General features: G+C 72.2%; 92 protein-coding genes, 1 pseudogene and 1 riboswitch (1 of these 94 running past the window's edge). Of the genes and pseudogenes, 52 read left to right on the top strand and 41 right to left on the bottom strand.

Annotation, left to right across the window (positions count from 1 at the left end; translation table 11 throughout):
* Positions 1-125: 125 nt before the first annotated feature.
* The 6 genes from ACZ7LV_RS08020 to lipB form a co-directional block, all read right to left on the bottom strand.
* Complete coding sequence (locus tag ACZ7LV_RS08020; protein WP_471936907.1) at positions 126-1,172, bottom strand: methyltransferase; 1,047 nt, start codon at positions 1,170-1,172, stop codon at positions 126-128.
* Between the two features lie 43 nt (positions 1,173-1,215).
* Entirely contained in the window at positions 1,216-2,292 is a 1,077-nt protein-coding gene (locus tag ACZ7LV_RS08015; protein ID WP_471936905.1) for a right-handed parallel beta-helix repeat-containing protein, read from the bottom strand.
* Positions 2,293-2,433: 141 nt separating this feature from the next.
* The gene (locus ACZ7LV_RS08010; protein WP_471936903.1) at positions 2,434-3,135 is read right to left on the bottom strand and encodes a DUF4191 domain-containing protein; all 702 of its coding nucleotides are present in this window, start codon (positions 3,133-3,135) and stop codon (positions 2,434-2,436) included.
* Between the two features lie 50 nt (positions 3,136-3,185).
* Positions 3,186-3,386 carry an SCO2195 family GlnR-regulated protein gene (locus ACZ7LV_RS08005; protein WP_471936901.1) on the bottom strand — a complete coding sequence of 67 codons (201 nt, stop codon included), beginning with the start codon at positions 3,384-3,386 and terminating at the stop codon, positions 3,186-3,188.
* Between the two features lie 272 nt (positions 3,387-3,658).
* Positions 3,659-4,624 carry a lipoyl synthase gene (gene lipA, locus ACZ7LV_RS08000; protein WP_401676526.1) on the bottom strand — a complete coding sequence of 322 codons (966 nt, stop codon included), beginning with the start codon at positions 4,622-4,624 and terminating at the stop codon, positions 3,659-3,661.
* A gap of 97 nt (positions 4,625-4,721) precedes the next feature.
* Positions 4,722-5,519: a lipoyl(octanoyl) transferase LipB gene (gene lipB / locus ACZ7LV_RS07995; RefSeq protein WP_471936899.1), complete on the bottom strand. Its 798-nt coding sequence runs from the start codon at positions 5,517-5,519 to the stop codon at positions 4,722-4,724.
* 249 nt (positions 5,520-5,768) lie between these two features.
* Here lipB and ACZ7LV_RS07990 point away from each other — a divergent pair, with 249 nt between their 5' ends.
* Positions 5,769-7,205 (top strand): regulator, encoded by a 1,437-nt coding sequence (locus tag ACZ7LV_RS07990; RefSeq protein ID WP_471936897.1) that lies wholly within the window; start codon positions 5,769-5,771, stop codon positions 7,203-7,205.
* Positions 7,206-7,223: 18 nt separating this feature from the next.
* On the opposite strand, the gene ACZ7LV_RS07985 is transcribed toward ACZ7LV_RS07990, so the two are convergent.
* Positions 7,224-8,603 carry an NAD(P)/FAD-dependent oxidoreductase gene (locus tag ACZ7LV_RS07985; protein WP_471936895.1) on the bottom strand — a complete coding sequence of 460 codons (1,380 nt, stop codon included), beginning with the start codon at positions 8,601-8,603 and terminating at the stop codon, positions 7,224-7,226.
* 168 nt (positions 8,604-8,771) lie between these two features.
* On the bottom strand, positions 8,772-9,668 hold the full coding sequence (locus tag ACZ7LV_RS07980) for a TIGR01777 family oxidoreductase (RefSeq protein WP_471936893.1): 897 nt from the start codon (positions 9,666-9,668) through the stop codon (positions 8,772-8,774).
* A 71-nt stretch (positions 9,669-9,739) separates the two neighbouring features.
* Between ACZ7LV_RS07980 and ACZ7LV_RS07975 the strand changes: the two genes are divergently transcribed.
* The gene (locus ACZ7LV_RS07975) at positions 9,740-9,907 is read left to right on the top strand and encodes a hypothetical protein (protein WP_471936891.1); all 168 of its coding nucleotides are present in this window, start codon (positions 9,740-9,742) and stop codon (positions 9,905-9,907) included.
* 39 nt (positions 9,908-9,946) lie between these two features.
* On the opposite strand, the gene ACZ7LV_RS07970 is transcribed toward ACZ7LV_RS07975, so the two are convergent.
* Positions 9,947-11,131, bottom strand: a complete 1,185-nt coding sequence (locus tag ACZ7LV_RS07970) for a MarP family serine protease (protein ID WP_471936889.1) — start codon at positions 11,129-11,131, stop codon at positions 9,947-9,949.
* Between the two features lie 240 nt (positions 11,132-11,371).
* On the opposite strand from ACZ7LV_RS07970, the gene ACZ7LV_RS07965 reads away from it, so the two are divergent.
* Positions 11,372-12,175 carry a peptidoglycan recognition protein family protein gene (locus tag ACZ7LV_RS07965; RefSeq protein WP_471936887.1) on the top strand — a complete coding sequence of 268 codons (804 nt, stop codon included), beginning with the start codon at positions 11,372-11,374 and terminating at the stop codon, positions 12,173-12,175.
* Between the two features lie 41 nt (positions 12,176-12,216).
* Complete coding sequence (locus tag ACZ7LV_RS07960; protein ID WP_471936885.1) at positions 12,217-12,381, top strand: hypothetical protein; 165 nt, start codon at positions 12,217-12,219, stop codon at positions 12,379-12,381.
* A gap of 27 nt (positions 12,382-12,408) precedes the next feature.
* On the opposite strand, the gene ACZ7LV_RS07955 is transcribed toward ACZ7LV_RS07960, so the two are convergent.
* The 8 genes from ACZ7LV_RS07955 to ACZ7LV_RS07920 form a co-directional block, all read right to left on the bottom strand.
* On the bottom strand, positions 12,409-12,927 hold the full coding sequence (locus tag ACZ7LV_RS07955; RefSeq protein ID WP_401676573.1) for a DUF4240 domain-containing protein: 519 nt from the start codon (positions 12,925-12,927) through the stop codon (positions 12,409-12,411).
* 76 nt (positions 12,928-13,003) lie between these two features.
* Positions 13,004-13,978 carry a helix-turn-helix transcriptional regulator gene (locus tag ACZ7LV_RS07950; RefSeq protein WP_471936883.1) on the bottom strand — a complete coding sequence of 325 codons (975 nt, stop codon included), beginning with the start codon at positions 13,976-13,978 and terminating at the stop codon, positions 13,004-13,006.
* A 59-nt stretch (positions 13,979-14,037) separates the two neighbouring features.
* Positions 14,038-16,740 carry a pyruvate dehydrogenase (acetyl-transferring), homodimeric type gene (gene aceE, locus ACZ7LV_RS07945; RefSeq protein ID WP_471936881.1) on the bottom strand — a complete coding sequence of 901 codons (2,703 nt, stop codon included), beginning with the start codon at positions 16,738-16,740 and terminating at the stop codon, positions 14,038-14,040.
* A gap of 279 nt (positions 16,741-17,019) precedes the next feature.
* Positions 17,020-18,081, bottom strand: coding sequence for an ABC transporter permease (locus ACZ7LV_RS07940; RefSeq protein ID WP_471936879.1), 1,062 nt, complete (start codon positions 18,079-18,081; stop codon positions 17,020-17,022).
* Between the two features lie 30 nt (positions 18,082-18,111).
* Positions 18,112-18,735: a GntR family transcriptional regulator gene (locus tag ACZ7LV_RS07935; RefSeq protein WP_401676514.1), complete on the bottom strand. Its 624-nt coding sequence runs from the start codon at positions 18,733-18,735 to the stop codon at positions 18,112-18,114.
* 188 nt (positions 18,736-18,923) lie between these two features.
* Complete coding sequence (gene sucB / locus ACZ7LV_RS07930; protein ID WP_471936876.1) at positions 18,924-20,726, bottom strand: 2-oxoglutarate dehydrogenase, E2 component, dihydrolipoamide succinyltransferase; 1,803 nt, start codon at positions 20,724-20,726, stop codon at positions 18,924-18,926.
* 63 nt (positions 20,727-20,789) lie between these two features.
* Positions 20,790-22,178 (bottom strand): dihydrolipoyl dehydrogenase, encoded by a 1,389-nt coding sequence (lpdA, locus tag ACZ7LV_RS07925; protein WP_471936874.1) that lies wholly within the window; start codon positions 22,176-22,178, stop codon positions 20,790-20,792.
* Positions 22,179-22,488: 310 nt separating this feature from the next.
* A complete protein-coding gene (locus tag ACZ7LV_RS07920; protein ID WP_471936872.1) occupies positions 22,489-24,024 on the bottom strand; it encodes a leucyl aminopeptidase in 1,536 nt (511 codons plus the stop codon).
* A gap of 352 nt (positions 24,025-24,376) precedes the next feature.
* Between ACZ7LV_RS07920 and ACZ7LV_RS07915 the strand changes: the two genes are divergently transcribed.
* The 4 genes from ACZ7LV_RS07915 to ACZ7LV_RS07900 all read left to right on the top strand — a co-directional run bounded on the left by ACZ7LV_RS07915 (position 24,377) and on the right by ACZ7LV_RS07900 (position 30,432).
* The gene (locus tag ACZ7LV_RS07915; protein WP_471936870.1) at positions 24,377-26,410 is read left to right on the top strand and encodes a hypothetical protein; all 2,034 of its coding nucleotides are present in this window, start codon (positions 24,377-24,379) and stop codon (positions 26,408-26,410) included.
* 116 nt (positions 26,411-26,526) lie between these two features.
* Positions 26,527-28,074, top strand: a complete 1,548-nt coding sequence (gene pelF, locus ACZ7LV_RS07910; RefSeq protein WP_471936868.1) for a GT4 family glycosyltransferase PelF — start codon at positions 26,527-26,529, stop codon at positions 28,072-28,074.
* Positions 28,071-29,585, top strand: coding sequence for a hypothetical protein (locus tag ACZ7LV_RS07905; RefSeq protein WP_471936866.1), 1,515 nt, complete (start codon positions 28,071-28,073; stop codon positions 29,583-29,585). The genes pelF and ACZ7LV_RS07905 overlap by 4 nt, the downstream gene beginning before the upstream one ends.
* Before the next feature lie 73 nt (positions 29,586-29,658).
* Complete coding sequence (locus tag ACZ7LV_RS07900; protein ID WP_471936864.1) at positions 29,659-30,432, top strand: endo alpha-1,4 polygalactosaminidase; 774 nt, start codon at positions 29,659-29,661, stop codon at positions 30,430-30,432.
* Positions 30,433-30,460: 28 nt separating this feature from the next.
* Here ACZ7LV_RS07900 and ACZ7LV_RS07895 read toward each other — a convergent pair whose 3' ends face one another.
* Complete coding sequence (locus ACZ7LV_RS07895) at positions 30,461-31,243, bottom strand: adenosylcobinamide-GDP ribazoletransferase (RefSeq protein WP_471936862.1); 783 nt, start codon at positions 31,241-31,243, stop codon at positions 30,461-30,463.
* Positions 31,244-31,305: 62 nt separating this feature from the next.
* Between ACZ7LV_RS07895 and ACZ7LV_RS07890 the strand changes: the two genes are divergently transcribed.
* On the top strand, positions 31,306-32,070 hold the full coding sequence (locus tag ACZ7LV_RS07890) for a hypothetical protein (protein ID WP_471936861.1): 765 nt from the start codon (positions 31,306-31,308) through the stop codon (positions 32,068-32,070).
* Positions 32,071-32,779: 709 nt separating this feature from the next.
* Here ACZ7LV_RS07890 and cobT read toward each other — a convergent pair.
* Complete coding sequence (gene cobT, locus ACZ7LV_RS07885) at positions 32,780-33,862, bottom strand: nicotinate-nucleotide--dimethylbenzimidazole phosphoribosyltransferase (RefSeq protein WP_471936859.1); 1,083 nt, start codon at positions 33,860-33,862, stop codon at positions 32,780-32,782.
* Positions 33,863-34,023: 161 nt separating this feature from the next.
* On the opposite strand from cobT, the gene ACZ7LV_RS07880 reads away from it, so the two are divergent.
* Positions 34,024-35,103, top strand: coding sequence for a class I SAM-dependent methyltransferase (locus ACZ7LV_RS07880; protein WP_471936857.1), 1,080 nt, complete (start codon positions 34,024-34,026; stop codon positions 35,101-35,103).
* Between the two features lie 25 nt (positions 35,104-35,128).
* Here the strand turns inward: ACZ7LV_RS07880 and ACZ7LV_RS07875 are convergent, their stop codons facing one another.
* Positions 35,129-36,337 (bottom strand): bifunctional adenosylcobinamide kinase/adenosylcobinamide-phosphate guanylyltransferase, encoded by a 1,209-nt coding sequence (locus ACZ7LV_RS07875; RefSeq protein ID WP_471936855.1) that lies wholly within the window; start codon positions 36,335-36,337, stop codon positions 35,129-35,131.
* 198 nt (positions 36,338-36,535) lie between these two features.
* Between ACZ7LV_RS07875 and ACZ7LV_RS07870 the strand changes: the two genes are divergently transcribed.
* A complete protein-coding gene (locus ACZ7LV_RS07870; protein ID WP_401676502.1) occupies positions 36,536-36,748 on the top strand; it encodes a hypothetical protein in 213 nt (70 codons plus the stop codon).
* A 40-nt stretch (positions 36,749-36,788) separates the two neighbouring features.
* Here the strand turns inward: ACZ7LV_RS07870 and ACZ7LV_RS07865 are convergent, their stop codons facing one another.
* The 3 genes from ACZ7LV_RS07865 to ACZ7LV_RS07855 form a co-directional block, all read right to left on the bottom strand.
* Entirely contained in the window at positions 36,789-37,844 is a 1,056-nt protein-coding gene (locus ACZ7LV_RS07865) for a S1C family serine protease (RefSeq protein WP_471936853.1), read from the bottom strand.
* A 241-nt stretch (positions 37,845-38,085) separates the two neighbouring features.
* Positions 38,086-38,787, bottom strand: coding sequence for a class I SAM-dependent methyltransferase (locus ACZ7LV_RS07860; protein ID WP_471937783.1), 702 nt, complete (start codon positions 38,785-38,787; stop codon positions 38,086-38,088).
* Positions 38,788-38,870: 83 nt separating this feature from the next.
* Complete coding sequence (locus tag ACZ7LV_RS07855) at positions 38,871-39,500, bottom strand: DUF3043 domain-containing protein (RefSeq protein ID WP_471936851.1); 630 nt, start codon at positions 39,498-39,500, stop codon at positions 38,871-38,873.
* A gap of 270 nt (positions 39,501-39,770) precedes the next feature.
* Here ACZ7LV_RS07855 and ACZ7LV_RS07850 point away from each other — a divergent pair, with 270 nt between their 5' ends.
* The 5 genes from ACZ7LV_RS07850 to ACZ7LV_RS07830 all read left to right on the top strand — a co-directional run bounded on the left by ACZ7LV_RS07850 (position 39,771) and on the right by ACZ7LV_RS07830 (position 46,119).
* Entirely contained in the window at positions 39,771-40,565 is a 795-nt protein-coding gene (locus ACZ7LV_RS07850) for a PspA/IM30 family protein (protein WP_471936849.1), read from the top strand.
* A 19-nt stretch (positions 40,566-40,584) separates the two neighbouring features.
* On the top strand, positions 40,585-40,866 hold the full coding sequence (gene pspAA, locus ACZ7LV_RS07845) for a PspA-associated protein PspAA (protein ID WP_401676498.1): 282 nt from the start codon (positions 40,585-40,587) through the stop codon (positions 40,864-40,866).
* A gap of 80 nt (positions 40,867-40,946) precedes the next feature.
* Positions 40,947-42,167, top strand: coding sequence for a sensor histidine kinase (locus tag ACZ7LV_RS07840; protein ID WP_471936847.1), 1,221 nt, complete (start codon positions 40,947-40,949; stop codon positions 42,165-42,167).
* The gene (locus ACZ7LV_RS07835; RefSeq protein ID WP_471936845.1) at positions 42,164-42,850 is read left to right on the top strand and encodes a response regulator; all 687 of its coding nucleotides are present in this window, start codon (positions 42,164-42,166) and stop codon (positions 42,848-42,850) included. Before ACZ7LV_RS07840 ends, ACZ7LV_RS07835 begins: the two co-directional genes overlap by 4 nt.
* 155 nt (positions 42,851-43,005) lie before the next feature.
* Complete coding sequence (locus tag ACZ7LV_RS07830; protein ID WP_471936843.1) at positions 43,006-46,119, top strand: efflux RND transporter permease subunit; 3,114 nt, start codon at positions 43,006-43,008, stop codon at positions 46,117-46,119.
* Between the two features lie 63 nt (positions 46,120-46,182).
* On the opposite strand, the gene nadA is transcribed toward ACZ7LV_RS07830, so the two are convergent.
* Complete coding sequence (nadA, locus tag ACZ7LV_RS07825; protein ID WP_471936841.1) at positions 46,183-47,367, bottom strand: quinolinate synthase NadA; 1,185 nt, start codon at positions 47,365-47,367, stop codon at positions 46,183-46,185.
* 340 nt (positions 47,368-47,707) lie between these two features.
* Here nadA and ACZ7LV_RS07820 point away from each other — a divergent pair, with 340 nt between their 5' ends.
* On the top strand, positions 47,708-48,064 hold the full coding sequence (locus ACZ7LV_RS07820; protein ID WP_399887460.1) for a HesB/IscA family protein: 357 nt from the start codon (positions 47,708-47,710) through the stop codon (positions 48,062-48,064).
* 75 nt (positions 48,065-48,139) lie between these two features.
* On the opposite strand, the gene ACZ7LV_RS07815 is transcribed toward ACZ7LV_RS07820, so the two are convergent.
* Together ACZ7LV_RS07815 and ACZ7LV_RS07810 are read right to left on the bottom strand one after the other, a co-directional pair.
* A complete protein-coding gene (locus ACZ7LV_RS07815) occupies positions 48,140-50,407 on the bottom strand; it encodes a hypothetical protein (RefSeq protein WP_471936839.1) in 2,268 nt (755 codons plus the stop codon).
* 114 nt (positions 50,408-50,521) lie between these two features.
* On the bottom strand, positions 50,522-50,731 hold the full coding sequence (locus ACZ7LV_RS07810; RefSeq protein WP_471936837.1) for a hypothetical protein: 210 nt from the start codon (positions 50,729-50,731) through the stop codon (positions 50,522-50,524).
* A 186-nt stretch (positions 50,732-50,917) separates the two neighbouring features.
* On the opposite strand from ACZ7LV_RS07810, the gene ACZ7LV_RS07805 reads away from it, so the two are divergent.
* Complete coding sequence (locus ACZ7LV_RS07805) at positions 50,918-51,892, top strand: carbohydrate kinase family protein (protein WP_471936834.1); 975 nt, start codon at positions 50,918-50,920, stop codon at positions 51,890-51,892.
* Positions 51,893-51,913: 21 nt separating this feature from the next.
* Here the strand turns inward: ACZ7LV_RS07805 and ACZ7LV_RS07800 are convergent, their stop codons facing one another.
* On the bottom strand, positions 51,914-53,290 hold the full coding sequence (locus tag ACZ7LV_RS07800; RefSeq protein WP_471936832.1) for an aminotransferase class V-fold PLP-dependent enzyme: 1,377 nt from the start codon (positions 53,288-53,290) through the stop codon (positions 51,914-51,916).
* Between the two features lie 317 nt (positions 53,291-53,607).
* Here ACZ7LV_RS07800 and ctaC point away from each other — a divergent pair, with 317 nt between their 5' ends.
* The 4 genes from ctaC to ACZ7LV_RS07780 all read left to right on the top strand — a co-directional run bounded on the left by ctaC (position 53,608) and on the right by ACZ7LV_RS07780 (position 58,131).
* The gene (gene ctaC / locus ACZ7LV_RS07795; protein ID WP_471936830.1) at positions 53,608-54,600 is read left to right on the top strand and encodes an aa3-type cytochrome oxidase subunit II; all 993 of its coding nucleotides are present in this window, start codon (positions 53,608-53,610) and stop codon (positions 54,598-54,600) included.
* Positions 54,597-56,330, top strand: a complete 1,734-nt coding sequence (ctaD, locus tag ACZ7LV_RS07790; protein ID WP_471936828.1) for an aa3-type cytochrome oxidase subunit I — start codon at positions 54,597-54,599, stop codon at positions 56,328-56,330. The genes ctaC and ctaD overlap by 4 nt, the downstream gene beginning before the upstream one ends.
* Positions 56,327-56,725, top strand: coding sequence for a cytochrome c oxidase subunit 4 (locus ACZ7LV_RS07785; protein WP_401676487.1), 399 nt, complete (start codon positions 56,327-56,329; stop codon positions 56,723-56,725). Before ctaD ends, ACZ7LV_RS07785 begins: the two co-directional genes overlap by 4 nt.
* 140 nt (positions 56,726-56,865) lie before the next feature.
* On the top strand, positions 56,866-58,131 hold the full coding sequence (locus ACZ7LV_RS07780; RefSeq protein ID WP_471936826.1) for a L,D-transpeptidase: 1,266 nt from the start codon (positions 56,866-56,868) through the stop codon (positions 58,129-58,131).
* 98 nt (positions 58,132-58,229) lie between these two features.
* On the opposite strand, the gene ACZ7LV_RS07775 is transcribed toward ACZ7LV_RS07780, so the two are convergent.
* Positions 58,230-58,631 carry a response regulator gene (locus ACZ7LV_RS07775; RefSeq protein WP_471936824.1) on the bottom strand — a complete coding sequence of 134 codons (402 nt, stop codon included), beginning with the start codon at positions 58,629-58,631 and terminating at the stop codon, positions 58,230-58,232.
* A 192-nt stretch (positions 58,632-58,823) separates the two neighbouring features.
* Here ACZ7LV_RS07775 and ctaE point away from each other — a divergent pair, with 192 nt between their 5' ends.
* The 6 genes from ctaE (at position 58,824) to ACZ7LV_RS07745 (ending at position 65,928) form a co-directional block, all read left to right on the top strand.
* Complete coding sequence (gene ctaE, locus ACZ7LV_RS07770) at positions 58,824-59,444, top strand: aa3-type cytochrome oxidase subunit III (protein ID WP_365448445.1); 621 nt, start codon at positions 58,824-58,826, stop codon at positions 59,442-59,444.
* A 64-nt stretch (positions 59,445-59,508) separates the two neighbouring features.
* Positions 59,509-60,321 carry a cytochrome bc1 complex diheme cytochrome c subunit gene (gene qcrC / locus ACZ7LV_RS07765; protein WP_471936821.1) on the top strand — a complete coding sequence of 271 codons (813 nt, stop codon included), beginning with the start codon at positions 59,509-59,511 and terminating at the stop codon, positions 60,319-60,321.
* Entirely contained in the window at positions 60,318-61,367 is a 1,050-nt protein-coding gene (qcrA, locus tag ACZ7LV_RS07760; RefSeq protein WP_471936819.1) for a cytochrome bc1 complex Rieske iron-sulfur subunit, read from the top strand. Before qcrC ends, qcrA begins: the two co-directional genes overlap by 4 nt.
* Positions 61,364-63,001 carry a cytochrome bc1 complex cytochrome b subunit gene (gene qcrB / locus ACZ7LV_RS07755; protein WP_401676482.1) on the top strand — a complete coding sequence of 546 codons (1,638 nt, stop codon included), beginning with the start codon at positions 61,364-61,366 and terminating at the stop codon, positions 62,999-63,001. Before qcrA ends, qcrB begins: the two co-directional genes overlap by 4 nt.
* A 137-nt stretch (positions 63,002-63,138) precedes the next feature.
* A complete protein-coding gene (gene trpD / locus ACZ7LV_RS07750) occupies positions 63,139-64,203 on the top strand; it encodes an anthranilate phosphoribosyltransferase (protein WP_471936814.1) in 1,065 nt (354 codons plus the stop codon).
* An 84-nt stretch (positions 64,204-64,287) separates the two neighbouring features.
* A riboswitch (SAM riboswitch) is annotated at positions 64,288-64,404 on the top strand.
* A gap of 162 nt (positions 64,405-64,566) precedes the next feature.
* The gene (locus ACZ7LV_RS07745) at positions 64,567-65,928 is read left to right on the top strand and encodes an aminotransferase class V-fold PLP-dependent enzyme (protein WP_471936812.1); all 1,362 of its coding nucleotides are present in this window, start codon (positions 64,567-64,569) and stop codon (positions 65,926-65,928) included.
* A gap of 481 nt (positions 65,929-66,409) precedes the next feature.
* Here the strand turns inward: ACZ7LV_RS07745 and ACZ7LV_RS07740 are convergent, their stop codons facing one another.
* A complete protein-coding gene (locus ACZ7LV_RS07740) occupies positions 66,410-66,691 on the bottom strand; it encodes an Lrp/AsnC family transcriptional regulator (protein ID WP_401676479.1) in 282 nt (93 codons plus the stop codon).
* Positions 66,688-67,422, bottom strand: coding sequence for a rhomboid family intramembrane serine protease (locus tag ACZ7LV_RS07735; protein ID WP_471936808.1), 735 nt, complete (start codon positions 67,420-67,422; stop codon positions 66,688-66,690). The genes ACZ7LV_RS07740 and ACZ7LV_RS07735 overlap by 4 nt, the downstream gene beginning before the upstream one ends.
* 173 nt (positions 67,423-67,595) lie before the next feature.
* Here ACZ7LV_RS07735 and ACZ7LV_RS07730 point away from each other — a divergent pair, with 173 nt between their 5' ends.
* The 9 genes from ACZ7LV_RS07730 to ACZ7LV_RS07690 all read left to right on the top strand — a co-directional run bounded on the left by ACZ7LV_RS07730 (position 67,596) and on the right by ACZ7LV_RS07690 (position 76,912).
* Entirely contained in the window at positions 67,596-67,835 is a 240-nt protein-coding gene (locus tag ACZ7LV_RS07730; protein WP_356345526.1) for a hypothetical protein, read from the top strand.
* 35 nt (positions 67,836-67,870) lie between these two features.
* On the top strand, positions 67,871-69,220 hold the full coding sequence (locus ACZ7LV_RS07725) for an NYN domain-containing protein (RefSeq protein WP_471936805.1): 1,350 nt from the start codon (positions 67,871-67,873) through the stop codon (positions 69,218-69,220).
* Positions 69,221-69,460: 240 nt separating this feature from the next.
* Positions 69,461-70,495, top strand: coding sequence for a C40 family peptidase (locus ACZ7LV_RS07720; RefSeq protein WP_471936802.1), 1,035 nt, complete (start codon positions 69,461-69,463; stop codon positions 70,493-70,495).
* A 246-nt stretch (positions 70,496-70,741) separates the two neighbouring features.
* Complete coding sequence (locus ACZ7LV_RS07715; RefSeq protein ID WP_471936800.1) at positions 70,742-71,764, top strand: C40 family peptidase; 1,023 nt, start codon at positions 70,742-70,744, stop codon at positions 71,762-71,764.
* A gap of 33 nt (positions 71,765-71,797) precedes the next feature.
* Positions 71,798-72,970, top strand: a complete 1,173-nt coding sequence (locus tag ACZ7LV_RS07710; RefSeq protein WP_471936798.1) for a hypothetical protein — start codon at positions 71,798-71,800, stop codon at positions 72,968-72,970.
* An 81-nt stretch (positions 72,971-73,051) separates the two neighbouring features.
* Entirely contained in the window at positions 73,052-73,462 is a 411-nt protein-coding gene (locus tag ACZ7LV_RS07705) for a VOC family protein (RefSeq protein WP_471936796.1), read from the top strand.
* A 117-nt stretch (positions 73,463-73,579) separates the two neighbouring features.
* Positions 73,580-75,973 carry an ATP-binding cassette domain-containing protein gene (locus ACZ7LV_RS07700; RefSeq protein ID WP_471936794.1) on the top strand — a complete coding sequence of 798 codons (2,394 nt, stop codon included), beginning with the start codon at positions 73,580-73,582 and terminating at the stop codon, positions 75,971-75,973.
* 128 nt (positions 75,974-76,101) lie between these two features.
* Positions 76,102-76,476, top strand: a complete 375-nt coding sequence (locus ACZ7LV_RS07695; RefSeq protein WP_401676571.1) for a helix-turn-helix transcriptional regulator — start codon at positions 76,102-76,104, stop codon at positions 76,474-76,476.
* Between the two features lie 10 nt (positions 76,477-76,486).
* Positions 76,487-76,912, top strand: coding sequence for a VOC family protein (locus tag ACZ7LV_RS07690; protein WP_401676471.1), 426 nt, complete (start codon positions 76,487-76,489; stop codon positions 76,910-76,912).
* Here ACZ7LV_RS07690 and ACZ7LV_RS07685 read toward each other — a convergent pair.
* On the bottom strand, positions 76,881-78,176 hold the full coding sequence (locus tag ACZ7LV_RS07685) for a glycosyltransferase 87 family protein (protein WP_471936792.1): 1,296 nt from the start codon (positions 78,174-78,176) through the stop codon (positions 76,881-76,883). The genes ACZ7LV_RS07690 and ACZ7LV_RS07685 overlap by 32 nt on opposite strands.
* Before the next feature lie 152 nt (positions 78,177-78,328).
* On the opposite strand from ACZ7LV_RS07685, the gene ACZ7LV_RS07680 reads away from it, so the two are divergent.
* On the top strand, positions 78,329-79,471 hold the full coding sequence (locus ACZ7LV_RS07680; RefSeq protein WP_471936790.1) for a glycosyltransferase family 4 protein: 1,143 nt from the start codon (positions 78,329-78,331) through the stop codon (positions 79,469-79,471).
* A 65-nt stretch (positions 79,472-79,536) separates the two neighbouring features.
* Here the strand turns inward: ACZ7LV_RS07680 and ACZ7LV_RS07675 are convergent, their stop codons facing one another.
* Positions 79,537-81,333: an AMP-dependent synthetase/ligase gene (locus ACZ7LV_RS07675; protein WP_471936788.1), complete on the bottom strand. Its 1,797-nt coding sequence runs from the start codon at positions 81,331-81,333 to the stop codon at positions 79,537-79,539.
* 339 nt (positions 81,334-81,672) lie between these two features.
* Here ACZ7LV_RS07675 and ACZ7LV_RS07670 point away from each other — a divergent pair, with 339 nt between their 5' ends.
* The 6 genes from ACZ7LV_RS07670 to ACZ7LV_RS07645 all read left to right on the top strand — a co-directional run bounded on the left by ACZ7LV_RS07670 (position 81,673) and on the right by ACZ7LV_RS07645 (position 86,971).
* Positions 81,673-82,470 carry a metallophosphoesterase family protein gene (locus tag ACZ7LV_RS07670; protein WP_471936786.1) on the top strand — a complete coding sequence of 266 codons (798 nt, stop codon included), beginning with the start codon at positions 81,673-81,675 and terminating at the stop codon, positions 82,468-82,470.
* Positions 82,471-82,593: 123 nt separating this feature from the next.
* Positions 82,594-83,034 (top strand): SRPBCC family protein, encoded by a 441-nt coding sequence (locus ACZ7LV_RS07665; protein WP_471936784.1) that lies wholly within the window; start codon positions 82,594-82,596, stop codon positions 83,032-83,034.
* Positions 83,035-83,098: 64 nt separating this feature from the next.
* Positions 83,099-84,268 (top strand): ArsA family ATPase, encoded by a 1,170-nt coding sequence (locus tag ACZ7LV_RS07660; protein WP_471936782.1) that lies wholly within the window; start codon positions 83,099-83,101, stop codon positions 84,266-84,268.
* A 267-nt stretch (positions 84,269-84,535) separates the two neighbouring features.
* Complete coding sequence (locus ACZ7LV_RS07655; protein ID WP_471936780.1) at positions 84,536-85,057, top strand: DUF5304 domain-containing protein; 522 nt, start codon at positions 84,536-84,538, stop codon at positions 85,055-85,057.
* A 55-nt stretch (positions 85,058-85,112) separates the two neighbouring features.
* Entirely contained in the window at positions 85,113-86,066 is a 954-nt protein-coding gene (locus ACZ7LV_RS07650; RefSeq protein WP_471936779.1) for an ROK family glucokinase, read from the top strand.
* 149 nt (positions 86,067-86,215) lie between these two features.
* Positions 86,216-86,971 carry an endonuclease/exonuclease/phosphatase family protein gene (locus ACZ7LV_RS07645; RefSeq protein ID WP_471936777.1) on the top strand — a complete coding sequence of 252 codons (756 nt, stop codon included), beginning with the start codon at positions 86,216-86,218 and terminating at the stop codon, positions 86,969-86,971.
* Positions 86,972-86,977: 6 nt separating this feature from the next.
* On the opposite strand, the gene ACZ7LV_RS07640 is transcribed toward ACZ7LV_RS07645, so the two are convergent.
* Complete coding sequence (locus ACZ7LV_RS07640; protein WP_471936775.1) at positions 86,978-87,604, bottom strand: hypothetical protein; 627 nt, start codon at positions 87,602-87,604, stop codon at positions 86,978-86,980.
* On the bottom strand, positions 87,597-88,376 hold the full coding sequence (locus ACZ7LV_RS07635; protein ID WP_471936773.1) for an alpha/beta hydrolase: 780 nt from the start codon (positions 88,374-88,376) through the stop codon (positions 87,597-87,599). Before ACZ7LV_RS07635 ends, ACZ7LV_RS07640 begins: the two co-directional genes overlap by 8 nt.
* A 177-nt stretch (positions 88,377-88,553) precedes the next feature.
* Between ACZ7LV_RS07635 and ACZ7LV_RS07630 the strand changes: the two genes are divergently transcribed.
* The 5 genes and pseudogenes from ACZ7LV_RS07630 to ACZ7LV_RS07610 all read left to right on the top strand — a co-directional run.
* Complete coding sequence (locus tag ACZ7LV_RS07630; protein ID WP_471936771.1) at positions 88,554-89,324, top strand: lysophospholipid acyltransferase family protein; 771 nt, start codon at positions 88,554-88,556, stop codon at positions 89,322-89,324.
* Between the two features lie 24 nt (positions 89,325-89,348).
* Positions 89,349-90,557 (top strand): MacS family sensor histidine kinase, encoded by a 1,209-nt coding sequence (gene macS, locus ACZ7LV_RS07625; protein ID WP_471936769.1) that lies wholly within the window; start codon positions 89,349-89,351, stop codon positions 90,555-90,557.
* The gene (locus tag ACZ7LV_RS07620) at positions 90,554-91,237 is read left to right on the top strand and encodes a response regulator (RefSeq protein WP_471936767.1); all 684 of its coding nucleotides are present in this window, start codon (positions 90,554-90,556) and stop codon (positions 91,235-91,237) included. Before macS ends, ACZ7LV_RS07620 begins: the two co-directional genes overlap by 4 nt.
* Positions 91,238-91,372: 135 nt before the next feature.
* Positions 91,373-92,401, top strand: a complete 1,029-nt coding sequence (locus tag ACZ7LV_RS07615) for a 6-phosphofructokinase (RefSeq protein ID WP_471936766.1) — start codon at positions 91,373-91,375, stop codon at positions 92,399-92,401.
* Between the two features lie 27 nt (positions 92,402-92,428).
* Positions 92,429-92,748 (top strand): annotated as a pseudogene (locus ACZ7LV_RS07610) (2-hydroxyacid dehydrogenase); the annotation flags it as partial.
* Between the two features lie 41 nt (positions 92,749-92,789).
* On the opposite strand, the gene ACZ7LV_RS07605 reads toward ACZ7LV_RS07610, so the two are convergent.
* Positions 92,790-94,670 (bottom strand): anthranilate synthase family protein, encoded by a 1,881-nt coding sequence (locus ACZ7LV_RS07605; RefSeq protein ID WP_471936764.1) that lies wholly within the window; start codon positions 94,668-94,670, stop codon positions 92,790-92,792.
* 99 nt (positions 94,671-94,769) lie between these two features.
* A complete protein-coding gene (locus ACZ7LV_RS07600) occupies positions 94,770-94,826 on the bottom strand; it encodes a trp operon leader peptide (protein ID WP_401676569.1) in 57 nt (18 codons plus the stop codon).
* 97 nt (positions 94,827-94,923) lie between these two features.
* On the opposite strand from ACZ7LV_RS07600, the gene ACZ7LV_RS07595 reads away from it, so the two are divergent.
* Positions 94,924-96,276 (top strand): class II 3-deoxy-7-phosphoheptulonate synthase, encoded by a 1,353-nt coding sequence (locus ACZ7LV_RS07595; protein WP_471936762.1) that lies wholly within the window; start codon positions 94,924-94,926, stop codon positions 96,274-96,276.
* A 159-nt stretch (positions 96,277-96,435) separates the two neighbouring features.
* Positions 96,436-96,681: a (2Fe-2S)-binding protein gene (locus tag ACZ7LV_RS07590; protein WP_471936760.1), complete on the top strand. Its 246-nt coding sequence runs from the start codon at positions 96,436-96,438 to the stop codon at positions 96,679-96,681.
* A gap of 9 nt (positions 96,682-96,690) precedes the next feature.
* Here ACZ7LV_RS07590 and bfr read toward each other — a convergent pair whose 3' ends face one another.
* Entirely contained in the window at positions 96,691-97,209 is a 519-nt protein-coding gene (bfr, locus tag ACZ7LV_RS07585; RefSeq protein ID WP_385388627.1) for a bacterioferritin, read from the bottom strand.
* Positions 97,210-97,406: 197 nt separating this feature from the next.
* Here bfr and ACZ7LV_RS07580 point away from each other — a divergent pair, with 197 nt between their 5' ends.
* A complete protein-coding gene (locus ACZ7LV_RS07580) occupies positions 97,407-98,039 on the top strand; it encodes a sulfite oxidase-like oxidoreductase (RefSeq protein WP_471936758.1) in 633 nt (210 codons plus the stop codon).
* A gap of 4 nt (positions 98,040-98,043) precedes the next feature.
* On the opposite strand, the gene ACZ7LV_RS07575 is transcribed toward ACZ7LV_RS07580, so the two are convergent.
* The 4 genes from ACZ7LV_RS07575 to ACZ7LV_RS07560 form a co-directional block, all read right to left on the bottom strand.
* Positions 98,044-98,520 (bottom strand): DUF4396 domain-containing protein, encoded by a 477-nt coding sequence (locus tag ACZ7LV_RS07575; protein WP_471936756.1) that lies wholly within the window; start codon positions 98,518-98,520, stop codon positions 98,044-98,046.
* A 142-nt stretch (positions 98,521-98,662) separates the two neighbouring features.
* A complete protein-coding gene (locus ACZ7LV_RS07570) occupies positions 98,663-99,538 on the bottom strand; it encodes a deoxyribonuclease IV (RefSeq protein ID WP_471936754.1) in 876 nt (291 codons plus the stop codon).
* A 34-nt stretch (positions 99,539-99,572) separates the two neighbouring features.
* Entirely contained in the window at positions 99,573-101,498 is a 1,926-nt protein-coding gene (gene pknB, locus ACZ7LV_RS07565; protein ID WP_471936752.1) for a Stk1 family PASTA domain-containing Ser/Thr kinase, read from the bottom strand.
* Between the two features lie 118 nt (positions 101,499-101,616).
* A protein-coding gene (locus ACZ7LV_RS07560) for a thiazole synthase (protein WP_401676448.1) crosses the window boundary here: on the bottom strand, positions 101,617-102,297 show its 3' portion. Its footprint extends 117 nt past the window's final position; 681 of the gene's 798 nt are visible here — the last part of the coding sequence; the start codon falls outside the window, past its right edge; it ends in the stop codon at positions 101,617-101,619.

Here is a 102,297-nt window from a genome sequence, read left to right as displayed (position 1 = left end):
GGGGGAAAAGGCGCTTCTACCTGGGGGGGAGAAAAGCCCACACCCAACCCCCCCCCTGCAAGACCCCGGGGCCGGACCCAGCCCACCAAGAACCCCCGGCACCGGCGTTCCCCGGCGGCGCCGCGCTACCCGGCGACCGTGCAGTCGAAGGCGTGCAGATAGGGGTTGACCGGCCGGACGTCGCCGACGGTCAGGCCCGCCTCGGTCAGGCGCGCGGTCATGCCGGCGGTGGTGTGCTTGGCGCCGCCGACGTTCAGGAGCAGCAGCAGGTCCATCGCGGTGCTGAAACGCATCGACGGCGTGTCGTCGACGAGGTTCTCGATGACCACGACCCGGGTGCCGGGACCGCCGGCCTCGATGACGTTGCGCAGCAGCCTGGCCGTGGACTTGTCGTCCCACTCCAGGATGTTCTTGATGACGTAGACGTCGGCCTGGACCGGGACGGACTCACGGACGTCGCCGGGCACGATGCGCGTCCGGTCGGCGAGGTCGCCGCCCTGGCGCAGCCGCGGTACGGCGTTCTCCACCACGCGCGGCAGATCGAGCAGATAGCCCCGCATCGCCGGGTACTTCTCCAGCAGGCTCGCCACCACGTGCCCCTGGCCGCCGCCGAGGTCCGCGACGGACGAGGCGCCCGAGAGGTCCAGCAGCGCGGCGACGTCGCGCGCCGACTGCTCGCTGGAGGTGGTCATCGCGCGGTTGAAGACGTCGGCCGACTCGGGGGCGTCCTCGTTCAGGTAGACGAAGAACTCCTTGCCGTAGAGGTCCTCGACGACGTTGCGCCCGGTGCGCACGGCCTCGTCGAGCCGCGGCCAGGCGTCCCAGGTCCACGGCTCGGTGCACCACAGCGAGATGTCCCGCAGGCTGTTCGGGTCGTCCTCGCGCAGCAGCCGGGACATCTCGGTGTGGCGGAACGTGCCGTCCGGGCGCTCGGCGAAGACGCCGTAGCAGGACAGCGCGCGCAGCAGCCGGCGCAGCGGCTTCGGGTCGGTCTTCACCGCGGCCGCGAGGTCCTCCACGGCCATGGGGGCGTCCGTGAGCGCGTCGGCGACGCCCAGCCGGGCGGCCGCGCGGACGGCGGCGGCACACGCCGCCCCGAACACGAGCTCTCTCAGCCGCATGGACGGCGGTGGTGGCGGAGGAGCCGAGAGCTCGGGGGATGGAGCGGTCATGTGCCGCCTTCCTTCCTTGCGTGGGTGGGGCGGGTCGGTCCGGTCAGCACAGCCCCGAGGGCTTGGAGGCCCCGCAGGTGTTGGCCTCGAAGGCGTTGGCGCTCGCCTTGGCCTCCTGGTTGACGAGGTCGGCCGGCGCGTTGCTCTCCAGGCGGTTGCCGGTGATCCGGTTCCGCTCGCTGGTGACGCCCACCATGCTCTTGAACAGGACGATGCCGCCCGACAGCGGCGACTTGCCCGCGTGCCCGATGACCGTGTTCCGCGTGACCAGGCTGTTCTCGGCGCCGGTCAGGACGATGCCGGAGCCCTGGAGGAAGGGCAGCCGGGCGGTCTTCGCGCAGTACTTGTTGTTGCGCTCGACGCGGTTGTCGCTGACGGTCAGGGCGCCCGCCTTCGGCTTGTTCTCGTCGCCGACGAGGAACATGCCGGCGCAGTTGCCGGTGACGTAGTTGTGGGCGACCGCGAGGTTGCGCAGCCGGCGGACGGTGAGGCCGATGCGGTTGTCCTCCAGGTGGTTGCGCTCGATCACCGTGCCCTGGCTGTCCATGGCACCGACCTCGGCCTTGACGTTGTTGGCCAGGAAGAGACCGGCGTCACCGTTGCCCCGGGCGGTGTTCTGGCGGAACACACCGCGCGTGGAGTGCTCCTGGGAGATGCCCCACTGCCCGTTGCTGTCGGCGGTCACCCGCTGCACGGTCAGGTGGTCGGTGCCGAGGGCGTACAGGCCCACCTTGGCGAACTCGGTCACCTTCAGATCGGCGATCGTGACGTCCTTGAGGGCCTTGTGCTTCGCCCCGATCACGCAGATGCCGTTGCCCGCCGCCTTGCAGCCGATGGGCGGCGTCTTGGTGCCCGGCGCCTTGGGGGCCGGCTTGATCACCGTGCGCTGGCCCATGCCCCGCAGGGTCAGTCCCGGCGTGCGCACCGTGATGCTCTCGTGGTAGGTGCCGGGGAGCACGAGCACCGTGTCGCCGACCTGTGCGGCGTCGACCGTCTTCTGGATCGACTCGCCCGGCGTCACCACGTGGATGCGGTGGGTGGCGGAGGCCGGGGCGGTACCGATGAGCGCGCCGAAGAGGGTGGTCGCGCATGCGAGATACGTGATATGGCGTTTTGTCACATGCGGAAGGCTAAGAGCGCATCACCCCATTACCGGCCCGATGCTCCGTTCGGTGGCGTGTCATCCGGCGCAGGACATGGCTGAGCCGGCGGCACCCCAGGTGCCGCCGGCTCGGTGATCCGTAAGGTCGCGCGCCGCGACTCAGCGGGCCCTCGGCCCGCCCTTCGGCATCCGCATGCCCTTGGGCATCGGGCCCTTCGGCAGCGGCATGTTGCTCATCAGGTCGCCCATCGCGCGCAGCCGGTCCGTGGTGGCGGTCACCTGCGGCCCGGTCAGTACGCGTGGCAGCTTCAGCATGGTCGTGCGCAGCTTCTTCAGCTCGACCGTGCCCTCGCCGGTGCCGACGATCAGGTCGTGCACCGGCACGTCCGCGACCACCCGGTTCATCTTCTTCTTCTCGGCGGCCAGCAGGGACTTCACCCGGTTGGGGTTGCCCTCCGCGACCAGCACGATGCCCGCCTTGCCGACGGCCCGGTGCACCACGTCCTGGCTGCGGTTCATCGCCACCGCGGGGGTCGTGGACCAGCCTCGGCCGATGTTGTCGAGCACCGCCGCGGCGGCGCCCGGCTGACCCTCCATCTGCCCGAAGGCGGCCCGCTCGGCCCGGCGCCCGAAGACGATCGCCGTCGCGAGGAAGGCGAGCAGCAGGCCCAGGATGCCGAGATAGATGGGGTGACCGATCAAGAAACCGATCGCGAGGAAGACACCGAGGGTGACAATTCCGACTGCCGCGAGTACAAGACCGATCTTCTTGTCGGCCTTGCGGGTCATCTTGTAGGTCAGAGCGATCTGCTTCAGTCGCCCGGGGTTCGCAGCGTCCGCTGCGGTTTCCTTCCTCGCCATGCCACGAAGTCTACGTGGCCCGCGCGGCGCCTTCGACGGCAGTGCGCGACTCAGGAGCGACGGGCGAGGGCGCGCTCCACGATCTGCTGCGCCTCGATGCGGTCCTTGGCCCGGCGGCGGTCCTCCAGCACGGAGGTCCACGCGTTGCGGCGCGCGGTGCGCTGACCGCTGCTCATCAGCAGCGACTCCACGGCGCGCAGGGCGGTGGAGAAGGACGGAATGGCGGTGGCGCGAACGGGCGCGGCCTGCATGGTGGAGGTCCCCCCTCGGGAAGGCTGCGGATGCGGGTGTACGTGGTGTGAGTCCAGCGTCACTGTTTGGTGTTACCAGGGCGTGACCGGCCGGTCAAACACCAATGAAGCCTTGAGGCGCGGCCCGCGCACGCGGACGCGGCCCTGACGTACGTCCCCATCTGCGAGGACGGTCAGGACCGCGTCGTATCGGTCACTACCGCCGGGTAGGCGCTTGTGCGGGAATTCACACGCCTGCCACGCGCCGCACGGGGCGGGCGTGTGACGCCGTGTCAGACGGCCTGGGCCGCGATGTACGCGCCCCGCTTCTCGACGGCCATCTGGTAGAGCCGCCCGGCGCGGTACGAGGAACGCACCAGGGGGCCGGACATCACGCCGGAGAAGCCGATCTGCTCGGCCTCCTCCTTGAGCTCCACGAACTCCTGCGGCTTGACCCAGCGCTCCACCGGGTGGTGGCGCACCGAGGGGCGCAGGTACTGCGTGATGGTGACCAGCTCGCACCCGGCGTCGTGCAGCTGCCGGAGCGCGTCGCCGACCTCCTCGCGGGTCTCGCCCATGCCGAGGATGAGGTTGGACTTGGTGACCAGGCCGTGGTCACGGGCCGCGGTGATGACCTTCAGGGAGCGGTCGTAGCGGAAGCCGGGGCGGATCCGCTTGAAGATCCGGGGGACCGTCTCGACGTTGTGCGCGAAGACCTCGGGGCGGGCGGAGAAGACCTCGGCCAGCTGCTCGGGGACGGCGTTGAAGTCGGGGGCCAGCAGCTCGACCTTGGTGCGGCCCTCGGGCCGCTCCGCGGTCTGCTGGTGGATCTGGCGCACCGTCTCGGCGTACAGCCAGGCGCCGCCGTCCTCCAGGTCGTCGCGGGCGACGCCGGTGATGGTGGCGTAGTTCAGGTCCATGGTGACCACGGACTCGCCGACGCGGCGCGGTTCGTCGCGGTCGAGGGCCTCGGGCTTGCCGGTGTCGATCTGGCAGAAGTCGCAGCGCCGGGTGCACTGGTCGCCACCGATGAGGAAGGTCGCCTCGCGGTCCTCCCAGCACTCGTAGATGTTGGGACAGCCCGCTTCCTGGCAGACCGTGTGCAGGCCCTCGCTCTTCACGAGGTTCTGCATCTTCGTGTACTCGGGGCCCATTTTCGCCCGGGTCTTGATCCACTCGGGCTTGCGCTCGATGGGGGTCTGGCTGTTGCGGACCTCCAGGCGCAGCATCTTGCGTCCGTCGGGTGCGACTGCGGACACGACCGGCTCCCTAGCGATTGATTCTTCGGCGTTCCCCAGGGTACGCCCGTTGATTTGGTGGCCGGCGGGGGTGCCGACCCGACCGGAGGCCGCCGTGTTACGCCGGCGTCCTCTCGATCTCGCGCGGCCTCAGGTCCGCGTTCTCCAGTACGTCCCTCAGATGGCGTTCGGCGACCGGGGCCACGTCCTCGATCGTGAGGTCGCGGCCGAGTTCGGCCGCCAGCGAGGTCACGCCGGCGTCCCGGATGCCGCACGGGATGATGCGGTCGAACCAGGCGTTGTCCGGGTTCACGTTGAGCGCGAAGCCGTGCATGGTGACGCCCTTGGCGACGCGGATGCCGATCGCGGCGATCTTGCGGTCCTCGCGGCGCTGGCCCGCGTTGGAGGGCGCGTACTCCGGGCCGTTCAGGCGCGGGTCGAACTCGTCGTCCTGGAGGCGGGGGTCGAAGTCGAGGGAGAGTCCGCCGAGGGACGGGCGCCGCTCGACCGGGTCGCCCAGCACCCACACGCCGCTGCGGCCCTCGACCCGGGTGGTCTCCAGGCCGAACTCCGCGCAGGTGCGGATCAGCGCCTCCTCCAGGCGCCGTACGTGGGCGACGACGTCCACGGGGCGCGGGAGCTTCTGGATCGGGTAGCCGACCAGCTGGCCCGGGCCGTGCCAGGTGATCTTGCCGCCGCGGTCCACGTCGATGACGGGGGTGCCGTCGAGGGGGCGCTCGTTGTCGGCGGTGCGCCGGCCCGCGGTGTACACGGGCGGGTGCTCCAGCAGCAGCACGGTGTCGGCGATCTCGTCGGCGAACCGGGCCGCGTGCACCCGGCGCTGCTCGTCCCACGCCTCCTGGTACTCGACGGCGTCCGCACCGAATCCCATACGGACGAACCGCAACTCACTCACGGCAAGCGCCTCCCTAGAAGGTCGTAAGGCACGAAAAGCGCCTACGCCACTGTACGACTGCCGGGGGTGCGTCAGCGCTGGTGGCAATCCTCACACGATCGGATGAATGAACGTCGAAGTGTGCGATCAGCTGCTCACTCTCCGCTACATTCGCGCCGTTCACGAGGCCATAAGGGCTGCTCACAGGCAATCCGGGCAGCGCGGCGGCGAGGGCCGCCGAAAGCCCGAAGGCAGGAGACCGCACCGCAGATGACGGAACGACCCGCGCAGCGCACTCCCAACCGCCAGCTCGCCGCGCTCATCGCAGAAGCGGGGTTCTCCAACGCAGGTCTCGCCCGTCGCGTGGACCAGCTCGGCCTCGAACACGGACTCGACCTCAGATACGACAAGACGTCCGTCACCCGCTGGCTGCGAGGACAGCAGCCCCGAGGAACGACCCCGGCGCTCATCGCCGAGGTGTTCACCCGCCGCCTCGGCCGCCGGCTCACCGCCCAGGACCTGGGCCTGGACGCCTGCGCACCGGTGTACGCGGGCCTGGAGTTCGCGGCCGGTCCCGAGGAGGCCGTCGACATCGTCAGCGGTCTGTGGCGCAAGGACTCCGGCAGCCATGCCGAGCTGCGCAAGATCGCCTTCACGCCGGCCGGGCTGGTGGTCCCCAGCCGGGACTGGCTCATCGGCCGGGCCGACGAGCGAGTGGCCCGGGGCGAGGCCCCGGCCCGGGTGCCCCTCCAGGGCCGCCCAGGGGTGCCCCAGCAGCGCGTCCGTGCCGAGCGCGGGCCCGGTCACCGGGTCACCGGCGGCGACATCGCCGCGCTCCGCTCGGTCGCCGAACTCTTCCGCACCCTCGACAACGCCTACGGCGGCGGCCACGCCCGGCAGGCCCTGGTGCGCTACCTGGAGCACGAACTCGAACCGATGCTGCGGGGCAACTACGGCGAGCAGAGCGGCCGCCGGCTCTTCGCCGCCGCGGCCGACCTGACCCGGCTCGCCGGCTGGACGTCGTACGACATCGCCGCGCACGGGCTCGCGCAGCGGTACTTCGTGCAGGCGCTGCGGCTCGCGCAGGCGGCCGGGGACCGGACGTACGGCGCGTACGTGCTGGTCACCATGAGCCGGCAGGCCGTCTACCTCAGCCATGGGCGGGAGGCCGTGCAGCTCGCGCGGGTGGCCCAGCAGGGGGTGGGCGGCTCCGCGCCGCCCGTCGTCCAGGCGTTGCTGCACGCCGCCGAGGCGCGGGGGCACGGGGTACTGGGGGAGGTGCGGGCGTGCACCGCGTCCCTCGTGCGCGCCGAGCGCGCGCTGGAGACGGCCCGGCCCGGGGACGAACTGCCCAACTGGGCACGCTCGTTCGACGAGGGGCAGCTCGCCGACGAGTTCGGGCACTGCCACCGGGACCTCCAGCAGTTCCGTGCCGCCGCGCAGCACGCCGAGCGGTCGCTGCAACTGCGGCCCGCCGGGCTCGCCCGCAGCCGGCTGTTCTGCCGCGTCGTCCTCGCCACCGCCCGCCTCGGCCTCGGCGAACTCGACCAGGCCTGCCAACTGGCCGCCGAGGCGGCCGGTCAGGCGGCGGAGATGCGTTCCGTGCGGGCGGTGGAGTACGTCAGGGACTTCGAACGCCGCCTGGAGCCGTACAAGGACGCGGCACCGGCGCGCAGCTACCGGGACAAGGTGGCGGCCCTGAACTGACGCCCACCGGCGGACCGGTCAGGCCGCGCGGGCCGTGGGGTGGGGGTCGGCGGTGTGGAGGGAGCCGGACGCGCCCAGGTCCGCCAGGATCGCCGTGGACGCGCGGCGGCCGGAGTGCAGGGCGCCCTGGACCGTGCTGGTGTCCCGGTGGTCGCCGCACACGTACAGGCCCGCCAGCAGCCGCACCGGCCGTCGCAGGTCGTGCGGCGGGCGCATCGCCGGGACGGCCTCGGCGGTGTGCTGCACGGCCAGCGTCTCCCAGCGGGCCGTCGAGGTGCCGTACAGCCGTGCCAGATGCATCCGCACCGCCGTGTCGACGTCGTCCGGCGGCGTCCCGAGGACGGTCGACGACACCAGCGCCCGCCCGGCCGGGGCGCGCGCCGGGTCGACCGCGCTGACCACCGCCGTGTGCGCCACCGGGCCGCCTCGGTCGGCGTCGAGCAGCAGCGACGCGCCGGTCTCGGGCGGCTCGTCGGTCGTGTGGTGCACCACCGTCACCGGACGGAAGTCCGGCACCCGCAGCCCCGGCAGCAACTCGGCCGCCGTCCGCGCGTCGGTCGCCACCAGCACCGCCCGGCACCGGAACTCCCCGTGCTCGGCGGTGCTCACCGATGTCGTGGAGACGCCGGTGACCCGGACCCCGGTGCGCACCGACCCCGGGGGCAGCCCGCCCGCGAGCAGTTCGGGCAGCACCTCCGCGCCCCCTTCCGGCAGGCACATCCGCCCCGCCGCGAACGCCCGCAGCGCGAGGTCGGCGCACCGGCTGGAGGTGCTCAACTCCGGGTCGCACAGCAGCGCGGCGAGGAGCGGGCGCACGAAGCCGTCGATGGTCCGGGTGGGCAGCCCGCGCGTCGCGAGGGCCTGCGCGGCGGGCAGTTCCGGACGGGCCAGCAGCCGTTCGACCGGCATCGCGCCGATCCGGGCGAGCGCGGCCCCGAGCCGCGCCTGGTCCACCGCACCGCCCAGCGGCGCACCCGCCCGGGGAGCACCCGCCAGCCCCCGTGGCCCGGCCGCCGGACGTGGCGCCACCCTGGGGGCGCTCGCAAGGGCGCGCACCGCATGGAGTGCGCCCCTTGCGCTCCCGCCGCCCGCCGGGGCGCCCGCCCGCTGCCGCCGCCCGTCGCTGTGCAGCAGGACACCGGGGGCGAACGCGCGCAGCGCGAGGGTGTCGAGCCCCCGTGTCAGGCGCAGTTCGGGATACGACGTGAACAGGAGTTGCCCGATGCGGTCGAGCCGGAAGCCGTCCACCTTCTCGGTCGCCATCCGGCCGCCCACACAAGGGGCGGCCTCCAGCACCGTGGTCGCGATTCCTGCACCGGTCAGCCGATGCGCCGCGGCGAGACCGGCGACCCCGGCTCCCACGACGACGACGTCCGCCTGATACGCGGGCTCAAGCACGTGCCCCTCCTCGACGTTGCGCGGCCGGTGGAGAGGTCATGCCCTCAACCGGCTCCGGAGATACCCGAGTTCGGGTCGAGGTTAGGCCTGCCTCCGGTCAAGGACAGTCGCGCATGAACAGGGCACGGTCGCACAGCGGTCGCATACGGTCAGCCCCGGCGGCACACCTCACCCGGCCGCCCGGATCGCCCCCTCGATCCCCGGGAACGCGAAGCGGAACCCCGACTCCAGCAGCCGCTTCGGCACCACCCGCTGACTGCCCAGCACGTCCCCCGCCATCTCGCCGAGCGCGGCCCGCAGCACCGGCGCCGGCACCGCGAACAGCGTGGGCCGGCGCAGCACCCGCCCCATCGCCGCGGTGATCTCACGGTTCGTCAGCGGTTCGGGGGCCGTCAGGTTGAACGGCCCGGACAGGTCCTCCCGGTCCAGCAGATGCCGGATCGCGGCGACCTCGTCATGCAGCGAGATGAACGACCAGTACTGCCGCCCGTCCCCGAGCCGGCCGCCGAGCCCCGCCAGGAACAGCGGGAACAGCCGCCCCCAGGCGCCACCGTCGCGGGACACCACCAGCCCGGTCCGGGTGAACACCGTCCGCACCCCCGCGTCGCGCGCGGGCGCCGCGGCCGCCTCCCACTCCACGCACAGCTCCGGCAGGAAACCGCTCCCCGGGGGCGCCTCCTCGTCGACGGCCCGCTCCCCGGTCTCCCCGTAGTAGCCGACCGCGCTGCCGCTGACCAGGACCCGCGGCCGCCGCTCCACCGGCAGCCCGGCCACCGCCCTGGCCAGCGTCGCCGTACCGAGCACCCGGCTGTCGCGGATCTGCGCCTTGTACGCGTCGCTCCAGCGGCGGTCGCCCACCCCGGCGCCCGCCAGGTTCACCACGGCGCCGCACCCCGCGAGCCCGTCCGCGTCGACCCGCTCGCCCGCCGGGTCCCAGCGGATCTCGTCCGCCGCCCGGGGCTCCCGGCGCACCAGACGCACCACTTCGTGTCCCTCGGCGGTCAGGGACCGCACCAGGGCGCTGCCGATGAGACCGGACGCGCCGGCCACCGCGATTCGCTCCATGCGCCCATCCTGCCCGCCGGCCGGGCCCGACGGCGGCACTGGCGCTCGTACGGCGGCCGTACGGTGACGTCATGCCGGTTGCGTACATACGCCACGCCCGATACCCGGACGAGGAGACGCTCGGGCGGCTGGACCGTCGCTGCTGGTCCGTGCCGCACTCCGTCCAGCCGCGCCCCCGGCCGGGCGCCCGCCGGATCACCCTGCGCGTCCTCGGGCAGAACGCGTCGACGACGTACTGACGGTCCGCGCGTTCTGAGGCGCATCGCCGGACGCGCACGTCACGACGTCACCAACTCGCCCGTGTCCACCGGGACCGTCGCCTGCGCCGCGCGCGCCGCGTCACCGGCGACCTCCGCGGCCGTCAGGACGTACCCCGTCTCCGCGTCGGACGTGGAGCGGGCGAAGACCACCCCGAACACCTTGCCGTCCGTGGCCAGCAGCGGGCCGCCGGAGTTGCCCGGACGGACGGTGGAGCGGATCGAGTAGATCTCGCGGGTGACGTTCTCGTCGTTGTAGATGTTCTGCCCGGTCGCCCGCACCCGGTTCGCGACCGTCGCGGCCTGCAGGTCCAGCCCGCCGTCCTGCGGATAGCCGGCCACCACCGCCGCGTCCCCGCGGTCGGCGGCGTCGTCGAACTCCAGGGCGGGGGCGGGCAGTCCGGCGACATGGAGCACCGCCACGTCCTTGTCCGGGTCGAACAGCACCACCCGCGCCTCGTACGACGGCCCGACCCCGCCGATCCGGACGGTCGGCGCGTCGATGCCCGCGACCACGTGCGCGTTGGTCATCACGTGCTCGGCCGCGTACACGAACCCGCTGCCCTCACGCCCCTGGCCGTCCGCCACGCCCTCGACCTTGACCGTGCTGCGCCGCGCGGCGTCGGCGGCGCTCTGCGTGACGTTGTCCCCGGAGGGCCTTGCCACCTCGGCCGTCGACTCGCTCTCGAACGGGTTGAACACCTGCGGGAAGCCCGCCTCGGTGAGCGCGGACGTGGCCCGCGAGAACCAGGCAGGCGTGGCGTCCGGCATCGCGCTCTGCACCGCGCCGAGCAGCCGGGAGTCCCGGATCGCGCCCGTCAGCAGCGGCGACGAGGACGCGGCCAGCACGCTCGCCGCCACCCACGCCACGATCAGCACGGCGACCGAGTTCGCCGCCGCACCGCCGACCCCGTCCGCCACCCGCAGCGGCCCGCGCGCCAGTTCGCGGCGCAGCCGCAGCGCCGGCCGGCCCGCCAGTTCGTGCCCCACCACCGCGGGCACCAGCACCGTGAGCACGGCGGCCACCGTCGCCCCCGTGGTCCCCGGCGAGACCAGATCCATCACCCACGGCAGGATCCACACGCCGATCACCGCACCGCCCACGAACCCGGCGAGCGAGACACAGCCGGCCACCAGCCCGCGCCGGTAGCCGGAGCCGGCGTAGGCCAGGACCACCAGTGCCAGCACGATGTCGAGCAGGTCCACGCAGCAGCCTTTCTCCAGTCCCCGTCGGGTGCGCGCGGCTACGCGCCCCGGCACCTCCCAGTACGCGCCGTACGGGTCCGGCGATCAACCACGACCGTGGTGCCGGCCGCGAACCCGCCACGGGTGTGTACCCGGAAAACGTCACTGACCCGGACGATGGTTCCACCAGGTGGCACAGCACACATCGCGGACGGACCGGACCGGCCCGACAGTGGGTCCATGCGTGTCCTGAAACGTGGCATGAGAAGAAGACGGGGAGCATGGCCGCGCGCCGTGCACATACCCGGCAACGCCGTGGCGCTCGCGGGCTGTCTGCCCGGATTCGCCGCGGTGACCGCCCTGGCGCTGTGCGCCCACGGCGTGGACCGGTCGGTGACGGCCGCCCGGAACACCCACGCGCTCGCCGCCCGCGTGGCCGCCCCGCAGACCGCCCCCAGGCCGGCCGTCGTCCCCCGGACGGTCTGGGCCGGCCCGGACGCCGCTGCCGGCAAGCAGCCGCCGCCGCGCTACGACGACAGCGTCGTCGCCGTGTTCGTGCACCACACGGACACCCCCAACGCGTACCGCTGCGAGGACGTCCCGCGGATCATCCGCGATCTCTACGCCGGCCAGACCGGCGCCCGCGACTTCGACGACATCGGCTACAACTTCCTCGTCGACCGCTGCGGAACCATCTACGAGGGCCGCGCGGGCGGCGTCGACCGCCCGGTCACCGGGGCCCACACCGTCGGCTTCAACCATCGCAGCACCGGCGTCGCCGCCATCGGCACCTTCACCGCGGGCGCCGAGGTGCCCCGCGTGATGACCGACGCGATCGCCGCGCTCTCCGCGTGGAAGCTGGGCACGTCGGGCACCGACCCGCGCGCGAAGGTGCGCCTCGTCTCCAGCAACAGCCTCAGCCGCTTCGCCGCCGGCACCTCCGCCACGCTGCCGACCCTGGCCGGTCACGGCGACGGCTACATGACCCGCTGCCCCGGCGCCGCGCTGACCGCGCGGCTGCCCGAGATCAGGGCCCTGGCGGCCCGGTTGCAGGGGCGCTCGTGAGGTCGCCGGGGACCCCGCCGCGACGGCCGGAGGCGGGCCTCATGAACGACGACACCGGCACCTGGGGCGAGGCCCTGCGCGGGCCCTGGACCGTGCTCTGCGCGGTCGCGACCGTCGTCCTCGGCCCGCGTGCGGCCATCGTGTCCGCCCTCGACCAGGCCAACGCGGCACCCCTGCACCACACCGCGGACCAGCCGCACGCGTAGCCCCCACCGGCCCCGGGGCACGCGGCCTCACTCCTTGAAGCGGTCCCACAGCCGCGGATACCGCTCCGCGAGCGCCCGCTCGTTCTCGAAGTCCACCGGCGTGCCCTCCGGCTCCGCCGGGGCGGGCGCGATGCCGAGGTCGGGGGCGACGGTCCCGGTGAGCTGCTCGTAGGCCTCGTCGGCCGCGTAGCCCAGCTCCTCGCCGTCCCCGTCGATCTCCTCGTCGAACTCGTCCAGCAGCTCGGCGAGCGCGTCGGGGACGTGCACGGCACCCTCGTAGACCTCGCGGCCCTGGCCGATCAGCCAGCACCGGAAGAAGTCGAAGGCGTCGTCGCTGGCCCCGTCCAGCAGCACCCAGGCGGCGCCCCACAGCTCCCAGGTGTACGCGCGGTTGTAGCGGGCCTCGAAGTGACGGGCGAAGTCGAGGACCTCCTCGGGGTCCAGCTGGAGGAGCCGCTCCACCAGGAGGTCCGCCTGTTCCTCCGGGTCGCCCTCGGCGGCCTCGCGGGTGGCGTCGACCAGCTCCCAGAACTCCGTCTCGTCCATCACGCGTCAAGCATCGTGCCTTCCCGGGTGGGGCGCACGCGGAGTGCGGTGGATTGTTATCGGCGGTAAGGCCGCGTCAGGTGCCGTAGAGCCGGGCCAGTCGGGAGGCGTCGGCGGTGAAACGGGCCCGCAGGCTGCTCGGCGCCAGCACCTCGACCTCCGCCCCGAGCGCCGTGAGCTGGGTGTGGGCGACCTCCTCGGACTCCACCGGGAGCGTCAGCGTCACCCACCCGGCGGCGTCCGGGGCGCCGGCGTCGTCCAGCGCCTCGCGGGCGGAGAGCGGGTCGACGGCGTGCGGCAGGGCACGCGCCCCGGCGGGGGAGAGCCGCACCTGGACCTCGGCGCGCAGGAGGGACCGCGCGAACTGCTCGGCCCGCTCCTCCCAGAAGGCGGGCAGATCGAACCCCTCGTCCCGCGCGAACCGCTCCTCGCCGGTGCCGACGGCCGTGAACCGGTCGATGCGGTAGACCCGCCACGTTCCTTCCGGGACCGCCCGCGCGCACAGGTACCAGACGCCCGCCTTGAGCACGAGCCCGTACGGTTCCAGCTCCCGCTCGACCTCGCGCTCGCCCCGGCGGTAGCGCGCGGTGACCGGCCGGTCGTCCCAGACCGCGTCCGCGACGACGGGCAGCAGCTCGGGTGTGCGGGGCTCCTTGAACCAGTTCGGCGCGTCCAGATGGAAGCGCTGCGCGGCCGTCCGGGACGCGTCGCGCAGCGACGGCAGCAGGGCGGCGGAGACCTTCAGCCGCGCCGCCGAGGCGGCGTCCTCCAGCCCCATCTCCCGTAGCGCCCCCGGCACCCCGGACAGGAACAGGGCCTCGGCCTCACCGCGGTGCAGGCCCGTCAGCCGGGTGCGGTAGCCGCCGATCAGCCGGTACCCGCCGGCCCGTCCCCGGTCGGCGTAGACCGGGACCCCCGCCTCGGACAGCGCCTGCGCGTCCCGGGTGACGGTCCGCTCGGAGACCTCCAGCTCGCGGGCGAGCTCGGCGGCGGTCATGGAGGGGCGGGACTGGAGCAGGAGCACCATCTTGATCAGGCGGGCAGCGCGCATGGCCCCATCATGCAAGAGGCCCCCGCCGCGGCGGGGGCCTCCCAGGAACCGGCCGGCGTCTACAGGCCGTACTTCTCGCGGGCCTCCTTCACGGCCGTCGCCTTGACCTCGCCGCGGCGGGCGAGCTGGGCGAGGGCCGCGACCACGATGGACTCCGCGTCGACGCCGAAGTGGCGGCGGGCGGCCTCCCGGGTGTCCGACAGGCCGAAGCCGTCGGCGCCCAGCGAGGACCAGTCCTGCTCGACCCACTGCGCGATCTGGTCGGGCAGCTGGCGCATGTAGTCGGAGACCGCGAGGACCGGGCCCTCGGCACCCTGGAGCGCCTGCCGTACGTACGGCACCCGCTCCTCGCCGCGCAGCAGCGCCGCGTCGGCGTCCAGCGCGTCCCGGCGCAGCTCGCTCCAGGAGGTCGCGGACCACACGTCGGCGGCCACGCCCCACTCCTCGGCGAGCAGCGTCTGTGCCTTCAGCGCCCAGTGGATCGCCGTACCGGAGCCCAGCAGCTGGATGCGCGGGGCGTTCGCCGGCACGGTCACGCCCGCCGACTCCGCCGTGTTGAAGCGGTACAGGCCCTTGACGATGCCCTCGTCGATGCCGAGGCCCTGCGGCTTCGCGGGCTGCGGCAGCGGCTCGTTGTAGACCGTCAGGTAGTAGAAGACGTCCTGGTCCTCGCCCGGCTTGGCCTCGCCGTACATCCGGCGCAGACCCTCGCGGACGATGACGGCGATCTCGTAGGCGAACGCCGGGTCGTAGCTGAGGGCGGCCGGGTTGGTGGCCGCGATCACCGGGGAGTGGCCGTCGGCGTGCTGCAGGCCCTCGCCCGTCAGCGTCGTACGGCCGGCCGTCGCGCCGACGAGGAAGCCGCGGCCGAGCTGGTCGCCGAGCTGCCACATCTGGTCGGCCGTGCGCTGCCAGCCGAACATCGAGTAGAAGATGTAGAACGGGATCATCGCCTCGCCGTGCGTCGCGTACGCGCTGGACGCGGCGATGAAGTCGGCCATCGAACCGGCCTCGGTGATCCCCTCGTTGAGGATCTGGCCGTTCTTGGCCTCCTTGTAGTACATCAGCTGGTCGCGGTCGACCGGCTCGTACGTCTGGCCCTTGGGCGAGTAGATGCCGAGCGAGGGGAACAGCGACTCCATGCCGAAGGTGCGCGCCTCGTCCGGGACGATCGGCACCCAGCGCCTGCCGGTCTCCTTGTCGCGGACCAGGTCCTTGACGAGGCGGACGAACGCCATCGTCGTCGCCACGTTCTGCGAGCCGGAGCCCTTGTCGAAGGAGGCGAAGGCCTTCTCGGCGGGCGCGGGCAGCGGGGCGAGGGGGTGCACCCGGCGGGCCGGGGCGAGACCGCCGAGGGCGGCGCGGCGCTCCTGGAGGTAGCGGACCTCGGGGGAGTCGGCGCCCGGGTGGGCGTAGGGCACCTGGCCGTCGACGAACGCGCTGTCCGCGATCGGCAGGCCGAGCAGGTCGCGCATCGTCTTGAACTCGTCCACCGAGAGCTTCTTCATCTGGTGGTTGGCGTTCTTCGACGCGAAGCCGGTGCCGAGGGTGTGGCCCTTGACCGTCTGGGCCAGGATCACGGTCGGCGCGCCCTTGTACTCGACGGCGGCCTTGTACGCGGCGTAGACCTTGCGCGGCTCGTGGCCACCGCGCGAGAAGTGGAAGCAGTCCAGGATCTTGTCGTCGCTGAGCAGCTTCGCCATCTCGGCGAGCGCCGGGTCGGCGCCGAAGAAGTCCTGGCGGATGTAGGCGGCGTCGCGGGTCTGGTACGTCTGGACCTGCGCGTCGGGTACCTGGCGCAGGCGGCGTACCAGCGCGCCCGTGGTGTCGAGCTGGAACAGCTCGTCCCAGGCCGAGCCCCACAGCGACTTCACGACGTTCCAGCCGGCGCCGCGGAACTGGGCCTCCAGCTCCTGCACGATCTTGAAGTTGGCGCGGACCGGGCCGTCGAGGCGCTGCAGGTTGCAGTTGATGACGAAGGTGAGGTTGTCCAGCTCCTCACGCGCGGCCAGCGCGAGCGCCGCCGTCGACTCCGGCTCGTCCATCTCGCCGTCGCCGAGGAAGGCCCAGACGTGGGAGGCGGAGACGTCCTTGATGCCGCGGTTGGTCAGGTAGCGGTTGAACCGCGCCTGGTAGATCGCGGAGAGCGGGCCGAGGCCCATCGACACCGTCGGGAACTCCCACAGCCAGGGCAGGCGGCGGGGGTGCGGGTAGGACGGCAGGCCGTTGCCGCCGGCCTCGCGGCGGAAGTTGTCGAGGTGGTGCTCGCTCAGCCGGCCGTCGAGGAAGGCGCGGGCGTAGATGCCGGGGGAGGCGTGGCCCTGGATGTAGAGCTGGTCGCCCGACCCGTCGGCCTCCTTGCCCTTGAAGAAGTGGTTGAAGCCGGTCTCGTAGAGCCAGGCCGCGGAGGCGAAGGTGGCGATGTGGCCGCCGACGCCGTACTTGGAGCCGCGGGTCACCATGGCGGCCGCGTTCCAGCGGTTCCAGGCGGTGATCTTCCGCTCCATCTCCTCGTCACCGGGCACGGACGGCTCGGCGGCGGTGGGGATGGTGTTGACGTAGTCCGTCTCGAGGAGCTTGGGCAGCGCGATGCCGTTGCCCTCGGCGCGTTCCAGCGTGCGGCGCATCAGGTACGCGGCACGGTGCGGCCCGGCCGCCGTGGCGACGGCGTCCAGGGAGGCCCGCCATTCGGCGGTCTCCTCCGGGTCGCGGTCCGGGAGCTGGTCGAGCTCGCTCGGCTGGGTGGCGTGGGGGTCGGTCATGTCGCCGCCTTCCTCAGTCGAAGGGGGTTCCCTCATCGGTAAGGGTTCGGGGGTGCCCTTGGTCTTTGGCAGGACAGGGCGTGAGGCTTCGGTGGAAGCCCGTCGGGAACTGTAACTCCCTGATCGATGATCGATCAAAGGGTTGACCCCCAAAACCTCTTGATCACAAGAAAGTCGGCACGCGGTGCCTTCGAGCTGGGCACCCGGTGCCGGGATTTCCCCTGGTTTTTGCAGGTGGGAGCGCGTCTGAGTGGCGTCGCGCTCGGTTGTCGCGTCCCTTCAAGGCCCGGCGTGCGCCGGGTTCCGCACCCGCCCGCCGGGGTGCCGGTGCGACCAGTTCAGGAACACCGCGAGCGAGACCAGCAGCCACCCGGCCAGTACCAGGAAGGGAAAGGCGTGCTGGTGACCGGGGAAGTACACCGCCGTGTGCTGGGCGTTGACCGACCCGCCCGGGGGCAGCCAGCGGCCGATCTGGCCCAGCGCGGACGGCAGCAGCGCCCAGGACACCGCCCCGCCGGAGGACGGGTTGCCCAGCAGCACCATCAGGCCCCAGGTCGGCAGCATGGCCCAGCGCCCCATGATCGTGTTGAACATGGTGAAGACCATCCCGCTCGTGAGCATGGTCAGCGCCAGGATCATCCAGGACTCCACGAAGGGCAGGTCCAGCGCCCCCAGTCCCCAGTCGACCACGGCCGCGATCCCGAACCCGCCGATCAGCGCGTAGGTCGTGGTGAAGGCGATCCGCTCCAGCGGATTCAGCTCCCGCGCGTGCACGCTCAGCTGGATGGACCCGACGAACCCGATGATCACGGCCGCCAGCGAGATGTAGAAGATCGCCAGCCCGCGCGGATCGCCCTTCTGCAGGGGGTTGACGTCCCGCAGCGTGACCGCGACCCCGGTCTGCCGTCCCACGGCCACCGCCGCCTCCGACAGCACCTCGGCCACCGACGCCCCGGACGCCCCGGAGACGTCGAACCTGACGGCCCGCCCGTCCTCGCGCACGTCGAGGATCGCGAAGACCTCCTGCTCCTCCACCGCCGAGCGGGCCTGCGCCACGGTGCCGTAGACGCGCAGCTTCATGGACGCGTCCAGCGCCCGTTCCATGCCCTCGATGAACGCCCGTCCCCGCTCCACCTCGTACTGCCCGACCACCGCCGCCGGGATGGAGTGCGGCGTCGGGTTCGCCATGGAGTACGTGTACGAGCCGGCGAAGAGGCAGGCCGCCGCGGAGATGATCAGCACGAGGACCGTCGCGGGCAGGAAGGGCGAGCGGCGGAAGCGGTCCCACCGCTCCTCGTGCGTAGGCGGTTTGCCGTGAACACCGTGCGCCGCATCGGACATACGACAACATTACGGTGCGTAGTGAAGGCGTCACGCTCGCGGCGCGCACCCCAGGACGTGGGACTTCACGATCTCCGCGATCCGCGGATCCCGGCGCCGGAAGGCGGCGACCAGTTCCTCGTGCTCCTCGGCGTACGACTGCTGAACCGTCCCCAGCCAGCGGATCGACAGCGCCGTGAACACCTCGATGCCGAGGCCCTCCCAGGTGTGCAGCAGCACCGAGTTGCCCGCGGCGCGCACCAGCTCGCGGTGGAAGCCGACCGTGTGCCGCACCTGGGCGGTCCCGTCCGCGTTGCGGTCGGCCTCGTACAGGGCGGTGACGTGCGGGTCCAGCGCGGAGGTGTCCTGCGCGAGCAGCTCCGCCGCGAGCTCCGCGGCGATGGCCTCCAGGCCCGCCCGGACCGGGTAGCTCTCCTCCAGGTCGGCCGCGGTCAGGTTCCGCACCCGCACGCCCTTGTTGGGCGCGGACTCGATCAGGCGCAGCGACTCCAGCTCGCGCAGCGCCTCACGGACCGGTGTCTGACTGACCTCCAGCTCGGTGGCGATACGGCGCTCCACGATCCGCTCGCCCGGCTGCCAGCGCCCGCTGATGATCCCCTCCAGGATGTGCTCGCGGATCTGTTCGCGCAGCGAGTGGACGACGGGCGCGGTCATGGGAGCTCCTTAAGGCGCGTTTGACGTTTAGACAATAAGGCCGTCCACGCGTGGGGGAGGGGCGCACGGGGGCGCTTTGGTGCAGGTGAGACGAGGCGCACACGCCTGTTCTGCCGTCCGCCCGGGACACGGCGATGCCCTCGCCCGGAGGGTTCCGGGCGAGGGCATCACCGTGTCGACGAGGGGTTCTACAGGCCGAGCTCGACCTCGAACTCGCCCGCCTCCAGGATGGCCTTGACCGCCGTCAGGTAACGGGCCGCGTCGGCGCCGTCGACCAGGCGGTGGTCGTAGGAGAGGGTCAGGTAGGTCATGTCGCGGACGCCGATGACCGTGCCCTCCTCCGTCTCGATGACGGCCGGGCGCTTGACCGTGGCGCCGATGCCGAGGATCGCGACCTGACCCGGCGGCACGATGATCGTGTCGAACAGCGCGCCACGCGAACCGGTGTTGGAGATGGTGAAGGTCGCGCCCGCGAGCTCGTCCGGCGTGATCTTGTTCCCGCGGACCTTGCCCGCCAGGTCGGCCGTGGCCTTGGCGATGCCGGCGATGTTGAGGTCACCGGCGTTCTTGATGACCGGGGTCATCAGGCCCTTCTCGGAGTCCACCGCGATACCGATGTTCTCGGTGTCGAAGTAGGTGATGGTCCCCTCGGCCTCGTTGATCCTGGCGTTGACCGGCGCGTGGGCCTTGAGCGCCTGGGCCGCGGCCTTGACGAAGAACGGCATCGGGGAGAGCTTGACGCCCTCGCGGGCCGCGAACGCGTCCTTGGCGCGGGCGCGCAGCTTCATCAGGCGGGTGACGTCGACCTCGACGACCGACGACAGCTGGGCCTGCTCGTGCAGTGCCTTGACCATGTTGTCGCCGATGACCTTGCGGATGCGCGGCATCTTCACGGTCTGGCCGCGCAGCGGGGAGGCCTCCAGGACGGGGGCCTTCTTCGCGGGGGCGGCGGTCGCGGCGGCCGGAGCCGGGGCGGCCGCGGCGGCCTTGGCGGCCTCGGCGGCGGCCAGGACGTCCTGCTTGCGGATGCGGCCGCCGACGCCGGTGCCCTTGACGGTGGCCAGGTCGACGCCGTTCTCGGCGGCGAGCTTGCGCACCAGCGGGGTCACATAGGCGCCCTCGTCGGTCGCCTGCGCCGCGGCGGGAGCCGGAGCCTGGGCGGCCGGCGCGGGAGCCGGAGCGGCGGGCGCGGGAGCCGGAGCCGCGGGCTGGGCGGGAGCCGCGGGCTGGGCCGGGGCGGCGGGAGCCGCGGGGGCCGGAGCCGGGGCGGCGGGGGCCGGGGCGACCGGAGCCGGGGCGGCCGGGGCCTCGGCGGCGGGCGCCGGAGCCGGGGCGGCCGGGGCGGGGGCGGCGGCCGGAGCCGCACCCGGGGCGCCGATGACGGCCAGCTTGGCGCCGACCTCGGCCGTCTCGTCCTCGCCGACGGTGATCTCGAGGAGCACGCCCGAGGTGGGCGCCGGGATCTCGGTGTCGACCTTGTCGGTGGAGACCTCGAGCAGCGGCTCGTCGGCCTCGACGCTGTCGCCGACCGACTTCAGCCAGCGGGTGACGGTGCCCTCGGTGACCGACTCGCCGAGCGCGGGCAGGACCACGTCCGTGCCCTCGGCGGTGCCGCCACCGGCGGTGGCCTCGGCGGTGGGCGCCGGGGCGGGGGCCGCCTGCTCGGTGGACGGCTGGGCCTGCGGCTCGGGCTCCGGAGCCGGAGCGGGGGCCTCCTCGGCGGCCGGGGCCGGAGCGGCGGCCGGCGCGCCGGTGCCGTCGTCGATGACGGCCAGCTCGGCGCCGACCTCGACGGTCTCGTCCTCGGCGACCTTGATGGAGGCCAGGACACCGGCGGCCGGCGCCGGGATCTCGGTGTCGACCTTGTCGGTGGAGACCTCGAGCAAGGGCTCGTCGGCCTCTACGCGCTCACCCTCGGCCTTCAGCCAGCGGGTGACGGTGCCCTCGGTGACGCTCTCGCCGAGCGCCGGAAGGGTTACGGAAACCGCCATGGTTTCGGTTGCTCCTTACGAATTGCGGAAGTCTGTGTCGTCGCGCCCAGGTGACCGAGGGGGTCAGTCGTGGGAGTGCAGGGGCTTGCCGGCCAGCGCCAGGTGCGCCTCGCCGAGCGCCTCGTTCTGCGTCGGGTGGGCGTGGATGAGCTGGGCGACCTCGGCCGGCAGCGCCTCCCAGTTGTAGACCAGCTGGGCCTCGCCGACCTGCTCGCCCATGCGGTCGCCGACCATGTGCACGCCGACCACCGCACCGTCCTTGACCTGGACGAGCTTGATCTCGCCCGCGGTCTTCAGGATCTTGCTCTTGCCGTTGCCCGCCAGGTTGTACTTCAGGGCGACGACCTTGTCCGCGCCGTAGATCTCCTTGGCCTTGGCCTCGGTGATGCCGACGGAGGCGACCTCGGGGTGGCAGTACGTCACCCGGGGCACCCCGTCGTAGTCGATCGGGACGACCTTCAGACCGGCCAGTCGCTCCGCCACCAGGATGCCCTCGGCGAAGCCGACGTGCGCGAGCTGGAGCGTCGGGACCAGGTCGCCGACCGCGGAGATCGTCGGGACGTTGGTCCGCATGTACTCGTCGGCGAGGACGTAACCGCGGTCCATGGCGACCCCGGCCTCCTCGTAGCCCAGGCCCTGCGAGACCGGGCCGCGGCCGACGGCGACCAGCAGGAGCTCGGCCTCGAACTCCTTGCCGTCGGCGAGGGTGACCTTGACACCGTCGGCCGTGTACTCGGCCTTCTGGAAGAAGGTGCCCAGGTTGAACTTGATGCCGCGCTTGCGGAAGGCGCGCTCAAGAAGCTTGGAGCTGTTCTCGTCCTCGACCGGGACGAGGTGCTTGAGGCCCTCGATGACGGTGACGTCGGTGCCGAAGGACTTCCAGGCGGAGGCGAACTCGACGCCGATGACACCGCCGCCGAGCACGATCGCCGACTTCGGCACGCGGTCCAGGACGAGGGCGTGGTCCGAGGAGATGATCCGGTTGCCGTCGATCTCCAGGCCCGGCAGCGACTTCGGCACGGAGCCGGTCGCCAGCAGGACGTGGCGGCCCTGGATGCGCTGACCGTTCACATCCACCGAGGTCGGGGAGGACAGCCGCCCCGCACCCTCGATGTAGGTCACCTTCCGGGACGCGACGAGGCCCTGCAGACCCTTGTACAGGCCCGAAATCACCTCGTCCTTGTACTTGTGGACCCCGGCGACGTCGATGCCCTCGAACGTGGCCTTGACGCCGAACTGCTCGCTCTCGCGGGCCTGATCGGCGATCTCGCCCGCGTGCAGCAGGGCCTTGGTGGGGATGCAACCCCGGTGCAGGCAGGTGCCGCCGACCTTGTCCTTCTCGATCAGGGCGACGTCCAGGCCCAGCTGAGCCCCGCGCAGGGCCGCGGCGTAACCACCGCTGCCACCGCCGAGGATCACTAGGTCGAAAACGGTGCTGGCGTCGTTCGCCACGTCACGTCCTCCATGCATGTGCGCCGTACGCCGGTCGACGATGACCGGCCGGCGGCTGGTGTCCGGCCGCTGTACTTCGGCCCTTCGGTGGGGCCCTGTCCTGCCGTGCCCCATCTTCGCACTTGTCGGCACCGGACGAGACGCGGGGCCGGGGTGTGATACGTCGCACGCTCAGCTGTCACACACGCGAGGCGTCCTCGGTCGTCGGCCGCGAGGGGCCACGCCCGAAGGGGCGCGGGGAACTGTGCGACCAGCCACAGCCCACCCGCGCCCACGACGCGACAGTCGGTCACGACTCAGGGGGCGGACGTCACCCCAGGTCGCCGGCGGCCGTCAGCTCGGCCAGCCGCACCAGCGTGCGCACGCCCGACCCGGTGCCACCCTTCGGCGTGTACCCGAAGGGCCCCTGCTCGTTGAAGGCGGGCCCGGCGATGTCGAGGTGGGCCCAGGTGATCCCCTCACCGACGAACTCCCGCAGGAAGAGACCGGCGACCAGTCCGCCGCCCATCCGCTCGCCCATGTTGGCCAGGTCGGCGGTGGGCGAGTCCATCCCCTTGCGCAGGTGCTCCGGCAGCGGCATCGGCCACGCGGCCTCGCCGACCTCCTCGGCGGCCTCGTGCACCGCGGAGCGGAAGGCGTCGTCGTTGGCCATCACGCCGAAGGTCCGGCTGCCCAGCGCCAGCACCATCGCCCCGGTCAGCGTCGCCACGTCCACGAGCGCGTCCGGCTTCTCCTGCGACGCCGCCCACAGGGCGTCCGCCAGCACCAGCCGGCCCTCGGCGTCGGTGTTCAGCACCTCGACGGTCTTGCCGCTGTACATCCGCAGCACGTCGCCCGGGCGCGTGGCGGAGCCGGACGGCATGTTCTCGGCCAGCGCCAGCCAGCCGGTGACGTTGACCTCCAGACCCAGACGCGCGGCCGTGACGACGGCCGCGAAGACCGCCGCCGCCCCGCTCATGTCGCACTTCATCGTCTCGTTGTGCCCGGCCGGCTTCAGCGAGATGCCGCCCGAGTCGTAGGTGATGCCCTTGCCCACGAACGCGAGGTGCTTCTTCGCCTTCGAGGACGTGTACGACAGCTTGACCAGCCGCGGCGCGGAGGCCGAGCCGGCCCCGACGCCGAGGATGCCGCCGTAGCCGCCCTTGGTCAGGGCCTTCTCGTCGAGCACCTGCACCTTGATGCCGTGCTCCTTGGCCGCGGCCTGCGCGACCGCGGCGAACGCCTCGGGGTTGAGGTCGTTGGGCGGGGTGTTGACGAGGTCGCGGGCGCGGTTGAGCTCCTCGGCCACGGCCGTGGCGCGCTCCACCGCCGCCTTGTGCGCCTTGTCGCGCGGCTTGGCGCCGAGCACGGTGACCTCGGTGAGCGGGGCCTTGCCGTTCTTCTTGTCCTTGGCGGCGGACGCCTGGCCGTTGTCCTTGTAGGCGTCGAAGGAGTAGGCGCCGAGCAGCGCGCCCTCGCCGACCGCGCCGACCGCGGCGGCGTCCTCGACGGGCAGGGCGAAGGCGGCCTTCTTGGCGCCGGCCAGCGCGCGGGCGGCGGCACCGGCGGCCCGGCGCAGGGCCTCCGCGCCGTACTCCGCGTCCTTCTCCGGCAGGGCGCCGAGGCCCACCGCCACCACGAGCGGCGTCTTGAATCCGGCCGGGGCGGGCAGCTTCGTCACCTCGCCCTCGGCGCCGGAGGCACCGAGGGTCTCCAGGACGCCGGCGAGAGTGCCGTCGTACGCCTTGTCAACGGCCTCGGCGCCCGGTGCGACGACGGGGCCCTTGTCGCCCTTGGCGACACCGATCACGATCGCGTCGGCCCGCAGGCCGGGCGCCGCGGCGGTGCTGAGAGTGAGAGCAGTCACGGTGGTGAAATCTCGCTTCCGATGTGAAGTTCCTGTGGCCGAGGGGTGGGCCGACCGGGCCCGACAGCCGACCCTGGATCGCTCGTGCAGTGGACTCTGTACCTGGTCCGGTATCGACCGGGCACGAGCCTACGCCCGGTGTCTGTTCGAGCATTCCTACGGGCGTTCACCTGTCAGTGGCGTCGTCGCCATTTACCGATCCTCGCACTCCATGACCTGAGTCACACTCGTCGGGTTCAGGTGAGCCGGACGCTCACCGTTTTGCATGATTTCCACCGATCCGCCGTGCGCCCGCCACATGTGCACACCGGCCTTCCGAGGCGCGCGGGGATCCTCTGGGGGGAGGACCACCATGGCGCGACGCGCGCACATACGGAGATCCACGGCAGCCGTCCTGGCGGCCGCGGGACTGCTGACACTGGGGATCGGCGCACCCGGCGCCGCCGCGGCACCCACGCCGCGGATCGACCTGCGGGTACTGGTCGTGGACAACGGGGAGAGCCCCGTCCAGGCCATCACCGCGCAGCTGAGGAGCACGGGCGTCCCGTACACCACGGTGAGGCTCACCGACCCGAACCGCCCGACGATCACCGCGGCGTTCCTGAGCGACACCGTGAACGGCACACCCCGGGCCAGGTTCCAGGGGGTCGTCCTGCCCAACGAGGCCCCGTTCGGGACGGATTCCGCCGAGCAGACCGCGCTGGAGACCTACGAGCGGACGTACGGCATCCCGCAGGTGGACGCCTACACCTGGGCGCATCCGGGGGTCGGTCTCGACTACACCAGCGAGGGCGGCTACGCCGGCACCCTCGACGGCCGGCAGGCCGCCGTCACCGACGCGGGCCGGGCGGGGCCGTTCGGCTATCTGGAGGGCGCGCTCGCCTTCGAGGACAACTCGCCGACCGTGCAGGAGAGTTACGGCTTCGTGGCCCGACCGCGCAGCGGCTACACCAGCTATGTGGACGTGCCGGTGCCGGCCGGGACCGGCCGCGGCAGCCTGGTCGGGGAGTACGCCCACGACGGCCGCCGCGAACTCGTCGTCACGTTCGCCTACAACCAGCACCAGCGGCAGTTCCGGGCGCTGGCCCGCGGCATCGTCGAGTGGCTGACCCAGGGCGTGCACCTCGGCCGCGACCGCAACTACTTCGCCGTGCACGTCGACGACGTCTTCGCCCCCGACGCCCGCTGGGACACCGAGCGGGACTGCACGCCCGGCGACCTCGACTGCGCGGACGGCACCGGCGAGGGCACCCGGCCGATCCGGATGACCGCCGCCGACGCGCAGTACGCCGCGCAGTGGCAGCGCGAGCGCGGCTTCACGCTCGACATGGTCTACAACGCCGGCTCCGGCGAGGAGTGGAAGGCGGAGAACGGCGGGACCGACCCGCTCGCCGCCCGGCTGATCGCCGACCGCAACCAGTACCGCTGGATCAACCACACCTACACGCATCCCTACCTGGGCTGCGTCCAGGACACCACCACCGTGCCGTGGACCTGCGCGAAGAACGCCGACGGCACGACGCGGTGGATGAGCCGCTCCGAGATCACCGCGCAGATCCGCGACAACCACAACTGGGGGGTGCGCAACGGGCTGCCCGTCGACCGCACCGAACTCGTCACCGGCGAGCACTCGGGCCTCAGGACACTGCCGCAGCAGCCCGAGGACAACCCCCACCTCGCCCGTGCCCTCGCCGACAGCGGCGTCCAGTGGGTCGCCTCCGACAACTCCCGCGAGCCCGAGCAGCGGGCGGTGGGCGGCGCGCTGACCGTGCCCCGGCACCCGATGAACGTGTACTACAACGTCGGGACGGCCGCGGAGATGGCCGACGAGTACAACTTCATCTACACCTCCAAGGCCGACGGCGGCAGCGGCATCTGCGAGAACAACCCGACGTCCACCTGCCTGGACGACCCGCTGGACCCGGCGACGGGCTACGCGTCGTACATCGTCCCGCAGGAGACCCGGATCGCCCTCGGGCACGCACTGAACAACGACCCGCGCCCGCACTACGTGCACCAGTCCAACCTCGCCGAGGAACGGCTGCTGTACCCCGTGCTGGACGGGGTGCTCGGCGAGTACCGGGCGCTGTTCGCCGACAACACCCCGGTGGAGAACCTCAGCCAGAAGGCCGTCGGCACCGAGCTCCAGCGCCGCGCCGAGTGGCAGCAGGCCGTCGCGGACAACCGCGTCACGGCGTACCGGATCGGCAACACCGTCACCGTCAGCGCGCCGAACGGCGTGGAGATCCCGGTGACCGCCCCGCATGGAACCCGGCAGCAACTCCTCCTGGGCACCAGCACCTTCGGCACCCCCTACGCCGGCCGGACCTCGGCCTGGGCGGCCCCCGGCCTGCTGCAGTCGGCGCTCACCCTGAAGCTGTCGTAGCGCGAAACGCCCCATGGGGGCGCGGGGAACTGCGCGACCAGCCACTGCGGACCCGCACCCGGCACGGGTCGGCAGTTCCCCGCACCCCATCCGCACACAAGGGAGCCGCGCAGCGCATGCGCACCGGCCGTCACGTCACCATGCTCACCGAAGGCACCTATCCGCATGTCCACGGCGGGGTCAGCACCTGGTGCGACCAGCTCGTCAGAGGCATGCCGGAGGTCGACTTCCACATCGTCTCGCTCACCGGCAGCGGCCGCGAACCCGTGACCTGGGAACTGCCGCCCAACGTCTACCGCCACACCACCGTGGCGACCTGGGGCCCGCGCCCGGGCCGCGGGCGGGCACCGTACGGCCGTGCGCGCCGCCGCCTGCTCGACTCCTACGAGCGCTTCCTGCTGTCCTTCCTCGACCCGGAGTCGTCCTGCGACTTCGGCGAGGCGCTGAACGAACTGGCCCGCGTGGCCCGCGCCGGACGGCTGTCGGCGGCCCTGCGCACCGAGTCCGCGCTGCGGTCGCTGATGTGGATCTGGACGATGCCGCATCTGGCGACGGCGGCGGCCCGGCCGACCGTCCACGACGCCCTGACCGCGACCGACCTGCTGGAGCACGCGCTGCGTCCGCTCGGGGTGCGGATCCCGCAGGACAGCGTCGCCCACGCCGTGAGCAGCGGTCTCGCCACGCTGCCCGCCCTCGCCGCGCACGCCCTGGACGGAGTGCCGTTCCTGCTCACCGAGCACGGCATCTACCTGCGCGAGCGCTACCTCGGACACCGCCGTGACGCCCAGCGCTGGCCGGTGAAGGCGTTCATGCTCGCCTTCTACCGCGCCCTCAACTCGCACGGCTACCGCACGGCCGACCTGATCACCCCGTGCAACCAGTACAACCGCCGCTGGGAGGAGCGCGGCGGTGCCGACGCCGACCGGATCCGCACGGTCTACAACGGCGTCGACCCGGCCGCCTTCCCGCACGCCGGACCGGAACCCGACGTGCCCACCCTCACCTGGTGCGGCCGCGTCGACCCGATCAAGGACCTGGAGACCCTGCTGCGCGCCTACGCCATGGTGCGCGCCGAACTCCCCGAGACCCGGCTGCGTCTCTTCGGCCCCGTCCCGCCCGGCGGCGAGGCCTACCGCACCCGCCTGGAGAAGCTGGCCGCCGAACTGGGTGTCACCGACGGCCTCACCTTCGAGGGCCGCATCAGCGAGGTCTGGCGCGCCTACGCCGCCGGACACGTCGTGATGCTCTCCTCCATCTCCGAGGGCTTCCCGTTCTCGATCATCGAAGCCATGTCCTGCGGGCGTACCACGGTCTCGACCGACGTCGGGGGAGTGCGCGAGGCGGTCGGCGACACCGGACTCGTCGTGCCGCCGCGTGAGCCGGAGAAGATGGCCGCGGCGGCGCTGACGCTGCTGCGGGACGACGAACGGCGCCTCGCACTCGCCGAGTCGGCACGCGGACGGGTCATCGAGCGGTTCACGCTCCGCCGCTGCGTGGAGAACTTCGGCACGATCTACCAGGAACTCGCGGGGCGGGCCACGGTCTACGAGCCGACGGTGGAGACGGTGACCGACTGGACCGCGGAACTGCACGACCCCTGGTACGCGGCCGGCGCGACCTCGGAGTCCCCCCGCCCGGAGCCCGCGGGAGGGACCGGCCGATGAGCGGAGACCTCCGGATGCCCCCCGGTGCCCGCGCCGAGAACCTGTCCGTGATGCCGCGTCAGCGCGCCCTCCCCGGCTGGGCGGAACGGGACCCGGTGGAGGAACTCGCCGAGCGCCTCGACGACTTCGTGGCTGGCGCTGTCCATCCCGACGAGATAGCCGCGCTGCTGGAGTCCGACGGACTGACCGACCCCCAGATACGGGAGCGGTACGGCGTGCGGAACTCCTTCGCCCTGGCCGAGGAGCTCTACGCACGCGTCGAGCGCCGCCATCCCGAACCCGACGGCCCGGCCCACGACCCCTGGCGCGCCGGTCTCCTCGGCTGCCTGCTGCGCGGCGTGGTCTTCGCCCTCCCCGGCCTCGCCTTCGTCCTGGGCGCCCCCTTCCTCGCGGGCCCGCGCGACGGGCACGGCCTCCCGTCCGGCACGGTCCCGCTGCTGGTGGGCGCCCTGGCCGGCTGGGCCTGGAACCAGGGGCTCGCCCATCGCGCGTACTCCTGGCTGGGCCTCGGCGACCGCTCCGCGGCCCGCCGCTGTCTCCTCGTGGGCGGCCCGCTCGGCGCCGTGCTCGGCGCCCTCGCCGCCCTCGCCGCCGCGGGCGGCGCCGGCCCGTCCGCCGTGGCCTTCGCGGCGGGCCAGTCCTGCTACCTGGGCGCGTCCACCGTCCTGCTGGTCCTCGGCCGTGAACGGGCCCTGCCGGCCGCGCTGCTGCCGATGGCGGCGGGCGCGCTCGTCAGCCTGTTCACGGACGTGCCCGAGGCGATCCGCCTCGCCCTGCTGCTCGTCCCCCTGGCGGCGGTCACGGCCGTCGCCTGCCGGGAAGTGGCGCCGGCCGTGCGCGAACCGGGCGAGGGCGGCCGGACCGCGGTGCTCACAGCCCTGCTGCCCTTCGGGGCGCGGGGCCGGCTGCCCCGCCGCACGAGAGGGCCCCGCCTCTCGGCGTCCCTGCCGTACGCCCTCTTCGGCGCGGCCGGCGGGGTCCTGGTACTCCACGCCGCCGTCGGCGACGTCCTCGCCGGGCAGGCACCCGACGCGTCGGCGGCGCCGGCCGCCGTCGCGCTGACGCTCAGCATGGGCCCGGCCGAGTGGCTGCTGCACCGCTTCCGCAGCGGCAGCCTGGCCGGACTGCGCTCCACCGGCACGCCCCGCGCCTTCCGGCGGGCCACCGCCCGCACCGTCGTCCGGTGCCTCGCCTGCTACCTCACCGTCCTGCTCGCCCTCGTGCCGGCCACCACGGCGCTGTGGCCGCACACCCCGTTCCCCGGCGGCGCCGCGTCGGCCGCGCTGCTGCTGCTCGGGGTGGTGCTGTGGACGGGCCTTCTGCTCCAGTCGTTCGGCGCGGTCCTCGGCGCCGCGCTGATCTGCGCCGCGGCCGGGCTCGCGCAGACACTGCTCCTCGCCACCCGCACCGGTGCCCCGCACCTGACCGCGGTGGCGGTGTACGGGTGCGCCGCCGTGGCCCAGGCGACCCTGGTCTGCGCCCTGCTGGGAAGGGCCACCGCCCACCGATGAGCACCCGGCCGCCCGCCCCGCCGCATGGGAGATCATCCCTGGGGTACCCCGCCGCACACCCTGGAGCCCGCCGGTGAGACGCCCGATCCTCCTCGTCGCCCTGCTGTTGCTGCTCGCGGGCTGCACCTCCGCCCCCCGGCCGCCGCGGGAGATATGGCAGCCGCGGCCCGGCACCGACTGGCAGTGGCAGTTGCGCGGCCGCCTCGACACCTCCGTCGACGCCCCCGTCTACGACATCGACGGCTTCGACACCTCCGAGGCCACGGTCGCCGCGCTGCACGACGAGGGCCGCAAGGTCATCTGCTACCTCTCCACCGGAGCCTGGGAGGACTGGCGACCGGACGCCGACGGGTTCCCCCGGTCCGTCCTCGGCAAGGGCAACGGCTGGGAGGGCGAACGCTGGCTCGACATCCGCCGCACCGACGTCCTGGAGCCGTTGATGGCCGCCCGCATCGACATGTGCCGCGACAAGGGCTTCGACGCCGTCGAGCCGGACAACATGGACGGCTACAAGAACGTCACCGGCTTCCCCCTCACGGCCGCCGACCAGCTCCGCTACAACCGCCTGATCGCCGGCCTGGCCCATGACCGCGGCATGGCCGTCGGCCTGAAGAACGACCTCGACCAGATCCCCGAACTGGTCGGCGACTTCGACTTCGCGGTCAACGAACAGTGCGCCCAGTACGGCGAGTGCGAGGCCCTCACCCCCTTCGTGAAGGCGGGCAAGGCCGTCTTCCACGCCGAATACGAACTCCCCACCGACCGCTTCTGCGCCGAGTCCCGCCGTCTGAGGCTGAGCTCGCTGCTGAAGAAGTACGAACTGGGGGCCTGGCGCCGCACCTGCTGAGGGATCCGCCGAGGGGGCTCACAGGGGCTCACCCCAGGACGAGCACCAGCAGCGCCGTCGTCGCCGCCGTCTCGGCGAGGGCTCCGAACACATCGCCGGTGATCCCGCCGAACCGGCGCACGCAGTGCCGCAGCAGCGCCTCGGCCACGACGGCGCAGACGACCACCGCGAGGGCGGCGCGCAGCATGCCGTACGACCCGAGGAGCGCCCCGCCCGCGGCCGCCGCGCCGGTCACCGCGAGGGCGACGCCCACCGCGCCACGCACCGGGACGACCCCGGCGACGGCCGCGCCCAGCCCCTCAGGCCGGGCGGGCGGTATCCCGGCGCGGGCGGCGAGCGTCAGCGCCAGCCGGGCGGCGGTCGCGGCGACGACGGCGGCGAGCGCGCCGTGGCCCCAGGAGGCGGCGTAGAGCTGCGCCAGGGCCGCCACCTGGGCCAGCAGCACGAAGACCAGGCTGAGCACGCCGAACGGCCCGATGTCCGACTGCTTCATGATGCGCAGCGCGTCCTCGGCGGGCTTGCCGCTGCCCAGCCCGTCCGCCGTGTCGGCCAGTCCGTCCAGATGCAGGCCCCTGGTGAGCACGGCGGGGACGGCGGCACTCGCGACGGCGGCGAGCAGCGGACCCGCACCGAGGACCAGCGCCAGCAGACCGGCACCGGCCGCGCAGAGGCCGACGACGAGCCCGGCGAGCGGCGCGCAGAGCATCCCGCCGCGCGCGGCCTCCCGGTCCCAGCGCGACACGCGCACCGGCAGGACGGTGAGGGTGCCGAAGGCGAATCGCAGGCCGTGCGGGGGCGGGAGCAGGGGCATCCGGGCAGGCTACGCGACCGCTCGCGGGGCACCTGACCGCGATCCTGGGCAAACTTGGACGTATGGGGAACTGGCTGGAACGCAACATCGTCGAGCCCGGCAAGCTCCCTCTGCTGCTCGCCCTCGCCGCCTTCGTGCTGACCTTCCTGATCACCCGGCTCATCACCCGCATGATCCGGGCGGGCCGGGGCCCGTTCCGCAACGTCAGCGCGGGCGGCGTGCATGTGCACCACGTGGTGCCCGGCGTCGTCCTGACCCTCGTCGGCGGCTTCGGCGCGGTGGCGGGCGGCCGGCACGGCTTCGGGTCGTACGTCTCCGCGGTGGTCTTCGGGATCGGCGCGGGCCTGGTGCTGGACGAGTTCGCCCTGATCCTGCATCTGGCGGACGTCTACTGGACCGAGGAGGGCCGCCAGAGCGTCGAGGCGGTCGTCCTCACCGCCGCCCTGGTCGGCCTGTGGGTGGCCGGGTTCGCCCCGTTCGGCGTCAACGACCTCGACCAGGACGAGCTCCAGGACCGGGGCTCGGTCATCTCCACGGTGACCGGGAACTTCCTGTTCGCGCTGGTGGCCCTCGCCAAGGGCAAGGCCCGGGTGGCGATCCTCGGTGTGATCATCCCGTTCGTCGCCCTGTTCGGGGCGATCCGGCTGGCCCGCCCGGGGTCGCCCTGGGCCAAACGCCTCTACCGCCGGCGCCCTCGCGCCCGGGCCAGGTCATGCCTGCGCGCCTACCACCACGACCGCCGCTGGCTGGGCCCCACCCGCAGGTTCCAGGACTGGCTCGGCGGCACCCCGGACCCGGAGCGAACCCACGCCCTGGAAACCCACTGACCCACCGGACACGCCGTGAGCCACCCGCCCGGACATCAGGAAGCCACCCGCCGGTCATCAGGGGGAGCCGCCCGCCATACGCCTCGTGAGACGCCCCGCCGGACATCAGGGAAGCCGCCCGGCCAGGCGCCTAGGGAGCCGCCCGCACACATCGGGGGAGCCGCCCCACCAGGCGCCTCGTGAGTCACACCGCCGGACATCGGGGGAGCCGCCCCACCAGGCGCCTCGTGAGTCACACCGCCGGACATCGGGGGAGCCGCCCCGCCGGGCACCGCGGGAGTCGCCCGCCGGATTCCTCGTGGGTAGTCCCGCCGGGCGGCACGGGATCTGTCCCGAACGGGCGCAACGGGAGCCGTCCATCGGACGCCTCGGGGGTTGCCCCGCCGGACGCCTCAGGATCAGCCTGCGGGGCGCCTCGTGGGTAGTCCCGCCGGACGGCACGGGATCTGTCCCGAACGGGCGCAACGGGAGCCGCCCCGCCAGGCGCCTCGGAGTAGTCCGCCGGGCACAAGGGGAGTCGCCCGCAGGACACCGCGGGAGTCGCCCGCCCAGGCGCCTCAGGAGTCGCCCGCCGGACGCCTTGGGAGCCGCCCCGCCAGGCGCCTCGGGAGCCGCTCGCCAGGCACCTCGGGAGCAGCCCGCCAGGCGCCTCGTGAGTCGCCCGTCTGGAGTCGTGCCGTCGGGCGCGCGGAAGTCGCCCCGGCGTGCCTTACACCGTCTCCGGCTCCTCGGTGGGTCGCTTTTCCTCGGGGTGTTCGGGCAGTTCCGCCGCGAGCGCGGCCGCGGCCTGGACCAGCGGCAGCGCCAGCAGGCCCCCGGCGCCCTCCCCGACCGAGACCCCGTGGTTCAGCAGCGGCTCCAGCGCCATCCGGTCCAGCGCCTTTGCCTGCCCCGGCTCACCGCTGTCGTGTCCGGCCAGCCACCAGTCCGGCGCCCGGAACGCGACCCGCTGGGCCACCAGCGCGCACGCGGCGGCCACCACGCCGTCGAGGATCACCGGCAGCTTGCGCACGGCGCACTGGAGCAGGAACCCGGTCATCGCGGCGACATCGGCCCCGCCGACCGCCGCCAGCAGCATCAACTGGTCCCCGAGCACCGGCCGCGCCCGCCGCAGCGCGTCCCGGATCGCCGCGCACTTGCGCATCCACACCAGGTCGTCGATCGCGACCCCGCCGCGCCCGGTCACGACGGACGCGTCGGTCCCGCACAACGCGGCCACCAGTACCGCGGCCACCGTCGTGCCGCCCACGCTCACATCGCCGAGCACCACCAGATCCGTACCGGAGTCGGCCTCCTCGTCGGCCACCGCGACCCCGGCCCGGAACGCCGCCTCGGCCTCCTCGGCCGTCAGCGCGTCCTCGATGTCGATCCGCCCGCTGCCGCGCCGCACCCGGTGCCTGACGACGTCCTCGGGCAGGTCCCGCGGATCGCAGTCCAGCGCCATGTCCACGACCCGCACCGGCACCCCGAGCCGCCGGGCGAGCACCGACACCGGACGGCCGCCCTCCAGTACGTCGCGCACCAGTTCCACCGCGCTGCCCGCGGGCCGCGCCGACACCCCCAGCTCCGCGACACCGTGGTCACCGGCGAACAGCACGACCCGCGGCCGTTCGACCGGCCGCACCGGCACGGCACCTTGCGCCGCCGCCAGCCATTCCCCCAGGTCGTCGAGGCGTCCCAGGGAACCGGGCGGCACGATCTGACGCTCCCTGCGCGCCTCCGCGTCGCGGCGCACCCCGCCGTCGGGGCGCTCGATCAGATCGGTGAAGTCGTCGAGATTCAGCGAGCTCATTCGCCGAACAGTACCGGCCCCGGTCGAACAGGACGGCGCCACATGGCGACCACGAACCCGCCACGTCGTTGCACCCAAGATCGGGATCCCATACGTTCCGCTTTGCAGCGGATTGTCGTACGTCCCTCCCCGCCCTGTCCGTCGCGCCCCGGGAGTCGCCCATGTCGTCGTCCGCCCCCGCCGCCCCGCCGGCCATCGACCTGCGCCGTGCCAAGTACCTCGCCGAACTCGCCCAGGGCACCGAGCGCTTCCACGCGCCCCGCCGCGAGAGCTGTCCCTGGTGCGGCGGGCAGCGCCTGCGCGTCCGCCTCACGGCACCCGACGTCGTCCAGGGCAAGCCGGGCACGTTCACCGTCGAGGAGTGCGAGGACTGCGCGCACGTCTTCCAGAACCCGGGCCTCACACCCGAGGGCATGGCGTTCTACCACCGCGACCGGGACGGGTACGAGAGCCCGCCGGCCCGCCGCCGCCACCGCGCGCGGGTCCGGGCGATGCTGCACCTCACGGAGCCGGAGAGCTGGCTGGACGTCGGCACGGGCGAGGGCGACTTCCCCGCCGCCGCGCAGGAGTTGCTGCCGTACACGGCCTTCGACGGCACGGATCCGACCCCCCGGGTGCTGCGCGCCCGCGCCACGGAGCGCGTGGAGGAGGCCTACGTCGGCCACCTCACCACCCCCGGCCTGCTGGGCCGGCTGCGCTCCCGCTACGACGTGGTGAGCGTCTTCCACCAGCTGGAGCGGGCGCCCTCGCCCCGTGAGGAACTCAAGGCGGCGATCGCGGCCCTGCGCCCCGGGGGCCACCTCGTCCTCGAACTGGCCGACCCGCTCAGCGCCTACGCCGCGCTGCTCGGCAAGTGGTGGCCCGCCCACGCGCAGCCGCACCAGCTCCACCTGCTCCCGCCGGCCAACGTGCACAAGGCGCTGGAGGACGGCAACTGCACGATCCTCGCCACGGACGCGGTGGCGCCCCACGTCCCCGCCGACCTCGCCACGGCGGCGGCCCGGGCGCTGTCCCAGGCCCTGCCGTCCCCCGACGCCCCCTGGCGGGCCACCCCGCCCACGGTCCTCCAGCAGGCCGCGCGCACGGCCCTGACGGCGGCGGCCACCGCCCCGGTGCGCCTGACGGCCAGGGCCCTCGACCACGCCCTGGTGCCGCTGGCCCGCCGCTCCGGCTTCTCCAACGCCTACCGGGTGATCGCCCGCAAGAACCCGCAGCCCCCGAACCTCTCCGACAGGGGGTGACGGACAGCTCGCCCAGGCCGTCGCGTCACCCCCGCAGCACCACGGCCTGCCCCGCCACCACCAGCAGCACCTGCTCGCACTCGGCCGCGAACGCCGCGTTCAGGCGCCCGAGTTCGTCCCGGTAGCGCCGCCCGGACGCGGTGGCCGGGACGATGCCCGAGCCCACCTCGTTCGACACCGCGACCACCACCCGGCGGGTGTTCCGCACCGCGTCCGTCAGCGTGTGCACCCGCTCCCGCAGCGCCTTCTCCCCGCCGTCGGCCCACTCCGCGTCGTCCCACGCGCCCACGGCGTCCATCGCGTCCGTCAGCCACAGCGACAGGCAGTCGACCAGCAGCGGCGGCCCCTCCTGCGTGAGCAGCGGCACCAGGTCGCACGTCTCCATCGTCCGCCACGAACCCGGCCGCCGCTCCCGGTGCGCGGCGACCCGCTCCGCCCACTCGCCGTCGCCGCCCCGCGTCCCGCCCGTCGCCACGTACAGCACGTCGGGGAACGCCTCCAGCCGCCGCTCCGCCTCCACCGACTTGCCCGAGCGCGCCCCGCCCAGCACCAGCGTCCGGCGCGGCACGTCCGGCACGTTCTCGTACGCCCCGACCGCGAGCGTCGCCCCGTCCGGCACGGCCCGCGCCCCCGCCGCGGCGAGCCGGCGCCGCAACTCTGGCCCGGGCGGCACGTCGTGGTCCAGGTGCACGGCGACGACGTCCGTCGTGGGCCCGACCGCGCCCACCGCCCGCAGCCGCGCCAGCGCGTCCGGCCGCCCCACGACGTCCACGAGCACCATGTCGTACGGCTCCGCCGTCTGCGTCCCCTCCTCCAGCCCGGCGGGCGCGCACCCCGGCGGCAGATACAGCAGCCGCTTGCCGTCCGGCCCGGTCACGGCGTACCCCGTCCCCGGCGAGTCCATCGCCAGCGCCCGCACCCGATGCCCCGTCAGCAAGGCCAACTCCCGCCCGTCCGGCACCCGTCCGGGCTGCGGGAGCCCGGCCGGCACCTCCATCGGCGGCCCGTTGTGCGGGTGCGACAGCAGCACCTGCCGCACCCCCGCGAGCGACCGTCCCGCCCGCGCCGCCGCGAACGCCGCGCCGGGCGTCAGGTCGAGCAGCAGCGCCCCGTCCACGAGCACGGACGTCGCCGCCCGCGCGTCGGCACCGAGCGCGGTCGCGCACGCCGCACAGGGACAGTCGGGGCGGGGGAGTCCCGCGGGGGCGCCGGTGCCGAGCAGAGTCAGTTCCACGATCCGATTTTCGCCGGTCGTCGTCCGTCATGCGCGCCCGGGAGGGCCCGACCGGCGTGGCCGGGCCGCCGCGCACCCTCGATGTGGCCGATCACCCGCGCTCTGATGCCGGCTCACCCGGCGGAGCGCATAGGCTCGGGGCCGGTGCCGGGCGAGATCAGGCCCGGCCCTGCAGGTGCCGACAGCTGGGAGGCGTACATGGCGGCATGGACGTGGCGGTTCGAGAAGTCCGACGGGACGGAGGTCCAGCCCGCGGTGCAGCCCGAGGAGTTCACCACGCAGGGCGACGCCGAGTCCTGGCTCGGCGAGCAGTGGAAGGAACTGGTCGCCGGGGGCGCGGACCAGGTGCGGCTGTTCGAGGACACCACCGAGATCTACGGGCCGATGAGCCTGCACGCGGAAGACGCCTGACGGGACGGGGCGGCCGCACGGCCGCCCTTCTCCTCGCCCGTCACTGCTCGCCGAGCGTCACGTCGACGGTCCGCTCCTGGCCGTCGCGGGTGAACGTCACCGTCGTCCGCGCGCCCGGCCGCAGCGCCGCCAGTGCCTGCGCGAGCGAGGTGATGCTGGTGACCTCCGTGTCACCCAAGCCGGTGATGACGTCCCCGGCCCGGATACCGGCCTCGGCCGCCGCCTCACCCGGGTGCACCTCGACCACGGCCACCCCGTCCGAGCGGTAGTCGGCGTCGACGACGGTGCGGCCCGTGATGCCGAGCGCCGCCCGCCCCGAGTTCGTGACCCGCCCGTCGCGCACGATCTGACCGGCGATCGACCGGACCGTCGACGCCGGGATCGCGAACCCGATGCCGGGCGCCGCGCCCTCGCCGAGGCTCGGGTCGGTCGCGGCGAGCGAGGGGATGCCGATGACCTGACCGTCGAGGTTCACCAGGGCGCCCCCGCTGTTGCCGGGGTTGATGGCCGCCGAGGTCTGCACCATGTTGGCGATCGTCGCGCCCGAGACCCCGCCCTCGGCGGGCCCGGTGACGGTCCGTCCGGTCGCGGAGACGATCCCCTGGGTGACGCTGGACGACAGTCCGAGCGGCGATCCCATGGCCAGCACGATCTGCCCGACCTCGACCTTCGCGGAGTCCGCGAACCGTGCCGGGCGCAGCCCCTGGGGAGGCCGTTCCAGCTTCACCACGGCCAGGTCCTGCTCGGGGTAGGAGGAGACGAGCCGCGCGGTGAGCTGGTCCTCGCTGTTGGCGGTCGTCACGCGGAACGTCCGCTGATCACCGACGACGTGCGCGTTGGTGACGATGTGGCCCTTGTCGTCGAAGACCACCCCGGAGCCCAGGTCGCTGCGGCCCTGGATCTGCACGACCGACGGCAGGGCGTCCTTGATCACCTGCTGGTAGTCGGTCTGGAGGTCGTTCGCCGCTCTCGGCGCCACGGCGCGCGCGGTGGTCCTTCCCGCGTCCGTCCCGCCCACCGTGCAGCCGGGAACGAGCAGGAGGCAGCACAGGGCGCCCACGCGACGGCGCGAGACCCGGTAGGGGTGAGCTTCCATGCCCCGAGTCTGGCGTTCCGCCCCCCACCAGGGCCCGCCCGGTACACCCGAACGGGCAACAGGCCCTCAGGGCCTGTCTGACAATTCCCGTCTGCCGGACGGCGCCACGCACGCACTCTCGGCGCACCGGGCTCTGACCCGAGTACGCCCAGTACGCGGGTCAGGGCCCGGCACTCCGAGAGCACGCACCTGACGCCGTCCGGACGCCCTCCGGGCGACGACGCGAATTGTCAGACTGGCCCTAGCCGCGTACCCCGCACAGATGCAGCAGCGCCGCGACCCCCCGGTACGGGTCCGTCCGGCCTGCGCGTTCCTCCACCGCCAGCAGCGTCTCCACGTCGGCCGGCGGCCGCGCCCCGTCGGCGGCGGTGTCGGTGAAGACCCGCACGCCGTACCAGGCGTGCAGCGGCGCCCCGATCCCGGCGAGCGTGGCCGTCAGCGTGTCCAGACGGTCGGCCCGGACATCGAGCCCCAGCCGGTTGCGGTACGCGGTGGTGTCGAAGGCGGCGAGCGCCGTGCCCCAGTCGCCGGAGAGCCCCGGCCGCAGGGCGAGCGCGTCGCCGTTGCGCACCAGCAGCGACAGCAGCCCGCTCGGCGCGAGCATCCGCGCGAGACCCGCCACCAGCGGATCGGGGTCGTCGACATACATGAGCACGCCATGACAGAGCACGAGATCGAAGCTGCCGGGCAGGAAGTGGACCCCCGTGTCCCGGCCGTCCCCCTCGACGAGCCGCACCCGCTCGCGGATCCCCTCCGGCTCCGCGGCGAGCGCCGAGCGCGCCGCCGCGAGCATGGTGGTGTCCTTCTCCATGCCGGTCACCTGGTGTCCGGCACGGGCCAGCCGCAGCGCCTGCGTGCCCTGGCCCGTCCCCACGTCGAGCACCCGAAGGCGCTGCCCGACGGGGAAGCGCCCGGCTATCTGCTCGTCGAGCTGCCGGGCCACCAGTTCCTGCCGTACGACATCACGCAACCCGCCGAGCGTGCTCAGCCAGGCCTTTGCCGCACCCTCGGGGAAGGACGTCGCGCTCAGGGCCGCTCTCCGCGCTTGACCTGCGGCTTGGGCAGCCGGAGTCGGCGCATCTGGAGGGAGCGCATCAGGGCGTAGGCGACCGCGCCGCGCCTGCTCTCGTCGGGGAAGCGCTCGGCCAGCCGCTTCTTCAGCCGGTATCCGGTGAGCACCGAGTCCAGCACGATCAGCACGATCACGACCAGCCACAGCAGCAGCGCGATGCTCTGCAGCGACGGCACCCGCACCATGCTCAGCACCAGGATGACCACGGCCATCGGCAGGAAGTACTCCGCGATGTTGAACCGCGAGTCGACGAAGTCGCGCGCGAAGCGGCGCACCGGGCCCTTGTCGCGGGCCGGCAGATACCGCTCGTCACCCCCGGCGAGCGCCTGGCGCTGCCGCTCCATGGCGGCACGGCGCTCCTCGCGCTGGCGCTTGGCGGCGTCCTTGCGCGTCATCGACGTATTGGCGACGCTGCGGCGCTGGGACTGGGCCGCACTGCGCTTGGGCGTCGGCCGACCCTTCGGGGCCTGCGGGTCACGGGGCTGCTGGGAGTCGGTCACCTGGGCCTGGGCGGCGATGGCGGCCTTCTCGTCTTTGGCACGGCTACGGAACACAAAACCCAAGGGTACGGGGTCCAGGGGCATGGACCCCAGTCCCGCGGGGAACGATCCCGCAACACCAGTCGTCTGTAAGGGGACAGAGGGGACGATGCGTACGCTCTCGGATCCCCCCGGATCCCTCGGGGCATACCCGGGGACCACCTACTCCCTACGCCGGAGCGGGAGCGCACTCAGTCGTCCTTGGGGATGAGCGCATCCGTCCCCGAACAGTGCGGTAATGGATGCAGGGCCCGTACTGTGGGTTCTGTCGCAGAGCTGGAGCCGGAGTCCGTCAGAAGGGGGCGCGCGAAGCCCATGAGCGGTGTCATGAAGCGTATGGGGATGATCTTCCGCGCGAAGGCGAACAAGGCCCTTGACCGGGCCGAGGACCCGCGCGAGACCCTCGATTACTCGTACCAGAAGCAGCTGGAGCTGCTCCAGAAGGTCCGCCGTGGCGTCGCGGACGTGGCCACCTCCCGCAAGCGCCTGGAACTCCAGCTGAACCAGCTGCAGACCCAGTCGACCAAGCTGGAGGACCAGGGCCGCAAGGCGCTGGCGCTGGGCCGTGAGGACCTGGCCCGGGAGGCCCTCTCCCGCCGCGCCGCCCTCCAGCAGCAGGTCACGGACCTCGAGACGCAGCACGCGACGCTCCAGGGCGAGGAGGAGAAGCTCACCCTGGCCGCCCAGCGCCTCCAGGCCAAGGTCGACGCCTTCCGCACCAAGAAGGAGACGATCAAGGCCACGTACACCGCCGCGCAGGCCCAGACCCGCATCGGCGAGGCCTTCACCGGCATCTCCGAGGAGATGGGCGACGTCGGCCTGGCCATCCAGCGGGCCGAGGACAAGACCGCCCAGCTCCAGGCGCGGGCCGGCGCGATCGACGAACTGCTCGCCTCCGGCGCTCTCGACGACCCCACGGGCATGGCGAAGGACGACATCCAGGCCGAGCTGGACCGCCTCTCCGGCGGTACGGACGTGGAGCTGGAGCTGCAGCGCATGAAGGCGGAGCTGGCCGGCGGCACCAGCGACCAGCAGGCCATCGAGGGCGGCAAGGACCAGCCCCGGTCGCAGCAGCAGCCGCAGGACACCCCGCGCTTCGACAAGCAGTAGTCACTCACCGGAGGGCGACATGATCGTACGGATCATGGGGGAGGGCCAGGTGAGGCTGGCCGACGGCCACCTCACCGAGCTGAACAAGCTGGACGACGAACTGCTGGCGGAGATGGAGAACGGCGACGGCCCCGGCTTCCGCCGCACCCTCCAGGCCCTCCTGACCAAGGTCCGTGAACTGGGCGAGCCCCTGCCGGACGACTCCCTGGAACCCTCCGAGCTGATCCTCCCCTCCTCCGACGCGACCCTGGAGCAGGTCCGCGAACTGCTCAGCGACGACGGCCTGATCCCCGGAGGCTGACGGACCGGACCGGGCCGGACGGCGCGAGCACCGTCGGCCCCCGTTCCCAGCCTCGCGGGGTACCCGTACCGTTGACAGCCGTGAGCACCCTCGAAAGCGCCCGGCGCCGTCTGAAGGCGCACCCCACGGCGCTGGACGCGGCGCTCGCGGCCGGCGTCCTGGTCTGCATGGTGGCGGGCTCCTTCGTGGACCCGCGCGACAAGCACGGCGTCGACTGGGTGCTGCGCACCCCGGACCCCCTCAGCCTCGTCCTCATGGTGCTCGCCGCGGGCGCCCTGGTGCGTCGCCGCCGCGCCCCGCTGCGGGTGCTCGCCCTCACCGGCTCCTTCGCGGTCGTCGAGTTCGTCACCGGCAACCCCAGGGCCCCGGTCGCCATGGCCGCCGTGGTCGCCCTCTACACCGTCGCCGCCACCACCGACCGCTCCACCACCTGGCGTGTCGGGCTGCTCACCATGACCGTGCTGACCGGCGCCGCCATGCTCGCCGGCCCGCTGCCCTGGTACGCCCAGGAGAACCTCGCCGTCTTCGCCTGGACGGGCATGGCCGCGGCCGGGGGCGACGCGGTCCGCAGCCGCAGGGACTTCGTGCAGGCCATCCGGGAGCGCGCCGAGAAGGCCGAACGCACCCGTGAGGAGGAGGCCCGCCGCCGGGTCGCCGAGGAGCGGCTGCGCATCGCCCGCGACCTGCACGACGTGGTCGCCCACCACATCGCCCTGGTCAACGTGCAGGCCGGGGTCGCCGCACACGTCATGGACAAGCGCCCCGACCAGGCCAAGGAGGCCCTCGCGCACGTACGTGAGGCCAGCCGTTCCGCGCTCAACGAGCTGCGTGCCACCGTCGGCCTGCTGCGCCAGTCCGACGACCCCGAGGCCCCGACGGAACCCGCACCGGGCCTGGACCGCCTCGAAGAACTCGTGGGCACCTTCCGCAGCGCCGGACTGCACGTCGAGGTCGCCCGCGCCGACCACGGCACCAGCCTCCCCGCCGCCGTCGGCCTGGCCGCCTACCGCGTCGTCCAGGAAGCCCTCACCAACGTCCAGAAGCACGCCGGAACGGCCGCCAGGGCCGAGGTCAGCGTTGTGCGAGTGGGCCAGAACATCGAGATCACCGTCCTCGACGACGGCTCCGGCGAGGACGACGGCCCCGTCTCCGGCGGCGGCCACGGACTGCTCGGCATGCGCGAGCGCGTCACCGCCCTGCGCGGCACCCTCACCACCGGTCCCCGCTACGGCGGCGGCTTCCGCGTGCATGCCATCCTGCCGGTCAAGACCCGCGCCGCCTCAGCGAAGGACCCCGCATGACGATCCGTGTCCTGCTCGCCGACGACCAGGCCCTGCTGCGCAGCGCCTTCCGCGTGCTCGTCGACTCCGAGCCCGACATGGAGGTGGTCGGCGAGGCGTCCGACGGGGCGGAGGCGGTGGAGCTGGCCAGGGAACGCCGCGCCGACGTCGTCCTCATGGACATCCGGATGCCCGGCACCGACGGTCTCGCAGCCACCCGCCTGATCAGCTCCGACCCCGACCTCACCCATGTCCGGATCGTCATCCTGACCACCTTCGAGGTCGACGACTACGTGGTGCAGTCACTGCGCGCGGGGGCCTCCGGCTTCCTCGGCAAGGGCTCCGAGCCGGAGGAGCTGCTCACCGCCATCCGGGTCGCGGCCGGCGGCGACGCGCTGCTCTCCCCGGCCGCCACCAAGGGCCTGATCGCCCGCTTCCTCGCGCAGGGCGGCGACGGCCACGACGGCGAGCGCGACCCGGCCCGCGCCGCGCGCCTCGACGCGCTCACCGTGCGCGAGCGCGAGGTGCTGGTCCAGGTCGCGGGCGGGCACTCCAACGACGAGATCGCCGAGCGTCTGGAGGTGAGCCCGCTGACGGTGAAGACGCACGTCAACCGGGCCATGGCCAAGCTGGGCGCCCGCGACCGGGCACAGCTCGTGGTGATCGCATACGAGTCGGGGCTGGTACGTCCGAGGGTGGACTGACGCCGGATCGCCGTACTGCGGCGGGAGTAGGCGCGGCCCGAGAAATGGACCCAGGGCCGACGGATCACCGTCCGGCGATGGCTCAGGGTGTAGGTACGGGCGCTCACGTGTGCCCGGTGCTTCCGCCCCAGGCCACAGAAGAGAGACGCTGACCCATGTCCTGGCTGTCGAGATTCAGCCTCGCGCAACGGGCCCTGATAGGGCTGATGTCGATCATCGCGCTCGCCTTCGGGGCGATCGCGATCCCGCAGCTCAAGCAGCAGCTGCTGCCCACCATCGAACTGCCCATGGTGTCGGTCCTCGCCCCGTACCAGGGCGCGTCCCCGGACGTGGTCGAGAAGCAGGTCGTCGAGCCCATCGAGGACAACCTCGAAGCCGTCGACGGCATCACCGGCGTCACCTCGACGGCGAGCGAGGGCAACGCCGTGATCATGGCGTCCTTCGACTACGGCAACAACACCGACCAGCTCGTCGCCGACGTCCAGCAGGCCGTCAACCGCGCCCGCGTGCAGCTCCCGGACGACGTCGACCCGCAGGTCATCGCCGGATCGACGGACGACATCCCGACCGTCGTCCTCGCCGTCACCTCCGACGAGGACCAGCAGGCGCTCGCCGACCGGCTGGACCGGACCGTCGTCCCGTCCCTGGAGGACATCGACGGCGTCGGCCAGGTCACGGTCGACGGCGTGCGCGACGTCCAGGTCTCCGTCACCCCCGACGACAGCGACCTGGCCCGGGCCGGCCTCACCGTCCAGAGCCTCGCGCATGCCCTCCAGGCGGGCGGCGCCACCGTCCCGGCCGGCTCCTTCGACGAGGACGGCAGCAACCGCACCGTGCAGGTCGGCGGCGCCTTCACCTCGCTGGCGCAGATCGAGAACCTGATGCTCACCGGGGAGGGCGTCAAGAAGCCCGTACGCCTCGGTGACGTCGCCGAGGTGACCGAGCGGCAGGCAAAGGCCGACTCCCTCACGCGCACCAACGGCAAGCCCAGCCTGGCCGTCGCCGTCACCATGGACCACGACGGCAGCGCGGTGGCCATCTCCCGGGCGGTCGAGGACAAGCTGCCCGAGATGCGCGCGGACCTCGGCTCCGGCGCGACCGTCACGGTCGTCAGCGACCAGGGCCCGGCGGTGTCCAAGTCCATCGAGGGCCTCACCACGGAGGGCGCGCTCGGCCTGGTCTTCGCGGTCCTGGTCATCCTGGTCTTCCTGGCCTCGATCCGCTCCACCCTGGTCACCGCGGTGAGCATCCCGCTCTCCGTCGTGCTGGCCCTGATCGTGCTGTGGACGCGGGACCTGTCCCTCAACATGCTCACGCTGGGCGCCCTGACCATCGCCATCGGCCGGGTCGTCGACGACTCGATCGTGGTGCTGGAGAACATCAAGCGCCACCTCGGCTACGGCGAGGAGCGCCAGTCGGCGATCCTGAACGCGGTCCGCGAGGTCGCGGGCGCGGTGACGTCGTCCACCCTCACCACGGTCGCGGTGTTCCTGCCGATCGGTCTGGTCGGCGGCATGGTGGGCGAGCTGTTCGGCTCGTTCTCGCTGACCGTCACGGCCGCCCTGCTGGCGTCGCTGCTGGTCTCGCTGACGGTCGTACCGGTCCTGTCGTACTGGTTCCTGCGGGCCCCGAAGGGCACCCCCGAGGACGCCGAGGAGGCGCGCCGCCTGGCGGAGGAGAAGGAGGCCCGCAGCAAGCTCCAGCGCTTCTACGTCCCCGTCCTGCGCTTCGCCACCCGGCGCCGGCTCACCAGCGTGGCCATCGCGGTCGTGGTCCTGCTCGGCACCTTCGGCATGGCGCCGCTGCTGAAGACCAACTTCTTCGACCAGGGCGAGCAGGCCGTCCTTACCATCAAGCAGGAGCTGAAGCCCGGCACCAGCCTGGCGGCGACCGACGCCGAGGCGAAGAAGGTCGAGCAGCTGCTCGCCGACACCGAGGGCGTCAAGGACTACCAGGTGACGGTCGGCTCCTCCGGCTTCATGGCCGCCTTCGGCGGCGGCACCGACACCAACCAGGCCTCGTACTCGGTGATGCTGGAGGACTCGGCGTCCTTCGAGGACGTCCAGGACAGCCTTGACGCCGGCCTGAAGAAGATCGACGGGCTCGGTACGACCACGATCGCGGCCGGTGACGGCTTCGGCAGCCAGGACCTCAGCGTCGTCGTGAAGGCGGCCGACGGGGACGTGCTGAACAAGGCCGCCGAGGAGGTCCGCAAGACGGTGGCCGGCCTGGACGACGTCACCGACGTCACCAGCGACCTGGCGCAGAGCGTCCCGCGCATCTCCGTGACCGCGAAGGACGCGGCGGCCACCGCCGGCTTCGACGACCAGAGGCTCGGCGCGGCCGTCGCCCAGGCGGTGCGCGGCACCACGGCGGGCAAGGCGACGCTGGACGACACCGAGCGGGACATCGTCATCACCTCGGCGAAGCCGGCCGACACCATCGCCGAGCTGCGCAGGCTGCCGCTGGGCACCGTGAAGCTCGGTGAGATCGCGACCGTGAAGCTGGTGGACGGCCCGGTCTCCATGACCCGGATCGACGGTCAGCGCGCGGCGACCATCACCGCCAAGCCGACCGGCGACAACACGGGCGCGGTCAGCACCGAGCTCCAGTCGAAGATCAACGCCCTGGACCTCCCGGCCGGCGCCACCGCCCAGATCGGCGGCGTCTCCGAGGACCAGGACGAGGCCTTCGCCAACCTGGGCCTGGCGATGCTGGCGGCCATCGCGATCGTCTTCATGCTGCTGGTCGCGACCTTCCGCTCGCTGGTCCAGCCGCTGATCCTGCTGGTCTCCATCCCGTTCGCCGCGACGGGCGCGATCGGCCTGCTGATCCTGACCGGCACTCCGATGGGCGTCCCCGCGATGATCGGCATGCTGATGCTGATCGGCATCGTGGTGACCAACGCCATCGTGCTGATCGACCTCATCAACCAGTACCGCAAGCAGGGGTACGGGGTCGTCGAGGCCGTGGTCGAGGGTGGCCGGCACCGGCTGCGCCCGATCCTGATGACGGCGCTGGCGACCATCTTCGCCCTGCTCCCGATGGCGCTCGGGATCACCGGCGAGGGCGGCTTCATAGCCCAGCCGCTGGCCGTGGTGGTGATCGGTGGCCTGATCAGCTCCACCCTGCTGACCCTGCTGCTGGTCCCGACGCTGTACGCGATGCTGGAGCTGCGCAAGGAGCGCCGCGCGAAGAAGCGGGCCGCCAAGCGGCAGGCGAAGACGCAGGTCCCGGCGGAGCCCCAGCCGGAGCCGGCGCAGGTCTGACAGGACGACGAAGGGGGCCGCACCCACGGGTGCGGCCCCCTTCACGTGCTTCGGTGCCGGCGGCTACGGCAGCGCCAGCATCCGCTCCAGCGCCAGCTTCGCGAACGCCTCGGTCTCCTTGTCGACCTCGATCCGGTTGACCAGGTTGCCCTCGGCCAGCGACTCCAGGGCCCACACCAGGTGGGGGAGGTCGATCCGGTTCATGGTCGAACAGAAGCAGACCGTCTTGTCGAGGAAGACGATCTCCTTGCCCTCGGGCGCGAAACGGTTCGCCAGCCGGCGGACCAGGTTCAGCTCGGTGCCGATGGCCCACTTGGAGCCGGCCGGCGCGGCCTCCAGGGTCTTGATGATGTACTCCGTCGAGCCGACGTAGTCGGCGGCCGAGACCACCTCGTGCTTGCACTCGGGGTGGACCAGCACGTTCACGCCGGGGATGCGCGCGCGGACGTCGTCGACCGAGTCGAGACTGAAGCGGCCGTGCACCGAGCAGTGGCCGCGCCACAGGATCATCTTCGCGGCCCGCAGCGCGTCGGCGGTCAGCCCGCCGTTCGGCTTGTGCGGGTTGTAGACGACGCAGTCCTCCAGGGACATGCCCATGTCCCGTACGGCGGTGTTCCGGCCGAGGTGTTGGTCGGGCAGGAACAGCACCTTCTCGCCCTGCTGGAACGCCCAGTCCAGCGCCCGCTCGGCGTTGGACGAGGTGCAGATGGTGCCGCCGTGCTTGCCGGTGAACGCCTTGATGTCGGCGGACGAGTTCATGTACGAGACGGGCACGACCTGCTCGGCTATGCCGGCCTCGGTCAGCACGTCCCAGCACTCGGCGACCTGCTCGGCCGTCGCCATGTCGGCCATCGAGCAGCCGGCGGCCAGGTCCGGCAGCACGACCTTCTGGTCGTCGCCGGTGAGGATGTCCGCGGACTCGGCCATGAAGTGCACGCCGCAGAAGACGATGTACTCGGCCTCCGGGCGCGCCGCCGCGTCCCTGGCCAGCTTGAAGGAGTCGCCCGTGACGTCCGCGAACTGGATGACCTCGTCGCGCTGGTAGTGGTGGCCGAGCACGAAGACCTTGTCGCCCAGCTTCTCCTTGGCCGCGCGGGCACGCTCCACCAGGTCCGGGTCGGACGGCGACGGCAGGTCACCGGGACACTCGACGCCGCGCTCGCTCCTCGGGTCGGCCTCCCGGCCGAGCAGCAGCAGGGCGAGGGGCGTCGGCTGTACGTCGAGCTCCTGGGTCTGGGCGGTGGTCACGACACACACCCTTTCTGTTCTGCGGCTCGCCGGTCCGGGGAGCCGGACCGGCGGGACATTCGGGACATCTTCTCGACTTTTCGTCGGAATGACGCTATCTATCATAACCGCTTCACGTCAGTTTGACGATGGCCATAGTGTCGGTGTGACGTGAATCCTGACACCTCGCTGTCGAACGGCGTTGCCCCGCTGTCCACGAGTGCTGTGCGCCCGCGAGGGCATGTGCGAGCATGAAGAGGGCGCCAAGGAGAAAGACCCGGGCCCGGCCCGGAATGAATCCGCGTCCCCGCCGGTTGCAACCGTCGGCAAGCAGTCTCCGTACAACCCGGGAGAGATGTAGATGTCCGTATCGGACGAGTCCACCACCGTCACCGACGGCATCATCGTGACCGACGCCGCCGCGTCCAAGGTGAAGGCGCTGCTCGACCAGGAAGGCCGTGACGACCTCGCCCTGCGCGTCGCCGTCCAGCCCGGTGGCTGCTCCGGCCTGCGCTACCAGCTCTTCTTCGACGAGCGCTCGCTCGACGGCGACGTGGAGAAGGACTTCGGCGGGGTCAAGGTCGTCACCGACCGGATGAGCGCTCCGTACCTGGGCGGCGCCACCATCGACTTCGTGGACACCATCGAGAAGCAGGGCTTCACGATCGACAACCCGAACGCGACGGGTTCCTGCGCCTGCGGCGACTCCTTCAGCTGAGCGGTCGCGTCACCCAGGCCACATGTGAAGGCGGCGGCCCCCTGCGAGGGGGCCGCCGCCTTCACATGTGCCAGGTCAGCCGGGCAGCCGGGCCCCCGGCTTCTCCAGCGGCACGGCCTTGCCGTCCGTGCCGACCACCTTCCGGTCACCGAGCGGCTCCGCCAACTGCACGGTCCGGTGCTGGACCTTGGCGATCAGGATGCAGACCTTGTCCTTCCACGGCTTCTCGGTCACGGTCACGGTCACCCGGCCGGGCGCCTCGACGGCCTTCGCCGTGTAGTCGGCGCAGACCCCGCCCGTGAAGCGCACGGTCAGTTCGCGGCCCTCGGCGGTGTAGCCCTCCACCCGGACGTTCCGGGTGCCCGTCCCGTCGCCCGGTTCGGACGGCCCGGGGCTGGGCCGCCCCTCCGGCGGGGCCGGGCTCAGGTATTTCGGGTCGATCGCCGGATAGGCCACCGTGTGGCTGTCCTGGGCCCCCGGCGGCCGCACCTCGAACAGCCAGGCCGGCACCAGCGCGGGCCGGGTGCCCACCGAGTGCGAGGCCAGCCCGAACACCGCGTCCTCGACGGCGATCCGCTCCCGCGGCACGCTGCTCGGCGCCTCCTCGCAGGGCGCCGCCGGCTGCTCGCCCTCCAGCGGCACGGGATCGGCGCAGCCGCCGATGCCGGCCCGCGGGGCGGTGTCCTGGGCTCCGTTCAGCAGCTCCAGCGTCCGCTCCGCGCTCAGCACGGGGTACGTGTCCCCCTTGTCCGGCGCGGTCAACTGGCCGTTCGCGGCGACCACCTCGCCCTGGGCGCCGACCGTGACGCCGGTGGGCCAGCCGTACGTGGGCAGCCCGCCGACCACCGGGTCGGCGTTCACCACGCGCCGGGCGCCGAGGACCAGGTCGGCGTCGACCTTGGCGGAGTCCTGCCCGACCGCCTTCAGGACGGGCGCGGCCGCCTTCCTCGCCGTCTCCTCGCTCACCGGCACGTCGGAGCCGGTGGCGGGAGCCTTGGCGCACACCGTGGTGCTCCGGCAGTTGTCCGTGCCGGGGCTGTGGCGATGGAACGTCCAGGTGCCGGGCGCCTCCCGGTTCACCTGGAGGCGCGGGCCCTGACCGTCTCCGCCCCCGATCCGCCAGGCCCCTCCTTCGGCGACGGGCTTCCCGTCGAGGCCGAGCGCGCCGGCGAGCCGCACCACGTCCTCCTCGGTGACCTCGTTCCTCGGCCAGTGCACGGCCGCCGAGCCGGGACCCTCCGGGAGGGCGCCGTCCGCCGTGTAGGTGACGCCGTGGGGGTCGGGCTCGCCCGGGGCGATGCCCTTGTCGCCGTCGGACGAGTAGCCGTCCAGGGCCAGCGGCGGGGGCGTCGCGGCTCGCGCCGGAGTGCCCGAACCGGAGCCCCCGACGGCCGAGGCCGCGAGGTAGGCACCGCCGCTTCCGGCCAGCAGGACGGCGGCGGCGACGGAGGCGACGACGGCGGGGGAGCGACGGCGGCCGAACCAAGAGCGGCCCGCGGCGACCGACCCGTGACCCGCCTCCTGCGCCCGCGAGTCGTCAGCGCCGGGCGCCGGCCCAGAGTCCGCATCCGGGGCTTCGGCGGCGTCCGCGTCGGGCGCCGGCCCGGAGTCCGCGCCCGGGGCTTCGGTGGCGTCCGCGTCGGGCGCCGGGCCAGAGTCCGCATCCGGGGCTTCGGCGGCGTCTGCGTCGGACGCCGGCCCGGAGTCCGCGCCCGGGGCTTCGGTGGCGTCCGCGTCCGGGGCCGGCGGCTCCTGGGGCTCGGCGGGGGCCTGGGCCTGCGGGCTGTCCGCGTCCGGCGCCGCTTCGGCGTTCGCCTCCGGGGCTTCCGCGTCGTCCGGCCGGGGGGCTTCGGTGGCGTCCGTGTCCGGCGCCGGCGGGTCCTGGGGCTCGGCGGCTTGTGCCTCGTCGGGGGCCTGGGCCTGCGGGCCGTCCGCCTTCGATGCTGCCGCGTCGTCCGGAGCCTGGGCCTGCGCGGCGTCGGGCGCCGGTCCAGAGTCCGCGTCCGGGGCTTCGGTGGCGTCCGTGTCCTGGGCCGGCGGGTCCTGGGGCTCGGCGGCTTGCGCCTCGTGGGGGGCCTGGGCCTGCGGGCCGTCCGCCTTCGATGCTGCCGCGTCGTCCGGAGCCTGGGCCTGCGCGGCGTCGGGCGCCGGTCCAGAGTCCGCCTCCGGGGCTTCCGTCTCGTCCGGAGCCTGGGCCTGCGCTCCGTCCGCGTCCGGTGCCGGTTCGGCGTCACCCTGCGAGGTCGGTACGACCTCTGTCTCACCCGTGACCTGCGCGTCCTGCTCGGCGGCGCCGGTCCCGGCCGCGACGCCGTCGTCGTTGTCGGGTCGCTCGGTGTTCACCGCATCGCTCCTTCGGCTGCACAGCTCACGCTGGTGGGTCGTGTCCCTTATCCCCTCCACGGGGGACAGCGATGGGACGCAGCAGGGGAGCGCGCGGTTCCCGCGCGAGCCGGCTCAGTCGCCGTAGTCGGACATCGCGTCCAGCAGACGGGCCGACCTCGGCGGCACGGTCACGCCGTGGATCAGCGACGGCGGGACCGGGCGGGCGGCGTGCCGGTCGGGAGCCGACCAGTGCGGCACCATCCGGGCGCAGTCGCTCCGCAGGGCGGCCAGGTCACCCTCCAGGTCGACAGGGGCGGAGACCGGAGCGTCGAGTTTCGTCATAGCGGCACCGTAGGCACGGAGCGGCGGGCGAAGAAAGATCTACTATCGGGTAGTTTTCGCCCTTTGGGGGCCGCCCACCCCCCTTCCGGCCGGTACTTCGCGCCCATCCGGCCATCCACTTCAACGGCGCCACCGCAACCGGGTAGCGTGAATCGTCAACCCCCTCCACCCGGGAGATTCCACGCCGTGCGCATCGCAGTCACCGGCTCCATCGCCACCGACCACCTCATGACCTTCCCCGGCCGCTTCGCCGACCAGCTCGTCGCGGACCAGCTGCACACGGTCTCGCTGTCGTTCCTGGTCGACAAGCTCGATGTCCGCCGGGGTGGGGTGGGCGCCAACATCGCCTTCGGCATGGGCCAGCTCGGAACCCGGCCGATCCTGGTCGGCGCCGCCGGCGCCGACTTCGACGAGTACCGCGCCTGGCTGGACCGGCACGGCGTCGACACCGCCTCCGTGCGCATCTCCGAGACCCTGCACACCGCCCGCTTCGTGTGCACCACGGACGCCGACCACAACCAGATCGGCTCGTTCTACACCGGCGCCATGAGCGAGGCCCGCCTGATCGAGCTGAAGACCGTCGCCGACCGGGTCGGCGGTCTCGACCTGGTCCTGATCGGCGCCGACGACCCGGAGGCGATGCTCCGGCACACCGAGGAGTGCCGCTCCCGCGACATCGCGTTCGCCGCCGACTTCTCCCAGCAGATCGCCCGCATGGACGGCGAGGAGATCCGGATCCTGCTGGACGGGGCGACGTACCTCTTCTCCAACGAGTACGAGAAGGGCCTCATCGAGTCGAAGACCGGCTGGAGCGACGAGGAGATCCTCGGCAAGGTCGGCCACCGCGTCACCACCCTCGGCGCCCGGGGCGTGCGCATCGAGCGGGCCGGTGAGGACCCCATCGAGGTCGGCTGCCCCGAGGAGGAGCGCAAGCTCGAACCCACCGGCGTCGGCGACGCCTTCCGCGCCGGCTTCCTGTCCGGCCTGGTCTGGGGCGTCGGCCTGGAGCGCGCCGCGCAGGTCGGCTGCATGCTGGCCACGCTCGTGATCGAGACGGTCGGCACCCAGGAGTACGCCCTGCGCCGCGCCCACTTCATGGACCGCTTCACCAAGGCGTACGGCCATGACGCCGCCGACGAGGTCCGCACCCACCTGCGCTGACCTGGGCCTGTCCCCCAGGCCCTACGCCCGCCGGCGGACCACGTAGGCCGTTCCCCGGTCCGCCGGCTCCTCACCCACGTACTCCTGGCCCCGCATCGCGCACCACGCCGGGATGTCCAGCCGGGCCGCCTCGTCGTCCGCGAGCACCCGGACCGTGCCGCCCACCGGCACCTCCCCGATGACCTTGGCCAGCTCGATCACGGGGAGCGGGCAGAGCTTGCCCAGCGCGTCCACGACGAGCGCGTCGTCCTCGACGACCGTGCGGGGCGCCGGCGCCCCGAGCTTCTCCCGGACCGCCGTGACGGCCCCGGGCAGCACCTGGAGGAAGCGCTCGACGTCCTCCTCCGCCGCCCCGGGCGGCAGCGACACCCGCACGTTGCCCTCGCTGAGCACCCCCATCGCCTTGAGCACATGGCTCGGCGTCAGCGTGCTGCTCGTACAGGACGATCCGGACGAGACGGAGAAACCGGCGCGGTCCAGCTCGTGCAGCAGAGTCTCCCCGTCGACATAGAGACAGGAGAAGGTGACGATCCCCGGCAGCCGCCGCTCCGGATCGCCCACCACCTCGACGTCCCCCAGCAGTTCCGGCACCCGCGTGCGGATCCGCTCCGTCAGCTCCCGCAGCCGCAGCGCCTCCTGGGCCGCCTCGGCCCGCACGGCCCGCAGCGAGGCCGCCGCCGCGACGATCGCCGGGATGTTCTCGAAACCGGCGGCACGCCCCGACTCCCTTTCGTCGGCGGGCCCTTGCGGCGCGAAGCGCACCCCTTTGCGTACCGCCAGCAGCCCCACCCCCGAGGGGCCGCCCCACTTGTGGGCGCTGGCCGTCAGCAACGACCAGTCGCCCGCCACCGGCCCCCACGCCAGCGACTGCGCCGCGTCCACCAGCAACGGCACCCCGGCCGCCCGGCACACCGACGCCACCTCGGCCACCGGCTGCTCGGTCCCCACCTCGTGGTTGGCGGACTGCAGACAGGCCAGCGCGGTGTCGGGGCGCAGCGCCTCGGCGTACGCCTGCGCGCGCACCGCACCCTCCCGGCCCACCGCGACCTGCGTGGTCGTGCCGCCGTCCCGCTCGTGCACCTCCGCCGCATGGAGCACCGAGGAGTGTTCGACCGCTGACACGATCAGGTGACGCCCGGCGCGCCGACGCCCGGCCAGCGCACCCGCGATCCCCGTGTGCACGGCGCGGGTTCCGGAGGCGGTGAACACCAGCTCGTCCGCGCGGCACCCCACCGCCTCGGCGGCCGCCTCCCGCGCCGCGTCCAGCAGCATCCGGGCCCGCCGCCCCTCGCGGTACAGCCGCGCCGGATCGGCCCACCCCTCGTCGAGACAGGCCAGCAGGGCCTGTCGCGCGACGGGATGGAGGGGGGCGGCGGAGGCGGCGTCGAAGTAGGACATACGGCAACGCTAAGCGTCCCGGAGGGGCGCGGGGAAGCCTCCACGGAGCGGGCGACGGTCCGCGCCCGCCGAAGAACCCGCTGGTCCGCGTCACCAGGAGCCCCGAACCCACCGTCAGAAGTAGCCCAGAGCCGGGCAACCGACCCCTTCGGCTGACCCGGCGGCGCGTTCGGGCACCCTCCCCGCGAACCCCCGGAGACCGTCGGCTAGGGTTTGGTCCGCATAAACATCCAAACCCCTGCCCGACGCAGGGCGGCGACCGACCAGCGAGAAGGCCGCAGCCGACCGCGCGGGCGAGACTCTCGGGAAGGCGCTACGTGAGTCCCAACGGCTCCGACCTCCCCCGCAGCCCGGAAGGCTCGGGTGGTACCCCCACGCCGCGGCGCCCGATGCGGCGGAAGCTGCTGCAGGCACTGACCGCGGGCCTGGTCCTGGCGACCGCCACCGGTTGCACATGGGAGGACTTCCCCCGCCTCGGTATGCCCACCCCCACCACGGAAGAGGCGCCGATCGTCCTCTCCCTGTGGCAGGGCTCCTGGGCTGCCGCGCTCGCCGTCGGCGTGCTGGTGTGGGGCCTCATCGTGTGGAGCGCCATCTTCCACCGGCGCAGCCGCACCAAGATCGAGGTTCCTCCGCAGACCCGGTACAACGTGCCCATCGAGGCGCTGTACACGGTGGTCCCGATCATCATCGTCTCGGTCCTCTTCTACTTCACGGCGCGCGACGAGACGAAGCTCCTCGACATGTCCAAGAAGCCGGACGTCACGGTCAACGTGGTCGGCTTCCAGTGGAGCTGGTGCTTCAACTACATCGAGAATGTCGAAGGTTCCACGGGGGACGCCAAGACCTCCAAGGAACTGGCCGCCATTCCGGACCGCTACAAGAAGGAGTTCCCGGCCGACGCCGGCGGCGTCTACGCCTGCGGCACGCCCGGGGAGCGGAACCCGCAGACGGGCAACCCGGGCCCCACCCTCTGGCTCCCCGAGGGCAAGACGGTCCGCTTCGTGCTCACCTCGCGTGACGTCATCCACTCCTTCTGGGTGGTGCCGTTCCTGATGAAGCAGGACGTCATCCCCGGCCACACCAACGCCTTCCAGGTGACCCCCAACAGGGAGGGCACCTTCCTGGGCAAGTGCGCCGAACTGTGCGGCGTCGACCACTCCCGGATGCTGTTCAACGTGAAGGTCGTCTCTCCGGAGCGCTACGAGCAGCACCTCAAGGACCTCGCCAAGAAGGGGCAGACCGGTTACGTTCCCGCGGGCATCGAGCAGACGCCTCACGAGAAGAACCGGGAGACGAACCAACTGTGAGCATCCTCAACGAACCCGCGGGTGCCGCCGAGGCCGGCTCGTACGAGAACGAGCTGCCGGTGCGGCGCAAGCAGCCCGGCAACGTGGTCGTGAAGTGGCTGACGACCACCGACCACAAGACGATCGGCACGCTGTACCTGGTCACGTCGTTCGCGTTCTTCTGCATCGGCGGCGTGATGGCGCTCTTCATGCGCGCCGAGCTCGCCCGTCCGGGTACGCAGATCATGTCGAACGAGCAGTTCAACCAGGCGTTCACGATGCACGGCACCATCATGCTGCTGATGTTCGCGACGCCGCTGTTCGCCGGATTCGCGAACTGGATCATGCCGCTGCAGATCGGCGCGCCGGACGTGGCGTTCCCGCGGCTGAACATGTTCGCCTACTGGCTGTACCTCTTCGGCTCGCTCATCGCGGTGGCCGGCTTCCTCACCCCCCAGGGTGCGGCCGACTTCGGCTGGTTCGCCTACTCCCCGCTGTCGGACGCGGTCCGCTCGCCGGGCGTCGGCGCCGACATGTGGATCATGGGTCTGGCCTTCTCCGGCTTCGGCACCATCCTCGGCTCGGTCAACTTCATCACCACGATCATCTGCATGCGCGCGCCCGGCATGACGATGTTCCGCATGCCGATCTTCACCTGGAACGTGCTGCTGACCGGTGTCCTGGTCCTGCTCGCCTTCCCGGTCCTCGCGGCCGCGCTGTTCGCCCTGGAGGCGGACCGCAAGTTCGGTGCCCATGTCTTCGACGCGTCGAACGGCGGAGCGTTGCTGTGGCAACACCTCTTCTGGTTCTTCGGGCATCCAGAGGTGTACATCATCGCGCTGCCGTTCTTCGGCATCATCAGTGAGGTCATCCCGGTCTTCTCCCGCAAGCCGATGTTCGGCTACTCGGGCCTGATCGCGGCGACCATCGCCATCGCGGGTCTGTCCGTGACGGTGTGGGCCCACCACATGTACGTCACCGGTGGTGTGCTGCTGCCGTTCTTCGCCTTCATGACGTTCCTCATCGCGGTCCCGACCGGTGTGAAGTTCTTCAACTGGCTCGGCACGATGTGGAAGGGCTCGCTGTCCTTCGAGACACCGATGCTCTGGGCGACCGGCTTCCTGATCACCTTCACCTTCGGTGGTCTGACCGGCGTCATCCTGGCCTCGCCGCCGCTGGACTTCCACGTCTCCGACTCGTACTTCGTGGTGGCGCACTTCCACTACGTCGTCTTCGGCACCGTCGTCTTCGCCATGTTCTCCGGCTTCCACTTCTGGTGGCCGAAGTGGACCGGCAAGATGCTCGACGAGCGACTCGGCAAGATCACCTTCTGGACGCTGTTCATCGGCTTCCACGGCACCTTCCTGGTCCAGCACTGGCTGGGCGCCGAGGGCATGCCGCGCCGCTACGCCGACTACCTGGCGGCCGACGGCTTCACCGCCCTGAACACGATCTCGACGATCAGCTCGTTCGTGCTCGGCCTGTCGGTCCTGCCGTTCTTCTACAACGTCTGGAAGACGGCCAAGTACGGCAAGCCGGTCGGCGTCGACGACCCCTGGGGCTACGGTCGCTCGCTGGAGTGGGCCACCTCCTGCCCGCCGCCGCGGCACAACTTCCTCACCCTGCCGCGGATCCGCAGCGAATCCCCGGCGTTCGACCTGCACCACCCCGAGATCGCCGCGCTCGAGGAGCTCGGCCACGGCGGCCACGGTGCCAGCGCCCTGGCGGGTAGCAAGGAGGCCGGCAAGTGAAGATCCAGGGCAAGATGTTCATGTGGCTGAGCGTCTTCATCCTGGCCATGGCGATCGTCTATGGCTTGTGGTCGAAGGAGCCGGCCGGCACCACCGCCCTCTTCCTGGCTTTCGGTCTGTCCATCATGATCGGCTTCTACCTGGGCTTCACGGCCCGGCGGGTCGACGTGGGTGCCCAGGACAACAAGGAGGCCGACGTCGCGGACGACGCGGGCGAGCTGGGCTTCTTCAGCCCGCACAGCTGGCAGCCGCTGTCCCTCGGCATCGGTGGCGCGCTCGCCTTCCTCGGTGTCGCGGTCGGCTGGTGGCTGCTGTACTTCTCCGCCCCGCTGATCCTGATCGGCATCTGGGGCTGGGTCTTCGAGTACTACCGCGGTGAGAACCGCACCCAGTAGCTCGCGCCGAGCGCTCCAGGAGCCCGGATCCTCCGTCAGGAGGGTCCGGGCTCCTTCGTTCTCCACGTTTCACACCAAAGGTGTCCCTCGTACGGATGACTCACCGCGCCGAGATTGACGAATCTTCCTAGCGTGAAGGCATGAGCCACTCCTCGCGCACCCGCAGAATCGCCGGTTGCACGTTGGTGGTGATCGCCCTCGGCGCGGGCGTCACCGCCTGCAGCAGCGACGACGGCAACCCGCTGTCCGCCACGCCGTACGACGCGGCCGAGCACATCTCCTTCAACGGCCCCACCAAGGCCGGGAAGAAGGCCGACCCGGACAAGCCCCTGGAGATCACCTCCGAGGGCTCCGAGGGCCGGATCACGGACGTCACGGCCGTGGACGCCGCAGGGCGCCATGTCTCGGGCGAACTCTCCGCCGACGGAGGCCGCTGGCACAGCACCTCCCCGCTGGCCGCCGACGCCCACTACACGGTCCGGGTGAGCACCGAGGACGAGGACGGGGCCCCGGGACGACGGGTCGTCACCTTCGACACCGGCAAGCCGCGTACCCAGAAGCGACTGGGCGTCACCTTCGGCCCCGAGGCGGGCAAGTACGGCGTGGGCCAGCCCATCACCGCCGACCTGAGCCAGCCCGTCAAGGACAAGGCGCAGCGCGCGATCGTCGAACGCGGCCTGAAGGTCGATTCCAACATCGTCGTGGAGGGCTCCTGGCACTGGGTCGACGACAAGAAACTCCACTACCGGCCCAAGGAGTACTGGCCCGCCAACGCCACCCTGCAGGTGCGCAGCAACCTCGACGGCATCAAGATCAGCGATCGGCTCTGGGGCGGTACGGCGAAGCCCTTGAAGATCACCACCGGCGACAAGATCGTCGCCATCGCGGACGGCGCCAGCCACCACATGACGGTCTTCAAGAACGACAAGGAGATCAACACCCTCCCGATCACCATGGGCAAGCCCGGCTTCGAGACCCGCAACGGGGTCAAGGTGGTCATCGGCAAGGAGTACTTCGTACGCATGCGCGGCACCACCGTCGGCATCGCCGACGGCACCTCCGAGTCGTACGACCTGCCCGTCTACTACGCCACCCGGGTGACCTGGAGCGGCGAGTACGTGCACGCCGCCCCGTGGTCCGTCGGCGACCAGGGCTCGGCCAACGTCAGCCACGGCTGCGTCGGGATGAACACCAGCAACGCCTCGTGGTTCTACGAGACCGTGCGCCCCGGCGACATCGTGCAGGTCGTCAATTCCTACGGCAAGACGATGGAACCCTTCGGCAACGGCTTCGGCGACTGGAACGTCGAGTGGGCGAACTGGCGCAAGGGCAGTGCCCTGGTCACCGGCAGCCCCGAGGGCCCCGAGGAGACGGAACGGGTCAGGCTGCAGCCCCAGACCGTCTGAGGCCCGGCGGAGCAACGCCCCTTACGGGCGCGGGGAGAGAGCATGCGACAGGCCACCCTGGGCCCGCGGGCCCAGGGTGGCCTGTCGCCTTCGGGCTCTCAGGCGCTGGCCAGCTTCTTCTGGCGCAGCAGGGCGGCCAGGGCGTTCGCGAACTCCACCGGCTCCACGGGCAAGGTCACCGCGGCGTCGGCGCGGCTCCAGGTGGCCAGCCAGGCGTCCTGCGGCCGCCCGATGAGCAACAGCACCGGCGGGCAGGCGAAGACCTCGTCCTTGATCTGCCGGCACAGGCCCATGCCGCCCATGGGCACGGCCTCACCGTCCAGGACGCAGACGTCGATCCCGCCCTTGTCCAGCTCCGTCAGGACGGCGGCGGCGGTGGCACACTCCACGTACTCCACCACCGGGACGTCCGGCGCTGGCCGCTTGCCCGCGGCCAGCCGCACCTGGGCGCGGGTGTTGGAGTCGTCGCTGTAGACCAGCACCGTGGCGGTCGGCTGCATGCTTCCTCCGAGACGTCGGCGTCGTACGCGAGGGCCGGGACGGAACGGCCCGATGCGGCGGATGCTACTCCCTTGAACACCTCGTCAACACCGGTTCGCACACGCCTTCCCTGGGCCATCCGGGCAGTACACACGCTGCGGACACTCCGAACGGCACCCCCCGGAGCGAGGGCGGGATAAGCGACCGACATAATGTCGGTCGTGGCGACAGCAACGACAGTAGATACCGGGCACGCGCACCCGTCGGTCAACCGGCCGAACCTCACCAGCGTCGGAACCATCATCTGGCTGAGTTCCGAGCTGATGTTCTTCGCGGCCCTCTTCGCGATGTACTTCACCCTGCGATCGGTGACCGGTCCCGAGTTCTGGCACGAGAAGGCCTCTGCCCTGAACTTCCCGTTCTCGGCGACCAACACCACGATCCTGGTGCTCTCCTCCCTCACCTGCCAGCTCGGTGTGTTCGCCGCCGAGCGCGGTGACGTGAAGAAGCTCCGGATGTGGTTCATCGTCACCTTCGTGATGGGTGCGATCTTCATCGGCGGCCAGGTCTTCGAGTACACCGAGCTGGTGAAGCACGAGGGCCTCTCGCTCTCCTCCGACCCGTACGGCTCGGTCTTCTACCTGACCACCGGCTTCCACGGCCTGCACGTGACGGGCGGACTCATCGCCTTCCTGCTGGTCCTCGGCCGTACCTACGCGGCTCGGAGGTTCACCCACGAGCAGGCGACCGCCGCCATCGTCGTGTCCTACTACTGGCACTTCGTCGACGTCGTCTGGATCGGCCTCTTCGCCACGATCTACATGATCAAGTAGCCGGGACCCGCTCCCGCGCATTCCAGAAGACTCGACGCAGAAGATCCTGACACCGGGGTAATCCGTGAAAAAGCTCTCCGCACGACGACGCCATCCGCTGGCGGCGGTCGTCGTCCTACTCCTTGCGCTGGCGGCCACTGGGGGGCTGTACGCCGTGTTCGCGCCCGCGGACAAGGCGCGGGCCGACGAAACGGCCCAGTCCCTCGCCATCGACGAGGGCAAGAAGCTCTACGCCGTCGGCTGCGCCAGCTGTCACGGCACCGATGGTCAGGGCACCTCCGACGGTCCCAGCCTGGTGGGCGTGGGCGCCGCGGCCGTCGACTTCCAGGTGGGCACCGGCCGCATGCCCGCGGCGACCTCGCAGGGCGCCCAGGTGCCGGCGAAGAAGGTCATCTACACGCAGGCCCAGATCGACCAGCTCGCGGCCTACGTGGCCTCGCTCGGCGCCGGCCCGAACATCCCGACCAAGGAGCAGTACGGCACGGAGGGCGCGGACATCGCCGAGGGTGGCGAGCTCTTCCGCACCAACTGCGCGCAGTGCCACAACTTCACCGGCAAGGGGGGTGCGCTCACCGAGGGCAAGTACGCGCCGTCCCTGGAGGGTGTCAGCGCCAAGCACATCTACGAGGCCATGCAGACCGGCCCGCAGAACATGCCCTCCTTCCCCGACACGACGCTGTCCGAGCAGAACAAGAAGGACATCATCGCGTACCTGGAGGCGGTCAACAGCTCCACCACGGAGAGCCCCGGCGGTCTGGAGCTGGGCGGCCTCGGGCCGGTCAGCGAGGGCCTGTTCGGCTGGATCTTCGGTCTCGGTGGCCTGATCGCCGTCGCCGTGTGGGTCGCCGCCCGGACCGCAAAGGCCAAGAAGTCATGAGTAGCCAAGACATTCCAGAAGAGAAGCTGCCCGCCGAGCGGGCCGGCGCGGTCGACGTCGCCGACGAGAAGAACCCGTTCGCGGACCCGGGTCTGCCGCCGCACGAGCACCGGATCCAGGACATCGACGAGCGGGCCGCCAAGCGGTCCGAGCGCACGGTGGCCCTGCTGTTCACGGTGTCGATGCTGGCCACCGTGGCCTTCATCGCCGCGTTCGTGGCGGTGCCGGTCGACAGGGCCGTCTACGTCTGGCCGCTCGGCCACGTCAGCGCCCTGAACCTCGCGCTCGGCCTGACCCTCGGTCTCGCGCTGTTCTGCATCGGCGCGGGTGCGGTCCACTGGGCCCGCACCCTGATGTCCGACGTGGAGATCGCGGACGAGCGTCACCCGATCGAGGCCACCCCCGAGGTCCGTGCGAAGGTCCACGCGGACTTCAAGCAGGGTGCCAAGGAGTCCGCGCTCGGCCGTCGCAAGCTGATCCGCAACACGATGCTCGGCGCGCTCACGCTGGTGCCGCTGTCCGGCATCGTCCTGCTGCGCGACCTGGGCCCGCTGCCCGAGGACAAGCTCCGCCACACCCTGTGGAAGAAGGGCAAGCTCCTCGTCAACATGAACACGAACGAGCCGCTGCGTCCCTCGGACGTCGCCGTCGGCTCGCTCACGTTCGCCAAGCCCGAGGGCCTGGAGGAGCACGACCACGACTTCCAGAACGAGATCGCCAAGGCGGCCCTGATGATCGTGCGGCTGCAGCCGGGCGACATCAAGGACAAGCGCGAGCTCGAATGGTCGCACGAGGGCATCGTGGCGTACTCGAAGATCTGCACCCACGTGGGCTGCCCGATCTCGCTGTACGAGCAGCAGACGCACCACGTGCTGTGCCCCTGCCACCAGTCCACCTTCGACCTGTCCGACGGTGCCCGGGTCATCTTCGGCCCCGCCGGCCACGCCCTTCCGCAGCTGCGGATCGGTGTGAACGACGAGGGTTACCTCGAGGCGCTCGGCGACTTCGACGAGCCCGTCGGTCCTGCATTCTGGGAGCGCGGATGAGCACTACGACCACCTCCGATTCCCGCTCTCGCGGGAAGGCGCCGGCCGGCGAACGTGTCGCCGACTGGGCCGACGGCCGGCTCGGGATCTACTCCCTGGCCAAGGCCAACATGCGCAAGATCTTCCCGGACCACTGGTCCTTCATGCTGGGCGAGATCTGCCTCTACAGCTTCATCATCATCATCCTCACGGGTGTGTACCTGACGCTGTTCTTCCACCCGTCGATGAACGAGGTGGAGTACCACGGCAGCTACGTCCCGCTGCAGGGCCAGCTGATGTCGGAGGCCTTCGCCTCCACCCTGGACATCAGCTTCGACGTGCGCGGCGGTCTGCTGATCCGGCAGATCCACCACTGGGCGGCGATCATCTTCCTCGCTGGCATGTTCGTGCACATGATGCGTGTGTTCTTCACCGGCGCGTTCCGCAAGCCGCGTGAGATCAACTGGCTGTTCGGCTTCCTGCTGTTCGTCCTCGGCATGTTCACCGGTTTCACCGGCTACTCGCTCCCCGACGACCTGCTCTCCGGCACCGGTGTCCGCTTCACCCAGGGCGCGATCCTGTCCATGCCGATCGTCGGCACGTACATCTCGATGTTCCTGTTCGGCGGGGAGTTCCCGGGCACCGACTTCGTGGCCCGCTTCTACTCGATCCACATCCTGCTGCTGCCGGGCATCATGCTCGGTCTGGTGGTCGGCCACCTGATCCTGGTCTTCTACCACAAGCACACGCAGTTCGCGGGTCCCGGCAAGTCGAACAAGAACGTCGTCGGCATGCCGCTGCTGCCGGTCTACACGGCCAAGGCGGGAGGCTTCTTCTTCCTGGTCTTCGGTGCCATCGCGGCCCTGGCCGGCATCGCCTCGGTCAACCCGATCTGGGTCCTCGGCCCGTACCGGCCGGACCAGGTCTCCACGGGCGCCCAGCCCGACTGGTACATGGGCTTCGCCGAAGGACTCGTCCGGGCCATGCCCGGCTGGGAGATCAACTTCTGGGGCCACACACTGGTCCTCGGCGTGTTCATCCCGCTGGTCCTGTTCGGGTTGTTCCTCGGCGTGATCGCCCTGTACCCGTTCATCGAGTCGTGGGTCACCGGCGACAAGCGCGAGCACCACATCCTGGACCGCCCGCGCAACGCCCCGACCCGTACGGCCTTCGGTGTCGCCTGGGTCACCGGCTACATGATCATGTTGATCGGCGGTGGCAACGACATCGTCGCCACGCACTTCCATCTGTCGATCAACGCGGTCACCTGGTTCGTCCGGATCGGCTTCTTCGCCGGACCGATCCTCGCCTTCGTCGTCACCAAGCGGATCTGCCTCGGCCTGCAGCGCCGGGACCGGGACAAGGTGCTGCACGGCCGCGAGACCGGCACCATCAAGCGCCTGCCGCACGGTGAGTTCATCGAGGTCCACGAGCCGCTCAGCCAGGAGGCGCTGTACACGCTCACGGCCCACGAGCAGTACCAGCCGGCCGAGATCGGCCCGGCGGTCGACGAGAACGGCGTCGAGCGCAAGGTGACGGGGCCCGAGAAGCTGCGCGCCAAGCTCAGCAACGCCTACTACGGCGAGGACGCCCAGATCCCCAAGCCCACCGTCGATGAGTACAAGGAGATCACGAGCGGCCACGGCCACCACTGATCGCTGCACTCGCCACGCCACGGCGAAGGGCCCCGTCCGGTGTTCGGACGGGGCCCTTCGCCGTGCCCGGGGCTGGATAGGGTGGACCCAGTTCGAGACACGTGTCCCGTACGACGGGACTGGACCAGGAGCGGCTGATGAGCGCTGTGACCCCCGCCGGCGGCGACACCGCGGCGGGCCGCTCCTGGCCCGCCCTGCTGAACGGCCTGCTGGACGGCCGCGACCTGAGCGCGGACGACACCGCCTGGGCGATGGACCTGATCATGCGCGGCGAGGCGACCGACGCGCAGATCGCCGGATTCGCGGTGGCCCTGCGGGCCAAGGGCGAGACCGTCGAGGAGATCAGCGGGCTGGTGCGCACGATGTACGAGCACGCGAACGTCATCGAGGTGCCGGGCGCGACGGTCGACATCGTCGGGACCGGTGGCGACGGCGCGAAGACGGTCAACATCTCCACCATGTCGGCGATCGTGGTCGCCGGTACGGGCGCGAAGGTCGTCAAGCACGGCAACCGGGCCGCGTCGTCCGCCTCCGGGGCCTCCGACGTGCTGGAGAAGCTGGGCGTCAATCTGCAACTGACGCCGCAGCGGGTCGCCGAGGTCGCCGAGGAGGCGGGGATCACCTTCTGCTTCGCGGTGAAGTTCCACCCGGCGCTGCGGCACGTGGCGGCGGCCCGCGGACAGCTGGGCATCCGGACCACGTTCAACTTCCTGGGTCCGCTGACCAACCCGGCGAAGGTCAAGGCGCAGGCGGTGGGTGTCGCCGACCCCCGGATGGCGCCGATCGTCGCCGGTGTCTTCGCCGGGCGCGGCAACTCCTCGCTGGTCTTCCGCGGCGACGACGGCCTGGACGAGCTGACCACGACGTCGACGTCCCGGGTCTGGGTGGTCCGCGACGGCGAGGTGACCGAGGAGGCCTTCGACCCGCGCGAGGTCGGCATCGACCTGGTGCCGGTGGAGGCGCTGCGGGGCGCGGACGCCTCGTACAACGCGGAGGTCGCTCGGCGCCTGCTGGACGGCGAGCCCGGCCCCGTACGGGATGCCGTGCTGCTGAACGCGGCGGCGGCGCTGGTGGCGCTGGAGCCGGGCGACGAGCCGCTGGCCGCGCGGATCGGCGCCGGGATGGCGAGGGCGGCGGAGGCGATCGACTCGGGTGCCGCCGGGCGGGTGCTGGGGCGCTGGGTGGCGGCGAGCAACGCCTGACGCCATCGGCGGTGCGGCAGGGCGCGGTCCGGATTCTGGACCGCGCCTTGCGAGCCGAAGATCATGTGGCAAGATGCTGTACCAGGTCATGAGCGACAGCTGAAAGGCCCCGGCCGGCTGTCCGGCAACCCTCCGTCCGTGGCGGGGTGCCCCGGGTGAAGACCAGGTCGTAGGCAGCAAGGCCTACGACAAGCGCGGACCCCTCGCGTCACCAGGGGTCCTGGTCGTCGAGGGAGCCTTCCGTGAGCAAGCGAATGCGATAGGGCCGCAGAGCCCCGCCTCCGCATCGCTTTTTTCTTCCGCCTCCGCGCTGGAGCGTGCCGCTCGCGTGGTGGTGTCCGTCCGCCTCACGGGAGTGCACCCATGTCCGTCTTCACCGCTGCCGCCGACCAGTCCGTTTGTGCCCCGCTGCCCGTTCTGGGGCGGGATGTCACTGTCCCGCTCGTCACCGGGGGCGAGGTCACCTACGCCGCCCTCGACTACGCGGCCAGCGCCCCCGCCCTCCAGCGCGTCTGGGACGACGTGGCGGCCTACGCGCCGTACTACGGGAGCGTGCACCGCGGTGCCGGCTACCTCTCCCAGCTCTCCACCGACCTGTTCGAGAACGCCCGCGGGACCGTCGCCGAGTTCCTCGACTGCCGTGACGACGACCAGGTGATCTTCACCCGCGCCACCACCGACTCGCTCAACCTGCTCGCCGGCGCCCTCCCCGCGGGCTGCCAGGTCTTCGTCTTCGAGACCGAGCACCACGCGTCCCTGCTGCCCTGGCGGGACGCACACGTCACCTACCTCGACGCGCCGCGCACCCCTCAGCAGGCGGTGCGCACCCTGGAGCGCGCGCTGGCCGGGCGGGGATCCGACGGCCCGGCCCTGGTCTGCGTCACCGGCGCCTCCAACGTCACCGGCGAACTGTGGCCCGTACGGGAGCTCGCCGCGGCCGCGCACGCGCACGGCGCGCGGATCGTGCTGGACGCCGCCCAGCTCGCGCCGCACCACCCTGTCTCCGTGCGGGAGCTGGACGTCGACTGGGTCGCCTTCTCCGGGCACAAGCTGTACGCCCCGTTCGGCTCCGGCGTGCTCGCCGGCCGCGCCGACTGGCTGCGCGAGGCGGAGCCGTACCTCGCCGGGGGCGGTGCCAGCCGCACGGTCGCCCGGCGGGCCGACGGCGGGGTGGACGTCGAGTGGCACGACAGCGCCGCCCGGCACGAGGCGGGCTCCCCGAACGTCATCGGCGCCTACGCCGTCGCGTCGGCCTGCAAGGCCCTGACCGAGGCCGGCTACGACACCCTGGTCGCCCGGGAGCAGCACCTGATCCGCACGGTCCGGGACGGCCTCGCCGACGTTCCCGAGGTCCGGATCCTGTCCCTCTTCGGCGACGACGCCCCCCGCGTCGGTGTGCTCTCCTTCGTCGTCGAGGGCTGGAACAGCTCGCACTTCGCCGCCGCCCTGTCCGCCGAGTACGGCATCGGCGTCCGCGACGGGCTCTTCTGCGCCCACCCCCTCGTCCGCACCCTGCTCGGCAGCGACCCGCAGACCCAGGGCGAGTGCGGCGCGCCCGAGGCCGCTCCAGGGGAGAAGTCGCTGAACGCCGTCCGGGTGAGCTTCGGCGCGGGGACGCCGGACGAGCATGTCGAGCGGTTCGTCGGGGCGGTGCGCGAGCTGGTCCGGAACGGCGCGAAGTGGAACTACCGCACAGTGGAAGGCCGTTGCGTCCCCGCAGTCTGACCCCCCGCACCCACGCCGACCGGACGGCGTTCCGCCGCGCGCGGCACCGACCGGGCGGGGGCCGCACGCCATCCCGCGGGTCGTCCAGCCCAGCTCGCGGAGTCTCGTCGGCGCCGCTACGCGGGCCGGACCCAGCGTCCGTGGCGTGAGCCCGGGGGGCGGCCTTCTGCTCGGCGCTGCGCCGCGCGGCGCCGACAGGGCGGGGGTCGTCTGCCCGCACGCCATCCGCGGGTCGTCCGGATCAGGTCGCGGAGCATCGGCGGAGGTGGATCAGGTTGCGGAGGTTCGACAGTGGCTCGTCGGCGCCGGTACGCGGGCCGGACTCCGCGTCCGTGGCGTGAGCCGGGGGCGGCCTCCTGCTCGGCGTCGCGCCGCGCCGTCCGGCCGTACGCCATCCCGCGGGTCGTCCGGATCAGGTCGCGGAGGCTCGTCGGTGGCGGTACGGCCTGCCCCGCCCCGCGTCCAGGCCGGGCGGTGGGCCCTAGTTGTCCAGGCCGATGGCGAAGGCCGCTTCCAGGTCGTGCTGCGAGTACGTGCGGAACGCCACGTGGGTGTCCGTCGCCTCCACGCCGGCGATCTTGCTGATGCTGCCGGGGATGACGTCGGCGAGGTTCTCGTGCTGCTTCACCCGGACCATGGCGATCAGGTCGTAGGTGCCGGTGACGGAGAAGACCTCGCTGACGGAGTCCAGCGCGGCGATCTGCTCGGCGATCTCGGGGATCCGGTCCACGCTGGTCTTGATGAGGACGATCGCGGTGATCACGGCTGGTTCTCTCCCTCGGGGGCCGGAGCAGGGGCGGCCTTCACTCTAGTCCTCCGCCCGAACCGCGCCCACGCGTAGGCGAAGCCCAGGCCGAAGCCCACGAGGTGGGCCAGATAGGCCACCCCCGGGCCGCTGGACGCCTGGCCGGCCGCGAGCCACTGGAGAGCCACCCAGAAGGGCAGCACCACCCAGGCCGGGAACCGCAGCGGCAGAAAGAACAGGAACGGCAGGAGGCTGGTCACCCGGGCGCGGGGGAAGAGGAAGAGAAAGGCCCCGAGGACCGCCGAGATCGCCCCCGACGCGCCGACCAGGGACTGCTCGGAGTCGGCGTTGGCCACGGCGTACCCGAGCAGCGCGAGGTAGCCGCAGCCGAGGTAGAAGAGGGTGAACTCGACGCGGCCCATCCGTTCCTCGGTCATCACGCCGAAGACGTAGAGGAAGAGCATGTTGCCGAGCAGGTGCACCCAGGTGCCGTGCACGAAGAGGCCCGTCGCCGGGGTGAGGACGGCCCGGGGGGAACCCTCGAACAGTTCTGCGGGTACCACCCCCCAGTGGCGGAAGTACGCCCGCTGCGCGGCGAGCAGCTCGTCGCCCAGGCCGTACACCGGATTCAGGCCCGAGGCGGGGCCGATCAGGAAGATCAGGCAGCACAGGACGATCAGTGCGTACATCACCGGCGCCTGCCGTCGGGGGCCCGTCAGGCGGCCCGCCGTGCTCCAGAAGCTGATCATGGACACAGAGCATGACGTAAGTGGACGCAACCGCGCAGACCGCCTCGCCGCCCGGGACGGACGGGCATCGAGGACCCGCCAGGCCGTAGGGTTACGAGCCACACGCTCCAGGGAAACTGGCGCAGCACGGAAACCACGCATCACCGAAACTAGAAGGAAAGCGAACAGCCACGATGACGGTCCCCCTGCCGACGGACACCACGCGGTGGCGCTGCACCCTCTGCGGCAATCTGACGCGCTTCGACGTGACGCGCTCCTCGAAGGTCGTCGAGTACGTGCACCTCGACCTCGCCGGTGAGCCGAAGGTCGAGGAACGCGAGGTGGTCAGTGAGACCATCGAGTCGGTGCGGTGCCGGTGGTGCAACGCCGTGGATCAGGTGGAACTCGTGGACAGGCCGGGCGCCGACTCCTGACAGGGGCGGCTCCCGAAGGTGTAGTGGGGTGACGGATGGTGGAGACCGCAGGCGGGGGGCCGGGCGACGGCGCCGCTGAGGTGCTCGACCGTCCGCTGCCCGAAGGCGTGCGCCGGAGGGTCGTGCAGATCGTCTCCGACGGCTTCGGCGGGCTGACGATGGCCGAACTCCCCGCACAGCTACGGCAGTACGCCCGGTTCGCCCCGAATCGCCGGGCCAAGTTCGCCGGTAACGCGATGGCCGCGGCGCTGGAGACCGACCCGCTCTTCCGGCAGCGCATCGGGGAGAAGCTGCGCGAGGCCCAGCCCGAACTGGCCGGCGCCCTCGCCGCCGGAGCGCCGCCCCCGGCCGCGGATCCGCTGGACGTGGCGGCCGCCGCCTACGTGCTGCGCCCGACCGGCTGGGTGAAGCTGGTCGCGGCCGCCGGCGAGGAGGCCCAGCGGGCGGACGCCGAGCGCGCCGACGAGGAGAGCCGCGCCGAACTGGAGCGGCTGCGCGCCGAACTCGCCGCCGCCCGCGACCACACCCGGACCGAGACCGAGCGGCTGCGCACCGAGCTGGACAGCGCTCGCAAGGAAGCCGAATCGCTTCACCGCAAGCTGCGCGCCGCGTTCAGCGACGTCAAGCGCGGCGAGGCGGCGCTGCGCAAGGTGCAGGGCGAGATGGAGGCCGTACGCGCCGAGGGGCACCTCCAGGTGTCCGCCGCCGAGAGCGAGACACGGCGGCTCAAGGCGCGGCTGGGAGAGGTCGAGGCCGCCCTGGAGGCCACCCGGCGGGCCGCGCGCGAGGGCCGCAGTGTCGAGGACATGCGGGTGCGACTGCTGCTCGACACGGTGCTGGACGCGGCGCAGGGACTGCGGCGCGAACTGGCGCTGCCGCCCGTCTCGGTCCGTCCCGCCGAGACCGTGGACGCGGTCGAACCGGGACGAATGACCCCGAAGGACATCGCCGCACGGGCGCTGTCCGACAGCGACCCCGCGGTCCTCGACCAGCTCCTCGCGCTGCCGCAGGCCCATCTGGTCGTCGACGGCTACAACGTCACCAAGACCGGCTATCCCCAGATGCCCCTGGAGAAGCAGCGGCTGAGGCTGCTCGGGCAGCTCTCGCAGCTCGCCGCGCAGTCCGGCGCCGAGGTGACGTGTGTCTTCGACGGTGCCGAACTGGCCGCGCCGGTGCTGCTGGCGCCGCCGCGGGGCGTGCGGGTGCTGTTCTCCAAGCCGGGCGTCACCGCCGACGAGTTGATCCGCCAACTGGTGCGCGCCGAACCGCCCGGGCGGCCGGTCATCGTCGTCTCGACCGACCGTGAGGTGGCCGACGGAGTGGCGCGTGCCGGGGCGCGGCCGGTGGCCTCCGCGGTGCTCCTGAAGCGGCTCTCGCGCAGTTGACGCGCGCCCCTTGCGCAACCTAAACACCAACCGCGCAATATGCCCCGGGAATGCCCGAATTGACGGGACCGTCACGCAACGTAGCGTCAACATGCATCACTGCACGTGAGTTGTAGGTAAAGGATGCGGTCGGTCACCGAGATTTTTCATGTGAGGATTTGATCTGATCACAGCTGGGTCACTAGGGTCTGGCCTCGAACCTCCGATCGGGTGATCACTCACAAGAAGGAGATTGCCCCCGTGGCGTCCCACCGTCGACCCAAGCAGCCGAGTCGCACCCGCGTGACCGTGCTGACCACCGCAGCCGCCGCTGCCGTCGCCCTCAGCTCCCAGGCCGCCAATGCCGCGCCGAGCGAGAAGCCGAGCAAGGACGAGGTCAAGGCCAAGGTCGACAAGCTCTACGAGGAGGCCGAGCAGGCCACCGAGAAGTACAACGGCGCCAAGGAGAAGCAGGAGAAGCTCCAGAAGGAGATCTCCACCATCCAGGACAACGTCGCCCGTGGCCAGGAAGAGGTCAACGAGCTGCGCGACGGCCTGGGTTCGATGGCCAGCGCCCAGTACCGCTCCGGCGGCATCGACCCCTCCCTGCAGCTCTTCCTCTCCGCCGACCCGGACGACTACCTCGACAAGGCCTCCACGCTCGACCAGTTGAGCGCCCAGCAGGTCGACTCGCTGAAGAAGATCCAGGAGAAGCAGCGCGAGCTCGCGCAGGACCGCGCCGAGGCCGCGGACAAGCTCAAGGACCTCGCCACCACCCGCAGCGAGCTCGGCAAGAAGAAGAGCCAGGTGCAGGGCAAGCTGGCCGAGGCGCAGAAGCTGCTCAACTCCCTGACCGCCGCCGAGAAGGCGGCCCTGGCGGCCGAGGAGGAGCGGGCGAGCCGGGCCAGCGAGCGCACCGCCCTCGGCGGCTCGGGCGCCCCCGCCACCGGTCGCGCCTCCTCGGCGTACGGCGCGGCCCAGAGCGTGATCGGCTCGCCCTACGTCTACGGCGCCTCCGGCCCGTCCTCCTTCGACTGCTCGGGCCTCACCTCCTGGGCCTTCGCCCAGGCCGGCATCCAGATCCCGCGCACCTCGCAGGCGCAGGCCAACGCCGGCACCCGGATCTACTCCCAGAGCGACCTCCAGGTCGGCGACCTGGTCATCTTCTACGGCGACCTGCACCACGTCGGCTTCTACGCGGGCAACGGCCAGGTGCTGCACGCCCCGCGCAGCGGCACCGTCGTGCGCTACGAGTCGATCAACAACATGCCGTACCAGTTCGGCGTCCGGATCTGAGGCCTTTCGGGCCCCCTCGCGATCAGGACCCCGTACCGCCCGTTCGAGCGAATCAGGGAACGGGCTGTGACCCCGCACCCCGCCGGTGACCTGCGTCAGCGGCGGGGTGTCACGTTGTGTGCCCGCCGACGTCTTTGGCCCCCGCCCCACGGCGGGGCTACTGTCTGCCGCGTTTCCCCCACCACCGGGCCGCCGCCCGGGGTCGGGGGATTTTCCTGTCCGCCAGTGGAAGGAGCGCGGCTTCCCGTGGGGTCCCATCGCCGCCTTGCACCGTCCGGGTTCGACCGGGGCGTGTGCGGGGCCCGTCTCGCCGTCGGCGTGCTGTCCGCCGCCGCGGCCGCCCTCGCCGCCGTACCGGCGCACGCCGCTCCGCACGACGACACGCGCTCCGAGGTGGACCGCCTCTACGCGGAGGCGGAGCAGGCCACCGAGGCCTACAACAAGGCCGACGAGCGCGCCGACGCGCTGCGCGGGGAGGTCGGCCGGGCACAGGACCGGATCGCCCTCCAGCAGGAGCACATCAACTCCCTGCGGGACGCGCTGGGTTCGCTGGCCGGGGCCCAGTACCGCTCCGGTGGCCTCGACCCCACCCTCGCGCTGCTCTTCTCCGACGACCCGGACGACTACCTCGACAAGGCCGCCGCCCTGGACCGGATCACCGTCCACCAGGCCGGGCAGCTGCGTGAGCTCACCGAGGCCATGCGCGACCTGACCCAGGAGCGCACCCAGGCCGCCGAGAAGCTCGGCGAACTGGAGCGGAGCCGCACGGCCGTCGCCTCCCACAAGCGCAGCGTCGAGAAGAAGCTCGCCACCGCCCGCGCGCTCCTCAACACCCTCCCGGACGGTGAGCGCGCCGCCTACGACCGGGCGTCCCGCTCCGGCCGCGACGGCATGCCCGAACTCGGCGGGGCCGCCCCCGCCTCGGGCCGGGCCGCCGCCGCGGTGGCCGCCGCCCGTGCCGCGCTCGGCAGGCCCTACGTCTGGGGCGCGTCCGGGCCGAGCGGCTTCGACTGCTCCGGCCTGATGCAGTGGTCGTACGCCCAGGCCGGGGTCGCACTGCCGCGCACCTCGCAGGGCCAGCGCGCGGCCGGCCGGCAGGTCCCGCTCTCCCAGGTCCGGCCCGGCGACCTGATCACCTACCGGGGCGACGCCAGTCATGTGGCGATGTACATGGGCAACGGCCAGGTGGTCCACGCCCCCTACCCCGGTGCGCCGGTGCGCTACGACCCGGTCGGCATGATGCCGGTCTCGGGGGTCACCAGGGTCTGACCCGTCGGCGCACGCCCCCGTACGATCGGGAACGTGGCGGGTCGAAGGCGGGCGACGGGTTCCCTGGTGGTGGCGCTCTGCCTGCTGCTGGCCGCCCTGGTCGGCTGCGGGGGCGGCCCCGTCGCCGACACCGCCCGCGACGACGTGCAGCGGCTGCTCGACCGGCGGGCGGCGGCGGTCCTCGGCCGGGACGAGAGCGGCTACCGCGACACCGGCTCGGCGGCCGGGTTCGCGGCGGTGCGGGACCTGCCGCTGGCGGACTGGTCGTACCGGGTGACGGGTCTGCACCGCACCGGCGGCCGGGCGAGCGCCGACGCCGAACTGCGCTACCGGATCGACGGGTTCGACAGGGCACCCGTGTCGGCGAGGCGCACCCTGGACCTGAGGCGCGACGCGGACGGCCGGTGGTCCGTCACCTCCGAGCGGCCCGCGCCGCAGGCGCCCGAGCAACTGTGGGACAGGGGCGAGGTGACGGCCGTACGCGGGACGCACACCCTGGTGCTCGGGGCCGGTCGGTCCCGCAAGACGCTGGAGGCCTACGCGGACCTGGGGGACCGGGCCGTACCCGCGGTCTCGCGGGCCTGGGGGACGGACTGGAGCGGGCGCGTCGTCGTCCTCGTACCGGAGTCGCTGGAGGCGATGGCCGCCCTGCTCGGCTCGCCCGCCTCCTCCTACCGGGGCATCGCGGCGGTCACGACCGGTGAGACGGGAGCGCCGAGGGCGCCCGCCGACCGGATCATCGTCAATCCCGACGCGTACGGCGTGCTGGGCTCCGTGGGCAAGCAGGTGGTGCTCACCCACGAGACCACCCATGTCGCCACCCGCGCCCACACCGGCGGCAGCACCCCGCTGTGGCTCTCCGAGGGGTACGCCGACTGGGTCGGCTACCGCGACACCGGCCGCACCCCGGCCGAGGCCGCGCCGGAACTGGCCCGCGCGGTGGCCGCGGGGGACGTCCCGGCCGGGCTGCCGGACGACGCCGCCTTCGGCTTCACCGGTGACGCGAACGCGCTGGCCCAGGCCTACGAGGGCGGCTGGCTGGCCGGCCGGCTCATCGCGGAGCGGTGGGGAGAGGGGCTGCTGGGCGAGTTCTACCGGGCGGTGGGCGCCGACGGCCTCGACGCCGCGCTCGCGGACGTGCTGGGGACGACGCCGGAGGAGTTCACCGGAATGTGGCAGGCGTACCTGCGCGCGCGGCTCGCCTGAGGCGGGGCGGCCGGCCGGGGCCGCGGAAGCGGTCAGGAATCGAGAAGCGTCCCGGTCCGGGCCCCGCCTAGCGTGCCGGGCATGGACATCTCCCTGCACGCGAGCTTCCTCCCGCACGAGGACGCCGACGCCTCACTGGCCTTCTACCGGGACATCCTCGGCTTCGAGGTCCGCGCCGACGTCGGCCACGACAGGATGCGCTGGATCACGGTCGGCCCCGCCGGGCAGCCCGGCACCTCCCTCGTGCTCCAGCCGCCGGCCGCCGACCCCGGTGTCACCGAGGACGAGCGGTGCACCGTCGCCGAGATGATGGCCAAGGGCACCTACGCCGAGATCCTGCTGGCCGCCCGCGACCTCGACGCCGTCTTCGCCCGGCTGCGGGCCCGGGGCGCCGAGATCGTCCAGGAGCCGGTGGAGCAGCCGTACGGCCCGCGGGACTGTGCCGTCCGCGACCCCGCGGGCAACCTGATCCGGATCCGGGAACTCCGATGAGCCGCTGACCTGCACAGATGCCCAGGCCGGAGAAGCGCGCCCCCGCCTGAGGCCCGAAGCTGGTTGGATCGACCCAGGCGACGCCCGCGACGGCGGCCCGCCCCGAAGGATGGAGAGATGAGCATGCCCACGAGAAAGAACACGCAGTCGCCTGTGCCGCACGCCGCCGACAGCCACGACATGATCCGTGTGCACGGCGCGCGCGAGAACAACCTCAGGGACGTCAGCATCGAGATCCCCAAGCGCAGGCTGACGGTGTTCACCGGAGTGTCCGGCTCGGGCAAGAGCTCGCTGGTGTTCGACACCATCGCCGCCGAGTCGCAGCGGCTGATCAACGAGACGTACAGCGCCTTCGTGCAGGGCTTCATGCCGACGCTGGCGCGGCCCGAGGTGGACGTGCTCGACGGGCTCACCACCGTGATCAGCGTCGACCAGCAGCGGATGGGCGCCGATCCCCGCTCCACCGTCGGCACGGCCACCGACGCCAACGCCATGCTGCGGATCCTCTTCAGCCGCCTCGGCCAGCCGCACATCGGCCCGCCCAGCGCCTACTCCTTCAACACCGCCTCCGTGCGGGCCAGCGGCGCGATCACGGTGCAGCGCGGCGCCAAGACCAAGGCGGAGAAGGCGACGTTCGAGCGCACCGGCGGCATGTGCAACCGCTGCGAGGGCCGCGGCACGATCTCCGACATCGACCTCACCCAGCTCTACGACGACTCCAAGTCCATCTCCGAGGGAGCCTTCACCATCCCCGGCTGGAAGTCCGACAACGTCTGGACCGTGGGCCTGTACGCGCAGTCCGGCTTCCTCGACCCGGACAAGCCGATCAGCCGGTTCACCAAGAAGGAGATGCACGCCTTCCTCTACGGCGAGCCCACGAAGGTCAAGGTCAACGGCGTCAACCTCACCTACGAGGGTCTGATCCCCAAGATCCAGAAGTCGTTCCTGTCCAAGGACAAGGAGGCGATGCAGCCGCACATCCGGGCGTTCGTGGAGCGGGCCGTCACCTTCACCGTCTGCCCCGAGTGCGACGGCACCCGGCTCAGCGAGGGCGCCCGGACCTCGAAGATCGACAAGATCAGCATCGCCGACGCCTGCGCGATGGAGATCCGGGACCTCGCCGAATGGGTCCGCGCCCTGCGGGAACCGTCGGTCGCGCCGCTGCTCGCCGCGCTCCAGCAGACCCTCGACTCGTTCGTGGAGATCGGCCTCGGCTACCTCTCCCTGAACCGGCCGTCCGGCTCCCTGTCGGGCGGTGAGGCGCAGCGCGTGAAGATGATCCGCCACCTCGGCTCCTCGCTGACCGACGTGACCTACGTCTTCGACGAGCCCACCATCGGCCTGCACCCCCACGACATCCAGCGGATGAACGACCTCCTGCTGCGGCTGCGCGACAAGGGCAACACGGTGCTCGTCGTGGAGCACAAGCCGGAGACGATCGCGATCGCCGACCACGTCGTCGACCTCGGCCCCGGCGCCGGAACGGCGGGCGGCACCGTCTGCTTCGAGGGCAGCATCGAGGGCCTGCGCTCCAGCGGCACCGTCACGGGCCGCCACCTCGACGACCGGGCCTCCCTCAAGGAGAGCGTGCGCACCCCCAAGGGCGCGCTGGAGATCCGCGGCGCGACGGCGAACAACCTGCTCGACGTCGACGTCGACATCCCGCTCGGGGTGCTGTGCGTCGTCACCGGCGTCGCCGGGTCCGGCAAGAGCTCGCTCATCCACGGCTCGATCCCGGCCCGCGAAGGCGTGGTCTCGGTCGACCAGAGCCCCATCCGCGGCTCCCGGCGCAGCAACCCGGCGACGTACACCGGACTGCTCGACCCGATCCGCAAGGCCTTCGCCAAGGCCAACGGCGTCAAGCCCGCGCTGTTCAGCGCCAACTCCGAGGGCGCCTGCCCCACCTGCAACGGCGCCGGTGTCATCTACACCGACCTGGCGATGATGGCCGGCGTGGCCACCACCTGCGAGGACTGCGACGGGAAGCGCTTCCAGGCCGAGGTGCTGGAGTACCGGCTCGGCGGACGGGACATCAGCGAGGTGCTCGCGATGTCGGTGACCGAGGCCGAGGAGTTCTTCGGCTCAGGCGAGGCGGCCACGCCGGCCGCGCACAGGATCCTCGACCGGCTCGCCGACGTGGGGCTCGGCTACCTCACCCTCGGCCAGCCGCTGACCACCCTGTCCGGAGGCGAGCGGCAGCGGCTGAAGCTGGCCACGCACATGGCCGACAAGGGCGGCGTGTACGTCCTCGACGAGCCGACCACGGGTCTGCACCTCGCGGACGTCGAGCAGTTGCTCGGCCTGCTGGACCGGCTCGTGGAGTCCGGGAAGTCGGTCGTGGTCATCGAGCACCACCAGGCGGTCATGGCGCACGCCGACTGGATCGTCGACCTCGGCCCCGGTGCCGGTCACGACGGCGGCAAGGTCGTCTTCGAGGGCACGCCGGCCGATCTGGTGGCCCGGCGCTCCACCCTCACCGGTGAGCACCTCGCGGCCTACGTCGGCGCCTGACCGTGCCGGCCGTGGAGCCCCGGGTGACGGTTCGACCCGGCACCCGGGACGGCGTCCTGTGCGAGACTCGGCGGGTGAGACGGCAGGAGCTCGACGACCTCGTGCGGCTGCGGCGGGCCCGCGACCGGATGGACCGTGACTACGCGGAGCCGCTCGACGTGCCGGCGCTGGCGCGGGACGCGCTGATGTCGCCGGGGCACTTCTCCCGCAGCTTCCGCGCCGCCTACGGCGAGACGCCGTACAGCTATCTGATGACCCGCCGCATCGAGCGGGCCAAGGCACTGCTGCGCCGGGGCGACCTCTCGGTGACCGAGGTGTGCTTCGCGGTGGGCTGTACCTCGCTCGGGTCGTTCAGCTCGCGCTTCACCGAACTCGTCGGCGAGACCCCCAGCGCCTACCGGGCCCGCGGCCACGACGACGGCGCCGCCATCCCGGCCTGCATCGCCAAGATCTACACCCGGCCGGTCAGGAACGGAGAAGCCGGTCGCGCCGATCGGCCGTAGCCTCGGCTGCATGGATCTCACGCTTTCCACCTGCTTCATCGCCGTCGACGACCATGACAAGGCGATCGCCTTCTACCGTGACGTGCTCGGCCTGGAGGTACGCGCCGACGTCGGGTTCGAGGGGATGCGCTGGGTGACCGTCGGGTCGCCCACGCAGCCCGACGTCAGTGTCGTCCTGGAACCGCCCGCCGCCGACCCGAGCACCTCCCCGGCCGACAAGCAGGCCCTGGCGGAACTGATGGCCAAGGGCCTGCTGCGGGGCGTCATCTTCACCACCGAGGACTGCGACGCCACCTTCGAGCGCATCAGCGGCGCGGGGGCGGAGGTCCTCCAGGAGCCGATGGACCAGCCCTACGGCGTCCGCGACTGCGCGTTCCGCGACCCCGCGGGCAACCTGCTGCGCTTCAACCAGCCCCTGGCGAAGTCCGGGAGGTGACCCCACGGCGGGCCCCGATCGGGAAGTCGCCCTCCTGGGCCGGGAGCGCCCCCTCGTCGTCGGTGTCCTCGCGGGCGAAGGGCTCCTGCCGCCGGGGCACCGCGGCACGCCACAGCGCGCGGGCACCGACGACGGTGGCCAGCACCAGCAGGCCGTTGCGCACGAACAGGAGCGTGACGCCGAGCGGGTCGCCGGCCACGACGTGCGAGAACCAGAGCGGGAACTCCAAGGTCGTCACGCATGACGCCGCCAGCACCAGGGCGGCCGGCACGCGCATCCCGGAGCCGCGCGAGCACAGGCAGACCGCCGCGAGCCCGACCAGCCACACCAGGTACTGCGGGCTGATCACCCGGCTCGTGGTCGTGAACATCAGCACCGCCACGAAGGCGGCGTCCGCCGGTGTGTGCGGCAGGAACTGAGTGGCCGTCAGCCACCACAGCAGCAGCCAGCCGAAGGCGACGCCGGTCAGCACCAGGGCGCCGGTGCTGACCACCTCGACGTAGGGGCCGAGGAACTCCACCGAGCCGTAGTTGAGCAGCACCTGCCCGTCCCAGCCGAAGTGCCGTGCCACATGGAACACCAGGGCGCCCAGCGACTCCACCTCGGTGCCCCGGTCCCGCTGGAAGGTCAGGAACGCGAAGGCGCCCGGCATGGCCAGTGCGAACAATGCCGTCAGCGTCCCCGCCGTCAGCCCCGCCGCGACCCACGCCCGGCGCCGCACGGCGCCGATCAGCAGCAGCACCGGCCACACCTTCAGCATCGCCCCGAAGGCCGCGAGCGCCCCCATCAGACGGGGCCGGCGGGCACCCGCGAGCAGCGCGGCCACCGCGACGGCCGTGACCAGCACGTCGTAGCGCGCGTACACGGTCGGCCCGAGCAGCGGCACGCCCGCCACCCACACCCAGGCGCCGCGCAGCGTCCGGCCGGGGCGCAGGCCCGCGGTGACGAGCAGGGCGAGGACGAGGAGGTCCGCGAGCAGGACGAGGACGAAGAAGGCGTGCGCGTAGTCGAGGAAGAACAGCAGCGCCGGGGAGAGGATCGCGAGGGCGGCCGCGGGCGGGTACTGCCACGTGACGTCGTCCAGCGGGAACGTCCCGGTGCGCAGCACCTCGTACCAGCCCTGGTAGATCACGGAGACGTCGCCGGTGACGTCCGGGCCGGGGAAGACGTACACCTTGAGGACGAACAGGAGCAGCAGCAGCCGGGTCGGCGCCCAGAGCGCGAGAAGTCCGGTCACGGATCGCGTTCCGTCCGTCCTGTCCACCTGCGCCCCTGTTCGTCTCGCTGCGGTCCCCGGCGCGTGGGGCGCGGGCCGCCCGTCGTCCGACGGGGCCATGATCCCCCGCCCGCCCGGGCCGCAGCGACGCAGCGCGGCCGTGCCGAGCCGCGAGAGTGCGTTCGGTAGGGTCGGCGCTGATGCGCAAGACCTTGATCGTGACGAACGACTTCCCGCCGAGACCGGGCGGCATCCAGGCGTTTCTGCACAACATGGCGCTCCGGCTGGATCCCGACCGGCTCGTCGTCTACGCCTCGACGTGGAAGCGGGGCCGCGAGGGAGCCGAGGCCACCGCCGCCTTCGACGCCGAGCAGCCCTTCACCGTCGTACGCGACCGGACGACCATGCTGCTGCCCACGCCCGCCGTGACCCGGCGGGCCGTGGCCCTGCTGCGCGCGCACGGGTGCCGGTCGGTGTGGTTCGGCGCCGCGGCCCCGCTCGGGCTGATGGCGCCGGCGCTGCGGCGGGCGGGCGCCGAGCGGCTGGTGGCCACGACCCACGGGCACGAGGCGGGGTGGGCGCAACTGCCCGCCGCACGGCAGCTGTTGCGCCGGATCGGCGACTCCACCGACACCCTCACCTACCTCGGCGAATACACCCGCTCGCGGATCGCGGGGGCGCTGACCCCGGACGCCGCCGGGCGGATGACCCGACTGCCGCCCGGCGTCGACGAGAAGACCTTCCACCCGGGCTCCGGCGGCGACCGCGTACGGGCCCGGCTGGGGCTCACCGACCGGCCCGTCGTCGTGTGCGTCTCCCGGCTCGTGCCGCGCAAGGGGCAGGACACGCTGATCCTCGCCATGCCGCGCATCCTGGCCGAGCAGCCGGAGGCCGTGCTGCTGATCGTCGGGGGCGGGCCCTACGAGGGGGAGCTGCGCAAGCTGGCGCGCGAGACCCGGGTCGAGGACTCCGTCGTCTTCACGGGGTCGGTGCCCTGGTCGGAGCTGCCCGCCCACTACGGCGCCGGCGACGTTTTTGCCATGCCGTGCCGCACCCGGCGCGGCGGGCTCGACGTCGAGGGGCTCGGCATCGTCTACCTGGAGGCGTCGGCCACCGGGCTGCCGGTCGTCGCCGGGGACTCCGGGGGCGCGCCCGACGCCGTCCTCGACGGGGAGACCGGATGGGTCGTGCGCGGCGGCTCCGTGGAGGACTCCGCCGACCGGATCGTCACGCTCCTCGGTGACGCCGAGCTGCGCCGCCGGATGGGGGAGCGGGGGCGCGCCTGGGTCGAGGAGAAGTGGCGCTGGGACCTGCTCGCCGAGCGCCTGAAGGAACTGCTGTAGACACGGCACGGCGCGGGCCCCGTCGACCTGGGGACCCGCGCCGTGCCGGGGCGTCAGCCGCCCCGCTACTTCCGGTAGATCGCCTCGATCTCGGTCGCGAAGTCCTTCGCCACCACGTGACGCTTCAGCTTCAGCGAGGGCGTCAGGTGCCCCGAGTCCTCGGTGAACTGCGAGCCCAGGACGCGGAAGCTGCGCACCGACTCCGCCTTGGACACCGCCGCGTTGCCGTCGTCGACGGCGGACTGGATCGCCGCCAGCAGGTCGGGGTCCTCGCGCAGCGACGCGGCGGTGGAGCCGGCCGGCTTGCCGTGCTCGGCGGCCCAGCGGCCGAGGAACTCCTCGTCGATGGTGATGAGCGCGCCGACGAACGGCCGCGCGTCGCCGACCACCATGCACTCCGCGACCAGCGCGTGCGCCCGGATCCGGTCCTCGATCACGGCCGGCGCCACGTTCTTGCCGCCCGCGGTGACGATGATCTCCTTCTTGCGGCCGGTGATCGCGAGGTAGCCGTCCTCGTCGAGGGTGCCGATGTCGCCGGTGTGGAACCAGCCGTCGGCGAGGGCCTCCTCGGTGGCTCCCGGGTTGTTCCAGTACTCCTTGAACAGGTGCTCGCCGTGCAAAAGCACCTCGCCGTCGTCCGCGATCCGCACCACCGAGCCCGGCAGCGGCTGGCCGACCGTGCCGATCTTCTGCCGGTCCCAGGGGTTGAACGCGGTGGCGGCGCAGGACTCGGTCAGGCCGTACCCCTCCAGAACCGTGAAGCCGATCCCGCGGAAGAAGTGGCCGAGCCGCTCGCCGAGCGGCGCGCCGCCGGAGATGGCGTACTCGCCGCGGCCGCCGAGCACCGCGCGCAGCTTGCCGTAGACGAGCTTGTCGAAGACCTTGTGCTTGATCCGCAGGCCCATCGAGGGGCCGGAGGGGGTGTCCAGCGCCTTGCTGTACGCGATGGCCGTGTCGGAGGCCTTGTCGAAGATCTTGCCCTTGCCGTCGGCCTGGGCCTTGGCGCGGGCCGAGTTGTAGACCTTCTCGAAGACGCGCGGCACACCGAGGATCAACGTCGGCCGGAACGCGGCCAGTTCGTCGGTGAGGTTCTTGATGTCCGGGAGGCAGCCCAGCTTGATCGGCGCCATCATCGGGGCGACCTGCACCAGTCGGCCGAAGACATGGGCGAGCGGCAGGAAGAGCAGCACGCTGCACTCGCCGGTGCGGAACAGCGGGCGCAGGCGCTCGACCACGTTGCCGCACTCCGCGAAGAAGCTGCGGTGGGTCAGCACGCAGCCCTTGGGGCGGCCGGTCGTGCCGGAGGTGTAGACGATCGTGGCGGGGTCGTCGGCCTTCGCCAGCGAGCTGCGCTCCTCGACCGCCGCGTCGCTGACGTCCTGGCCGAGGCGGCCGAGCTCCTCGACGCCGCCGCCCTCGATCTGCCAGAGGTGCTTGAGCTCGGGAAGCGCGTCGCGCACCGACTCGACGGCGGCCGTGTTGCTGTCCGTCTCGACGATGCAGGCGGTCGCGCCCGAGTCGCTAAGGATCCACTGGACCTGTTCCGGCGAGCTGGTCTCGTAGACGGGCACGGTGATCGCGCCCGCGCTCCAGATCGCGAAGTCCAGCAGCGTCCACTCGTAGCGGGTGCGGGACATCAGGCCGACCCGGTCGCCGGGCTGCACGCCCGAGGCGATCAGGCCCTTGGCGGCGGCCCGTACCTCGTCGAGGAAGGCGGCGGCCGTCACGTCCCGCCAGGCCGCGCCGTCCTTGCGGGCGATCACGGCGACGTCCGGATGCTGCGCGGCGTTTCTGCGGACGATGTCCGTCAGATTGCCGTCCGAGGGGACCTCGTACAAAGCCGGAAGGCTGAACTCGCGCAAGACTGCTGCTCCTCATAGGGCGCCGGCGCCACGACGTTGTGTGATGCGACGGTCCGGTCCAAGGCTCGGGCAGGGTGCTCAGGAACCGGCGGAAGCCTGGTGGATCCCGCTGGTTGAATTCCTGAGCACGACTGGACTGCCCGGACGTTACCCGCCGGTATGGCGTCTCGGACAGGGGGGTCCGTCGAGATGTTCGCTGCGTCACACAGTGGGTGCGTCAACGATGTTCCTGTTGGTGCTCCTGCGCGCACAGTAGTCGACGGCCTTCCCGACTGGCGAGTAATCGCAGGTCCGGCCGCCACTGTTCACGTTTGCCGCACACGCTTACCCTTGATCGCCATGGCACCCACACCAGCCGGCAATCGCGGGACGCGGATCCATGTGGTCAGCGACGTGCACGGCAACGCGCGTGACCTGGCACGGGCCGGTGACGGCGCGGACGCGCTCGTCTGCCTGGGGGACCTGGTCCTGTTCCTCGACTACGCCGACCACTCGCGCGGCATCTTCCCCGACCTGTTCGGGGAGGAGAACGCCGACCGCATCGTCGCCCTGCGCACCGCCCGCCGCTTCGAGGAGGCGCGTGAGCTGGGCGCCCGGCTGTGGGCCGGGGTGGGGGAGGACCGGGCCGCGGTGATCGAACGGGCGGTGCGCAAGCAGTACGCCGAGATGTTCGCGGCGTTCCCGACACCGACGTACGCCACCTACGGCAATGTCGACATGCCGACCTTGTGGGAGGAGTACGCCGGACCGGGCACCACGGTGCTGGACGGCCAGCGGGTGGAGATCGGCGGCCGGGTCTTCGGCTTCGTCGGCGGCGGCCTGCGCACACCCATGCGCACGCCGTACGAGATCGGCGACGAGGAGTACGCGGCGAAGGTCGAGGCGGTCGGTGAGGTCGACGTGCTGTGCACGCACATCCCGCCGGAGGTGCCGGAGCTGGTCTACGACACGGTGGCGCGGCGCTTCGAGCGGGGCAGCCGGGCGCTGCTCGACGCCATCCGCCGCACACGGCCCCGCTACTCGCTCTTCGGGCACGTCCACCAGCCGCTCGCCGCCCGGATGCGGATCGGGGCCACCGAGTGCGTGAACGTGGGGCACTTCGCGAGCACCGGACGTCCGTGGGCCCTGGAATGGTGAGTCCTCGGGCCGGTCGGCGCAGGCAGCGGTGACGGCGGGGGGTGTCCCGCGCGGTAGCCTTCACGCTGCACACACGTGCGCACAACCACCTCTTGCCCGACCGCGTTCGGAGGAGCCACGGCGATGGCGGAACACACCAGCTCGAGCATCGAGATCGAGGCGGCTCCGGCCGATGTGATGGCGGTGATCGCCGACTTCGCCCGCTACCCGGACTGGACCGGTGAGGTGAAGGAGGCGGAGGTCCTCAAGACCGACGGCCAGGGCCGCGCCGAGCACGTCCGGCTGGTCATGGACGCGGGCGCGATCAAGGACGACCAGACGCTGGCGTACACCTGGGCCGGCGAGCACGAGGTCTCCTGGACGCTGGTGAAGTCCCAGATGCTGCGCTCCCTGGACGGCTCCTACCTCCTGAAGCCGGTCGGCGCCGGCGGCACCGAGGTCACCTACCAGCTCACCGTGGACGTCAAGATCCCGATGCTGGGGATGATCAAGCGCAAAGCGGAGAAGGTGATCACCGACCGCGCGCTGGCGGGCCTGAAGAAGCGCGTGGAGTCCGGCCGGTAGCTTTCCCACCACGCCGTCGGCCGCACGCGGCCGGACCGCCCCCACCCCGGTACGGTTCACCCTCATGCGCACCATCCTGATCACCGGGCCCGGCGGCAGCGGCCGTACCACCATCGCCGCGGCCACCGCGCTCGCCGCCGCCCGTCAGGGCGTCCGCACCCTCGTCCTCGGCACCGACCGCGGCGACAGCCTCGGGGCCGCGCTGGGGACCGCGACCGGCCCGGCACCCGTGGCGGTCGTCCCCGGCCTCACCGCCTGGCGGCCCGACCCCGCCGCCGGTTTCCGCGACGACCTCACCCGGCTCCAGGACCGCGCCTCCGGACTGCTCGACCTGCTCGGCGCCGGCCCGCTCGAACCCGACGAGCTCACCCCGCTGCCCGGCGCCGGGGAACTCGCCGTGCTCCGCGCCCTGCGCGACGCCGCCCTCGCCGAGGCGCACGACGTGCTCGTCGTCGACCTGCCGCCCACCCCGGCGGCCCTCGCCCTCCTCGCCCTCCCCGAGGAACTCCGTCGCTATGTGCGCCGGCTGCTCCCGCCCGAGCGGCAGGCCGCCCGCGCCCTGCGCCCCGTCCTCGGCCGGCTCGCCGGTGTGCCGATGCCGGCGGACTGGCTGTACGAGAGCGCCGCCCGCTGGGACCTCGAACTCGCCGCCGTGGAAGCCGTCCTGGCCGATCGGGGCACGACCGTGCGGCTCGTCGCCGACCCCTCCCCGGCCGGCGCCGACGCCGTCCACACCGCCGCCCTCGGCCTCGCCCTGCGCGGCCTGCGCCCGGACGCGCTGATCGCCAACCGGGTGCTCCCCGAGGAGGAGGGCGGCGGCTGGCTCGCCGGGCCGCTCGCCCAGCAGCGCAAGGCGCTCGACGACTGGCGCACCGTCCACGACCTGCACGCCGTCCCCCACCTCGGGCACGATCCGCGCGGCATCGACGACCTCGCCGCCCTGGCCGCACCCGTGCTCCGGGCCGCCCCCGCCCAGCGGGAGTTCCCCGTCGAGGACCGGCTCGCCGAGGACGGCGTGCTCGTCTGGCGCCTGCCGCTCCCCGGCGCCGTGCGCGAGGAGCTCGACCTGGTCCGGCGCGGCGACGAAGTGGTCGTCACCGCGGGCCCGTTCCGCCGCGTCCTGCGGCTGCCGTCCGCTCTGCGTCGTTGCGCCGTGGCCGGGGCGGGGCTGCGTGAGGGGGAACTGCGTATCCGGTTCACGCCGGACCCCGAGCTGTGGCCGCGGACGCCGTGAGACGGCTGCGGTCGGCTCTGCGCCGTTGCGCTGTCGCCGGGGCGGGGCTGCGCGAGGGGGACGCCGGACCCCGAGCTTTGGCCGCGGACGCCGTGAGACGGCTGCCGTCCGCTCTGCGCCGTTGCGCTGTCGCCGGGGCGGGGCTGCGTGAGGGGGGAGCTGCGTATCCGGTTCACCCCGGACCCCGAGCTGTGGCCGCGGACGCCGTGAAACCGTCGCGCCCGTTCGGGTAACGTCGTAGGGACAAGACGTAGTCAGGAGCCCGCCATGAGCGAAGAGCGCCCCTTCCCCGACGCCGCTCAGGACCAGCCGGCCGAGGAGCCGCTGCCCACGGGTGACGCCGACGCGTGGGCGACCGCGTGCGCCGAGGACCTGGAGGCGGAGAAGGCCCGCCGCCGGGAACAGCACGGCGGTCCGCCCCCCGGCTCGGCCGCCGAGGAGCTGCGCCGGCTCGTCGACACCGTCGCCGACAAGCTCTCCGGACTGCAGGCGCCGCTGTTCGGCGCGGTCGCCGGGCCCGCCGCCCAGCAGGTGGTGCAGCAGGTCGTGCAGCAGGCCAAGGCCGCCGTGGAACCGGTGATCGAGCGCAACCCGGACGTCTTCGACCACCTCGCCGCGGCCGGCCACGAACTGCTCGCCGCCTACCGCTCCGCGGTGCAGGCCCAGGAGCGCCGCTGGACGGCCGGCCCGGACGCGGCCAGCGCCTCCGACGAGCTGAAGAACCTCGACGAGACCCCTCGCGACCCCGGTGAGGGCACGGGTCCGGGCCAGCGCATCGACTTGGACTGACCCTCTGCTCGGGTACGGTTGGCCGTAGCGGGGCTCGACCGGAACTGAGGGATTCATGGGACTCACCATCGGCGTCGACATCGGCGGCACGAAGATCGCGGCCGGCGTGGTAGACGAGGAAGGCAACATCCTCTCGACCCACAAGGTGCCGACCCCGGGCACGCCCGAGGGCATCGTGGACGCCATCGCCTCCGCGGTGGAGGGCGCACGCGCGGGGCACGAGATCGTGGGCGTGGGCATCGGCGCGGCCGGATACGTCAACCGGCAGCGTTCGACGGTCTACTTCGCGCCCAACATCGACTGGCGCAACGAGCCGCTCAAGGAAGAGGTCGAGCAGCGCACCGGGCTGCCCGTCGTCGTGGAGAACGACGCCAACGCCGCCGCGTGGGGCGAGTACAAGTTCGGCGCGGGCAAGGGCCACCGCAACGTCATCTGCATCACGCTCGGCACCGGTCTCGGCGGCGGCATCATCATCGGCAACAAGCTGCGCCGCGGACACTTCGGCGTGGCCGCCGAGTTCGGCCACATCCGGATGGTGCCGGACGGGCTGCTGTGCGGCTGCGGTTCGCAGGGCTGCTGGGAGCAGTACGCCTCCGGCCGCGCCCTCGTGCGGTACGCCAAGCAGCGCGCCAACGCCACCCCGGAGAACGCCGAGGTGCTCCTCGGCCTCGGTGACGGCAGCCCCGACGGCATCGAGGGCAAGCACATCTCCATGGCCGCCCGCCAGGGCGACCCCGTCGCCGTCGACTCCTACCGCGAACTCGCGCGCTGGGCCGGCGCGGGCCTGGCCGACCTCGCCTCGCTCTTCGACCCGTCCGCGTTCATCGTCGGCGGCGGGCTGTCCGACGAGGGCGAGCTGGTCCTGGACCCGATCCGCAAGTCGTACAAGCGGTGGCTGGTCGGCGGCAACTGGCGCCCGGTCGCCGAGGTGATCGCCGCGCAGCTGGGCAACAAGGCCGGCCTGGTGGGCGCCGCCGACCTGGCCCGGGAGCCCGACCCGATCATGTGACCCGCTGTCTCGGGACACCACGACCGCGCCTGCCGTGCCCACCGGGGCGCGGGGACCGCGAGACCGCCGCACCACCGGCGGTCGCACACGGACCCCGCGCCCCGGGTCGCCGGGCGCCGAGGACCCCGGTCCCCACTAGATTGACCTGCATGGCAACCTCCTCGCCGCTCCCCAACTCCCGCACCGAGGACGACGGTTCCGTGATCCTCCGCGTGCTCAGCTACAACATCCGCTCGATGCGCGACGACACCGCCGCGCTCGCCCGCGTCGTCGCCGCCTGCGACCCCGACCTGGTCCTGATCCAGGAGGCCCCCCGCTTCTTCCGCTGGCGCAAGAAGCTGGCCCGGCTCGCGGCCGCCTCCGGCCGGATGGTCCTGGCGGGCGGGGCCACCGCCGCGGGCCCGGCGCTGCTGTGCTCGCCGCGGGCCACCGTGGAGCGCACCGAGGACGTGCTGCTGCCGCTCACCCCCGGACTGCACCGGCGTGGCTTCTCGACCGCGGTGGTCCGCTTCGCCGGCACCCGCCTCGGGGTGCTCAGCTGCCACCTCTCGCTCCAGCAGGACGAGCGCCACACGCAGGGAGGCATGCTCCTGGACCGGCTCGCCGGCCTGGGGACGGAGCATGTGATCGCGGGCGGCGACCTCAACGAGCGCCCCGGCGGCCGCACCTTCCGGCTCCTGGCCGACGGGCTCCAGGACTGCTGGGCCACCGCGCCCTGGGGCGGCGAGTACACCTCGACACCCGCCGACCCCCACCAGCGCATCGACGCGATCTTCGCGACCAAGGGGATCGAGGTGCTCGGCTGCGGTGTCCCGCACGGTCAGCCGGGGGTGACGGAGGCAGACCTGAGGGCGGCCACGGACCATCTTCCGGTCCTGGCCGCCCTCAGGGTCCCCGCCGCGTGAGCGGGGTCAGACCACCGCGCCCCGGCCGGGGTCGTCGTCGTCCTCCTCGTCCGTGCGCATCCGCATCACCAGCGTCGCGAAACCGCCCAGGAAGCCGCCGATGCCGAGCGTGGTCAGCCACCAGGTCATGTCCCAGCCGAGCAGCACCGCCAGCAGAAGCAGCACCGGGCCGCCCAGCACGCCCAGCCACGCGAACTTCGCCGTGGCGTCGGAGGTGGGCAGCGGTGGCGGCTCCGGCGGTACGAAGTGGCCCTCGTCGTCCTCGGTGAAGTCGTCCTCGGACGGCTCCGGCGTCGTGTAGTCCCGGGGCCCGCCGCCCACGCCGGGCGCGAAGGTCACCGAGCTGCCGAGCGGCTCCGGCGTCTCCTTCTTGGGCTCCGGCTCCCGGCCGGCCGGCTCGCCGCCGCCGTCGTTCGTCTCGGGCTCCAGCAGCGCCAGGTCCTCGACCGACTTGAAGGGCTTGGCGCCGGGCGGGTCCGGCGGCTCCTCCCCGAAGCCGGCGACGATCGCCGCCCAGGCGGCGTCCTCGTCGAACGGCACGTGCTGCTCAGCGGGCTCGCGCGGGTCCCCGGCGCGGCCCTCCCGATCCTCCCGCTCCTCGCGGTCCTCGCGGTCGGAGTCGTGCTCAGCCACCTGCGGCCGTCCCTTCCTTGCCGACACTGGGTGCGAGCCGGCCGATGAACGCGAGGCTCTCCTCGAAGATCCGGTCCGCGTCGTAGTCCAACGTCGCGACGTGGTGGCTCTGTTCCAGCAGGACCTCCCGCACGTCCGTGGAGGACACCCGGCTGAGGATCCGTGCCGAGTCGGCCGGTGGCACCACATGGTCCTGAGGGCTGCGCAGCAGCAGCAGCGGCTGCGTGACCTGCGGGAGCTCGCCGTCGACGACCCTGAAGAAGGTCCGCAGGGAGTGCGCGGCGTGCAGCGGGACGCGGTCGTAGCCGACCTCCACGCCGCCGGGCCGGGCGATGTCGCTGGTGATCCCCTTCGTCGACCGCACGAGATGGCGGGCCACGGGCAGGGCGTACGCCGACAGTCCGTGCACCTTGTTCGCCGGGTTGACGACCACGACACCGCTGATCGCGTCCCCGTTCCGGGCCGCGAGCCGCAGCGCCAGGGCGCCGCCCATCGACAGGCCGAACACGAACACCTGTGCGCACCGGCGGCCGAGCGCGCGCAGCTCGCGGTCCACCTCGGCGTACCAGTCCTGCCAGCCCGTGAGCTCCATGTCCTCCCATCGCGTCCCGTGCCCGGGCAGCAGCGGCAAGGAGACGGACACACCGCGCCCGGCGAGGTACTCCGCCCAGGGGCGCAGTGACTGGGGGGAACCGGTGAAGCCGTGGCAGAGCAGGACGCCGACTTCTCCACCGTCGTGGCGGTACGGCTCGGCTCCAGGAAGGACCGGCACCTTCGGTCTCCTGTCATGTGAGAGGGGCGTGAGAAGAGTTCAGGTTGCTTCACCGTACGCGACGGCACCGACACCGACCAGGGCCGTCGGAGTCTCAGGGCGGGCACGCCACCGCCGGGCGGCCGGGTTAAGGTCTCATCGACAGACACAGGAGGCACTCGGTTGTTGTACGGCGCGATGAAGGTTTCCATCGGGGGACCGCTGAAGCTCGTCTTCCGGCCCTGGGTGGAGGGCCTGGACAACGTCCCCGCCGAGGGCCCCGCCATCCTGGCGAGCAACCACCTGTCGTTCTCCGACTCGTTCTTCCTGCCCGCGGTGCTCGACCGCAAGGTCACCTTCATCGCGAAGGCCGAGTACTTCACCACCCCCGGGGTCAAGGGGCGCCTGACCGCCGCCTTCTTCAAGGGCGTGGGCCAGCTCCCGGTGGACCGCTCCGGAGGCCGCGGCGCGGGGGAGGCGGCGATCAGGAGCGGGATAGAGGTCATCGAGCAGGGGGAGCTGTTCGGCATCTATCCGGAGGGCACCCGCTCGCCCGACGGCCGCCTCTACCGCGGCAAGCCCGGCGGGCTCGCGCGGGTGGCGCTCGCCACCGGAGCGCCCGTCATCCCGGTCGCGATGATCGACACGGAGAAGATCCAGCCGCCCGGCAAGGTCCTGCCGAAGCTGATGCGTCCCGGGATCCGCATCGGCAAGCCCCTGGACTTCAGCCGCTACCAGGGCATGGAACAGGACCGGTTCGTGCTCCGGGCGGTGACCGACGAGGTCATGTACGAAATCATGAAGCTCTCCGGCCAGGAGTACGTGGACATGTACGCGACCGCCGCCAAGCGGCAGATCGCGGACGCGGCCAAGGCGGAGAAGGAGGCGGCCAAGGCCGCCAGGGCGGCGCTCGCGCAGGCCGAGAAGGACCAGGCGCAGAAGGAAAAGGACCAGGCCGACCAGGAGTGACGGCCGAACCGGGGGTGGGGGGACATGGCCGCGCGCGAGAGGGTCATGAGGATGTCGGTCGAGCAGCCGCTGTGGCGTGCGCTCGCCGGCTACCGCGTACTGACCATGCTGTACGCGATCGGGGTGTTCGCCACCTCCTACCAGGAGTTCGCCCGGCCCTGGGTCGCCGTCGGCTACTTCGCCGTCCTGTTCGTGTGGACCCTGGCCACCCTGCCCCTGGTGTCCGGCGCCGCGCGGTGCACCAGGCGCTTCCTCACCGCTGACCTCACCGTCGCCCTCACCGGCATCCTGCTCACCCTGGTCGCGGACACCCCGGAGCGGATCGCCGACGGCCGCCCGACCCTGCCGACGATATGGACCGCCGGCTCCGTGCTGGCCTTCGCGATCAAGGGCGGCTGGCGCTGGGCGGCCGTCGCCTCCAGCCTGGTGGCCGCCGCCAACCTGGTGCAGCGCGGCAGCCCGGCCCGCGACACCGTGCACAACGTGCTCCTCGTCTGGGTCGCCTCCATCGCCATCGGCTACGTCGTGGAGGTCGCCCGCGCCTCCGAGCGCACCCTCGCGCGTGCCCTGGAGATCGAGGCCGCCACCCGGGAGCGGGAGCGGCTCGCCCGGGACATCCACGACGGCGTGCTCCAGGTGCTGGCGATGGTGCAGCGGCGCGGCGCGGTCATCGGCGGCGAGGCGGCCGAACTCGGACGCCTCGCGGGTGAGCAGGAGGTCGCCCTGCGCACCCTCGTCTCCGGTGGCCTGCTGCCCGTCTCCCGGGTGTCGGAGGACGCCGCCGAGGGGGCGGTCGTACGCGCCGTGGAGGAACCCGACGACGACGGACCCGTCGATCTGCGCACGCTGCTCGCCCCGTTCGCGGCCGCCCGGGTCAGCCTCGCCGAGCCCGGCGCACCGGTCCGGCTGCCCTGGCCGGCCGCGCGGGAGCTGGCCGCCGCCGTGTCGGCGGCCCTGGACAACGTCCGGGAGCACGCCGGCGCGGACGCGCGGGCGTGGATCCTGGTCGAGGACGAACCCGACGCGGTGATCGTGACGGTGCGCGACGACGGCCCCGGCATCCCCGAGGGCCGCCTCGCGCAGGCCGAGGGCGAGGGCCGGCTCGGGGTGGCGCTGTCCATCCGGGGGCGGCTGCGCGACCTGGGCGGCACGGCCGAGCTGATCTCGACGCCCGGGCAGGGCACGGAAGTAGAGCTGAAGGTACCCAAGCAGATGGCACGGGGGCGGCGATGAACGCACAGCAGGGCCCGATCAAGGTGATGGTGGTCGACGACCACCCCATGTGGCGCGACGCCGTCGCCCGTGACCTCGCCGAGGCCGGCTTCGAGGTGGTCGCCACCGCCGGCGACGGCGAGCAGGCGGTGCGCCGCGCCAAGGCGGCGGCGCCCGACGTCCTCGTCCTGGACCTCAACCTGCCCGCCAAGCCCGGCGTCCAGGTCTGCAAGGAACTCGTCGCGCACCACCCGGCGCTGCGCGTGCTGGTGCTGTCGGCGAGCGGGGAGCATGCCGACGTGCTGGAGGCCGTGAAGTCCGGCGCGACCGGCTATCTGCTGAAGTCGGCGTCCACCGGGGAACTGCTGGACGCGGTGTGCCGTACGGCCGTCGGGGACCCGGTCTTCACGCCGGGCCTGGCCGGCCTGGTGCTCGGCGAGTACCGGCGCCTCGCCTCCGACCCGGGGCCGGGCACCGCGCCGGGCGCCGAGGAGCCGAGGGCCCCCCGGCTCACCGACCGCGAGACCGAGGTGCTGCGGCTGGTCGCCAAGGGCCTCAGCTACAAGCAGATCGCCGAACGGCTGGTCATCTCGCACCGCACCGTCCAGAACCACGTCCAGAACACCCTGGGCAAGCTCCAGTTGCACAACCGGGTGGAACTGGTCAGGTACGCGATAGAGCGCGGCCTCGACGAGGAGTGAGACGGGGCCGGCCCGGGCCCGCGCCAACCTGTCGCCGACTCACCGGAATTGCCCTTACGGGCCATGCCGTAGTGACCTGAGTCACCATTAGCGTGCTCGTACGGCACACGGCAACCGCGGCGAAGGGACATTTCCATGCGGGTCGGAGTACTGACCGGAGGCGGCGACTGCCCCGGGCTCAACGCCGTCATCCGGGGCATCGTCCGCAAGGGCGTGCAGGAGTACGGCTACGACTTCGTCGGTTTCCGGGACGGCTGGCGCGGTCCGCTCGAAGGCGACCTCATGCGCCTCGACATCCCGGCCGTGCGGGGCATCCTGCCCCGTGGCGGCACCATCCTCGGCTCCTCGCGCACCAACCCGTTCCAGCACGAGAACGGCGTCGCCCGGATCAAGGAGAACCTCGCCAAGCAGGAGGTCGACGCGCTCGTCGTGATCGGCGGCGAGGACACCCTGGGTGTCGCCGCGCGCCTGTCCGACGACTACGGCGTGCCCTGCGTCGGCGTCCCGAAGACGATAGACAACGACCTGTCCGCCACCGACTACACCTTCGGCTTCGACACCGCCGTCGGCATCGCGACCGAGGCGATCGACCGCCTGCACACCACCGCCGAGTCCCATATGCGTGTCCTGGTGGTCGAGGTGATGGGCCGGCACACCGGCTGGATCGCCATCCACTCGGGCCTGGCCGGCGGCGCCAACGTCATCCTCATCCCCGAGCAGCGCTTCGACGTCGACCAGGTGTGCGCCTGGGTGACGTCCCGGTTCAAGGCGTCCTACGCGCCGATCGTCGTCGTCGCCGAGGGTGCCATGCCCAAGGACGGCGACATGGTGCTCAAGGACACCTCCCTCGACTCCTTCGGGCACGTGCGACTGTCCGGGGTCGGCGAGTGGCTGGCCAAGGAGATCGAGCGGCGCACCGGCAAGGAGGCCCGCACGACGGTCCTCGGGCACGTCCAGCGCGGCGGCACGCCCAGCGCCTTCGACCGCTGGCTCGCCACCCGCTTCGGCCTGCACGCCATCGACTGCGTCCGCGAGGGGGACTTCGGCTCGATGGTCGCCCTGCGCGGTACCGACATCGTCCGGGTGCCGATCGCCGCCGCCACGGCCCGCCTGAAGACGGTCGACCTCACGCTGTACGAGGAGGTCGGGGTCTTCTTCGGCTGACCGGCGTCGTACGGGTACGGGCCGTATATCGGCCCGTACCCGTACTGCACACGGATCTTGGCCCTCGGCGTGCAGGCCGACGAGAAGCCCCTGATCGAGCGGGCGTTCCGGGGCCACCACGACGTCCACTGTCCGGGCGTCTTCCTCACCGAGGACACGACCTCGACGTCGCCGAGCGGCTCGGCATCACCGGGGCCCGGGTGTCGTACTACTCCCCGCACGCGGTCGCCGAGTTCGCCTGGACCCTCGCCCTGGCCGTCAACCGGCGCGTCGTGCGGGCCTCCATCCGCACCCGCGACTTCGACTTCCGCCTCGACGGACTGACGGGCCGCGACATCGCGCACGGCTTCGGCCAGATCGTCGACGCCACGGTGCGCAACGTCCTCGACTACCTCGCCGGCCGCCGCTCGGAGAACGTCCTGGTGCCGCGGAGCTGACCGATCAGCTCGCGCAGGATGCCGGCGCCGTCCAGCGTCAGCACCGACTCCGGGTGGAACTGCACCCCGGCGAACCCGGGGCCGCGCAGCGCGTGCACCTCCCCGGAGCCGCCGCGGGCGACCTCGATGCCGTGCGCGGCCAGCTCCGCCGCCGCGCCGTCGTCGCAGTGCGCCACGAAGCTGTTGTAGAAGCCGACGGTCTCGGCCCTGCCGAACAGGTCGACCGTCGTCTGCGCCCCCTGGTAGGGCACCTCCTTGCGCACGATGTCCAGCCCCAGCTCCGCCGCGATCAGCTCGTGCCCGAGGCACACGCCCAGCACCCCCTGCCGACGGTCGCGCAGCACCTCGGCGGTCAGCTCCCGCAGCAGGCGCATCTTCGGATCGCCCAGGTCGGACGGGTCGCCGGGGCCGGGCCCGATGACGAGGGGCCCGTCGTGCGCGCGCACGGCCGCGCGCAGTCCGGGCTCGTCGTAGCGGCGGACGGTGACGGTCAGTCCCGAGGAGCGCAGCACGTGCGCGAGCATCACCGTGAAGGTGTCCTCCCCGTCCACGACCAGGGCGTGGCCCGTGAGGTCCGCGGTCGGCTCCTGCATCCGCAGCCAGAACGGCGCGAGGGACGCCCGGCGCCCGTCCAGCGCCGCCCGCACCCGGGGGTCGTCGGCCAGCACCGGCCGCGCGGCGCGCGCACGCGGCCGCCCGTCGCGCACGCCCAACGCCGCCAGCACCCCCGCCGCCTTGGCGTGTGTCTCCGCGACCTCACCCGCCGGGTCCGAGCCGCGCACGAGCGTGGCGCCCACCGGTACCCGCAGCCGTCCGGCCGCGTCGACGTCGGCGGTGCGGATCAGGATGGGGGAGTCAAGGGTCTGCGCCCCGCCGGAGTCCCGGCCGAGGAGCGCCAGGGCTCCGCCGTAGTAGCCGCGCCCGCCGACCTCGTGCCGTTCGACGACCCGGCAGGCGTTCTGCACCGGCGAGCCGGTGACGGTCGCCGCGAACATGGTCTCCTTGAGCACCTCCCGCACGTCCAGGGAGGACCGGCCGCGCAGCTCGTACTCGGTGTGCGCGAGGTGCGCCATCTCCTTCAGCCGCGGCCCGACCACCACGCCGCCCATGTCGCCGACCGCGCACATCATCTTGAGCTCCTCGTCGACGACCATCGACAGCTCCTCGATCTCCTTGCCGTCGGCGAGGAAGGCGAGCAGGTGCTCCGGGGTGGGTCCCTCGGCGGGATAGCGGTACGTCCCGCTGATCGGGTTCATGACGACGGTGCCGCCCGACATCCGCACGTGCACCTCGGGGCTGGCCCCCACGAGGGTCCGCTCCCCGGTGTGCACCAGGAACGTCCAGTACGCGCCCCGCTCCCCGACCAGCAGCCGCCGGAACAGCGCCAGCGCGTCGGCCCGGCCGAACCCCTGGATCCGCCCCTCGTACGTCCGCCGGATGACGAAGTTGGCGCCCTCGCCCCGCCCGATCTCCTCCCGCAGCACCCGCCCGACGATCCCGGCGTACTCCTCGTCCCCGACGTCGAAGCCGCCGCCCTCGACGCGCACCTCGTGCGCCGGCAGCTGGCGCAGCGCCTCGGCGAGCGGGATGCCGTACGTCTCCTCGGGGGTGAGCGCCAGCAGGGGAGTGCCGTCGTCGCGGACGTCGAATCCGCGCTCGCGGATCTGCCGGTGCGGGACGAGCGCGAGGCTCTCCCCGGGGAGGTCGGCGAGGCGGTCGTAGGCGGTCACCGGTCCGAGCAGCAGTTCCACGGTGTCGTGGTGGTGGCCCGGGGTGCGGCGGCGGAGCAGGGCGAAGGGGCGGTCGCCGTGCGCGAGCTGTGCCAGGTCCATGGTTCCTCTTCCGTCAAGGTGATCGGTTCGAGGAACGGGCTCCGCACACGCAGAAGGCCGCCCCTCGGGCGGCCTTCGCGAAGTCTTGCGTACGCGCAGTCAGTGGGCCGCCGAGGAAGCGGTCCACCACCAGTTCTGGATCGAGTGCGCGTGCATGTGCCGCACCTTACCCCATGTCCACGGAGCGTCCCCCGTGTCTCATTTCCTGGGCGGCGGGCAGGACGGCCGCACGGCACCCCGTAGTGTTGAGGTTGTGACCGTGAACGCTAAGACCAGCGCGAGCGCTGGCAACACCTGGCGAGACCTGCCCGCGGCGCAGCAGCCCGAGTACCCCGACACCGAGGCTCTGCGCGCAGTGATCGCGGACCTCGAGTCGTATCCGCCGCTCGTCTTCGCGGGCGAGTGCGACCAGCTGCGCGCCCGGATGGCGGCCGTCGCCAAGGGAGAGGCGTTCCTCCTCCAGGGTGGCGACTGCGCCGAGGCCTTCGACGCGGTGTCCGCGGACCAGATCCGCAGCAAGCTCAAGACCCTGCTCCAGATGGGCGCCGTGCTGACGTACGCCGCGTCCGTGCCCGTGGTGAAGGTGGGCCGGATCGCCGGCCAGTACTCCAAGCCGCGCTCCAAGCCGACCGAGACCCGCGACGGCGTGACGCTGCCGACCTACCGGGGCGACTCCGTCAACGGCTTCGACTTCACCGAGGCGGCGCGCGTCCCGGACCCCGAGCGGCTGAAGCGGATGTACCACGCGTCCGCCTCCACGCTGAACCTGGTTCGCGCCTTCACCACCGGCGGCTACGCCGACCTGCGCCAGGTGCACGCCTGGAACCAGGACTTCGTGAAGTCGTCCCCCTCCGGCCAGCGCTACGAGCAGCTCGCCCGCGAGATCGACAACGCGCTCAGCTTCATGCACGCCTGCGGGGCCGACCCGGAGGAGTTCAAGACCGTCGAGTTCTTCTCCTCGCACGAGGCGCTGCTGCTCGACTACGAGTCCGCGCTCACCCGCGTCGACTCGCGCACCGGTCAGCTGTACGACGTCTCGGGCCACATGGTGTGGATCGGTGAGCGCACCCGGCAGCTGGACCACGCGCACATCGAGTTCGCCTCGAAGATCCGCAACCCGATCGGCATCAAGCTCGGCCCGACGACCACGCCGGAGGAGGCGCTGCAGTACATCGAGCGCCTCGACCCCGAGCGGGAGCCCGGCCGGCTGACCTTCATCGTCCGGATGGGCGCCGACAAGATCCGCGACCGGCTGCCCGAGCTGGTCGAGAAGGTCACGGCGTCCGGCGCGGTGGTGGCGTGGGTGACCGACCCGATGCACGGCAACACCTTCGAGGCGGCCTCCGGCCACAAGACCCGCCGCTTCGACGACGTGCTCGACGAGGTCAAGGGCTTCTTCGAGGTGCACAAGGGGCTCGGGACGCACCCGGGCGGCATCCATGTCGAGCTCACCGGTGACGACGTCACCGAGTGCGTGGGCGGCGGCGACGAGATCTTCGTCGACGATCTGCACCAGCGCTACGAGACGGCCTGCGACCCGCGACTGAACCGCAGCCAGTCGCTCGACCTGGCGTTCCTGGTCGCGGAGATGTACCGGGACCAGTAGGGGCCCGGCGGCCGGAACCGGCTGCCGTCGGCGCACGCGATGGGGCGCGGATCACAGATGATCCGCGCCCCTCCACTTTTGCCGCTCGGATGCGCCGGGTAAGGTTAGGTTAGCCTCACCGACTCACGGGGAGGGCACCACGAACCGACCCGGCGGGAGGTGAACCGCGTGTACGTCTGCAGTTGCTTCGGTGTCACCGAGCAGCAGGTCAAGAAGCACGCGGAGGACGGTGCCTGCACCCCTCGCCAGATCGCCTCGGCCTGCAAGGCGGGCACGGACTGCGGCGGCTGTGTACGCCGGATCCAGGCGCTCCTCGGTCGCGGCGGCTGCCCGCGCCGGGAGCTGGCCGAGCAGGGCAGGTCGCCCCTGACCGACGTGGCGCAGGTGACCGCCGAGGCCGCCTGAGCCCCGGCGCTAGTGGGTGGAGAAACCGCCCGTGCCCGGCCCGGAGGCGTCCGGCTGGCTCTGCTCGATCAGGGTCGACAGATAGAGCGACTCGCCCAGCTTGTCGATCAGTTCGAGCTGGGTGTCCAGGTAGTCGATGTGGTGCTCCTCGTCGGCGAGGATTGCCTCGAAGATGTTGGCCGAGGTCGCGTCGCCCTTGGCGCGCATGACCTCCACACCCCGCCGCAGCCGGTCGATGGCCTCGACCTCGATCTGCCGGTCCGCCTGGAACATCTCGGTCACCGTCTGGCCGACGCTGACGTGGAACAGCCGCTGGTAGTTGGGCAGCCCGTCCAGCAGCAGGATGCGGTCCGTCAGCACCTCTGCGTGCCGCATCTCGTCGAAGGACTCGTCCCGGGTGTACTTGGCGAGCTTCGTCCACCCCTTGTGGTCCTGCAGCTTGGAGTGCAGGAAGTACTGGTTGATCGCGGTCAGCTCGGCGGTCAGCTGCTCGTTGAGCAGTTCGAGCACCTCGGGGTCGCCCTGCATGAAGGGGCTCCTTCCACGTCGGGAGGTCGAAACTGGAGGTTGCGCCGCATGATTGCACCGGGTGTCGAAGATCGTCCAGTAAGTGCGTACTTAGTAAGTAAGTGCATGCTTGGTCACGCTTGACCGGATTGTTCGAGTCGTCCGCTTCGGCACGAGGCTGGTCCTGTGTACCGTCCACCGTCTGTCAGGATGGAGTCATGGGTCACCCGAAGGAGCGCGCATCGGCAGCGACGGCATCGTTCGAGCTCCCGCCGGGGCAGCGAGTGCAGCGCGGATGGCCGGTCACGCACTACGGCCCGGTGCCCAAGTTCCGGCCCGAGCGCTGGGAGTTCAGGGTCTTCGGCGCCACCGCCGACGGGGACAAGCACTGCTGGACCCACGAGGAGTTCACGGCTCTGCCGTACACCTCCGTGACGGCCGACCTGCACTGCGTCACCAAGTTCAGCATGCTCGGCGCGGAGTGGGGCGGGATCCCCGCCCGGACCGTCGTGGACCTCGCGCCGCCCGCCTCGAACGTCACCCATGTGATGGTGTGGGCGGAGTACGGCTTCAGCTCCAATCTGCGGCTCGCGGACTTCACCTCGCAGCGCGCGATCTTCGCGACCCACAAGGACGGCGAGCTGCTCACCGCCGAGCACGGCTTCCCGCTCCGCCTGATCGTGCCGCACCTGTACGCCTGGAAAGGCCCCAAGTGGGTGCGCGGCGTGGAGTACATGACCGCCGACCGCCGCGGCTTCTGGGAGGAGCGCGGGTACCACAACATCGGCGACCCCTGGCAGGAGCAGCGCTACTCCTACCAGGAGGAGCCCGGGGAGGGCCCTGAGCTCTGACGGCTCAGTGGTGGTACCGGTGCACCACCGCGTGGCCCTTGCCCCGCCCGATCATCCACTTGTTGACCGGGACCGTGACCACGAAGGCGACCGCGAGGGCGATCGCCAGGACGACCCAGAAGAGCGCGGTGTCCAGTCCCGCGTCCATCGCGCCCGGCCAGAACGCGATCACGCCGTTGTCGACCAGTTCCATCACGGCGATCGACAGTGTGTCCGCGGCCAGCGCCACCCGGATGCCGGACCGCAGGCCGACGCCCGCCTTGAGCACCCCGCGCAGGGTCAGGGCGTAGCCGAAGAAGAAGGCCAGCACGATCGCCAGGGCCAGGGTCGCCATGTCGCCCCAGCCGAGCGCGGTGCCGATGACCATGCCGAGCACCTCGCCGATGGCACAGCCGGTGAGGCAGTGCAGGGTCGCCTGCACGGCCATGGGCCAGCCGGACGGGGTGTGGGCGTGGTGTGCGTGTGCGTCGGCGTGCTGCATTCGTGCCCCCTGTGTCGGTGAGGGTTCCCGCGACGAGCGGGAACACGAGCAGGAACCATATACCCCCCGGGGGTATTCCAGGAACGTGCGGGGACGGTTCGGCGGGGACGACGTTCCCGGCCGGTCCCCGGTCCCCGGTTCCTCAGCCGTCCCGTAGCTTCTTCAGCCGCTCCACGTCCGCCGCGTGCCCCTCCTTGCCGCCGGGCGTCTCGATGATGAGGGGTACGCCCTCGGTCGCGGGGTGGGTCATCAGGGCGCGGAACGGGTCCTCGCCGATGTGGCCGGCGCCGATGTTCTCGTGCCGGTCCTTGTGGGCCCCGACCAGGTCCTTGGAGTCGTTGGCGTGGATCAGCCTCAGACGGCCCGCACCGACGGTGCCGACCAGCAGGTCCAGCGTCTGGTGCATGCCGTCCGGTCCGGTCAGGTCGTGCCCGGCGGCGAAGATGTGGCAGGTGTCGAGGCAGACGCCCAGCTTCGGGTGGGCGTCCAGGGCCTCGAAGTACGGCCCGAAGTCCCAGGTGCGTGAGCACAGCGAGGCGCCCTGGCCCGCCGTGGACTCCAGCAGGACGTACGGGTCGTCGTCGGTGAGCTCGTCGAGCAGCGGCAGCAGGTACTCCCGCACCTGGCGCAGCGCCACCGACCGCTCCCGGCCGCCGGTCGCGCTTCCGGTGTGCACGACGACCCCGAGCGCGCCGATGGCCCGCCCGCGCCGCACCGAGTGCCGCAGCGACCGTACCGACAGCTCGGCGGTGGCCTCCGTGTGCGAGCCGAAGTTGATCAGGTACGGCGCGTGCACGTAGGCCGGGACCGACTCCTCGGCGCACGCCGCGCGGAACGCCTCGTCCTGCCGCGGGTCACCGGCCGGCGTGGCCCAGCCGCGCGGGTTGGCCACGAAGACCTGCACGGCCTCGGCCTTCAGGTCGTGGGCGTAGGTGAGGCCCACGGAGTGCAGGCCGCCGGCGACGGGGACGTGCCCGCCGACGGGGTTGCGGGAGGGGTCGGGGTGCTGACTCTTCACCCGTTCAGGGTGTCACGCGCCCCGAGCGCCCCTGTCAGCGGATCTGGAGCGTGATCGTCGACCCCTTGGGCGCGGTCTCGCCGCCCTTCACCGACTGCTTGCGCACGGTGTCGCCGAACAGGCCGAGCAGTCCGCGGTCCTCCTCGACCTCGAAGCCGGCGCTCTCCAGCTCGCGCTTGGCCTCGTCCACGCTGTCGCCCACCACGTCCGGGACCTCGATCATCTCGGGGCCCTTGGAGAGCGTCAGCGTCACCGTGTCGCCCTCGGCGGCCTCGCCGCCTGGGCCCGGGTCCTGCCGGGCGACCTGACCCGCCTCGTGCTCGGAGTTGATCCGCTCCGCGGCGACCCGCACCTTCAGACCCGCCTCCAGCAGCTGCTCCCTGGCCTCGCCCGGGCCGCTGCCGGTGACGTCCGGGATGTCGACGGGAGCGCCCTTGCTGACGGTGAGCGCGATCGCCGTGCCGGCCCGCGTCTCGGTGTCCGTCGCCGGGTCCGAGCTGATCACGAAGCCCTTCGGGACGTCCTCGCTGAACTCCCGGGTCACCATGCCCGGCTCCAGACCGCCGTCCTTGAGGACGGTGCGCGCCTTGTCCAGCCGGTAGCCCGAGAGGTCGGGCACCTTCACCGTCTCGGGGCCGTCGGAGACCGTCAGCGTCACGGAGTCGTTGTGCCGGATCCGGGCGCCCGGCGCCGGATCGGTGCTGATCACCGTGCCCCGCTTCACCGTGTCGCTGTAGGCGTGCTTGACCTGCCCGACCTCCAGGCCGGCGTCCGCGAGCCGGTCCTCGGCCTGCGCCTCGGTCTTCGCCAGCAGCGGGGGGACCTCGGTGAACTGGCCGGAGTTGATGTACCAGACGCCCACCCCGAGGCCCAGGGCCAGCAGGACCGAGGCGACGAGCGTGACGAGCGTGCGCCGGGGGCGAGGCGGGCGGTGCGGGGTGTCCAGGGGTGCCGACTCCAGCCGGCTGGTCCTGTGGTAACGGGACTCGTCGTCGTCCTCGTTCACCGGCAGCTGCCGCAGCGCGGTCAGCGCGCGCGGGATGACGCTGGTCCGGTCGTCGGCGTTGTCGTGCTCCGCGGCCACCGCCTGCGGGGGCACCATGTCGAGCGCCTCGGCACCGAGCGCGGCCCGCGCCTCACGGACCCGTGCGAGCAGCGCCACGGCGTCGTACGGGCGCAGGTCCGGCATGCGGGCGGTCGCCGCGGCGACCAGTTCGTCCAGCTCGTACGCCAGTCCGGGCACGGCCGCCGAGGGCGGCGGGACGTCCTCGTGCACATGCCGGTAGAGCACCTGGGCGGGGGAGTCCCCCGTGTGCGGCTTGCCGCCGGTCAGCATCTCGTAGAGCACCACACCGCAGGCGTACACATCGACGCGGGGATCGGCGCTGCCGTGCTCGATCTGCTCGGGGGCGAGGTAGGAGACGGTGCCGAGGACCGACCCGGTGGTCTGGGTGACCGTGTCCACGGACCGCACGAGCCCGAAGTCGGCGACCTTGACCCGGCCGTCGTCCCCTATGAGGACGTTCTCCGGCTTCATGTCCCGGTGCACGAACCCGGCGCGGTGGGCGGCGCCCAGCGCGGCCAGGACCGGCTCCAGGATGTCCAGCGCGGCCCGTGGCTGCAGCGCGCCGCGCTCGCGCAGCACGTCCCGCAGGGTGCACCCGGAGACGTACTCCATGGCCAGGTAGACGTACGACCCGTCCGCCCCCTGGTCGAACACCTGGACGACATTGGGGTGGGCGAGCCGGGCCACCGACTTGGCCTCGCGGATGAAGCGCTCGACGAAGGAGCCGTCGGCCGCCAGGGTCGGATGCATCACCTTGAGCGCGAGAACGCGGTCGAGGCGGGTGTCCACGGCTCGGTAGACCGTGGCCATCCCGCCGACCGCGATCCGCGCGTCGACGCGGTAACGGCCGTCGAGCAGTTGCCCGACCAGAGGGTCTTGAAGGGTCGTGTCCACGCAGGCGAGTGTACGAGCCGTCACCGACACCGCTCGCCGGTTCGCGTGGCATCGGGGCGGTACTGCGACGGACCTGTGACGTGTCCGACGTGCCCGCCCCCGGCCACGTGATAGGGGATCACCCGAAGGCGGGCCGCTCCGGGTCCAGCGCGGCCATCCCCGCCACGGGCGACGAGGCCTCCGCGAAGTGCCGCCGGGGGATGCGCCCCGCGCGCCGGGCCAGCCGCCCCGCCTCGACGGCGCCGCGCATGGCGGCGGCCATCAGCACCGGCTCCTGCGCCCGGGTCACGGCTGAGGCGAGCATCACACCCGCGCACCCCAGCTCCATCGCGAACGCCGCGTCCGAGGCCGTACCGGCCCCGGCGTCCAGGATCACCGGCACGCGCGCGTGCTCGACGATCAGCTGGAAGTTGTGCGGGTTGCGGATGCCGAGCCCGGAACCGATCGGCGAGCCGAGCGGCATGATCGCGGCACACCCCACGTCCTCGAGCCTGCGCGCCAGCACGGGGTCGTCGTTGGTGTACGGCAGCACCGTGAATCCGTCGTCCACCAGCGTCTCCGCGGCGTCCAGCAGCTCGATCGGGTCGGGCAGCAGGGTGCGCTCGTCGGCGATGACCTCCAGCTTGACCAGGTCGGTGCCGAGCGCCTCGCGCGCGAGCCGGGCCGTCAGCACGGCCTCACCGGCCGTGAAGCAGCCGGCCGTGTTGGGCAGCACCCGGATGCCGAGCCTGTCCAGCACCGACAGCACGGAGCCGTGCACATCGGGGTTGACGCGCCGCATCGCGACGGTGGTCAGCTC

The organism is Streptomyces sp. NPDC107562 (assembly GCF_055657325.1).
Note: the sequence above shows the minus strand (reverse complement) of the source record. Positions and strands in the feature narration are given on the sequence as shown.

What these genes read in the sequence shown, in the direction of transcription:
- ACZ7LV_RS07655 (WP_471936780.1), top strand. Translation starts at nt 84,536, where the DNA reads ATGAGCGAAGAGCGCCCCTTCCCCGACGCCGCTCAGGACCAGCCGGCC.
- ACZ7LV_RS07630 (WP_471936771.1), top strand. Translation starts at nt 88,554, where the DNA reads ATGAAGGTTTCCATCGGGGGACCGCTGAAGCTCGTCTTCCGGCCCTGG.
- ACZ7LV_RS07855 (WP_471936851.1), bottom strand. Translation starts at nt 39,500, where the DNA reads ATGCCCCTGGACCCCGTACCCTTGGGTTTTGTGTTCCGTAGCCGTGCC.
- ACZ7LV_RS07905 (WP_471936866.1), top strand. Translation starts at nt 28,071, where the DNA reads ATGAGCGGAGACCTCCGGATGCCCCCCGGTGCCCGCGCCGAGAACCTG.
- ACZ7LV_RS07650 (WP_471936779.1), top strand. Translation starts at nt 85,113, where the DNA reads ATGGGACTCACCATCGGCGTCGACATCGGCGGCACGAAGATCGCGGCC.
- cobT (WP_471936859.1), bottom strand. Translation starts at nt 33,862, where the DNA reads ATGAGCTCGCTGAATCTCGACGACTTCACCGATCTGATCGAGCGCCCC.
- ACZ7LV_RS07950 (WP_471936883.1), bottom strand. Translation starts at nt 13,978, where the DNA reads ATGCGCGCTGCCCGCCTGATCAAGATGGTGCTCCTGCTCCAGTCCCGC.
- ACZ7LV_RS07680 (WP_471936790.1), top strand. Translation starts at nt 78,329, where the DNA reads ATGCGCAAGACCTTGATCGTGACGAACGACTTCCCGCCGAGACCGGGC.
- ACZ7LV_RS07965 (WP_471936887.1), top strand. Translation starts at nt 11,372, where the DNA reads ATGAGAAGAAGACGGGGAGCATGGCCGCGCGCCGTGCACATACCCGGC.
- ACZ7LV_RS08010 (WP_471936903.1), bottom strand. Translation starts at nt 3,135, where the DNA reads ATGGCGAGGAAGGAAACCGCAGCGGACGCTGCGAACCCCGGGCGACTG.
- ACZ7LV_RS07830 (WP_471936843.1), top strand. Translation starts at nt 43,006, where the DNA reads ATGTCCTGGCTGTCGAGATTCAGCCTCGCGCAACGGGCCCTGATAGGG.
- ACZ7LV_RS07800 (WP_471936832.1), bottom strand. Translation starts at nt 53,290, where the DNA reads ATGTCCTACTTCGACGCCGCCTCCGCCGCCCCCCTCCATCCCGTCGCG.
- ACZ7LV_RS07735 (WP_471936808.1), bottom strand. Translation starts at nt 67,422, where the DNA reads ATGATCAGCTTCTGGAGCACGGCGGGCCGCCTGACGGGCCCCCGACGG.
- ACZ7LV_RS07960 (WP_471936885.1), top strand. Translation starts at nt 12,217, where the DNA reads ATGAACGACGACACCGGCACCTGGGGCGAGGCCCTGCGCGGGCCCTGG.
- trpD (WP_471936814.1), top strand. Translation starts at nt 63,139, where the DNA reads ATGAGCGCTGTGACCCCCGCCGGCGGCGACACCGCGGCGGGCCGCTCC.
- ACZ7LV_RS07730 (WP_356345526.1), top strand. Translation starts at nt 67,596, where the DNA reads ATGACGGTCCCCCTGCCGACGGACACCACGCGGTGGCGCTGCACCCTC.
- ctaE (WP_365448445.1), top strand. Translation starts at nt 58,824, where the DNA reads ATGTCGGTCGTGGCGACAGCAACGACAGTAGATACCGGGCACGCGCAC.
- pspAA (WP_401676498.1), top strand. Translation starts at nt 40,585, where the DNA reads ATGATCGTACGGATCATGGGGGAGGGCCAGGTGAGGCTGGCCGACGGC.
- ACZ7LV_RS07935 (WP_401676514.1), bottom strand. Translation starts at nt 18,735, where the DNA reads ATGACCGCGCCCGTCGTCCACTCGCTGCGCGAACAGATCCGCGAGCAC.
- ACZ7LV_RS07880 (WP_471936857.1), top strand. Translation starts at nt 34,024, where the DNA reads ATGTCGTCGTCCGCCCCCGCCGCCCCGCCGGCCATCGACCTGCGCCGT.
- ACZ7LV_RS07575 (WP_471936756.1), bottom strand. Translation starts at nt 98,520, where the DNA reads ATGCAGCACGCCGACGCACACGCACACCACGCCCACACCCCGTCCGGC.
- ACZ7LV_RS07660 (WP_471936782.1), top strand. Translation starts at nt 83,099, where the DNA reads ATGCGCACCATCCTGATCACCGGGCCCGGCGGCAGCGGCCGTACCACC.
- ACZ7LV_RS07975 (WP_471936891.1), top strand. Translation starts at nt 9,740, where the DNA reads ATGCCGGTTGCGTACATACGCCACGCCCGATACCCGGACGAGGAGACG.
- ACZ7LV_RS08020 (WP_471936907.1), bottom strand. Translation starts at nt 1,172, where the DNA reads ATGACCGCTCCATCCCCCGAGCTCTCGGCTCCTCCGCCACCACCGCCG.
- ACZ7LV_RS07665 (WP_471936784.1), top strand. Translation starts at nt 82,594, where the DNA reads ATGGCGGAACACACCAGCTCGAGCATCGAGATCGAGGCGGCTCCGGCC.
- ACZ7LV_RS07700 (WP_471936794.1), top strand. Translation starts at nt 73,580, where the DNA reads ATGAGCATGCCCACGAGAAAGAACACGCAGTCGCCTGTGCCGCACGCC.
- ACZ7LV_RS07695 (WP_401676571.1), top strand. Translation starts at nt 76,102, where the DNA reads ATGGACCGTGACTACGCGGAGCCGCTCGACGTGCCGGCGCTGGCGCGG.
- ACZ7LV_RS07620 (WP_471936767.1), top strand. Translation starts at nt 90,554, where the DNA reads ATGAACGCACAGCAGGGCCCGATCAAGGTGATGGTGGTCGACGACCAC.
- ACZ7LV_RS07895 (WP_471936862.1), bottom strand. Translation starts at nt 31,243, where the DNA reads ATGCCCCTGCTCCCGCCCCCGCACGGCCTGCGATTCGCCTTCGGCACC.
- ACZ7LV_RS07870 (WP_401676502.1), top strand. Translation starts at nt 36,536, where the DNA reads ATGGCGGCATGGACGTGGCGGTTCGAGAAGTCCGACGGGACGGAGGTC.
- ACZ7LV_RS07580 (WP_471936758.1), top strand. Translation starts at nt 97,407, where the DNA reads ATGGGTCACCCGAAGGAGCGCGCATCGGCAGCGACGGCATCGTTCGAG.
- ACZ7LV_RS07820 (WP_399887460.1), top strand. Translation starts at nt 47,708, where the DNA reads ATGTCCGTATCGGACGAGTCCACCACCGTCACCGACGGCATCATCGTG.
- ACZ7LV_RS07990 (WP_471936897.1), top strand. Translation starts at nt 5,769, where the DNA reads ATGACGGAACGACCCGCGCAGCGCACTCCCAACCGCCAGCTCGCCGCG.
- aceE (WP_471936881.1), bottom strand. Translation starts at nt 16,740, where the DNA reads ATGACCGACCCCCACGCCACCCAGCCGAGCGAGCTCGACCAGCTCCCG.
- qcrA (WP_471936819.1), top strand. Translation starts at nt 60,318, where the DNA reads ATGAGTAGCCAAGACATTCCAGAAGAGAAGCTGCCCGCCGAGCGGGCC.
- ACZ7LV_RS07670 (WP_471936786.1), top strand. Translation starts at nt 81,673, where the DNA reads ATGGCACCCACACCAGCCGGCAATCGCGGGACGCGGATCCATGTGGTC.
- ACZ7LV_RS07850 (WP_471936849.1), top strand. Translation starts at nt 39,771, where the DNA reads ATGAGCGGTGTCATGAAGCGTATGGGGATGATCTTCCGCGCGAAGGCG.
- ACZ7LV_RS07890 (WP_471936861.1), top strand. Translation starts at nt 31,306, where the DNA reads ATGGGGAACTGGCTGGAACGCAACATCGTCGAGCCCGGCAAGCTCCCT.
- ACZ7LV_RS07780 (WP_471936826.1), top strand. Translation starts at nt 56,866, where the DNA reads ATGAGCCACTCCTCGCGCACCCGCAGAATCGCCGGTTGCACGTTGGTG.
- ACZ7LV_RS07915 (WP_471936870.1), top strand. Translation starts at nt 24,377, where the DNA reads ATGGCGCGACGCGCGCACATACGGAGATCCACGGCAGCCGTCCTGGCG.
- ACZ7LV_RS07810 (WP_471936837.1), bottom strand. Translation starts at nt 50,731, where the DNA reads ATGACGAAACTCGACGCTCCGGTCTCCGCCCCTGTCGACCTGGAGGGT.
- ACZ7LV_RS08005 (WP_471936901.1), bottom strand. Translation starts at nt 3,386, where the DNA reads ATGCAGGCCGCGCCCGTTCGCGCCACCGCCATTCCGTCCTTCTCCACC.
- ACZ7LV_RS07775 (WP_471936824.1), bottom strand. Translation starts at nt 58,631, where the DNA reads ATGCAGCCGACCGCCACGGTGCTGGTCTACAGCGACGACTCCAACACC.
- pelF (WP_471936868.1), top strand. Translation starts at nt 26,527, where the DNA reads ATGCGCACCGGCCGTCACGTCACCATGCTCACCGAAGGCACCTATCCG.
- ACZ7LV_RS07745 (WP_471936812.1), top strand. Translation starts at nt 64,567, where the DNA reads ATGTCCGTCTTCACCGCTGCCGCCGACCAGTCCGTTTGTGCCCCGCTG.
- ACZ7LV_RS07980 (WP_471936893.1), bottom strand. Translation starts at nt 9,668, where the DNA reads ATGGAGCGAATCGCGGTGGCCGGCGCGTCCGGTCTCATCGGCAGCGCC.
- ACZ7LV_RS07835 (WP_471936845.1), top strand. Translation starts at nt 42,164, where the DNA reads ATGACGATCCGTGTCCTGCTCGCCGACGACCAGGCCCTGCTGCGCAGC.
- ACZ7LV_RS07690 (WP_401676471.1), top strand. Translation starts at nt 76,487, where the DNA reads ATGGATCTCACGCTTTCCACCTGCTTCATCGCCGTCGACGACCATGAC.
- ACZ7LV_RS07940 (WP_471936879.1), bottom strand. Translation starts at nt 18,081, where the DNA reads ATGTCCGATGCGGCGCACGGTGTTCACGGCAAACCGCCTACGCACGAG.
- ACZ7LV_RS07725 (WP_471936805.1), top strand. Translation starts at nt 67,871, where the DNA reads ATGGTGGAGACCGCAGGCGGGGGGCCGGGCGACGGCGCCGCTGAGGTG.
- ACZ7LV_RS07615 (WP_471936766.1), top strand. Translation starts at nt 91,373, where the DNA reads ATGCGGGTCGGAGTACTGACCGGAGGCGGCGACTGCCCCGGGCTCAAC.
- qcrB (WP_401676482.1), top strand. Translation starts at nt 61,364, where the DNA reads ATGAGCACTACGACCACCTCCGATTCCCGCTCTCGCGGGAAGGCGCCG.
- ACZ7LV_RS07605 (WP_471936764.1), bottom strand. Translation starts at nt 94,670, where the DNA reads ATGGACCTGGCACAGCTCGCGCACGGCGACCGCCCCTTCGCCCTGCTC.
- ACZ7LV_RS07865 (WP_471936853.1), bottom strand. Translation starts at nt 37,844, where the DNA reads ATGGAAGCTCACCCCTACCGGGTCTCGCGCCGTCGCGTGGGCGCCCTG.
- macS (WP_471936769.1), top strand. Translation starts at nt 89,349, where the DNA reads ATGGCCGCGCGCGAGAGGGTCATGAGGATGTCGGTCGAGCAGCCGCTG.
- ACZ7LV_RS07645 (WP_471936777.1), top strand. Translation starts at nt 86,216, where the DNA reads ATGGCAACCTCCTCGCCGCTCCCCAACTCCCGCACCGAGGACGACGGT.
- ACZ7LV_RS07705 (WP_471936796.1), top strand. Translation starts at nt 73,052, where the DNA reads ATGGACATCTCCCTGCACGCGAGCTTCCTCCCGCACGAGGACGCCGAC.
- sucB (WP_471936876.1), bottom strand. Translation starts at nt 20,726, where the DNA reads ATGGCGGTTTCCGTAACCCTTCCGGCGCTCGGCGAGAGCGTCACCGAG.
- bfr (WP_385388627.1), bottom strand. Translation starts at nt 97,209, where the DNA reads ATGCAGGGCGACCCCGAGGTGCTCGAACTGCTCAACGAGCAGCTGACC.
- ACZ7LV_RS07955 (WP_401676573.1), bottom strand. Translation starts at nt 12,927, where the DNA reads ATGGACGAGACGGAGTTCTGGGAGCTGGTCGACGCCACCCGCGAGGCC.